Raw genomic sequence first — 85313 nt, 5'->3', positions numbered from 1 at the left:
GATGGTAGCAGAGTCCGTAGATATCTATAATCAAATGAGGCCTCATACGGCTTTAAAATACAAAACGCCCGATGAAGTACATCGAGCGTTTTAGTTAAAAAGTGTCAACCCATATCAGGACGGGTCAGAAAGGCATACCATTTGCCACGCGCGTTTGTGGTTAATATTTTCTGGTTACTTAGTGAGTCGATAGTTAGCTTGCGGTAAGCGGTTTTTAATAATCAAAGCGCTTATGTTATTTCGTTATGGGGTAGTAGGAGAGAGCTTAGCTTTAAACTAATACAAAAAAGCCGCATCAAGTGATGCGGCTTTTTCTAATATGGCTCCTCCTGCTGGGCTCGAACCAGCGACCTGCGGATTAACAGTCCGTCGCTCTACCAACTGAGCTAAGGAGGAACAAATTTTAATAAGTGGTGCCGACTACCGGAATCGAACTGGTGACCTACTGATTACAAGTCAGTTGCTCTACCTACTGAGCTAAGTCGGCACAATGTCATTAATAAGTTATTAACTTAATAATGAAAAATGGCTCCTCCTGCTGGGCTCGAACCAGCGACCTGCGGATTAACAGTCCGTCGCTCTACCAACTGAGCTAAGGAGGAATTGTCTTTTTAAGAGAATAAATGGTGCCGACTACCGGAATCGAACTGGTGACCTACTGATTACAAGTCAGTTGCTCTACCTACTGAGCTAAGTCGGCACATTTTATTCTTTAACATTGTTCGTGCTAAGCACCAACAATTAATAAATTGTGGTGCCCGGAGGCGGAATCGAACCACCGACACGAGGATTTTCAATCCTCTGCTCTACCGACTGAGCTATCCGGGCGACGAGGTGTATTAAAAGGCTTTTCGGCTTTCAGGTCAACAATAAAATTAAAATAAAATATCGTTTGATGAATTTGTGCTCGGAGTGGGCTGTTTTTATGCGTTTTTAGCAGCAATGCGCCATGCTTTAAGCGATGTTTTAACATTGATAGTGTGTTCACTTGCAAAATAAAGGCGATAAAAACAAAAAAGCACGTCTGAAAACGTGCTTTTTATTGAACAATTGACTTTAAACTAGTGCTTTACTGAGAACTTGTTTACCCAACCTTCTAGCTCATTCGCTAGTGAAGCTAAACTTTGAGTATTTGATTGGCTCTCGGTTACGACAGAGTTGAGTTGGCCTCCGCTTTCCTCGATAAGGTTTATGCGTAGCGCAATATCATCGCTAACCTGCGTCTGCTCAGCGGCAGCAGTAGCGATCTGCTGGCTCATTGTGGTGATAGATTCTAACGCCGTTACAATTTGCTGTAGAGCTTCAGAGGCATTCTTAGACTCTGTAACAGTGCTTTCACTGGTTTCTGCACATATTTCCATTGTGTGAATGGCATTGCGAGAGCCTTCTTGCAGATTGGAGATCATATACTGAATCTCTTTTGTGCTGTCTTGTGTGCGTCCTGCTAGGTTGCGTACCTCATCAGCAACGACTGCGAAGCCTCGGCCTTGTTCTCCAGCACGTGCTGCTTCAATGGCTGCATTGAGTGCCAATAGGTTTGTTTGCTCTGCAATATCACCAATCACATCGAGCACTTTTACAATATTATTTACATCCTGATCTAGATCGGCGACCGCTTTACTCGCAGTATTTAATTGAGAAGCTAAACCTTGAATGTTTTCAACCGTGTTATGAATGAGTTTCCGAGTATGTTGGCTTTGTTTGTCAGCCTCGTCCGTATTGTTTGCGGTGTCGCTTGCTGAATTGGCAACATGGTTGGCTGAAGATGCCATTTCAGTCATCGCAGTGGCAATCATCGCCGTTGATTGCTGCTGAGATACGGTAAGATCGGCAATCGTATTTGATCGAGCCTCTACGGCAAACAACTCTGCGCGCAGTGCATGCATAGACTTCTCTAGGTTTGTCACCATAGTAGCTAGTGATTGACTCATATCTTGCACGGCACGATAGATACTTCCTCTCGGTGCCACAGTATCAAAACTGGTCTGAATGTCTCCTTGAGCGACAGCTTGAACTGCTTTACGCACGTCGTTAGGCTCTCCACCAAGTAGATGAAGCATTTTGCGAATCGAAATGATCAGGCCACTTAGAATACTTCCCGCGATAATCAGACACAGCACAAGCTGCCATTGTGCTGTCGACCAAAAACGTGCGTTAACTTCATTAAAGCCAATACCTGTACCGACAACCCAGCCCCAGTGTGGTGTTTTTTCTGCTATCGAGTGTTTTTCTTCAATGCTGCCATCAGCTTGTTTTTGGCTCCAGGTATATTCAACGATCTGACCTGTTTTGTGCCCCAATACATCTAGAATGAGTTGGCCTACGCTATTACCACTGCCATCTCTAAAGTCATGGAAGCTGGTTCCGTGCAGTTGAGGGTCTAGTGGTGCGGCGATGAACATCATATTTTCATCTGCGACATAAACGTATTCGTTGTCTTTGTAGATATTGTTACGAAGTAGGCGAGTGGCTAATGCTTTCGCTTCGTCTTCCGGCATTTTGCCTTCGATAGCCATCTTTTCTACTTCGGTAAGTATGCTGTACGCACTTTTAAATAGCTCAGTAACTCGAGCTTTGTTATCAAGGTTACTTGCGACGCGAAGTGTCCATAAGCCCGTTGCGGTCAGAGCTAGGAGAGCTAGCAATATGATCGCAGATAATAAATAGGCTTGAGTTTTTAGTTTCATATTTAGCTCACAAATAAAGTGTTATCACTATGCAAGGCATAGCTAAAAGAAGAAATGTAATAACTTGGGCATCTTAGTGAAGATAAATATGCTCGGATACTAATGCGTATTGAAATTACGATGAGGATTAAATTTTTAGCGTGAAATAAGTATTTTTGAAGAAAGGATTTAATGTTCGCTGATGTTTAGAAATGAAGTGCAGATAAATGGGAAAGTGAGAAATGACGTATAAAGCAGATACAAAAAAGCCACATCAAGTGATGCGGCTTTAAAAGTGGCTCCTCCTGCTGGGCTCGAACCAGCGACCTGCGGATTAACAGTCCGTCGCTCTACCAACTGAGCTAAGGAGGAATTATTCTTTTTTGTGTCTTGCTTATGAAGCAAGTGCACCAGATATGGTGCCTCGAGGCGGAATCGAACCACCGACACGAGGATTTTCAATCCTCTGCTCTACCGACTGAGCTATCGAGGCAAAAGAATGGTGCCGACTACCGGAATCGAACTGGTGACCTACTGATTACAAGTCAGTTGCTCTACCTACTGAGCTAAGTCGGCACACTGTATTCTTTCTAGAAGAGATTATCTCTTCAGTTTTTAAAATCTCACTTAAGTAAGATTCTAGAAATTGGCTCCTCCTGCTGGGCTCGAACCAGCGACCTGCGGATTAACAGTCCGTCGCTCTACCAACTGAGCTAAGGAGGAACTATTCTTTTTTGTGTCTTGCTTATGAAGCAAGTGCACCAGATATGGTGCCTCGAGGCGGAATCGAACCACCGACACGAGGATTTTCAATCCTCTGCTCTACCGACTGAGCTATCGAGGCAAAAGAATGGTGCCGACTACCGGAATCGAACTGGTGACCTACTGATTACAAGTCAGTTGCTCTACCTACTGAGCTAAGTCGGCACACTTTATTCTTTGTGCTTTTGTCCGTGTTATAACATTTCGTTAAGACACCAACAAATCAAATTGTGGTGCCCGGAGGCGGAATCGAACCACCGACACGAGGATTTTCAATCCTCTGCTCTACCGACTGAGCTATCCGGGCAACGGAGCGCTATTAAACGGATTTTCCCGCGTTGCGTCAACCACTTTTTTTAAATAATTTCAAAAAAGTGGTTGTTCGAACGCTTTTTATTCAACTGTCACTACAAAGTTTGCTTCGAGTTAAATTCCTTTTTGAAATTTGTAACTTTTTCTAGGTAGCGACGCGCTTCTGCGTTCGGGTGTTTCTTGGTTAACGCCCAATAAACTTGGTTGGGTTGCAATGAATTAAGATCTTGCATTGCGCGTTTGCGATCACTGCGATGAAATGTGTTTAAAACTCCTCCAGTACCGCCATTGTAAGCTGAAATCATGCTGTACTCGAGAGAGGTAGGGTGGCGGACTTCTCTTAAATAACGATTTTTTAAGATATAGAAATACGCAGTACCAGTATCTATGTTGTTTTCTGGATTAAACAAATATTCAGGGCTTGGTTGGCCCGAGCGCTTTTTCACGAGTTTGAACACATCTCGTCCCGCGGTTTTAGGTACAACTTGCATTAGGCCATATGCATTTGCCCAACTTACCGCGTATGGGTTGAAACTGCTCTCGGTTTTAATAATGGCGTATATCAAGTCTTCTGGAATGTCGTATTTCTTGGAAGCTCGACGCACGATATCGGCGTATTGGTAGCTGCGTGTTGAAAAGTGGTCTTCAACCATGGGAATTTCGACATAATACGCTTTCTTGAAATCTACATTTTTGGTTTTTATTTTATTTGCGATGAGGTATTCCGCAAATCGGTTTGCCCGCCAAGACCATTGAATTGGCTTATTGTCTTGGTCGACAACTTGTTTATACAGGAATGGTTGCCCCTCTAACGTGATACCTTTAGAGGAGAACAAGTCGACGTGCGCGGGATCGTCTGGTGTTAATAAGGTGGTGACAATCGCGTCTTTTAGGTGTTTTTGGGGCTCGGTCGGTGATACGGTCTCTATCGTGATCACGCCTTTGCGAAAGTCGACCTCGGCGCGGCTAAGGTAGTTATCGATGTACTTAACGTAATTACTCTTGCCAGCGTACTTGACTTCTTTTTTACCCCAGCGCTTTTGAATATTGCCTGAAAAGCTATTGATTAAGGCATCTAGCGCCGCAGTGTCTTTTTCAAATTGTCCTGGTAGCTCAGCTAAGTTATTGGCAAAACGGTTTGTTGGCTCGTAGTTGACGTCATAAATCTTTTCGACGAATTCACGGCTACAGCCTGCCATTAAAAGTGCGGCAGCGATAAAGACAATTTTTTTCATAAGTATCAGAGTTATTGAAGGTAATAGAAAAATGACACCACAAATGGTTGTGATGTCATTGTTTAACTCAAGCGACTTTATTCGCTCGGCGGTGTGTAACCTTCGATATGAACGTCTTTTCCTTCAAAGAGGAAATTTACCATTTCTGTTTCGATCAGTTTGCGGTGTTCTGGATCCATCATGTTGAGTTTCTTCTCGTTGATCAACATGGTTTGTTTGTGTTGCCACTGAGCCCACGCTTCTTTCGAGATGTTGTCGAAAATGCGTTTACCTAGTTCACCAGGGTAAAGTTGAAAGTCTAGACCTTCGCCTTCTTTCTTTAGTCGAGCACAAAATACAGTGCGGCTCATAATGACTCCTTGTATTCAATTAACGAAGTTCGTGGGGTAGCGTTTCCAGCAATAGTTTTACTGGCGCGGCTAAACCGACTTCTTCAGGTTTAGATAAGTTATACCAAAGACCTTTGTTGCCTTCCATTATCACGTCCGGTTGCTTTGATAAATCAATCAAAATTGGCGTGATATCTAGGTGGTAATGGCTGAATGTATGACGAAAGGTAATCAGTGTTTGCTTCTGTTTGATATTGCTGGCTTGAATGCCGCGTTGATCCAGTAGCAATTCAATGTCGCTTTCTGCATCCACATGTTCGGTTTGTGGGAAGCAGAATAAGCCACCCCAAATGCCTGTTTGTGGTCTTTGCTCCAACCACACCTCATGACCATTTTCGGTGTTGTGGTGAAGCATCACGAAACGAGTTTGCTTGATTGGCTTATCTTTCTTCGGTTTTTTGCCCGGGTAGTCGAGCACATTACCTTGTTGCTTTGCCACACACAGATCAGCAACAGGGCAGAGGCTACATTTGGGTTTGCTGCGTGTGCAGACCATTGCGCCCATGTCCATCATTGCCTGGTTATACTTATCTACATCCGCTTGTGGGGTATGCGTTTCGGCAATTTCCCACAGCTGGTTTTCAACCTTTTTTTGTCCTGGCCATCCTGCAACTGCGAAACAGCGGGATAGGGTGCGCTTCACGTTACCATCAAGAATCGCGTGTGGTTGTTTATACACAGACGATAAAATGGCGGCAGCGGTAGAGCGACCAATCCCCGGTAGGGCGTTCATTTTCTCTATATCAAGAGGAAACTCACCATTGTATGTAGAGGCGACCTCTTGTGCTGCTTTGTGAAGGTTACGGGCTCGGGCGTAATACCCTAAGCCAGTCCAAAGGTGTAGGACTTCATCTTGCTCAGCATTGGCAAGATCGATCACGGTTGGAAAGCGTTCCAAGAAACGTTGGTAATACGGAATAACCGTAGTGACCTGAGTTTGCTGAAGCATAATTTCAGACAACCAGACACTGTATGCGGTCTTATTTTGTTGCCACGGAAGATCTTTTCTTCCATATGCGTCATACCATTCTAGGATGGCACTGGCGAAAGGTGTCACGACTTGCTCTGTATTCTATTATTGGTTAGGTGCAAAATTGCACCACATAATGGGCAAGAAGTACAACGGATAAACAGTAGGGATATAAAGAGGTGTGTCGTTGCTTTTTGGTTGCCATAGACCAAGAGCTCAACAAATACTTGCACCTAAGTAAATTCTTTGGATAATCCCCGCTTTGATTAATCAATGTGCAGGCAAAATCAATGAGTGAAGTAACCACTAACGAATACAACGAAGACGGAAAGCTGATCCGCAAAATCCGCAGCTTTGTACGCCGTGAAGGGCGTTTGACTAAAGGTCAAGAGAGCGCGATGAATGAATGCTGGCCTACGATGGGTATTGACTTCAAAGCTGAACTTCTCGATTGGAAAGAGGTGTTTGGCAACGATAACCCAGTAGTGCTTGAGATCGGTTTTGGTATGGGTGCTTCATTGGTTGAAATGGCAAAGAACGCGCCAGAGAAAAACTTCATCGGTATCGAAGTTCATAGCCCAGGCGTTGGTGCTTGTCTTGCCGATGCTCGCGAAGCGGGAATTACTAACCTGCGTGTAATGTGTCACGATGCGGTAGAAGTATTCGAACACATGATCCCAAATGGCAGCTTATCGACACTACAATTGTTCTTCCCAGACCCTTGGCATAAGAAGCGTCACCACAAGCGTCGTATTGTTCAATTAGGTTTTGCGGAAATGGTGCGTGAGAAGCTTATCCCTAATGAAGGTATTTTCCACATGGCGACCGACTGGGAAAACTACGCAGAGCACATGATTGAAGTGATGAACCAAGCGCCAGGTTTCGAAAACATTGCTAAAGATGGTGATTTCGTTCCGCGTCCAGACGATCGCCCGCTAACGAAGTTTGAAGCTCGTGGTCACCGTCTTGGTCACGGTGTTTGGGATATCAAATATAAGCGTATTGCGTAACCAGAGGAGTTCATGGGATGTACCATTACGCGATATTAGCGAATCCGGGTCATAACCGAATTTACTTTGATAGCGCAATGACCATTGCCTGTTCTGAGCTAAAAGCAATTTTAGCTTCACAAGGCGTGGATGTGACAGAAATTGGTAGTAAAGACGTTGGCTTACCTGCTGCGTTGGTGTTTTCTTGTCAGGAAGCGCTAACCGATGAGCAGGCGCGAAGAATCGCAGCCTCTTCGATTTACTATGCGCTATTTGAAGTGCGCGAAGATGGTTTACTTCGACCAGTTCAAGCGCCCGTATTTAACACTTTCCCGGAAAGTATGAGTCAGATTTTGCGCTACACCGGGAAAACAAACGAGCAGTTTACCCGTTTGATGGTGAATATCGGCATTAGTGCGTCCAATACGGGAAGTGAACAACTGACCTTAATGGATCCAATGTGTGGTAAAGGTACAACCTTATTTGAAGGCTTGATCCACGGTTTGAACGTGGTAGGGGTTGAGATCAACGCCAAGTGGGTGCAAGAGATCCAGACCTTTATTGTTAAGTTCATGAAGAGTGGCCGCTTTAAGCACAAAGTGAGCAAAGAAAAGCGCACTGCGGGTGGCAAGAAAGTGGCGGATGGTTTCGTGGTTGAAGCTGCAGCAAATAAAGAAGATTACAACCAAGGCAATCTTCAGTTTATGAAGCTGTATTCGGCTGATACTCGTATCGCTGATCAAGTCGTGAAAAAGAACTCAGTTGATGTGATGGTGTCTGATCTGCCTTATGGCGTGCAGCACGGCAGCAAAAATGCCAAGGACAGCAAACTGAACCGCAGCCCACTAGAGCTTTTAAAAGAGGCTCTGCCTGCATGGAAAGTGGTATTGAAAAAGCAAGGTTCAGTGGTGTTGTCTTTCAATGAATTCACATTGAAATGGAAAGATGTCGCGGCATTATTTGAAGAGCAAGGTTGGAAGGTACTTTCAGAAGAGCCTTACATCGGTTATCTTCACCGTGTTGATCAATCTATCAACCGCAATATTATTGTGGCAGTAAAACCATAATCGACTTGAGTCGAACGAACCCTATGGAAAAGCCAACGACACGTTGGCTTTTTTTACCTCTGAGCTCAACGAGTTCTCTTGTAAATAGAAGGTAGAGAATGAAACCGACAGTGGAAATTTTGACAGATATTTTGGCGGAAGTACGCCCTTTAATCGGCCAAGGTAAAGTGGCTGATTACATTCCTGCTCTGGCAAAAGTACCCAGCAACAAGTTAGGTATTGCGGTATACACCAACGAAGGTGAGGTTATTAAGGCGGGTGATGCCGATGAACCTTTCTCTATCCAATCTATTTCAAAAGCATTGAGCTTGACGTTAGCGATGTGCTTGTACAAGCAAGAAGAAATTTGGTCTCGAGTGGGAAAAGAGCCTTCGGGGCAGGCATTTAATTCGCTAATCCAGCTAGAAATGGAGCAAGGTATTCCTCGTAATCCATTTATAAATGCTGGAGCGATAGTAGTGGCGGATTTGTTACAAACTCGCTTATCTGCGCCTCGTCAGCGCCTGTTGGAATTTGTGCGTCAGCTTTCTGGTGATACCCATATTGTGTATGACAAAGTCGTTGCGGCATCCGAAATGATGCATGGTGACCGTAATGCGGCGATTGCATATCTCATGCGTTCGTTTGGCAACTTCGAAAATGAAGTGATTCCAGTACTACAAAATTACTTCCACGCTTGTGCGCTGAAGATGAGTTGCGTCGATTTGGCTAAAACGTTTAGCTATTTAGCAAACAAGGGCACATCGGTACAAACGGGTAAGCCTGTAGTTTCTCCTGTGCAAACCAAACAACTTAATGCACTGTTAGCAACGTGTGGCTTGTATGATGGCGCGGGCGAGTTTGCTTATCGCGTTGGTATGCCTGGTAAGTCTGGTGTTGGTGGTGGCATTATCGCGGTAGTACCTGGTGAAATGACCATTTCAGTATGGTCTCCAGAGCTTGATCCTTCAGGTAACTCGCTTGCGGGTACTAAGGCGCTTGAGCTGCTCTCAGAGCGAATTGGCCGTTCAATTTTCTAATATTAGAAATGTGTCAACCTTATTTAGGACGGCACAGTTTCTAAATAAAAAGCCTCTCAATTGAGAGGCTTTTTTTGTTTTGGGGTTGCGTTACTCTTCGCTTTCTTCGGCCATAAAGGCTTCGAGCAAATCATTAAGGAAGAGCTTCCCTTTTTCAGTAATTTGCCAGTGGGTAGGCGTTTCACTCAGGTAGCCCATTTCTATCGCCCAGCTGATGGTTTCTTGAATCGTACTAAGTGGTAAGCCCGTGGTGTCCACGTAATCTTGCTTCGGACAGGCTTCGATTAAGCGGAATCGGTTCATAAAGAACTCGAATGGACGATCTTCATCCGCGACGACATGTTCCGTATGCAGATAAGGTTTGACCATATTTTGATAAGCCGCTAAATAGCCTCGCGGGTGTTTTACCTTTGTCGTTCGAATAATACGTCCGTCGGTAAAACTGAGTTTGCCATGAGAGCCACAACCGATACCAAGGTAATCACCAAAGCGCCAGTAGTTGAGGTTGTGCTGACACTGATAGCCCGGCTTGCTGTAACCGGAGATTTCATATTGCACATAACCCGCGGCTGCAAGTTTTTGGTGTCCGAGCTCGAAAATATCCCACAAGTCATCATCGTCAGGTAGCGTTGGTGGCTTGTAGTAGAACATGGTGTTTGGTTCGATGGTCAGCTGATACCAAGACAAGTGCGGCGGTGCCAACTCAATCGCTTTGTCCAAATCTGCCAAGGCTTGTTCGATGCTTTGATCAGGTAAGCCGTGCATGAGATCGAGGTTAAAGCTGTTCAAACCGATTTGGTGCGCCAGCTGAGCAGCGTTGACGGCTTCGTCTTGGCCGTGAATACGCCCCAAACGCTCAAGCTTTTGTTGCTCAAAGCTTTGCACGCCGATAGAGATACGCGTTACCCCGGCTTTACGGTAGCCAACAAAACGCTCTGCTTCGATGGTGCCTGGATTCGCTTCCATGGTGATTTCGATTTCAGGCTTGAACGGAATACGCGCTTCAATGCCCTTAAGTAGACGCTCGATGCCTTCTGCCGAAATCAAACTCGGCGTACCACCACCAATGAAGATTGAATGCAGTGGACGTGGCGCTTCGTTAAGTCGGTATTTCTCAATGTCGGTATCCAAATCTTCTAAAAGGGCACTGATGTACTCTTCTTCTGGAATCTCGGTTTTGAGCGCGTGAGAGTTAAAGTCGCAATACGGGCACTTTTGCACACACCACGGGATGTGTACATACAAGCTGAGTGCTGGGGGCGTTAACATGGTCTAATTCGCTCGTGATTACTGAGACACTTGCTCAGACAGTTGAGCAAACAACGACTTGAGCGCTTTACCGCGGTGAGACAGTTGTTTCTTACGTGCAGGTTCAAGTTCGGCTGACGCACAGTTGTCTTCAGGAACAAAGAAGATTGGGTCGTAGCCAAAGCCATTTTTACCGTGTGCTTCAGTTAGAATTCGGCCTTCCCATTTACCGTGACAGACGATAGGCGTTGGGTCGTTCTCGTGACGCATGAGGACTAATACGCAGTGGAAACGTGCTGTACGCTCTGCTTCTGGTACGCCTTCCATTGCCGCTAGCAATTTTTCTAGATTCTCTTGATCAGATGCGCTCTCGCCTGCGTAACGTGCAGAGTAAATGCCCGGAGCGCCTTTTAAGAAATCGACTTCTAATCCAGAGTCGTCTGCAATGGCAGGAAGCCCTGTTTCTTGTGCGGCATGGCGAGCTTTAATGATTGCGTTTTCAATGAAAGTTGTACCCGTTTCAGCTACTTCCGATACATTGAATTCACTTTGCGCTAATACTTCAAAGCCGAAGTCAGACAATAAATCTGCCATTTCACGAACTTTGCCTTGGTTACCAGTTGCTAGCACAATTTTTTTCATGGGAATCTCTTTTAATAGTGATAGAGGAGAACAAATCGTTCTCCTCTAGATATTCTTTAACTAATAAGTGGTTTTTAGCCTGCTTAGATCCAAAAGCTTTTGGAACATCACAACCCAATTACTCTTCAACATAAAACTTCTGGGTGAATTTAAGCTTACCTGAGCCTTTGTTTCCAGCTTTTACGTCAATATCGAAAGTAAAAGTTTCTTCGTGGGTAATTGGCAGTTCGGCTAAATAGTATATCGCATTGCCTTCTTTGACTTCACGAAAGGTCAAGGTCTGAGTTTGGCCGATAAGGTTCTTCGCGCGTCCAGCAATTTTTGCTTCTAATGCTGGCTTACCCAATGAAGCTCTATCTAACACGCTAATATTAACCACAGCGAGGTATCCATTACGTTTGATATCGTAGCTACGTGCGACTTTGGGTGTTAGGAATGTTGAGTTAAACGCGACATAGTGTACTTCGATATCTTTCATATTTTTAAACTGATCGGCGAAGCTTGGTAACGACAACAGGCTAATCAGTAATGCGGTAATCCATTTGCTCATTGTTACTTCCTCAAAGCACTTGTTATAAAACAACCATAGCTGCAATTTTACCTTGGTCAGGGGGTAAAAAATGCGTACTCAGTCGTTGGTATTAGTAAGTGTGGTACAAAATCGTAAATAAAAAGCCATCATAAGATGGCTTTAATTTCTGTCGGTATCTGGGTAGGCGATTCTATCCGAATTTGTTTGTGCCGTCCTAATTCACCTTTTTCTATGTGAACCAAGCCCTTAGCGATTTTAAACTGCTTGGCTAAGAACTTAGTTAGGTGCGCATTAGCTTTGCCATCGACAGGTGGAGCAGTAATGGCGATTTTTAGCTCTTCACCATGCAAGCCAACGATTTTATCGCGGCTAGCTTTAGGTTGAATATAGAGCTTCAGGATGATGTCCTCACCATCTTGCCAAACTGCAGCTGACATTATAGCTGGAACCAAATTGGACCAATGATATCGCCCATTAAGAAGTTCGCGAACTGCAAGCCGATAAATAACACCAGTACGCTTAAATCAAGACCACCAATAGCCGGAAGAATACGACGGATTGGAGCGCACATTGGCTCGGTCAGTTGATGGAATACGTACTCGATAGGGCTGCGGCCTTGGCTTACCCAGCTCAAAATTGCACGGATCAATAGTACCCAGAACAATAGGCCACCTGCGGCTTTGATTAATGATAATAAGCCCAAGAATAAGAAGTCAGCGCTGAAAGAGACGGAACCGTTCGAAGCTATTAGGATAAGCACGACAAATTTAAGCACACACAACACGTAAGCAAACAACACGGTTGCTAGGTCAATATTCCCCACTGAAGGGATAACGCGGCGCAGTGGACCAATGACCGGCTGAGTCGCTTTTACTATAAATTGCGAGAATGGGTTGTAGAAGTCTGCGCGCGCAGCTTGCAACCAAATTCGCAAAATTACGACCATGATGTACAGGTCAAATAGGGTTGAGATGAGAAAACTCATTGAATTCATAAGGTACCCTTAACAAGTGATGGATGATACTAAACGGAGTTCATCCAAATAATTAAAACAGTTTTTCCATTTCTTCCGCGCGAGCCACAGCAGCTTGCATGGCTTTAGCGACAATATCTGAAAGTTGATGTTCGTTGAATGTACGCAGTGCTTCTGCCGTTGTCCCACCTTTCGATGTTACGTTCTCACGCAGGGTCGATAGCTCAGTTTCTGGGTTGCTAACCACCATACTGGCCGCGCCCAGTGCAGCTTGCTGAACCAATAGTCGAGCGGTCTCTTTATCAAAGCCTTGCGCAATCGCTTCTGCTTGCATCGCTTCCATAAACAGGAAGAAGTATGCTGGAGCACTGCCCGCTGCGGCAATCACATTATTGATGCCAGACTCTTGCTCAACCCAACATACTTTACCGACCGCTTCCATTAACTCTGCGGCAAAAGCTTTGTCGTGCTCGGTTACATGAGTTGGTGCGAACAACCCACTCATACCCAACCCAAGTTGTGATGGCGTATTTGGCATAACACGAACCAAGTTCAATTTGGTGGCTAGCATATCATCCAATCGTGAACAGTTGATGCCTGCGGCAATAGAAATCACCAGTTTATTAGTGAAATCGATCGATTGCAGTGGTTTACAGACATCCGCCATCATTTGCGGTTTTACAGACAATACCACCACATCCGCCTCGGTCGCAGCTTGGATGTTATCGCTGGTGGTACGGATGCCAAAATCTTGTTCTAGCAGAAGGCGACGAGCCTCTGAAGGAGCCGTCGCGGTAATGTTTTGCGCTGGGTATCCGTTAGCAACCAAGCCGGAAACAATGGCTCTCACCATGTTGCCAGCACCAATGAAGGCGATTTTTTTATGTTCCATTTGTCTGATTTCCATCATGATATTTAGAATTTGTTGTGCGCTCAGGTGTATAATGGCGCCGCTGTTACTTACTGCTCCTATTGGCGAGTAAGATGATTGCGCATTTACGCTCTAACGATTGGCGACATAACTTATGTCGCGAGTGAGCGTTTTGTTGATTTAGCTGTAGTCTCGTGCGCCGAAAATAGCGGTTCCAATACGAACCATTGTACTACCAGCTTCGATTGCAGCGGTCATATCACCACTCATTCCCATTGATAATGTATCGATTTCTGGGAACTGTGCTTCGAGTGTTTGCTTCAACGTAGCCAACTTCTGAAATTCACGGAGTTGTGATTCGTAGTCAGACACGTTGGCAGGAATCGACATCAACCCTCTTAAAGTGAGGTTGGGTAGGCGAGAAATCAACTCCGCCAGCTCGAATACTTCCGCTTCAGTGACGCCAGATTTAGATACCTCACCACTGGTGTTAACCTGAATCAGAACTTGTAGCGGTTTAAGTTCGCTTGGCCGCTGATCATTCAGGCGTTGAGCAATCTTGGTTCGATCGATGGTGTGAACCCAATCGAAATGTTCAGCAACAAGTCGCGATTTATTCGATTGAATCGGGCCAATGAAGTGCCATTCGATTCGATTATCTGGATAATGCACGGCAAAGTGCTGAACTTTACTGACGCCCTCTTGAACGTAGTTTTCACCAAAGGCGGTTTGTCCCGCTTGGTAGGCTTCGAGAATTGCCTCGACAGGTTTAGTTTTGCTTACCGCTAGAAGTTGCACTGACTCTGGAGTTCGACCACATTTTTGCTCGTCATATCGAATTTGAGAGGTGATATGTTCAATATTTTGTTGAATACTACTCATAGCTGTACTTTAGACTTAAGGATTTTAAATGGATATCACTGAGTTACTGGATTTTAGTGTAAAACATAATGCCTCGGATCTACATCTTTCTGCAGGTGTCCCACCAATGGTTCGTATTGATGGGGATGTGAGAAAACTAGGCATTCCAGCGTTTACACACCAAGAAGTGCATCGTTTGGTTTTCGAAATCATGAACGATGCCCAACGCAGTGAATTCGAAGAAAAACTCGAAGTCGATTTCTCTTTTGAGTTGCATAACGTTGGCCGTTTCCGTGTCAACGCTTTCAACCAATCTCGCGGTTGTGCGGCAGTATTCCGTACCATTCCAAGTAGCATTCCAACTCTGGAAGAGCTAGAAGCGCCAGAGATCTTCAAAAAAATTGCGAACGCTGAAAAAGGCTTAGTTCTGGTCACTGGCCCAACAGGTTCAGGTAAATCGACGACCTTAGCAGCCATTGTTGACTACATTAACCGTAATCACAACAAGCACGTACTCACAATTGAAGATCCGATTGAATTTGTTCACAACAACAATAAATGTTTGATCAACCAGCGTGAAGTTCACCGTGACACCCATAGTTTCCAAAATGCTTTGCGTAGTGCATTGCGCGAAGACCCAGACGTTATTCTGGTTGGTGAGATGCGTGACAAAGAAACCATCAGCCTTGCCTTAACGGCGGCAGAAACGGGTCACTTAGTTTTCGGGACGTTGCACACCAGCTCGGCGGCAAAAACCATTGACCGTATTATCGATGTTTTTCCTGGTAGTGATAAAGATATGGTCCGCTCGATGCTATCTGAGTCCCTTCGTTCGGTTATCGCGCAAAAGCTTCTGAAGCGTAATGGTGGTGGCCGTATTGCATGCCATGAAATTATGATGGCAACGCCTGCGATTCGTAACTTGATCCGCGAAGACAAAGTCGCGCAGATGTATTCGATCATTCAAACAGGTGCGGCTCACGGCATGCAAACCATGGAGCAAAATGCTCGTCAGTTAATGGCGCAAGGCATGGTTGCTCGTGAAGAGGTCGATAGTAAGATCGGATTAGAAGTGCAGCAATTCTCGTAACGTTCATACAGATAATGGTGAATACGGAAGATGGATCTAGATAAATTTCTCGAAGGCATGCTGGCGCTGAAAGCGTCGGATCTTTACATCACGGTTGGAGCGCCAATTCTATTTCGTGTGGATGGCGAATTGCGTCCGCAAGGGGAAAAACTTACCGAGAGCGATGTGGCTGCATTACTCGACAGCGCTATGGAACCAGATCGGCGTCAGGAATTTCGTAAAAGTCGCGAGTCGAATTTTGCCATTGTGAGAGATTGTGGCCGCTTCCGTGTGAGTGCCTTTTTTCAACGCGAGTTACCAGGCGCAGTGATTCGTCGTATTGAAACCAATATTCCCACTTTTGAGCAGTTAAAGTTACCGTTAGTGTTGCAAGATTTGGCAATAGCTAAGCGTGGTTTGGTGCTGGTGGTCGGTGCTACTGGATCGGGTAAATCGACCACCATGGCGGCGATGACAGGCTATCGAAACAGCAATAAAACCGGGCACATTTTGACGGTCGAAGATCCGATCGAATTCGTGCATGAACACAAGCGCTGTATCGTGACTCAACGCGAAGTTGGGTTAGATACGGAAAGCTATGAAGTTGCGCTTAAAAACTCGCTGCGCCAAGCACCAGATATGATTTTGATTGGTGAGATCCGTAGCCGTGAAACAATGGAATACGCGATGACCTTCGCCGAAACGGGTCACCTGTGTATGGCAACGTTGCACGCCAATAATGCCAACCAAGCATTAGAGCGCATTCTTCACTTGGTACCGAAAGATCAAAAAGAACAATTCTTGTTCGATTTGTCGATGAACCTAAAAGGCGTGGTTGGTCAGCAGCTGATCCGAGATAAAAATGGGCAGGGACGTCATGGTGTATTTGAGATCTTGCTAAATAGCCCACGTGTGTCGGATTTGATTCGTCGAGGAGATTTACATGAGTTGAAGTCAACCATGGCTCGTTCAAATGAGTTTGGTATGCTGACGTTCGATCAATCTCTCTATAAGTTAGTGATGCAAGGTAAGATCAGCGAAGAGGATGCACTACATAGTGCCGACTCAGCGAATGATCTGCGCTTGATGTTGAAAACGCAGCGTGGTGAAGCATTCTCTACGGGCAGTTTGGCGAACGTTAAGATCGATATGGATTAATCCAATCCAGAAACAAAAAAGGTTGGCAGGAGCCAACCTTTTTTCATTGTGCTTGAAGTGTTTACTCACCCCAAAGGGCTTCAAACCAGCTTTCTAGAATCACCACTGCTGACTGGCAGTCAACATTACCTTTCGATAGGGCTTTGTAGCCGCCCATGCTGAACAACTCCGCACGAGCTTCTGCAGTAGATAAACGCTCATCATGCAGTTCAACAGGCAATCCGTATCGGCCTTGCAGACGCTTAGCAAATTTTCGTGCACGAGGGGTTATGGTCTCAAGGTCTTTACCATGCAGATCGGTCGGTAAACCGACCACTAGCAAATCTGGTTGCCACTCTTTGATTTGCTTTTCGATATCGTCCCAGTTTGGAATACCGTCATTGGCTTTAAAGGCTTTTAATGGGGAAGCTGTACCAGTAATTTCTTGGCCAATAGCGCTACCAATGCTTTTGGTTCCAAAGTCAAAAGCCATAATTGTGCGTGACATAAGGTGTCTCTATCTAATGTAACTGTATATTTGGACTAAGCATGTCCAGAGTCTGCTGAAAGGTGACTTGGGTCGATACCCAGCTTTTCGACCGCTTTCTTCCAACGCTCGTTGATTGGTGTATTAAAGATAATTTCAGGCGTCGCTTCAATGGTGAGCCAAGAGTTTTCGACCAGCTCACTTTCTAATTGGCCTGCACTCCAACCGGAGTAGCCAAGTGCCACTAAGTAATCACTTGGTTCTGCTTCTGTGCCTAACACCGACAGAATATCACGCGAAGTGGTTACCGCGAGGTCATCGGTCATTTGGACGCTGGACTCGTAGTAATCTTTGGGTTTATGCAAAATAAAACCACGATCTTCCGAGATTGGGCCGCCATTGTAGACTGGTCTATCTAGACTGGCTTCAAATAGGCGCGGGTGTACTGGCTGAACTTCCACCTGCTTGAGCATGTTGCCGACGGTGATATCAACAGGAGCATTGATCATCAGCCCCATAGCGCCGTCTTCGTTGTGCTCACAAACGTAGATCACGCTGTTTTGAAAGTACGGATCTTTCATCCCAGGCATGGCAACCAAAAAGTGATTTGTGAGATTCATACTCATATTGACCCTTAACTCTCGTAAATGCCCTTAAGCAAACATCATACAGTTTATCATCTAGGTATGTGCATGAGTTTGCTTAAGTTAATGTACTACGCTCTCTATTAACTGTAATACAGTTTGAGTTATTCGCCTTTTACTCGACGCTCAATCGCATCCATCAGTTTGCCTGTGATTGAGATATCAAAAGCAGCTTCAATTTCGCGAATACAGGTTGGGCTGGTGACGTTGATTTCTGTTAGCTTGTCGCCAATTACGTCAAGGCCAACAAAGATAAGGCCTTTTTCTTTCAGTGTCGGAGCAACGGTTTGCGCAATTTTGAGGTCGGTTTCGCTTAGCGGACGAGCTTCACCAGTACCACCAGCGGCTAGGTTGCCGCGTGTTTCGCCTTTAGCAGGAATGCGTGCTAGACAGTAAGGCATAGGTTCGCCATCTACCACTAGGATACGTTTGTCACCGTTGCTGATATCTGGCACGAAGGTTTGTGCCATTGCGTAGTTTTGACCGTGGTTAGTCAATGTCTCGATGATCACAGAGACGTTTGGATCGTTTTCTTTCACACGGAAGATGGACGCGCCACCCATACCATCAAGCGGTTTCAGGATGACATCACCATGTTTTTCACGAAATTCTTTAATTTTTTCTGCTTTTCGCGTCACGATCGTTGTAGGTGTCAGCTCTGGGAACCATGCTGTAAACAGCTTTTCGTTACAATCACGTAAGCTTTGAGGCTTGTTAACGATCAGTGCACCTTGTTCTTCTGCACGCTCAAGGATGTAAGTCGCGTAGATGTATTCAGTATCAAACGGAGGATCTTTACGCATTAGCACCGCGTCTAGCTCAGACAGTTCGATAGTTTGCTCTGATTTGAACTCGTACCAACCGTTTGGATCTTCTTTTAGTTCTACCACTTTAGTATCTGCAATGGCAACGCCTTGATCGAGATGCAGATCATTCATTTCCATGTAGTGGATTTCATAGCCGCGTCGTTGCGCTTCAAGCATCATGGCAAAGCTAGAGTCTTTTTTGATGTTAATGGACGAGATTGGGTCCATTACGATACCGAGTTTGATCATTATTTTTCTCCGTTTAACCAAGATCGCCGAAACGAACTTGTAAGGCTGTAATTGCTGTCAGAGCCGCTGTTTCGGTACGCAGAACGCGAGGGCCGAGTAGCGTTTCTTCAAATTGGTATTCTCGAGTCATCTCGATTTCTTCAGACGATAAACCGCCTTCAGGACCGATCAGTAGGCGCACTTTTTCAACCGGGGTTGGCAAAGTGTTGATTGAGTATTTAGCACGAGGGTGAAGGTTAAGCTTTAAACCATCGTACTCTTCTTTACACCACTCTTCCAAGCTCATAATTGGACGAATTTCGGGCACGACATTACGCCCACATTGCTCACAGGCACTGATGGCGATTTTCTGCCATTGCGCGAGTTTTTTCTCAAAACGCTTTTGGTCAAGCTTGACGCCACAACGTTCAGAAATCAGAGGAGTGATGGTATTGACGCCAAGTTCAACAGACTTTTGGATGGTGAACTCCATCTTATCGCCACGTGAAATGACTTGACCAAGGTGCAGATCTAAAGGGGATTCAATACTGTTTTCTACGCGCTCGGTGATGTTAACCAAAACTGATTTCTTGCTGACTTCACTGATAACCGCTGGGAACTCTGCGCCACTGCCGTCAAAAAGGAGAACGTCTTGGCCTTCTTTCATGCGCAAAACACGACCGATATGGCCTGCTGCGTCGTCACTTAAAGCAAGTGAGCCAAGTTGATGAATGGTTTCTGGATGATAAATTCGAGGGGTACGCATGAGATTTCCAGCAAGAGAATAAACTTAAACCCTAACATGGATGCTTTGCACCGAAAAAACAAGGGGCAGAAGCGTTTCAATATCAGTAATTGAAACGCTTCGAGGTCGGAGGTTACAGTGCGCGGCAGGCTTCTTGAACAAATGGGTTGTTATTGCCCTGTACTTTTGCAATGCGCTCGTCACGCTCACATTCCCATTTATCGACAGGATAGGTTTTGTTCCAAGCACTCATTAATTGCGTTTGCTGCTTCGACAGTTTGAAACCGTACTCTTTGCTCATGTATAGATAGGTACGAGCAATTGAGCCACGCGCACGGTCTGGTGGCATGACTTTACGCTGCTTAAAGTTCACTTGCATCTCACAGCGACCATAACTCACGCCATCCATACCGTTCCATTGGCTGAAGTTGTAGTTCGAACGGTCACCGTTTACTTCACCAATAGCAGGAGTTAGGTTGTGCAAGTCTGCTTCCATCAAACGAAAAGTTTTGTCTTTTTTCTTACAGTTTTTACGTCCGCCATCTTGCCAGCATTGACGCTGGTGGCCAAATTGCCACGCAGGAACAACGTGCTCCCATTCGATTCGTGCAGCCCGTTTTTCTTGTTTACGGACTTGGTAACCGCAAGAGGCTAAATCGGGTAAGCCTTTCTTGCCTTGCCATTGAATGTTACAGCCACAGTAGAAGCTTGTTGGGTGGTCTTGATAAATTTTGACCGCCTCACGTTTGGCTGCAGAGAATGAGCTCGGTGGCGCGGCAATCGCAGTGCTAGAAAGCGCGATAAGCAACAGAGAGAGTAAGTATTTCATGATAAAAGTCTTTATAAAGTATGACTTTATTCATGATAACACGCATAAAATAGCTTTAGTGATGAGTAAGTTAACAATAATTGGCGAAGGGAAGGTTTTGATCAACTCGATCTTTATTTTGGGAACGCAAGTAACACTATGAGGTAAGGGCTACGATAATTGAATGCCGGTGAAGTTAAGTGGTTGGCGGCATTTTTGACAAGAGTACGTCGCCTCTTTGCGCAGCACTTTATTATGACGGCGAATCGATAGAGGGTAGGTCATACAACCACAACGATACTCAAAGGTTTTACCTTGAACGGATTTTACTTCAAAGCTGTGAGTGGTTTTGGCTGGTACGTTAAACACGGCTTCCATGACGCCTTTCCATTCTTTACCGTGAGGCCTAACTCGCCCGTAAACCTGATAAGTAATCAGGTGTGCTACTTCATGAGGAATGACTTCATCTAAGAATGCTTGGGTGTTTTCGCGAAATAAAACAGGGTTTAGGCGTACTTGATTTAATTGAAGGTAGGCTTTTCCTGCCGCTTTCCCACGGACGTCGAAGGTGATTGTTGGAATCGGGAAAGAACGTTTGAAAGCTTGTTCTGCCATCGCGATACAGCCCGCCATCACTTGCTTGGCTTTATAGCTGAGTTCTATATCCACAATTCACCTCGATAAATCAAATAAAAAAGCCCCCGCATTTGCGAGGGCCAGATCATAGCATCAGTTAATTATGGTGTGTGTTTTTTCTTGATGGTGGCATGGTAAGCGTGCCATGTACCGTAGCCTAGAATTGGCATGGTAAACAACATTCCGATCCCGTAGGTCGCAAAGCCGATAAGAATACCGCCACAGATGATCGCTGCCCAAACAATCATTGCTGGAATGTTGGATTTCACTGCATTAAAGCTGGTAAATACAGCGGTCATCATGTCTACGCGACGCTCCATCATGAGCGGAATAGAAAAGGCTGAAATGCTAAACACCACACAAGCCAAAACAAAGCCAACTAAAGAGCCGATGACAAGGAAGGGTAGGAACTCACTTAAAGGTGCCCCTTGAACAGAAGGGTAGAGCGCATGAAGTAGAGCGGCAATGCGCATCCAAAATATCATACACACTGCGAGTAACACGGCGAACGCCCATTGAGATGTTGAGTTACGACCGATCGCTTTCATTGAATGGAACAAGCTTGCTTTGTGTCCGCGCTCTCTCTCCCAACTGGCATCATACAAGCCGAGCGCGAGAAACGGACCGATTAACATGTAAACAATCAAACTGGGCATGACGACCAAGTGTGTGCCTTGCCACTGTACGAGCAAAACAATGCCTATGGCTGCTGCCATAAAACAGATGCCATAGAAAGCACTAATAAGCGGCATTCGCACGAAATCATGCAGACCTAATGCGAGCCAATGAAAAGGTGCAGAAAGATTGACCGTATTGCACGGTATGGTTCTGGCGTATTCGTTGTCTGGCACTTCCTTTCGCTTGTTGTGGAAGTCCGATGGATTAACAGTTCGAGGCATAACTCCTCCTTGATTTATTCCCACATTATCCGCTTATACCAACTGACAGCGGTTTTTGTTCAGTCAAACTTGAAGCGACTTTTTCAAGTTTACATCTGAGCATTGGCTTAGTTTGGTATCGGCCATAAAGATGCCTGACTCATGTCTTTACTTAAGTGTGCTTCCACAGTCGCCAGCATCCGACGTCTCTATTTAAATTGGAGTTAACAATATTTTAACTATTGGCGGAGATGGGATAATTTACAAATAATTGCTTAAAATTTATTCGGTATAAAAAATGAGGGAGAAACAGGACTGCTTTGTGGGTCAGGGCGGTATGAGCCGAAATGGCTGGATAAAAGTTGCTGAAAATAAAAAGCCCCCGCCATAGGCGAGGGCTTGATTGATTCTTGCTTGGCTTGATTATTTGATGCCAGCGAAATCGCGTAGAAGTGCAGCTTTGTCTGTCGCTTCCCACGGGAATTCTTCACGACCGAAGTGACCGTATGCCGCTGTCTTCTTGTAGATAGGTTGAAGAAGGTTAAGCATTTCTTGTAGACCGTATGGACGTAGGTCGAAGAATTGACGAACCGCTTCAATGATGATGTCGTGAGGTACTTTCTCAGTACCGAACGTTTCCACCATGATAGACGTTGGATCAGCAACACCGATTGCGTAAGAAAGTTGGATCTCACAACGGTCAGCCATGCCTGCCGCTACGATGTTTTTCGCTACGTAGCGTGCTGCGTATGCTGCACTACGGTCAACTTTTGATGGATCTTTACCAGAAAACGCACCGCCACCGTGACGAGCTGCGCCGCCGTAGGTATCTACGATGATCTTACGACCAGTTAGACCACAGTCACCCATAGGACCACCGATTACGAAGCGACCGGTTGGATTAATGAAGAAGTTTGTTTCTTTGTTGATCCACTCAGAAGGTAGCACTGGCTTAATGATCTCTTCCATTACCGCTTCACGCAGGTCTGAAGTTGAGATTGAATCACAGTGTTGAGTTGAAAGAACAACCGCGTCGATACCAACGATGTTACCTTGATCGTATTGGAATGTTACCTGAGATTTTGCATCAGGACGCAACCAAGGTAGTGTGCCGTTTTTACGAACTTCTGCTTGCTTTTGAACAAGACGGTGAGAGTAAGTAATTGGCGCTGGCATTAGTACTTCAGTTTCGTTACAAGCGTAACCAAACATGATGCCTTGGTCGCCTGCACCTTGTTCTTTAGGGTCAGCTTTATCAACACCTTGGTTGATATCTGGCGACTGTTTACCGATTGTGTTTAGTACCGCACAAGAATCTGCGTCAAAGCCCATATCTGAATGTACGTAGCCGATTTCACGAACGGTTTCACGAGTTAACTCTTCGATGTCTACCCATGCTGAAGTCGTGATTTCACCACCCACCATTACCATACCGGTTTTAACGTAAGTCTCACATGCAACACGAGCCTTTGGATCTTGCTCTAGAATCGCGTCAAGAACCGCATCAGAAATCTGGTCTGCAATTTTATCTGGATGACCTTCTGATACTGACTCAGAAGTAAACAGGTGCTTAGCCATGTTAGCTCCACTATATCTGGTTTAAAACTGGGGAATGATAAACTCTCCAGCGCAAATTAATACTAATTTTTGTAGGTGTATCTACATCTAGACGTCTATTCTAAATTTGATTGCTCGAATTACAAGCTCTTTTTTGGTTTTTGTTATAACCAAACGTTTGCCTGATTTATTGATAATTTTAAGAACTTCGAACGATTTGGCGCGAAAGGTGCAATATTTGTGAGGTTTTGGACTGGAAAACGTTTGCACACCCAACAGGGCTTTGAGAGAATTATGACCTACTTTTCGTTTCGCTTAATGTACTCAGGAGCAGACATGTCGTCTCGTAAACATCTTGCCAATGCAATTCGTGCTCTAAGCATGGATGGTGTTCAACAAGCTAACTCAGGCCACCCAGGCGCACCAATGGGTATGGCTGATATCGCTGAAGTTCTTTGGCGCTCTCACCTAAACCATAACCCTTCAAACCCAGAGTGGGCCGACCGCGATCGCTTTGTGCTGTCAAACGGTCATGGGTCAATGCTTATTTACTCTCTACTGCACTTAAGCGGTTACGAGCTATCTATTGACGATCTGAAAAACTTCCGTCAATTGCACTCAAAAACCCCAGGTCACCCAGAGTACGGCTACGCGCCTGGTATCGAGACAACAACGGGTCCTCTAGGTCAAGGCATCACTAACGCTGTTGGTATGGCGATCGCAGAGAAAGCACTAGCGGCACAGTTCAACAAAGAAGGTCACGATATCGTTGACCACTTTACGTATGTGTTCATGGGTGACGGCTGTCTAATGGAAGGCATCTCGCATGAAGCATGCTCTCTTGCTGGGACGTTAGGTCTAGGCAAACTGATCGCGTTCTGGGATGACAACGGCATTTCTATCGACGGTCATGTTGAAGGCTGGTTCTCTGACGATACACCTAAGCGTTTTGAAGCGTACGGCTGGCATGTAATCCCAGCAGTCGATGGTCACGACTCAGACGCGATCAACGCAGCAATTGAAGCAGCAAAAGCGGACCCACGTCCTACGCTTATCTGTACCAAAACAATTATCGGTTTCGGTTCTCCTAACAAGTCTGGCTCACACGACTGTCACGGAGCACCACTAGGTCACGATGAAATCCAAGCGGCTCGCGAATACCTAGGTTGGGAGTACGGCCCATTTGAGATCCCGGCAGATGTTTACGCTGAGTGGGATGCAAAAGAAGCGGGCGCCGCGAAAGAAGCAGCTTGGAATGAAAAATTCGAAGCATACGCTGCAGCTTACCCTGCTGAAGCGGCAGAGCTTAAACGACGTCTAAACGGCGAACTTCCTGCACAGTGGGAAGAAAAAGCGAACCAAATCATTGCCGATCTTCAAGCAAACCCAGCGAACATTGCATCACGTAAAGCATCGCAAAATGCACTAGAAGCGTTTGGTCAAATGCTTCCTGAGTTTATGGGTGGTTCTGCTGACCTAGCGCCTTCTAACCTGACCATGTGGTCTGGTTCTAAGTCTCTAGAAACGGAGGACTTCTCTGGCAACTACATCCACTACGGTGTACGCGAATTCGGTATGACTGCTATCATCAACGGTATCGCATTGCACGGTGGTTTCGTTCCTTACGGCGCAACATTCCTAATGTTCATGGAATATGCTCGTAACGCAATGCGTATGGCTGCGCTGATGAAAATTCAGAACATCCAAGTTTACACGCATGATTCGATCGGTCTTGGCGAAGATGGCCCAACTCACCAACCTGTTGAGCAAATGGCGTCTCTACGTGTGACTCCAAACATGAGCACATGGCGCCCATGTGACCAAGTTGAGTCTGCAGTTGCATGGAAACTAGCGATTGAACGTAAAGACGCACCAACTGCACTTATCTTCTCTCGTCAAAACCTAGCGCAACAAGAGCGTACTGCTGAACAAGTCGCAGACATCGCGAAAGGTGCTTACATCCTGAAAGATAGCGAAGGTAAGCCTGAGCTAATCCTTATCGCAACAGGTTCTGAGGTTGAGCTTGCAGTGAAAGCCGCTGAGCAACTAACTTCAGAAGGCAAGAAAGTACGCGTTGTTTCAATGCCATCTACAGACGCATTCGACAAACAAGACGCCGCTTACCGTGAAGCTGTACTGCCATCAGACGTAACGGCACGTATCGCTATTGAAGCGGGCATTGCTGATTTCTGGTACAAGTACGTTGGCTTCGACGGTCGCATCATCGGTATGACAACATTCGGTGAATCTGCACCTGCTGGTCAGCTATTCGAGATGTTTGGCTTCACGACTGAAAACGTAGTGAGCACTGCAAAAGAATTGCTAGCGTAATTGTAGGACCGTCTAAACAGTCGAACGTAAACGACGATTGTTAAACGCTAAAGTTAGAAAGGCCATCATTATGATGGCCTTTTTATTTTTGTCAGGTTTTCCAACCTTGTGGAATGCTTTGGTGAATGCAGTCTAAAAGTACGGATAAGCGCAGTGGTGGTCGTCCTGCTGGTGTATAGCAGTTAATGGAAATAGGCTCAGAAAGCCAACCTTCTAAGCAAGGTGTGATTCGCCCTGGGTGATGTTTCTCATAGCCGCATGCTGTCCAAGTCGGCAGCAGTCCAATACCATGACCATTCGCGATACTGTCTATTTGCATTGCTATGTTGTCGCTGTATAACCGACTAACAAAGGGTTCTAAAAAGAACTCACCGTGTTGAGGGTGTGCTAGCATCAATCCATTTTCTTGCACTGAACCAAAATCGATCCATGGATGTGCTTCAAGTTCTTTGGGGTGCGGTATAGGCCCATGTTGTTTTAGATAATTTGGAGAGGCAAAAGGCGTATAGCGAAATACCCCCAGCACTTCTTTTCGCCAGTCTAGCTCTTTACGTTCACCGAGCCAGATGAACAAATCTGGGTCATGATGCGCCTCAGAAAAGTCACTGGTAAGTTGAACTCTAACATCGGGGTTATCAGCAAGAAAACGATTGAGTACGCCGCCGAGCCAGCTTCTAACTAAGGCAGTGTGACAAACAATATGCAGTGGCCCTGAAACTTGGTTCGTTAAACCTTGGAGTGCATCATAACTCTCTTCGCTTAACTCAAGAATCTGGCGGCTGTAGTGGGCAAAGATCTCTCCAGCTCTTGTCAGAACTAATCGATTACCTTGTCTGGCGGTTAGAGCCTGACCGAAGTCTTCTTCTAATTGTGCCAAGCGACGACTTAGCGTTGATTTTGGCTGATTAAGGGCTTTAGCAGCGGCTGTCAAACTTTTATGCTGATTGAGCGCATCAAAGGCTCTAATTGATGCTAAGTCGTGCATATTTCTTTTACTCCTTACTGCGTTATGTACGAGTTCCATAAATGGAAAGAACCGTTCCATAACTCTCACTATGCATCTCATTCTATTTGTGAATAATTCACTTTCGAAAATAATAATCATTATCAATTATGGAGATGTAGATGTCTACTCTTAGACTGCCAGTTATTACCGCAACTGGTATTTTAGCCTTCGTCAGTGTCCCTCATGTTTTTGCCAATGATGCAGTTTCTAAAATGGAAACAGTGGTTGTAACTGCATCAAGCTACGAGCAATCTCAAGCGGACGCGCCTGCAAGTATTAGTGTGATTTCACGTGAGGAGTTGGACTCTCGTTATTACCGCGATGTGACTGATGCACTAAAAAGTGTGCCAGGTGTTGTCGTGACAGGTGGTGGTGATACCACCGACATTAGTATCCGTGGTATGGGTTCTAAATACACTTTGATACTGGTCGATGGTAAACGTCAAAGCACGCGTGAAACTCGTCCAAATAGTGACGGTCCTGGTATCGAACAAGGTTGGTTACCTCCTCTTCAAGCGATTGAGCGAATCGAAGTTATTCGCGGCCCAATGTCGACGCTTTACGGTTCTGATGCGATTGGTGGCGTGATTAACGTCATCACACGAAAAGATGCGTTAGAGTGGACGGGTAATGTTCAACTGGGCACGGTACTACAAGAGAATAGCCGCTCAGGTGGAGAGCAGAGCGCGAACTTTTTCGTTAATGGTCCGTTGGCTGAAAATTTATCTCTCCAAGTATATGGTCAGTACACAACCAGAGAAGAAGATGACATCGAATACGGTTATGAAGATAAAGATATGCAGAGTATCTCTTCAAAACTGACTTACCAGATTAATGAGCGCCACTCGGTACAATTAGAAGGTGGCACGTCGGCACAAAGTCGTCGTGGCAATGTGGGCCTTTCAGTGCCGACCACTGGGTGTCGTGGAGGGTGTGAAGATTCACTGAATGAATATCGTCGTAATTACGTAACGGTAAGCCACAACGGTGATTGGGATTCGATTGGCATTTCAGATACTTACTTACAGCGAGAAGAGAGCGAGAACAAATCTCGTGAGATGACGATCACCAACACCACGTTCAAATCGAGCTTGGTGACTGGTATCGGAAACCATACGTTGACGACGGGTGTGGACGCCACTCATGCAGAGCTTGAGGATTTCACCTCCAACAAAGCGTCATCGAAGACTGAAACATCGAATACGCAGTGGGCTGTTTTCATTGAAGATGAATGGAGAATCGCTGATCCGTTTAGCGTTACGCTTGGTGGTCGTCTAGATCATGACGAAAACTATGGCGCGCACTTTAGTCCGCGTGTTTACGGTGTATGGCGAGTTGATCCGTCTTGGACGGTGAAAGGCGGTGTGGCAACAGGTTTCCGTTCTCCACAATTACGTGAAATTACTCCTGGCTGGGCGCAAGTCAGTGGTGGCGGTAATATCTACGGTAACCCAGATCTTGACCCTGAAACGTCGCTAAACAAAGAAATCAGCGTCTTGTATCAAGGTGATTCTGGCTTAGATGTCTCTTTGACAGCGTTCCATAACGAATTCAAAGACAAGATCACACGTGTTGTTTGTCCAGACACTATCTGTACTGATGGTCCAAACCAATGGGGCGCAGATCCAACGTACCGTATTAACGTGGATGAAGCCGTCACACAAGGTATTGAAGCGACCTTAGCATCGCCGTTAACGGAAACCATTTACCTTAGCTCGAGCTACACATTTACCGACTCAGAGCAAAAAACAGGTGAATACAAAGGCATGCCGCTGCAGCAGTTACCAAAGCATCTGTTTAATGTGGATGTGACTTGGCAAACGACAACAGATCTAGAGAGCTGGGCGAAAGTCACGTACCGAGGTAAAGAAATGGATCCGGTTACTGGCCCATCAAGAAACAGTATTGTAGAACCAGCTTATACCTTTGTGGACGCCGGTGTGACATACCAGTTAACCGACAATACTCGTATTAAAGGCGCTATCTATAACTTGCTAGACGAGGAAATCAGTTACGAAGAATACGGATATATTGAAGATGGTCGTCGCTACTGGTTAGGTTTAGACGTCGCATTTTAATTATCTATCGTTGTAATAAGGTCGAGCATAGTCTCGACCTTTTTTAATCCTGCTTTACTTTGATTCAACAGGTGCGTTTGTCAGCCTGATCAGGTAGTATCTGTGACACGAAATTTTTGGTAGGGCGAAGGATAAATGCTAAAGGTTGCGATCAATGGATTTGGACGTATAGGTCGTAATGTTCTGCGAGCGGTGTATGAAAGCGGAAAACACCAGCAGATCAAGGTTGTGGCGGTAAACGAACTAGCACAGCCAGAGGCGATGGCACACCTACTGCAATATGACACCAGTCATGGTCGCTTTGGTAAAAAAATTTCCCATGACCAAGAACATTTGCATGTTCATCATGACAGCGGTGAATATGATTCCATTCGCATTCTCCATCTCTCCGAAATCGAATTACTTCCTTGGCGTGATTTAGAAGTTGATATCGTCTTGGATTGCACTGGCGTATTTGGTTCGCAAGCGGATGGGCAAGCGCATATAGAAGCAGGCGCGAAGAAAGTACTGTTTTCGCACCCGGGCGCAAACGACCTAGATAATACGATTATCTATGGCGTGAACCACGAAACTCTGAAAGACGAGCACCGTGTTGTCTCCAATGGCTCTTGCACCACCAACTGTATCGTTCCCATCATTAAAGTATTAGACGAAGCCTTCGGCATAGAGTCTGGCACCATTACCACAATTCATTCGTCCATGAACGATCAACAAGTAATTGATGCGTATCATAACGACTTACGCCGTACCCGCGCTGCAAGCCAATCTATTATTCCGGTGGACACTAAGTTGCATAAGGGGATTGAAAGAATCTTCCCGAAATTTTCCAACAAATTCGAAGCAATTTCTGTTCGTGTTCCAACGGTTAACGTCACTGCAATGGATTTAAGTGTCACAATTAGTACAAATGTGAAAGTTAATGACGTAAATCAAACCATTGTTAACGCATCTCAGTGTACATTACGTAACATTGTTGACTATACTGAATCGCCACTCGTTTCGATCGACTTTAACCACGACCCCCATAGTGCGATTGTGGATGGAAGCCAGACTAGAGTGAGTAACGGGCAACTCGTAAAAATGCTCGTTTGGTGCGACAACGAATGGGGCTTTGCTAACCGGATGCTGGATACTGCCTTAGCAATGCAAGCTTCTTCGCAAGTGGAACAGTAATGACGAAGAAGTGATGGAGAATTTTTATTTCAAGCCTTGAAATAAATCCATAATATCTCCATATCTATAACCAGTTTGAAGAATTAACAGGCTTGGCAGGGTTGCCGAGTTTTCAAAAACTTTAATTATTAAATATTTGAGAGGACACATCATGTCTGTAATCAAGATGACTGACCTGGATCTTGCAGGTAAACGTGTATTTATCCGTGCTGACCTAAACGTGCCAGTAAAAGACGGTAAAGTAACTTCGGATGCACGTATCATCGCATCTCTTCCAACTATTAAGCACTGCCTAGAAGCAGGCGCTAAAGTAATGGTTACGTCTCACCTAGGTCGCCCAACTGAAGGTGAATACGCTGAAGAGTTCTCTCTACAACCAGTTGTTAACTACCTAAACGACGCACTAGATTGCGAAGTGAAGCTAGCAAAAGACTACCTAGATGGCCTAGAGCTAAATGCGGGTGAACTTGTTGTTCTTGAAAACGTTCGCTTCAACAAAGGCGAAAAGAAAAACGACGAAGAGCTATCTAAGAAATATGCAGCACTATGTGACGTATTCATAATGGACGCATTCGGTACGGCTCACCGTGCTCAAGCATCTACTCACGGCGTTGGTATGCACGCAGACGTAGCATGTGCTGGTCCTCTACTAGCGAACGAACTAGAAGCGCTAGGCAAAGCAATGGACAAGCCAGCTCGTCCAATGGTTGCTATCGTAGGTGGTTCAAAAGTTTCTACTAAGCTAACTGTTCTTGAGTCTCTATCTAAAATCGCTGACCAACTCGTTGTTGGTGGTGGTATTGCTAACACATTCATCGCAGCTGCTGGCCACAACGTTGGTAAGTCTCTATACGAAGCAGACCTAGTTGAAACAGCTAAGAAGCTAATGGACGAGTGTGCAATTCCAGTAGCAACTGACGTTGCATGTGCGAAAGCATTCGACGAGAACGCAGAAGCTGAAATTAAGCACGTTTCTGAAGTACAAGACGACGACATGATCTTCGACCTTGGTCCAGATTCAACAGCTGAACTAGCTGAAATCCTTAAAAACGCTAAGACTATCCTATGGAATGGTCCAGTAGGCGTATTCGAATTCAAGAACTTCGAAGCAGGTACTAAAGGTATCTCTGAAGCTATCGCAGCTTCTGAAGGCTTCTCTGTTGCAGGCGGTGGTGACACGCTAGCGGCTATCGACAAGTTCGGTATCAAAGCGGATGTATCTTACATCTCTACTGGCGGCGGCGCTTTCCTTGAGTTCGTAGAAGGTAAAGTTCTTCCAGCAGTAGAAATGCTAGAAGCACGCGCTAAGTAATTAAAGCAAAGCGGGGGAGTGATTCTCCCGCTTTCTTGTTTGCTGCAACGTGTGAGGAACTCTGCTAGAATAGCCTCAGTTGTGAGCAAACGTTTGCAAGATTTTCAACTTAACAAGTTTTGTTTAAAAACGACAGATAAATAGGATTACATCCATGTCTAAGATCTTCGACTTCGTAAAACCAGGTGTTATCTCTGGCGATGACGTTCAGAAAGTATTTGAAGTTGCAAAAGAAAACAGCTTTGCACTTCCAGCAGTAAACTGTGTGGGTACTGACTCTGTAAACGCAGTACTTGAAGCAGCTGCAAAAGTTAAAGCTCCAGTTATCGTTCAGTTCTCTAACGGTGGCGCTGCTTTCTTTGCTGGTAAAGGTCTAAAACTTGAAGGTCAAGAAGCTCAAATCCTAGGTGCTGTTGCTGGTGCGAAATACGTTCACGCTGTAGCTGAAGCTTACGGTGTTCCAGTAATCCTACACACTGACCACGCAGCTAAGAAACTACTTCCTTGGATCGACGGTCTACTAGACGCTGGTGAAGAGTACTTCGCGCAAACTGGTAAGCCACTATTCTCTTCTCACATGATCGACCTTTCTGAAGAGTCTCTAGAAGAGAACATCGAAATTTCTGCTAAGTACCTAGAGCGCATGGCTAAAATGAACATGACTCTAGAAATCGAACTAGGTTGTACTGGTGGTGAAGAAGACGGCGTTGACAACTCTGATATGGATGCGTCTGAGCTATACACTTCTCCAGAAGACGTTGCATACGCATACGAGAAACTAAGCGCAATCAGCCACCGTTTCACTATCGCAGCATCTTTCGGTAACGTACACGGCGTATACAAGCCAGGTAACGTTGTACTAACTCCAACTATCCTACGTGATTCTCAAGCGCATGTTTCTGAGAAATTCGGTCTTCCAGCGAACTCTCTAAACTTCGTATTCCACGGCGGTTCAGGTTCTTCTCTAGAAGAAATCCGTGAATCTATCGGCTACGGTGTAATCAAAATGAACATCGATACTGATACACAGTGGGCTACTTGGGATGGTATCCGTAAGTTCGAAGCTGAAAACCACGATTACCTACAAGGTCAGATCGGTAACCCAACTGGTGAAGATGCACCAAACAAGAAGTACTACGATCCACGCGTATGGCTACGTGCAGGCCAAGCTTCAATGGTTACTCGTCTAGAGCAAGCATTTGCTGACCTTAACGCAGTTGACGTACTATAATCGTTACTGATTAAGTTCCTTAAAAACCCGCTCTTTGAGCGGGTTTTTTTATGCCTATCATTTTCTTCCCCTCTGCTTTCTCCCGATATTTTTATGCGTTAGGTTGTATTTGCTAGTGAGATATCTCACCTTTAACGTTTTTTTAAAGAAAACATGGGAATATCAGTCTTAAGAGTGGCGAAATCAGAGTGCATTGCGTAACCTGTAACAAGTCAGTGTCAGAAAGCTCTGATAAAGTCTTGTTTTGCATATCTTTGCGAAACTCTGACTTTGAAAAAAGTCAGAGTTGGGATATTGTGCCAAAAATCTGACACTGTTCAGTGGAGCAATAGGGATGTTGTTTTAGAAAAGAGCCTTTAAAAAACAAGGTTCATAAATTAACGGCAATTGGATTTATATCTCTTTATTTTTGAGGATAAGAATTATGGCAGGTGAATCGGTGGGTATCGATACCACTTTAACGGATGGTCTAACTCAGGCTGAAACTTGGCTGACAAACAATTCAGATCTACTGGTTCAGTACGGTGTGAACATTATCTCTGCGGTGCTTATTCTGTTTATCGGTAATCTTATCGTTAAGGCAGTCGCTGGTAGTGTTTCTAAAGTACTAGAAAAGAAAAACATGGATAAGGCCGTCGTTGAATTTATTCACGGTCTTGTTCGTTACTTGCTATTTGTAATCGTGCTAATCGCGGCTCTTGGTCGATTAGGAGTTCAAACCGCTTCTGTTGTTGCTGTGATTGGTGCGGCAGGTCTTGCTGTTGGTCTTGCACTACAAGGTTCATTATCAAACTTTGCAGCAGGCGTACTTATTGTTGCGTTCCGTCCATTCAAATCAGGCGACTACGTAGAAATCGGTGGTGTAGCGGGTAGTGTTGAAGCAATTCAAATCTTCCAAACAGTTCTAAAAACACCAGACAACAAAATGGTTGTTGTGCCTAACTCTTCAGTTATCGGCGGTGCCATTACTAACTACTCTCGCCATGCGACACGACGTGTCGACCTAGTGATTGGTGTTTCATATAAAGCAGACCTTAAACTAACGAAGAAAGTGATTCGTGAGACGCTAGAGAAAGATCCACGTATCTTGAAAGACCCAGATATCACAATTGGTGTACTTACGTTAGCAGACTCTTCAGTTAACTTTGTGGTTCGTCCATGGGTGAAAACTGCAGATTACTGGGGCGTATACTTTGATGCAATGCAAGGTATTAAAGAAGCATTGGATGAAAATGGTATCGAGATTCCATTCCCACAAATGGATGTTCACCTGAACAAAGTCGACGCTTAATCAAAAGCAGTCGATATTCAAAAGCGAGGCCAATAGGCCTCGCTTTTTTATATTTCGTAAAGGGTGTGATGACCAGCAAGTAAGAGGCGTTTTAGATGTTTACCTGCAAATCCAAATGTGAACTCAGGTAAGCCAGGCGTATAGAGCAACTCTTGATGTTGATAGAGATTGGTATCAACAATGATAGTGATGTATTCCGGTAAGCCTATTGGGCAAACCGCGCCGGGTACGCAACCTAACACTTCGACCATTTCATCGTCATTACAAATAGAGGGACGTTTACCTGTAATCGCTTTAATCTGCTTGGCATCGAGGCGCGAGTCCTTATCTGTCAGATAAACCGCGTAACCTTGTCCTTTGAGTGTTAAAAAGAGGCTTTTGGTATGCGTACCCGTCCAACCAAGCTCTCTCGCAATACGTATATCTATCTCAAAGTCTAAGATGGCTTCGTGCTGCCATTCCCGAAAAGGAATAGAGAGCGCGTTGAATCGCTCTCTATTGTTGTTATAAATACGTTTTAGTGACTCCATGTCTTTGCTGCCTTACTACCTGGTGATTACCAATACTTATCAATAAGCTCACTCGCTAAGATATACGCTATTGTGAACATCATCATTGCGATTGCAATGTCGATGGTTTTTTTCACTTTTGGTTGAGAGAGTGTTGGACCTAGTTTGGCAGCTCCTATCGATAAAGTGTAGAACCAAACAAAGGAAGCCATAATCGTACCTAGTGCAAAAGCAATGCGATCATGGCCTTCAAATTGTCCACCGATCGAACCTAGAATAACGACTGTATCTAAATATAAGTGCGGATTAAGCACAGTGACAGCTAACGCACCTAGAATAACCGTTCGACGACCTCGAGCTACGATCTCCCCTTTTGATTCCGATTCACTCTCTGGCTTAAAAGCACTTTTTAGCGAGAGCAGTCCATAGAAGCTCAAGAAAGCAATACCACCAAGTGTCACCGACGTCAGTAAGATTTCATTTTGAGACAGAATTGCACCACCACCAAAGATACCTAGAGAGATGAAAATCATATCTAGCACGCTACAAATAGTGGCGGTTGTTAGGTGGTGGTTACGCTTTATGCCTTGATTCAAAACATACGCATTTTGCGCTCCGATCGGAATGATCATTGATGCTCCTAAACCAAAACCTTGCAATAGAACCCACAAGTTCACACTTCACCTCACTTCAAAATAACAAATACATTTACATAGAGGGGAAAGATAAAGCGTTTATCTAAATAAGTATAATTAATGATTTTAATCTTACATTAGATAGACTAATTTAACGGGAGGCGTTTGATCTGGAGTGAGAGGGAAGGTATGCGAGGGTTAGATTACAAATGGATTGAGGCATTAGACGCTATAGTTTATCAGGGTAGCTTTGAGCGTGCTGCTGAGCATTTATTTGTTTCTCAATCCGCCATTTCTCAACGTATCAAGCAGTTAGAGAAGTTTCTCGCGCAGCCTGTTTTAATTCGAAGCCAGCCACCTAAGCCAACGCCAATTGGTAAAAAATTGTTGGGTCTTTATCGGCGAGTACGCTTGCTAGAGCATGAAATTCTCCCCGAACTAAAGAATGATACCAGTACGCGACCTGTGCAACTCTCTTTAGCGACTAATGCAGATAGCCTTGCAACATGGCTACTGCCAGCGCTGAAAAATGTTATGAAGCAGCGTCAAGTTGAACTAAAACTGACTATCTATGGTGAATACCGCTCTATTGAAAAACTCAAAAGTGGCGAAGTGACAGGAGCGATCAGCTTGGAGTCCCAGCCAATCCCCGGATGCAGAGCAGACTATTTAGGTCGCATCGATTATGTTTGTGTCGCGAGCCCAGAGTTCTATCAGCGTTATTTTTCTAAAGGCGTAAATAATCAGACATTGGCAAAAGCACCGGCCGTTTCATATGACCAATATGATGATCTACATAAAACATTTCTTACCGAGCATTTTAACGTCAATCCTGGCAGCGTTATTCATCACAACATCAGTAGTTCTGAAGCGTTTCTAAAAGTGGCGTTAGCTGGTGTTGCTTATTGCTTGATCCCCCGCTTGCAAATTACCGACGAATTAGACAGAGGTGTGTTGGTTGATGTGACTCCAGGTTTTTTAATGTCCCATCGGATTTATTGGCACCACTGGCAGTTAGAAACTGGGGTATTACAAGAAATCTCACACGCGATAGTCGGGTATGCGCAGCAGCATCTACCTCAATAAGTTTGTCAGAGCTGCATATCGTTAACTTAAGTGTGTTTTGTTTAAAAATTACGCCAATGTTACATAGTCAAAGTTGTGTTAGAAGTCACTATGGGTGCTTGGATAATCGGCGGAAGTTTCTATTATGAAACCACACGCTTTCTCAGCCATGATAGTGATGTTGGAATCTGAGATTAAGTACTTAATTTTGTATGTATGGATTTATTGAATGAAATTGTATTCATTTTTGCTGGCTTCAGCACTCAGCCTTACCAGTGCTTCAGTTTTGGCGAATACGCCAGAGTTTGCTCATGTTACGACAACGGGGTATGGCGAAGTGACGGCCACACCTGATATGGCTACGTTTTCTGTAAAAGTAGTCGATACGACAATGACGGCTGAACAAGCGAAATTGTCCGTAGATAAAACCGTTGAAGAGTTTCTAAAAAGCTTATCGGATGCCGGCTTATCAAAAGACAATATTACTAGCTCGAATTTATACCTTGCTCCTCAGTACCATTACCCTAAATCAGGAAAAGCAGAACTTGTTGGGTATCGAGCATCTCGCAGTATTGATGTCACGGTGACGGATCTGAAAAACCTTAACCAATACCTAGATATGGCGTTAGAAGCGGGAATTAATCAGGTTGATAATGTTCAACTTAAGGTAAGCAACCAAGCCGAGTATCAGCAAAAGGCACGAATGGCTGCGATTAAGGACGCAAGAGAAAAAGCAGGGTCATTAGCGACTGGTTTTGAGAAAAAGTTGGGCGATGTATGGCAGATCAATTACAGACAGATGCACGTTCAGCCTGTGTTAATGCGTTCAATGGCGATGGATAGTAAAGAAGGAGCGAATAGCTACCAAGATTCAACCATGATCATTCGCGATCAAGTCGATGTCATTTATAAGCTAAAGTAAGGCTTAGCAAACAGTAAAAAGCAAAAGGCAGGGAGTTACCACCCCTGCCTTTGTCATTTCTATTTCACAGTTTAATGCAGGATACGAGCACGGATTGTGCCTTCAATGTTTTTGAGCTTTGTTAGAGCTTCTTCTGAGCGTTCAGTTTCAACGTCGATCACTACGTAGCCTATTTCAGCGGCTGTTTGTAGGTACTGCGCGGCAATGTTAATGCCTTCTTCAGCAAAGATGGTGTTGATCTGAGTTAGGATACCAGGACGGTTCTTGTGGATATGAAGCAGACGAGAGCACTCACCACTGTGTTCTGGTAATGACACTTCAGGGAAGTTTACGCTTGAAAGTGTCGATCCGTTATCAGAGTACTTAGCCAGTTTACCCGCCACTTCTAAGCCGATATTTTCTTGTGCTTCTTGTGTTGAACCACCAACGTGTGGAGTGAGGATGACGTTATCGAATTTTTGTAAAGGAGACTCGAACGGGTCAGCATTCGTTTTTGGTTCAGTTGGGAATACATCAATTGCAGCGCCGGCAAGGTGACCAGCTTCTAAGCTATGGCAAAGTGCAGGAATATCCACAACGGTGCCACGTGCCGCGTTGATAAAGATGGAACCTGGTTTCATTCGAGCAAATTCAGCTTCACCCATCATGTTTTTCGTTTCCGGTGTTTCGGGAACGTGCAAAGAAATCACATCACATTTGTTCAATAGTTCACTCATGGTATGTACTTGCGTCGCATTACCAAGGGACAGTTTGTTCTCAATATCGTAGTAGTAAACGCGCATACCTAAGTTTTCGGCAATAATACCAAGCTGAGTACCAATGTGACCGTATCCGATAATGCCAAGGCACTTACCACGAGCTTCGTAAGAGTTGTCTGCACTTTTCTTCCAAATACCGCGATGTGCAAGTGCATTCTTTTCAGGAATACCACGCACTAGTAAAAGGATTTGCCCAAGTACAAGCTCTGCCACGCTTCGAGTGTTAGAGAATGGTGCATTAAAGACAGGAATACCGCGTTTTGCTGCTGCGTCTAGGTTTACTTGGTTAGTACCAATACAAAAACAGCCAATTGCAACCAGCTTGTTCGCCGCATTTATTACCTCTTCGGATAGGTTCGTACGGGAGCGGATACCAATGAAGTGTACGTCTTTTACCGCTTCAATTAGTTCTTCTTCCGGAAGGGAACCTTTATGGTATTCAATGTTGGTATAACCAGCTGCTTGAAGAACTTCAACTGAAGAAGGGTGGAGTCCCTCTAACAAGAGGATCTTAATCTTTTCTTTTTCCAGTGAAACTTTGGCCATTTTTTCTCGTCCTTAAAATGGAAAGGTGGGCTAATGTGGCGCACATTGGGCAAAACTATTAAAAAGGGGATAATTAACAGTTTTGTAGGAAGACAAACGTTTCCCTGTGCGTCTTCTGTTCAATAAAGTAACAAAAAAAAATTGCTTTGGGTAAGAAAATTACGGAATAAGAGATAATTTTCTTATAGAAAGGAATAAAAAACGGTGCCTTTCAGCACCGTATGTAATGAAATAACAGAAAAGTGAACCAGATAGGTTCATTTTGGGCTGTTATTTACTCTTCAATTTTTGCACCTTCTGGTGTGCCAGTGATCACTACGTCTGCACCACGATGAGCGAAAAGACCCACAGTCACCACACCAGCGATGCCGTTTATTTTGTCTTCCATTTCTTTCGGGTTGGTAATTTGCATATTGTGCACATCCAGAATCACGTTGCCGTTGTCAGTCACAACGCCTTCACGGTAAGCTGGATCACCACCTAGTTTTACCAATTCACGAGCCACGTAAGAGCGTGCCATTGGGATTACTTCAACAGGCAATGGGAACTGGCCAAGTACGTCAACTGCTTTAGTGCCGTCAACGATACATACGAACTTATCAGAGATTGCTGCGACAATTTTCTCACGAGTCAGAGCCGCGCCGCCGCCTTTGATCATTTCACGTGCTGGGTTGATCTCATCTGCGCCATCAACATACACATCCAGCTTCATTACATCGTTACACTCGTATACTTCAATACCAAGCTCTTTAAGGCGCTCAGTTGAAGCGACAGAGCTAGACACTGCACCTTTAATATCATCTTTGATAGTGCCTAGTGCATCGATGAAGTGATTCACGGTAGAGCCAGTACCAACACCGACAATGCTGCCTTTCTCAACATATTTTAGTGCTGCCCAACCAGCCGCTTTTTTCATTTCATCTTGAGTCATGCCAATCTCCTGAATAGATGTTCGTTAACGTTTGCGGGCGTGATTATAGCGGCTTACTTGTCACTTTCCCATTGCCATATTTGGCTTGGGGTCACGATCTTAGGTAATGGAATGTCCCAGCTTTCAATTGGTAAGCGTTCTACATGTTGGCAGTCATGAGCGATACCAACAGGTTTAGCTCCCTCTCCAGTTATAAACCAACGTGACAGAGTACGATCGTAGTACCCTCCGCCCATGCCTAAGCGGTGTCCGATGCTGTCGAACCCAACTAAAGGCGTGCAGATTAAATCAAGCTGGCTAACGGGTTTGAGGTGTCTGATATCGAGCTTGGGCTCTAAGATGCCGTACTTGTTGTAGACGAGCTGTTCATCACTTATATACTGAAGAAACAGTAACTGACCTTTAGAAAAGGGATGGATGACGGGCAGATAAACCGATTTTCCCTGTTGCCATAACCATTCAATGAGCGGTTTAGTATCAAGCTCACCGTCTGCAGAAAGGTAGATGGCAATATGTTGCGCCTGATCGATTTCAGGAAGTTGGGAAAATTGAGTAATAAGGTCGATTCCCGCTTGGTATTGCGTATCACTGCACAGAGCGTTGCGCTTTTCACGAATCAGTTTGCGGAAGTCTTGTCGAGAGAGGTCTGACATAGAGAGAATACCCCAGGGTGCCGTTGAGGATTGTGGCCCTTGAACCAGCTGGTTCAAGGCGGATCAGCAATGACAACCGTAGGCTTCTCGGTGCATGCCGAGCTTGCTCAATAGTTACCAAATACTAACCCTTAGGTATTGCTTATCGGCTCAGGGACTTAAATCCTGCTGACGCACACCCCAGGGTAAATTTTGTATTTACTGCTGTCCTTGCGTAACTTTGCTTAGTGCGTTCTCTAAAGACGCGGTGAGCTTTTCCATTCGCTCAGTAATTTCTTGCTGTTGACCATTGGATTCGTATGACTTGGTGTGCAACTCATAGCAAATATTCAATGCAGCAAAGGTCAGCAGTTGGATTTCATTGGTTACCTTAGTACGTTCGCTCATTTCTTTCAATCGGCGATCCAGATCTTTTGCCGCTGCAACAAGAGACTCTTCTTGTCCTGTCGGACAATTCACTCGTGTAAGTTTGCCTAATATTTCAACGTCGATCGCTTGATTGCTCATGATGAATAAACTCTATATTCGCGCTATCTAAGGTGTTGCTTCATACAACTACCGAGGAGCAAACTATAGGAAAACCGCTATTAAGATTCAAGCATTTCCCATCACAGAAAGAGAAATGATGACGAGATCACACAGGAATTGGGCAAATTGAACAAATGCTGTCCAAAATTGAATTTGATAGCCGTTTCAGACCACTAACCTTGATGGTAGGATATACCAATACATTATTACGCAAGAATGAGCCAAGTTATGAGTGAAATCACCCTTCCTGAATACCAATCTATTGCTGCTGAACTGCAATCGGCAAGCCTGGCTGTGACACCGGCGGAGTTACATGGCTTATTTGTTGGCATGTTAAGTGGTGGATTGGCGATCAATGATCAAACTTGGCAGCCGATTCTTTTTGACTACACCAATGATGGGATGGGGTGGCCCTCGACAGCACTCACTTTTGCTCAGAGCATATTCAACGTTACTGTTAATGAGCTTACTGGCACATCAATGGAGCTGTCTTTACTATTGCCAGATGAGCCGGGCGAAGAAGGCTTATTCGCATTAGCCGACAGTGTGTCCGACTTTGTAAACCACTTTATTTCTGGGCTAGGTCTAGCAGGCGTTGCTCTTAATAAAGCATCTGATGACGCTAAAGAAGCACTGGCTGACTTAGAAGAGATTGCCAAATTAGGCATTGATGAAGATGACGATCTTGGTGAACAAGCGCAATTGCTAGAGCAAGTGATTGAGCACATCAAAGCTTGCGTACTAACGATTCATGCTGAATTTGGTGTTCGTCCTGAAAGCAGCGACAAAAAACCTACTATTCACTAGTCGTAGACCGTCCAGAGGTTAGTATGAAGCAATATGATGTAGTCATTGCTGGTGGTGCCATGGCTGGTGCAACGTTAGCATTGGCGATTGACCATTTGTCTCAGGGAAAGCTCCGCATTGCCGTCGTTGAGCCTTTTAAAGCACAATCAGATATGCACCCTGGTTTTGACTCTCGCTCAATCGCATTGTCTTACGGTACTGTCAATCTGTTGCGTCAACTACAGCTCTGGACGTCAGTAGAACCGTTTGTCACCCCCATTGAACATATCCACGTTTCTGACCGTTCTCATGCTGGGATGACGGAGATTACCAAGCAAGAGGTTGGGGTTGAAGCTCTAGGGTATGTTGTAGAATTAACCGATGTTGGGCGTGTATATCAAGAATTATTAGACAGTAGCGAATCAATTACGCTGTTTTGTCCTGACTCGGTTACCGATATCGAGCGCGAGCAAAACTGTACCCATGTGACGTTGAAAAGTGGTGAGCAACTTGAAGCAAAACTGCTGGTGGCTGCAGATGGTGCTGTTTCGACCTGTTGTCAGAAAATTGGTCTAGAACTTTCTGAGCAAGATTTTGAACAAGTGGCTGTCATTGCCAATATTGTGACTCAAGAAGCTCATCAAGGTAGAGCCTTTGAACGTTTTACTGAAAATGGCCCTGTTGCTTTATTGCCAATGAGTGACAATCGAATGTCCTTAGTTTGGTGTTTGCACCCTGAAGAAGCCCAAGCCGTTCTTGAGTTATCTGATCAAGCATTTCTCCAGCGTTTACAGAACGATTTTGGTTGGCGTTTAGGCGCGATGAAAAGAGTGGGGCGCCGTGCAAGTTACTCATTGCTTCTTCGCCATCGAAAGCAAAATATTTCACATCGCTTTGCGATTGTTGGAAATGCGGCGCAAACGCTGCACCCGATAGCTGGACAAGGCTTTAATCTCGGTATTCGCGATGTAGTCTCACTAGCAGAAGAAATTGTGCAGCAAAGTGAGGATGTGGGTCTTTATCAAGGCCTGATGCGCTTTAGTCAACGTAGAGAAGCAGATCGAAGCGAAACTATTTGGCTAACCAGTGCCTTGGTGCATGTTTTTTCAAATGATTTACCCGCGATGCGAATTGGCCGAAATACTGCCTTAGCAGCGATGGATAACCTTTCTATTTTTAAGCAGCCGCTACTACGCCATACTCTTGGCTTGGTAAAACGATGAACGGCCGCACTGAATTAGGTAATAAAAAGCAATGATGCAAAGTGTAGATATCGCCATCATCGGCGGAGGGATGGTTGGGTTGGCACTTGCTGCCGCGTTCAAAGACAGTGATCTGCGTGTCGCCGTTATTGAAGGTAAAGTGCCAGATGATTCGTTGAAAGAATTGCCCGATGTTCGTGTGTCTGCGCTGAGCCGCTCTAGTGAGACGATTTTGCGTAAACTTGGTGCTTGGCAGGGCATAGAACAGCGCCGAGCTTCGCCTTACCATGGCATGGAAGTATGGGAACAAGATAGCTTTGCCAGCATTGAATTTAATGCACAAAGTATGGCACAACCTGATTTAGGGCATATTGTTGAGAATCGTGTGATTCAACTTGCACTGCTTGAACAAGTCCAAAAGCTCGATAACGTCACGATGTTTATGCCTGCACGTTGCTCGACTCTCGCGGTCGGTGAGCAAGAAAGCTGGCTGACGCTCGATAATGGCCAAGCCATGACCGCTAAATTAGTGGTCGGAGCCGATGGGGCGAATTCGTGGCTTCGCCATCAAATGGATATTCCATTAACGCATTGGGACTATGGTCATCATGCTTTGGTCGCGAATGTCAAAACTGCTATGCCACACAACAGCATTGCGCGCCAGATATTTACTCCTCACGGACCGTTGGCATTTTTGCCAATGTCGCAACCAGATATGTGCTCTATTGTTTGGTCCACGGAGCCAAATCGAGCAGAGCAGTTAGTGGCAATGAGTGAACATGATTTCAATAAAGCGTTGACGAGTGAGTTTGATGCTCGACTTGGTCTATGTGAAGTAGTGGGAGAGCGTGCTGCGTTTCCTTTGAAAATGCGCTATGCGCGAGATTTTGTTGTCGAGCGAGTCGCGCTGGTTGGTGATGCGGCCCATACCATTCACCCATTAGCGGGGCAGGGTGTGAATTTAGGTTTATTAGATGCGGCCAGTCTTGCTCAAGAAGTATTAGCACTTTGGGAGCAGGGTCAAGATATCGGCAGTAAACGCAACCTAAGAAGCTACGAGCGTTGGCGAAAAGCGGAAGCGGCAAAGATGATCGCTACTATGCAAGGGTTTCGAGATTTGTTCTCTGGCGAGAACCCAGCTAAGAAGCTCGTTCGTGGCATTGGCTTAAGTTTAGCGGGGCAACTGCCGGGAGCGAAAGATGAGATCATGAAGCGCGCGCTTGGTTTAAAGGGACACTTGCCGGATCTGGCGCGTCAGTAAGTGCAAAGCGAACTTCAAATACACAAAAGGCTGGTTAATCCAGCCTTTGTTTTATCAACATTTTGCTAAGCATATGCGCATCGGAGTTTCATTATTTCTTGATTGATCTCTTTGACCGCTCGGAAATGGCGTTGCTCTGCTTTCTCCGGCAGTATTAACTTACCGTTATCAAACTCGAATCTACCGACCCCGTAAATATAAATTCTTCCTTTAAAAAGACGACTTATATGTTTAGCAATCATACTTGGTGTATAGCGCTTAAACAGTCTCATATTTACTTTCCTTTTATCTAACCTAGCCTAGGTATTCTACGTTCTGGACGCGAAAATTATTGTGACAGCAATAGTATTAAATACAGATGTAGGGTGTTGCGTCAGAGAATTGTGTTGTCTTAGACAATTTGACAGTGTCATCTCTTAAATAGCGTGAGGATTACCCCAAAAATAACCTCTCTAAAGGAACCCTTACCCAATACACTCCTTTTTACGTGACGCATTAAGCAATAGTTTTGTTACAGAATTAAGAATAGAACGAAAACGGTTGTTTGCTAGTTGTTTCTATTAAGGTCGTGCCTCGCGCAACACACTTTACGTTCTAACGATTAGAGGAAATGAAAGAGAAAAAGTTCCACGTAAAAAAAAGCCCGCTTCAGCGGGCGAATAGTCACAGATGCATTACACAAAAGTGGATAACTAACTGCATGAATGCTGTCACTCAGCTAGCTGACTCACTTTATATCGGTTAAGTGCTTGTTTGAAACTTAACCAACAAATTCAGCATATACGAGTTTTATCTTTGTGACTATTTATGTTTTATATGTGATTAAAAATTCTCATGTCTATTTTTGTAGATATGAGCGAGATCACGCAGTGATAGAAACACTACGTGTCATTACATTGTTTTTAGACGATTAACGACAGATCTCAGCTACGGTCGGCTGGCACAATTGGATAAGATCTTGAATAGAAAGCGCCAGCCCAGCCATTCGATCGCCACTGCTGATTGTGACTTCCTGTTCTTCTAGTAAGCTGGGGTCGAACACGATTGGCATATGACGTTTGAGTAACAGAGGAGTGACAGTACCAACTTTGTAACCAGTGATGGACTCAACATCGGCTTGATCAACACAAGTCATCCGGCGACATTTCAGTAACGAGCGCACTTTTTTGGGATCAACGCTACGATCACCTGGTGCACAGGCGAGTGCATATTGATTACCCATGTCTCGTAGCAAGATTGCTTTCACCATTTGAGAGGGGCGAATGCCGCGTTGGTGCGCGGCATCCTCAATGGTCGTTGCTGGTCTTTGATGCGGTAACAGACGAAACGGAATGTGTTGGTCTGTGAGAAATTGCATCAAAGGAGTATTGATTGTATTACTCATCATCAAGACTGTAAGGCAGTGATTCGATTGTCCATTCACATTCTGGTTGTGCAACTAAACGAAGACGAGTGTCTTCATCGAGATTATTAGGCAGCACGATCAGGCCAATCGCGTGATTGTCACTGAACTGGTAGTGATTTAATAAAGCACCTACTGAACGCCAGTTTTCACCTACGCTGCGTTCGAGCTCAATTGGTTCGTCACTGAATGGAGCAGAAGTTGCACCTTTTACGATATACATAGCACGTTTATTGGTACCGCGATACTTCGCTCGTGCTACCGTTTCTTGTCCCGTGTAGCAGCCCTTTGTGAAGCTTATGCCTCCTAAAGCTTGCACGTTAAGTGCTTGTGGAATGTGAGCATTCTGCGCGGATGCAGAGACAAGTGGTAAACCTGCTTCAATATCGAAACGATTCCAAAGCTCATTTGTCGTAAAGACAGCGTCGGTAGTTTCAACGATTTGCTGTGCTTCTGGCGCACTTAATATCAGTAACCAGCGATCTTGTGCAACTTGCACTGCTGTGCCACCGTCAACTGGGCGAACGCTGCCAGTTGTCTTGCTCATTGTTGAAATGAATTCATCGGCTTTGACGCCAGCGACACCTAAGATAACGTCATCAGAAGCTTCAATCGTTACTTTAGAGAAAATGGCGTATTTCTTTATTTCACTAAGTTCTACGTCAATCGCCGATTTTGGTTGGATCATGCCGTAGCCATCATGATGATGGAAAAGCCGGAACACGCTCCACACTTTGCCTTTTGCATCACAATGTGCGCCCAGTGTTGATTGGTCTTGTTCTAAAGAAACAACATCGCAGGTAACCTGACCTTGTAAGTATGATTTTTTATCATCACCGATCATGGTGATCATGCCGAAGTTATCCAGCAGTGAGATAGATAACTCTGGAAGTGCGTCTTGAGTTGAGAGAGGTAATGCTGAAAAACGAGTTTGCCATTCCATAATTACAATGCCTTTTGAAGATATTTTTCCGCTATGTTATACCCAAATAACCTTGAGATACTAGGGGAGCGATTTACGAATCAACATTTGTCTGCTTTCACTATCGTATTGTGACCCGCACACTAGTGACGTAGCACATCCCTTGTTACACTCCGCACTAACAACAAGACATCTATGAAGGAATAGTGAATGTACACTCCGGAAGAAAAAGCGCGTATTAAATGGGCTTGTCGTCGAGGCATGCTTGAGCTTGACGTAGTAATTATGCCGTTTTTTGAAGAGTGCTTTGATACTCTGAGTGAACAAGAGCAGCGTGACTTTGTTTCTTTACTTGAATGCGATGATCCTGATCTGTTTACTTGGGTAATGGGGCATGGCCGTAGCGAAAATTTAGGTCATGCAGCAATGGTTGATAAAATTGTCGCCCATAACCTCAGCAAAGTTCGTTAATTTTACTGCTTCTCCCTCTCTGACTGCCCGAGTCCTCAATGTTGTACTTTTCTTATTGATGACTTGGGCTGTTATCCTCTCTAGCATTCCGCTCGTATTATCGACTTATTTGTTATTACTGATTGTTAAGGCTCTCTCAAGCCAAGGCCTTGTTCAACCTACAAGTCATGGGCATTGGTATGTGCACTGCGATGGCTCGGTTAGGTTTGATGCCCTTGAGTATGGCGAATACTCGGAAGATATTGAGTCCGAAAAGGGTCATTTACAGCGAGTCGATACATCGGCATCACCATTCAAGATAACATTCCAATTGCAATCTGGCCGTAGTGTTACGATTTGGCGTGATAGCTGTGACGATGAGCAGTATCGTCAACTATCTTTGGTATTACGCCAATGGGAAATGAAACAGGGAGCTAATGCTCCCTGCTGATGTAATAGTTTACTTGGTAGAGTTAAAGCTGTTTAGCTGGAACCAAAATCGTTGGTCCGCTGTTTTCCAGTTGGTTCGGATAATCAAGCGTGTAGTGCAAACCTCGACTCTCTTTACGCTGCATCGCACAACGAACCATCAACTCTGCTACTTGTAAAAGATTACGCAGTTCTAATAAGTTGTTCGACACTCGGAAATTGCTGTAGTACTCGTGTGTTTCTTGTTGCAACAGTTGGATACGGCGTAAGGCGCGCTCTAAACGCTTGTCAGTTCGCACAATGCCCATGTAGTCCCACATAAACAGACGAAGCTCGTGCCAGTTGTGCTGAATGATCACTTCTTCATCACTATTGGTTACTTTGCTTTCATCCCAACATGGCACCTGTGAAGGTAGCTCAACGTTAGTGTGATGTTTTAGAATATCTTTTGCCGCAGACCAAGCATAAACCACGCATTCGAGAAGTGAGTTTGATGCCATGCGGTTAGCACCATGCAGCCCGGTGTAGCTAACTTCACCAATCGCATACAAATTTTTCAGATCGGTGCAGCCATTTCTATCCACCATGACACCGCCACAAGTGTAGTGTGCAGCAGGTACGATTGGGATTGGCTCTTTAGTCATGTCAATGCCCAAGTCCATCAAACGTGAATAAATGGTTGGGAAGTGTTTCGTAATAAAGTCAGCAGGCTTATGGCTGATGTCGAGATACATACAGTCGGCACCTAAACGCTTCATTTCGAAGTCGATAGCACGAGCCACGACGTCACGCGGAGCAAGCTCTTTACGTTCATCGAAATCCGGCATAAAGCGAGAGCCATCTGGACGACGCAGGTAAGCACCTTCGCCACGCAACGCTTCAGTCAGCAAGAAGTTACGTGCTTCTGGGTGATATAAACACGTAGGGTGGAACTGGTTAAATTCCATATTCGCCACACGACACCCTGCACGCCAAGCAATCGCAATACCATCACCAGACGACACATCTGGGTTAGAGGTGTATTGATAAACCTTTGAAGCACCACCTGTAGCGAGAACCACAAATTTGGCTCGCACGGTTTCGACATGCTCTTCGTTGCGGTTCCAAATATAAGCACCGATAACTTTGTTTTTATCACCGCCAATTTTGTCTTCGGTGATTAAGTCCAGAGCATTGTGACGTTCGAGAACATGAATGTTTGGATGGTTATGAGCGTTATCTTGCAGGGAGGTTTGCATCGCCATACCTGTCGCATCTGCCGCGTGAAGAATACGACGACGGCTATGACCACCTTCACGAGTTAAGTGGTAGCGAGGTTCATCGTCAGAGTCATCTTCTTCACGATCAAATGGGACACCACCGTCAATCAACCACTGTACACACTCTTTTGAATGCTCAGCAATGAACCTTACGGTCTCCTCATCGCAAATACCATCCCCGGCGATTTGCGTGTCTTCAACGTGTGAATCAATGGTGTCTGACTCATCAAATACGGCAGCGATACCGCCTTGAGCATAGTAGGTTGCCCCTTCGCTGCGTGGTCCTTTACTCAGCACCATCACCTTACAGTGGTTAGCAACGCGCAAAGCCAACGACAAACCTGCCGCGCCACTCCCTACCACTAATACATCACACTCATGTTCACGATTTGTGTTCATATAACTTTTATAATCCCAAGCTAAGGTAACAAAGTTACCTTGTGTATTATTTGCACACCATGTGCATTCCATTATCGCGACATCTGTCGCTAAGGGCTAAGTTGGGAGACCTATCGACGTCCGTGTTACGGCGGTGACTGAGCCACTCTTCTTTTTCATGCAGAGCATGAGCATGCTTCCTAAGTTATAATTTGTAACGCGGTGTTCAGATAGCCATTAGCCATGCAAATGAAAAGTAATAGTTTGTCAATGCCATTGCTTTTCCATGCCCGACCCAGCACAATCTGGGACAGAGATCATTCATTATACCCATTTCCCTCCAAGATGCTCGCTTGTCAAACTTAGACTAAAGTCAGGCAGCGGTGGTCATTTGGGTACAGACATCACATTGTGAAAAAACAATGACAAAAAACTTGAGAAACCATGGAACTTTCTCATTCACGTTAGGGTCACAATAGTGCTCAAGTAAGCAGTGGTGTCAATACTACGTTTTGCATAATTAGTACCCATATCTGAGAAGAGTAGGGGCATAACAAATAGGAGTATCCGCTCGAATGAACGAGCAGCTGACCGATCAAGTATTGATTGAGCGAGTTCAGAATGGCGATAAGCAAGCATTCAACCTGTTGGTAACAAAGTACCAGAATAAGGTATGTAATCTTATTTCCAGATACGTTAGTAATCCTGGCGATGTACCAGATGTAGCACAAGAAGCGTTTATTAAAGCTTACCGAGCTATCCCTAGCTTTCGTGGGGAAAGTGCGTTTTATACGTGGCTGTATCGCATTGCAGTGAATACTGCGAAAAATCACATTGTTGCTCAAGGGCGTAGACCTCCAGCGACAGATGTCGATGCTGAAGATGCTGAATTTTACGAAACAGGTAGTGCACTTAAAGAAATATCGAACCCTGAGAACTTAACGTTGTCCAAAGAATTGCAACGGGTGGTGTTCAGTGCAATCGAAGCTTTACCTGAAGATTTAAAAACCGCAATGACATTACGAGAGCTCGATGGCTTGAGTTATGAAGAAATTGCAGAAGTGATGGATTGCCCGGTAGGAACGGTACGATCGCGTATCTTCCGTGCTCGTGAGGCGGTGGAAAAGAAAATCAGACCTCTTTTGCAACGCTAGTACAAGTAATAACTATGGTGAAAATAATGGCTGACAAAGAAAAACTTTCAGCTCTCATGGATGGAGAATTGGTCGATAAGGCTTTAATTCAAGAGTTAGAGCAAGACCAAGAGAGCCGTGATGCTTGGCAGAACTATCACCTGATTGGTGATGTGATGCGAGGCGAAGCGCCAGCAAAACCTGAGTGGAATATTGCTGAAAGCGTGGCGTTAGCGTTAGAAGATGAACCTGCACACCGTGCGTTTGATTCGCACAGTGCAAATGTTATCTCAATTGCGGATACGCCAAAAGAGTCGCAACCAGAACCGCAAAAAGCAAAACGTCAGTTGCCAGGTTGGTTGACGCAGTTTGGTCAAGTTGCTGTTGCTGCATGTGTATCGCTTGTTGTTATTTTAGGTGTACAGCAGTACGGTGGTAGCGATTCAATGTCGCCGCAAACAGATCAATTACCTGTATTGCAGACGGTTCCGTTTGCTGGCAGCGCAGAACCAGTGAGTTTGACTCGTGAGTCTGTAGAACGTTCTGTAGGCGAGGCAAATATGCAAGAGCAGCGCAAGCGTGTTCATGCTATGCTGCGAGACTACGAATTGCAGTTACGAATTAACAGTGATGCATCTCAACAAGATGCAAATCTGAATCCGGATATTGAATGAAAAAATTTCTGATCAGCGCTTGCGCTCTGTTCAGTATGATGTCTTCTCAAGCCTTTGCTGGTGATAAGCCAGCGGAGGCTTTATTGCATCAAATGAGCGAGGCGAGTAAGAATTTAAGTTACGAACTCTCTTATATCCTTATCAAAAAGAACAGCATTGAGCCGTTGCTGTATCGTCATGCCACGCATGGTGACGATCAATATGCTCATCTTGTCTACTTAAGTGGCCCTGTGCGTGAAGTGATTCGTCGCGGAACTGAAGTAAGTTATATCGAAACGGGTTTAGAACCGTTCACCATCGAGTCAGGTAAAATGGTCGCTCCGACTATGCCTATGCTCAACACCAATATCGATGAGCTAAACTTGTATTACGACTATGTAAAAGTGGGTAGAGCTCGTGAAGCTGGTGTGGCAACACAAGTGTTGCGTATTGTTCCTAAAGACGGTCTGCGCTATTCATACGTACTATGGATCGATGAAAAGAGTAAATTGCCGTTACGTGCCGACCTTGTGGACCGCGATGGTGAGATGCTTGAACAATATCGCACTATTTCTTACACGGTAAACCCAAAAATCGCAGAGTTAATGAGTGGCCTGCAAGATGTCCAATTACCTGCTGTTCTCACCATGCCAAAAGGCGATATTGGGACCAGTAATTGGCAGGTTGGTTGGATTCCTGAGGGTTTCGAGCCGAACGAGCTCAACCGCTATCGTATGGCCGTTACTAACCAAATGGTGGAGAGCCAGCTGTATTCTGATGGTCTGTTTAGCTTCTCTGTTTACGTAGCAAACAAGGATGAGCATTCGTTAAAAGGGCAGTTGGTTCGCCAAGGCAGAAGAACGCTACACAGTTTTGTGAGTGGTCAACATGAAATCTCTGTTGTAGGAGACATTCCACCGACCACAGCACAGCGTATCGCCCAATCTGTCACATTTAATGTAACAAAGAGTAAATAACAATGATGACCGCGTTGGCTACCGTGACAGACGTGCATCGTCGCGGCAAGCAATACGAAATTGATTTAAGTTGCGAACAGCAGACCAGTTGCAGTAGTTGCTCTTCACAGAAAAGCTGTGGAACGGGCGTTGTTACTAAAGCCATTGGTAACAAGAGTTTATCTTGGCACCTGCGCACGGATAAATCGGTGAAAATAGGTCAAGTCGTCGAGATTGGTTTTCCTGAGTCGAGCCTAATAAAATCAGCAATGGCGGTTTATTTACTGCCATTGTTTGGTTTGATTATCGGTGCGATGTTTGGTCACTTCCTATTAGCGCCGCTGACAGCCGGCGGGGAAGGCATCATCATATTGGCATCGGTATTGTTTGCCGCTGGTGGAATGTGGATCGCAAAACGTGTTTCTCGTCCGTTAGAAGATGAATCTAAGCGCCAAGTTACCCTCGTTCGGGTACTTGGAGAGCCAATCCAGTAAGTGCTGTCCCCCTCCACTAAAGGTTATTTGGGTATGTACTTTAAATTACGTGCGCCCGTTAACGAAATTCGGTAGAATCTGCCAACTTGATTGAAATGCCGTCAGTAGATGGCGTTTCTTACTGTCCCTATTTGTAAAGAGTTAGTCACCCTAAATCTATGAAGCACATTCGTAACTTTTCGATTATCGCCCACATCGACCATGGTAAGTCGACCCTATCAGACCGTCTAATCCAAGTTTGTGGCGGGTTAACCGATCGTGAAATGGCCGCACAGGTTCTGGATTCTATGGATCTTGAACGTGAGCGTGGCATCACCATCAAATCTCAGAGTGTGACGCTAAACTACACCGCTAAAGACGGTGAGACGTATCAGCTGAACTTCATCGATACTCCGGGGCACGTTGACTTTGCATATGAAGTATCACGTTCTCTAGCGGCTTGTGAAGGTGCGCTATTGGTTGTGGATGCGGGTCAAGGTGTTGAAGCTCAAACACTGGCTAACTGTTACACCGCGATCGAAATGGATCTAGAGGTTGTGCCAATCTTAAACAAGATTGACCTACCTGCAGCCGATCCTGAGCGTGTAGCGGAAGAAATTGAAGAAATCGTTGGTATCGATGCAATGGAAGCAACCCGCTGTTCTGCGAAGACAGGCATCGGTGTTGATGACGTTCTAGAGAATATTGTGTCAGCGATTCCAGCACCGGAAGGTGATCCAGATGCGCCACTACAAGCGCTGATCATTGACTCATGGTTTGATAACTACCTTGGCGTTGTTTCTCTAGTGCGTATTAAAAACGGCGAACTGAAGAAGAACGATAAGATCAAAGTGATGAGTACGGGCCAAGTTTGGGGTGTGGACCGCCTTGGTATCTTTACGCCAAAACAAGTGGATACCGATACCCTTCGTACTGGTGAAGTAGGTTGGGTTGTTTGTGGTATCAAAGACATTCTTGGTGCCCCTGTTGGTGATACGCTGACTCTAGCGAAGAATGGTTGTGATAAACCGCTACCAGGCTTTAAGAAAGTTAAACCACAGGTTTACGCAGGTCTGTTCCCAGTATCTTCTGACGATTACGAGAACTTCCGTGACGCACTAGGCAAACTAAGCCTTAACGACGCATCGCTATTCTACGAGCCAGAAAACTCTGCGGCACTTGGCTTTGGTTTCCGTTGTGGTTTCCTTGGCATGTTGCACATGGAAATCATCCAAGAGCGTCTAGAGCGTGAATACGACTTGGATCTTATCACCACAGCACCAACGGTAGTTTACGAAGTTGAGAAGACGGATGGCGATCTGCTGTATGTTGATAGCCCAGCAAAACTACCAGCGATCAATGACATTGAAGAAATTCGTGAACCGATTGCGCGTTGTAATATCCTTGTGCCTTCAGAGTACCTAGGTAACGTAATCACCCTGTGTGTTGAAAAGCGAGGCAGTCAAGTTGATATGGTTTACCACGGTAACCAAGTCGCTGTGACTTACGATATTCCAATGGCTGAAGTGGTACTGGATTTCTTCGATCGTCTGAAATCAACATCACGCGGTTACGCATCTTTGGATTACAACTTCCAGCGTTTTGAAGCTTCGAATATGGTACGTGTAGACGTTCTTCTTAACGGTGACACTGTTGATGCATTGGCGATGATCACACACAAAGATCAGTCTCAGACTCGCGGTCGTCAGTTGGTAGAGAAGATGAAAGAATTCATCCCTCGCCAAATGTTTGATATCGCAATCCAAGCGGCAATTGGTAACCACATTATCGCTCGTTCAACTGTAAAACAGTTGCGTAAGAACGTTATTGCGAAATGTTACGGCGGTGATGTAAGTCGTAAGAAGAAACTTCTGAAGAAACAGAAAGAAGGTAAGAAACGCATGAAGCAGATCGGTAACGTTGAGCTGCCTCAAGAAGCGTTCCTAGCCATCCTTCACGTAGGTAAAGACTAAAGTTGAACTTTGTCTCACACTTGTCGGTCTTAAGACGTTAGATATTAAAATAAGTGAAAGGGTTTCGGCTCTTTCACTTTCGTATTTTTAGATAAGGGAATTTAATGGCGAATACATTCTCACTGATGTTGGTTATTGCGACTTTGGTAACTGGCGTTGTTTGGCTATTGGAAAAGCTGGTTTTCGCGAAAAAGCGTCAGGAAAAACTGGCTGAGATTCAAGCTCAGACGTCTAATGGTTTGGATGCAGTGACCTTGCAAAAAGTTGAGCGTCAGCCTTGGTGGGTTGAAAATAGCGTCTCTATTTTTCCTGTGATCGCATTCGTTTTAGTATTACGTTCTTTTATCTACGAACCATTTCAAATCCCATCAGGCTCAATGATGCCTACCTTGTTGGTTGGCGATTTCATTTTAGTTGAGAAGTACGCGTACGGTCTAAAAGACCCAGTATGGCGTACTCAGCTAGTGGAAACTGGTAAGCCTGAGCGTGGTGATATCGTGGTATTCAAATACCCACCACAACCAAGTGTGGACTACATTAAGCGTGTAGTTGGTTTACCTGGTGATATCGTGCGTTATTCAAGTGATAAGCAGCTTTGCGTGCAAAGCCAAGGCGAATCGGCATGTAAGCCAGTTAAACTGAGCAATGTTGAAGAAAGTCAGTTTAGCTCGAACGGTATTCCAATGATCCAACTGGATGAAAAATTGGGTAACGTTGAGCACAATATTTTGGTTAACCCTCTTGTGCGTAACCGCGTGGAGCAATATTTCCCACGCAGCGGCACGACAGAGTGGGTTGTACCACAAGGTCAGTATTTTGTGATGGGTGATAACCGTGACAACAGTGCTGACAGCCGTTACTGGGGCTTTGTTCCAGAAGCAAACTTAGTCGGTAAAGCTGTCGCGATCTGGATCAGCTTCGAGTTTGATCGTGGCGCAGATAGTGTTCTACCTTCATGGGTTCCAACTGGTGTGCGTTTTAACCGCATCGGTGGCATTCACTAACCATTCAAATATCGAGAGAGTATGAATTCTCCAATTGATAAACTAGAGAGAAAGCTCGGCTACCAGTTTCAAGATGCCGGGCTTATCAATTTGGCGCTGACGCACCGCAGCGCCAACAGTAAGCACAATGAACGTCTTGAGTTTCTGGGCGATTCAATTTTAAGTTTTGTCATCGCTGATGATCTGTACCATCGTTTCCCAAAAGTGAACGAAGGTGACATGAGCCGCATGCGTGCTACTTTGGTTCGCGGACATACATTGGCGGAACTGGGTCGTGAGTTCGATCTAGGAGATTATTTAAAATTAGGTCCAGGTGAATTGAAGAGTGGCGGTTTTCGCCGAGACTCTATTTTAGCCGATGCGGTTGAAGCCATTATTGGCGCAATTTACCTAGACAGTGATCTTGAAGTTGTGCGAGGCATTGTACTGAGTTGGTATCAGTCACGCCTTGAAGCCATTAAACCAGGCGTTTCACAAAAAGATCCGAAAACTCGCCTACAAGAGTTCCTACAAGGCAGAAGAAAACCGCTGCCTGTCTACACGGTGACTAATATTAAAGGTGAAGCGCACAACCAAGAGTTCACGGTTGAGTGCGAAGTAGCAGGTGTGGATAAGCCTGTAATCGGTAAAGGCACCAGCCGCCGCAAGGCAGAACAAGCGGCTGCTGAAACAGCACTTGAGCAATTAACAAATGGCTGATAACGAATTCGATATCGATGCGTTTTTCGCATCACAGGGTGAGCCAAGCTCGCCAGAAAACCAACACTGTGGCTTTATTGCGATTGTTGGTCGCCCAAACGTAGGTAAGTCGACACTTCTGAACAAAATCTTGGGTCAGAAGATTTCGATCACCTCACGTAAGCCGCAAACAACACGCCACCGCATTATGGGTGTGGACACGGATGGCGATTACCAAGCGATTTACGTCGACACGCCAGGACTTCACATTGAAGAAAAGCGTGCGATTAACCGCCTGATGAACCGTGCGGCTAACTCATCTCTAAGTGATGTAAACCTAGTGTTCTTCTTAGTCGATGGTACGCATTGGACCAAAGACGATGAGATGGTGCTAACTAAGCTTCAAAAATCGAACTTCCCAGTTGTGCTTTGTGTCAATAAAGTCGACAACGTACAAGATCGTAACGAGGTGATGCTACACATGGCTGAGATGTCGAAGAAGATGGACTTCGTGGACGTTGTGCCAATCTCTGCCAAGCAAGGTAAGAACATTGACGTACTGCGTAAGCACGTGCGTAATCACTTACCTAAAGCAACGCATCACTTCCCAGAAGAATACGTGACTGACCGTTCTCAGCGTTTTATGGCGTCTGAGATTGTGCGTGAAAAGCTGATGCGCTTTACTGGTGAAGAGCTGCCATACTCAGTAACGGTTGAGATTGAACGTTTTGATTACAACCCAGAAACCGACGGTTTCCACATCAATGCCTTGATTCTTGTTGAGCGTAATGGCCAGAAGAAAATGGTGATTGGCAAAGGCGGCGAGAAGATTAAGACCATTGGTCGCGAAGCGCGTTTAGATATGGAAGAATTGTTCGGTCGTAAGGTTTACCTAGAAACCTGGGTAAAAGTGAAATCTGGCTGGGCAGACGACGAACGAGCGTTGCGATCGTTGGGTTATATAGACGATTTATAATCTTGGCTGCGAAGGTGCTTCGCTCCAACATCGATGAAAAATCAGTATCGATTAAAATAAGGAGCCGCTCGGCTCCTTATTTTTTATTTCACACTTTTTAGGCACAATGACTTAGATGAGTAATCTGTCTTCCGAAGGTTTACAGCGCTGTTTTGTATTGCACCGACGCCCTTACAGTGAATCGAGCTTAATCCTTGATGTATTTAGTGAGGAATATGGCCGAATGACTTTAATGGCCAAAGGCGCGCGCAGTAAGCGTTCGAACTTAAAAGGCGCATTGCAACCTTTTACCCCGCTATTACTTAAATGGTCGGGGAAAGGCTCAATGAAAACTTTGCGTCAAGCCGAGCCGATAAGTCTAGGTTTGCCGTTAACGGGCATTAATCTCTACTCAGCCATGTACGTCAATGAACTGATTGGCCGTATTTTGATGGCTGAAGTGCCGATGCCAGCACTATTTCATGATTATTTGCATACGTTAACCGAGTTGGCGCACAACGAGAACCCTGAGCCTGCACTGCGTCGTTTTGAGTTAGCCTTGCTGTCTGCGATGGGGTATGGCGTGGATTTTTTGCATTGTGCAGGTACCGGCGAGCCCGTCGATCCAGAAATGACCTATCGTTACCGGGAACAGAAAGGGTTTATTGCTTCGGTTAGGCGCGATAACCTCACGTTTTTAGGGAATGAACTGATTGCTATCAGTGAGCGGCGGTTCGTCACTAAAGAGCAGCTAAAAGCGGCAAAACGCTTTACACGTATAGCCTTAAAGCCGTATCTTGGCGGCAAACCTTTAAAAAGTCGTGAATTTTTCATTCAGACCCCCAGAGCACGGAGTAACGGAAAATGAGCTCAATTTATTTAGGCGTCAATATCGACCATATTGCCACTCTACGTAATGCACGTGGTACAAAATACCCAGATCCTGTTCACGCTGCTGAAATTGCTGAGCGTGCAGGCGCGGACGGTATCACTATCCACTTACGTGAAGACCGTCGCCATATTTTGGATCGTGATGTACGTATTCTGCGTGAAACCATTCAAACGCGTATGAATCTAGAGATGGCAGTGACGGACGAAATGGTTGAGATTGCGCTGCAAACTAAACCAGAGTTTGTGTGTCTAGTGCCTGAAAAGCGTGAAGAACTGACGACGGAAGGTGGCTTAGATGTAGTAGGACAGCTTGAAAAAATTAAAGCTGCGACGAAAAAGCTGACAGATGCCGGCATTAAAGTTTCGCTCTTTATTGATGCTGACCGTCAACAGATTGAAGCTGCGAAAAAGTGTGGTGCTCCGTTTATTGAGCTACATACTGGCCATTATGCAGATGCGACGACAGAAGACGAACAACAAGCTGAACTGAAGAAGATTGCCGCTGGTGCGAGTTATGCACATGATCTAGGTATTATTGTTAATGCCGGGCATGGCCTGACTTATCACAATGTCGCACCAATTGCTGCATTACCAGAAATTTACGAACTCAACATTGGTCACTCAATCATTGGTCGCGCAGTATTTGATGGTTTAAATAAAGCGGTTGCTGACATGAAAGCACTGATGATTGAGGCTCGCCAGTCATAGGGCTATCTAGATGGCGATTATAGGGTTAGGGACCGACATTGCAGAAATTGAGCGTATTGAAAAAGCGTTAGCTCGTAGTGGTGAACCTTTTGCTCAGCGGATTCTTTCAGAAGAAGAAATGGCCAAATTCTCACAGCTTAAGCTGCAAGGTCGTTATCTTGCTAAGCGCTTTGCAGTTAAAGAAGCGGCCTCAAAAGCATTGGGAACAGGGATCGCAAAAGGGGTCACGTTTCACGACTTTTCCATCTCGAACGATGAGCTTGGAAAACCAGTGCTCGCATTGACGGGCACAGCCAAGCAAATAGCGGATGCGATGGGCGTTAACCACATTCACCTGTCCATTTCCGATGAGCGTCATTACGCTGTGGCGACGGTCATTTTTGAATCCTAGCTTGTAAGTCTTAAACAAAATACTAAAAAGCCAGAGCATTTGCTCTGGCTTTTGTTTCTCTTCAATAGATCACTGTTCAAGGTATAACTTTGCGGTTGTTGTTACTTTAATCATTTCATCTTGCAGCTCGAACATTTCAGGCTCAACTTCCTCAAGACTGACCCCTGAGCGCAGTGCTTGCTCAAGCGTCGCACAGAGTGACTTCAGTCTTGGAACGCCACAATATGAACTACTGCCGTGCAGCTTATGGATGACATGAATTAGGTCATCACGAGAGATATCTTCTTGCTCCAGAGCTTGGTCAACGACTGCTTCTACTTCAGGGATGAACTCAATCAACATGCGCAGCATGTCTTTAGCGAGATCCTCTTTATTCGCGCTCTGTTTTAAGGCTGCTTGCCAATCAATAATCACATCCTGCTGAGGCGAAGAAACGGGTTGTGGTGCGCTTCCTTCAGGTTCATCAACGTATGAAGGGGCGACTTTGCCAATGCTCTCTGTACAAGCATTTGGGTTCCAGTGAACCAAAACCTGTTGCAGCACATGCTCTTCAATAGGTTTGGTCAAGTAGTCATCCATTCCTGCTGAGAGCAAGCGGTCTCGTTCCCCTGCCATGGCATGCGCCGTTACCGCAATCACTGGCGTGTCTTTATTTAACTCCAGCTCTTTAATGTGCTTACAAGCAGTCACCCCATCCATTTGTGGCATTTGGATATCCATAAAGATTAAATCGTACTTTTTCTCTGTCGCCAGGTTCACCGCTTGCTGGCCATTGCTACAGGCGGTGACGGTTTCTACTCGTTCGCGGAGCAGTGCAGAGATCAGCTTCAAGTTTGCAGGGTTGTCATCCACTGCTAGTACAGTGAGAGGTAAACGGTCCCCTTCGCTTGGCGTAATTGGAGCGCTTAATACAGGTGGCGATTCTACATGTTCGCTAATCAGGCTTTGTAGCAACTTACGGCGAGACAATGGCTTCGTCAGGCACTGGACGTGATGCTCTGTCATTATTTGGTCCGCAAGCGCCAATTCGGTACTCGGTGTCCCTAGGAGAACACTCGGAGCCATACGTTTCGCTTGTTCTATCCAAGGTGTAATAACTTCCGCATCGTGAGTCTGGTTGGCCGCTAAATTCAACAATACATAATCATATTGTTCTTCGTTGTTTGGTAGCGAAGAGCGGTAGGTTACTAAAATACCCTCCTGACTCAGAATCTGTTGGGTTACGGATGCGGCTTGCATGTTTGGTTCAATCAGCAGTAACTGCTTCCCAGTCAGAAGTTCCACTTCAATCAGTTCGCTCATTGGCATCTCGGTTGAGTGCAAGCGCACCGTAAACCAGAAGGTTGAACCTTGGTGTAGACGGCTGGTTAAACTGATTTCGCCGCCCATCTGGCTCACCAGTTTCTGAGTGATAACCAGACCAAGACCAGTACCGCCGTAACGACGTGAAATACTTGCATCTGCTTGGCTAAAGGCTTGGAACAACTGCGCTTGCTGACGCTCAGAGATACCAATACCTGTATCACGCACCATGAATTGCAGTTCGACGGAGTCTCCTGATTGAGAGCGCATTTCTACGCTAACATCAATGTTGCCTCGCTCGGTAAACTTGATTGAGTTACCGACTAAGTTCGTCAAAATTTGCTGAATACGTAGTGGATCCCCAACTAAACCCGGTGGAATTTTAGGGTCCACTTTTAGGGTGATTTCTAACCCTTTCTCATGTGCACTTGTGGCTTGTAGGTTAATTACCTCTTCTAAACTTTCTCGGAAATCAAAAGGAATGTTTTCCAGCGCCAGCTTACCCGCTTCAAGTTTCGAGAAGTCGAGAATGTCATTGATGATATTCAGCAGGTTGTTCGCCGACTTCTCAATCGTCTGTAGGTAATCCGTTTGGCTGTTAGAAAGCTGCGTTTTAAGCATTTGACGAGTAAAGCCAATCACCCCATTGAGCGGAGTACGCAGCTCGTGCGACATGTTTGCCAAGAACTCTGACTTAACCCTGGCCGCTTCTTGCGCGCGTTTCTTCGCGATATCCAGCTCAACGTTCTGAATTTCTAGCTGCTCAAGCGTTTCACGTAAGTCGGACGTGGCTTGGTCTATACTGTGCTGCATCTCCACGTGATATTCTGATAACGATACCGCCATGGCGTTGATGCCATTTTTTAGCTGGTCTAACTCCCCGTGCATTTTGCCTTCGATACGCACATCAAGATGACCGCGGCGAATGCGGTCAACGACATTCTTCATGTGGGTGATAGGTTGGGTCACATCGTGCATTAGACGTGAAGCAAACACACTTGCTAAGCCAAGACCGAGAACCAGAACTAAAAACGCAGAGAAGACTTCTTGATACTGTTGCAGCCTCAAGGAGGAGAGATCTAACTCGACGGCGATGTAACCAATCGCTTTTGTGCCTTGGCTTTCGTTCGACAACTCCGCTAAGTAGTGACCTTCTGACAAAATGGGGACACGCAATATCAGTGAGTTTTCGTAGATTTCCGAATTACCCAGTTGCGGGATCGGTTTATCTTTGGGGAACATCAAGGCTTCAAAATTAGGATGAAAGTTAGAGGTCACAAAGAGCTCATGATGTTCATCAAATACCGCGATACTACGAACCAGTTTGGAGTTTTTGCGGTGCGCGTAGCTTATCAAGCGACGTACCGCCTCTCGGCTTTCTGATAGTAGATGAGTTTCACTGGCAATCGCCAGCGGCTCAATAATGCTGTTACCAGTGGTGATAACTTGTTTCTCAAGGTCTTGGTAGCGGTTAAATGAGAAAAAGCCGCTCAGTAATAAACCAATAATGAGAGTGGGAGCGAGAGTTAGTGTAATTACACGTGCTCGTAAGCCATATCTGGTCATGTTATCTAATTACATCGGAGTCTGGATATGGGAAAATAACGCATTATTTCTCAAGCGCACGATAAAGCCTTGAGCAAAGAAGTGACGTCACCGAATAAACGGTAAGCATAATCAAGTCACTCGAATCACACAACGGCTGCAATCAAGAATAGTGAAGCCGAAGAGCAATTACATATAAATCAGGCATAGAGCATGGCACGCATCTTTCAACCGAAAAAGAAAACCCAACTCAATACTCGGCATCAAGCAGTGCAAGTAGAGCGTTTAGATCACCACGGCGCAGGCATTGCTTACCTCAAAAAGAAGCCATTGTTTATTGATGGAGCACTGCCGGGTGAGGAGGTGGTCACTCAATTGGTGGAAGAAAAGAGCAAGTTCGCTCGCGGTAAGTTGATTAAAATCCTTAAGCCGAGTGAAGCTCGTGTGGAGCCATTTTGCCCACATTATCATGAGTGCGGTGGCTGTGATTTGCAGCATTTAGATTATGACCAACAATTGACGTACAAACAGCAAACGTTGCGTCAGCTAATGCGAAAATTTTCAGGCAGTGATATTGAACTAGATGCCCCGTTATTGGGATATTCGCAGGCCTACCGTCGCCGTGCGAGAGTGAGCTTGTTTGTTGATAAAAAAACACGTCAGCTACATTTTGGTTTCCGTAAAAAGCAGAGTAAGCAAATTGCGCAAGTGACCGATTGCCCAGTGCTGGCACCGGAACTGAATGTTTTGCTGCCAGAGATTTACTCAGCCCTAAAAGCGTTCAAAAAGCCGGAACAATTGGGTCATGTAGAGCTGGTACTTGGTGATAATGGGCCGTGTATTACGCTGCGCCACTTGAGCGCTCTGACAACGAGTGAAACTCAATCTCTAACGGAGTTGGCAAAACGTCATGGCGCATCGTTGTACTTAATGCCATCGACAGAACAATTAGACCTTATCGAAGGCGATATGCCTTTTTATCAAGAAGTTGGAGTGAAAATCCCTTTTGCACCAAATAACTTTATTCAAGTAAACCAAGGTGTAAACCAACAAATGGTCAAACAAGCGGTTGAGTGGTTAGACCCACAAAAGAGTGACCGAGTGTTAGATTTGTTCTGTGGTTTAGGCAACTTTAGTTTACCAGTTGCGAAATTAGCTAAGTACGTGGTTGGAGTAGAGGGTGTTGCAGAGATGGTAGAAAAAGCCACAAACAATGCATCTTTGAACCAAATCAATAACGCGCAATTTTATCACGCTAACCTTGAGCAAGATTTTGAAGGCCAAGCCTGGGCCGCAGAGCGGTTTGATAAAGTATTATTAGACCCGGCACGCGCGGGAGCGAGTGGGATCATCGATCAAGTTTCTGAGCTTGGCGCACAGCGTGTAGTTTATGTTTCTTGTAATCCTGCTACCCTTGCTAGGGATAGTCAAAGCTTGATAGAGCAAGGCTATAAATTAACTAAATTAGGTATGCTGGATATGTTCCCTCATACCAGTCATCTAGAATCGATGGCATTGTTTGAAAAGTCCTAACTTTAGGACTTTGACCCCTTATTTGTGGTGGGTGGTCATAAAGCCAGCGTGTACGCGCGGTAAAAAGAACTAACCTGGACGGTGTTAGTCAAACCACACGAATATAATAATTAGGATGATGAGATGGTTGCGGTAAGAAGCGCGCATTTAAACCAAGATGAACAGTTTGAACTCGAAAACTGGGTGGCTAGCCTAGGACAAGAGAAAAACACAGCCTCACGCTTAATCGAAGTATATCGAGATTGCCAGACAGTATTAGCTGATAACGAGCAAGCGGAACTGTTGTTGTGGCGTGGACGAGAAATGATCGAAATTTTGATCACCTTGTCTATGGATCAAGCCACTTTAGTGGCTGCTCAACTGTTTCCTTTGGTTTCAAGTGGTGCTTTCAACAGAGAAATTCTGGAAGAGAAATACAGCAAAGAAATCATAAAATTAATCGACGGCGTTGAAGAAATGGCTGCTATTGGCCAACTCAACGTCAACATGGAAGGCAGTGCAGCGTCATCTCAGGTAGATAACGTACGCCGCATGCTGCTTGCCATGGTGGATGACTTCCGCTGCGTAGTTATCAAGCTCGCGGAACGAATTTGTAACCTTATTGAAGTTAAAAAAGCGCCAGATGAAGTTCGACGTGCGGCGGCAAAAGAGTGTGCCAACATCTATGCACCGCTAGCAAACCGATTAGGCATCGGTCAGCTGAAATGGGAAATTGAAGATTACGCTTTCCGCTACCAACAACCGGAAACTTACAAACAAATTGCCAAACAGCTTTCTGAGAGACGCATCGTTCGTGAACAGTACATCAAAGACTTTGTTGAAGACCTCACGCACGAAATGGAAGTGTCGGGCATCAATGCCGAAGTGAGTGGTCGACCTAAGCACATCTACAGCATTTGGCGAAAAATGCAGAAAAAGAGTTTGGCCTTTGATGAGCTGTTTGATGTGCGAGCAGTGCGTATCATCGCAGACAAACTGCAAGATTGTTACGCGGCTTTAGGCGTAGTTCACACCAAATACAAGCATCTACCGAGCGAGTTTGATGACTACGTTGCTAACCCTAAACCAAACGGTTATCAATCGATCCATACAGTAATTCTAGGGCCAGAAGGCAAAACCATCGAGATCCAGATTCGTACCAAGCAAATGCATGAAGAGTCGGAACTGGGGGTTGCAGCGCACTGGAAATATAAAGAAGGGGCAAGCAGCCGAAGCGGTTATGATGAGAAGATCACGTGGCTGCGTAAGCTACTGGATTGGCAAGAAGAAATGTCTGACTCTGGCGAAATGCTCGATGAGCTGCGTAGCCAAGTCTTTGATGACCGTGTTTATGCCTTTACACCACGTGGTGATGTTGTCGATTTGCCAATGGGGGCAACGCCGCTAGATTTTGCCTATCACATTCACTCCGAAGTGGGACACCGTTGTATCGGTGCCAAAGTCGGAGGTCGTATTGTGCCGTTCACGCATAAATTACATATGGGTGACCAAGTCGAGATTATCACTCAGAAAGAACCTAACCCATCACGTGACTGGTTAAACCCATCATTAGGCTTCGTTCATTCTGGTCGTGCGCGTGCCAAAATTAACGCTTGGTTCCGAAAGCAAAGCCGTGAGAAGAACCTTGAAGCAGGTCGTGAAATCCTTGAGCATGAGTTAGCCAAAATTGGCGCAACGTTAAAAGATGCAGAGCATTACGCCCTCAAGCGGTTTAACGTCAAAACACCAGATGAATTGTATGTTGGGGTAGGTAGCGGTGATTTGCGCATCAACCAAATCATTAACCATATCAACGCGTTAGTTAACAAGCCAACGGCAGAGGAAGAAGACCAGCAAGCACTGGAAAAACTGCAAGAAGCAGAGCACAAATCACCAGCGCAAAGCCGACCGAAAAAAGACGCCGTCGTTGTAGAAGGTGTCGATAACCTAATGACACATCTAGCACGTTGCTGTCAGCCAATTCCAGGTGACGATATCTCTGGTTACATAACGCAAGGTCGTGGGATTTCAGTACACCGTAGTGACTGTGAACAGCTAGAAGAACTGCGCCATCATGCGCCAGAGCGCATCATCGATACAGTCTGGGGCAGCGGCTTTGTGGGGTCATACATCCTCACCGTGCGTGTTGAAGCGATGGAGCGAGGTGGTCTACTCAAAGACATTACGACACTGTTCGCCAACGAAAAGATCAAAGTGACCAGTATGAAGAACCGAGTCGACTACAGACGTCAACTTGCCATCATGGACTTTGACCTGGAAGTCACCAATATTGAGGTGCTTTCGCGGGTTTCGAAACGTGTGGAACAGATCAAGGATGTAATGTCTGTAAAACGCCTCGGCTAAAACTCTCGTCATAGTTATCGTTGTAGCGTTGTTGACTGCACGCACTCCGGAGTGCCGGCCCAGGCTCATCACATAGGCGAGCTATGCTCAGGAGTCGCGAAAATTTGTTGCCTTGTCAAAGTAACAATTACTTAGTGAAAGCTGCTGAGAAAATATAATGTAGAAGGTGAGTGGTTTTGGCTGCTCACCTTTTTCTTTAATAGAAAGGTTTAAAGGAACAAAAAATGAGTCATCCAATTGAACAGTTAGAACAAATCATGGCGAAGCTGCGTGACCCAGAAAACGGTTGCCCTTGGGACTTAAAACAAACCTTTGACACCATCGTTCCGCATACTATAGAAGAAACCTACGAAGTGGTGGACGCGATTCAAAATCGAGATTGGCCCAATCTAAAAGAAGAGCTAGGGGATTTGTTGTTTCAGGTGATTTTTTACAGTCAGCTAGCGAAAGAGCAAGAGCTGTTTGACTTTTCGGATGTCGTCGAAACCGTGAACGAAAAACTGACTCGTCGCCACCCACATGTTTTTTCAGATGTTGAGTTTGAATCTGACGAGGAAATTAACGCGAACTGGGAAGCGGAAAAAGCAAAAGAAAAAGCCCTAGTAGGCAAAGCGGAAGAAAGTATCCTAGACTCAATACCAAACTCTTTACCGGCACTTTCTCGTGCTACAAAAATTCAGAAAAAATGTGCAAAATTTGGGTTTGATTGGGATTCACTTGGCCCGGTTGTCGATAAAGTACGAGAAGAAATTGACGAAGTCATGGAAGAGGCACTGCAAGTTCAGCCCGATGAAGAGAAAGTTGAGTTGGAGCTCGGTGATTTGCTATTTGCGACTGTCAATTTGGCTCGCCACCTTGATAAAAACCCAGAAGTCGCGCTAGGAAAAGCAAACGTAAAGTTTGCGCGACGTTTTAAACAAGTTGAAGGCAAGGTCCAGCAGTCAGGCAAAGTACTTACAGATTGTTCTTTATCAGAACTTGACCATTTTTGGGATGAAGTAAAACAAGAAGAATCGAGGCAGAGGTAAACTGGCAGAATACATAATATAAGGTCAGCTTGTTTGGTTACACGAAAACGGACTTTGGTTTGTCTTTGCTCACTTTGATTTGAAGCAAAAAATAAAAAATTACGGTGTGATAGATTTCACGTTGTGGCGGTAAGGAGCTTCTGGTATATTTATCTCCCGTCCAGAAGCACTCCATTTCCCTCATTCAACCAATTTCAGGTTAAACATGACGACAAATTACATTTTTGTTACTGGCGGGGTTGTATCCTCTCTAGGTAAAGGTATTGCAGCAGCATCTCTTGCGGCTATTCTAGAAGCTCGTGGTCTTAAAGTGACTATGATGAAGCTTGACCCTTACATCAACGTTGACCCGGGCACAATGAGCCCTACTCAGCACGGTGAAGTGTTCGTTACAGAAGATGGCGCAGAGACTGACCTTGACCTTGGTCACTACGAGCGTTTCATCCGTACCAAGATGACCAAGCGTAACAACTTCACTGCAGGTCGTGTTTATGCCGACGTACTTCGTAAAGAACGTCGTGGTGACTACCTAGGCGCAACTATTCAAGTTATCCCTCATATCACTAACGCAATCAAAGATCGCGTTATTGCAGGTTCTGAAGGCCATGATGTGGCTATCGTTGAAGTTGGCGGTACTGTTGGTGATATCGAATCACTACCATTTATGGAAGCGATTCGTCAGCTAGCTGTTGAGCTAGGCCGTGAGCGCGCAATGTTCATGCACCTAACACTTGTTCCTTACCTAGCGGCAGCGGGCGAAGTGAAAACTAAGCCGACGCAACACTCTGTAAAAGAACTTCTATCTATCGGTATTCAGCCAGACATCCTAGTTTGCCGTAGCGATCGCGTTATTCCTGCGAATGAGCGTAAAAAAATCGCACTGTTCTGTAATGTTCCAGAAAAAGCAGTAATTTCAATGAAGGATGTAGACTCTATCTACAAGATCCCTCAGTTGATTAAATCTCAAGGGCTAGATGACCTTGTGTGTGCTCGCTTTGGTATTACTGCTCCTGAAGCAGACCTTTCTGAATGGGAACAGGTTATCTACGAAGAAGCAAATCCTACTGGTGAAGTAACCATCGGTATGGTTGGTAAATACATTGAATTACCAGATGCATACAAATCTGTGAACGAAGCGCTTAAACACGCTGGCTTGAAAAACCGCCTAAGCGTCACAATTAAGTATGTAGACTCACAAGATATCGAAACAAAAGGCGTTGAACTTCTAGAAGGTTTGGACGCAATCCTAGTACCAGGTGGCTTCGGCGATCGTGGTATTGAAGGCAAGATCCGTGCGGCTCAATATGCACGTGAAAATAACGTGCCTTACTTAGGTATTTGTTTGGGTATGCAAGTTGCACTAATCGAATACGCGCGTAACGTTGCGGGTATGGAAGGTGCACATTCAACAGAATTTAACAAAGAGACGAAGTACCCTGTGGTAGGTTTGATCACAGAGTGGGTAGACGAATCAGGTAGCGTAGAAGAGCGTACTGAAAAGTCTGACCTAGGCGGTACGATGCGTCTTGGTTCACAGCTGTGTCACCTAGAGAAAGGGACTAAAGCTCGTGAACTGTACGGTAGCGCGACGATCCATGAACGTCACCGTCACCGTTACGAAGTGAATAACGTGCTTCGTCCGCAAATCGAAAAAGCAGGCCTAAAAGTATCAGGTCTATCTGCGGACAAGAAGTTAGTGGAAATGATTGAGAACCCAGCTCACCCATGGTTTGTAGCGGCTCAGTTCCACCCAGAATTCACCTCGACTCCTCGCGATGGACATCCATTGTTTGCAGGTTTTGTTAAGGCTGCGGGCCAAAATGCACGCGGCGAATTCGAGAAGTAAAAGGATACGGGCGGCGGCGAAGGTTGTGCTGCTACCCTTTAAGATTGACATTTATATTTGAAACGAGAGGAAACATTAATGTCTAAGATCGTTAAAGTTCTAGGTCGTGAAATCATCGACTCACGTGGTAACCCAACTGTAGAAGCTGAAGTACACCTAGAAGGCGGTTTCGTAGGTATGGCGGCAGCTCCATCTGGCGCATCTACTGGTTCTCGCGAAGCTCTTGAGCTACGTGACGGTGACAAAGCACGTTTCCTAGGTAAAGGTGTTCTTAAAGCAGTTGAAGCTGTAAACGGCCCAATCGCTGAAGCTCTAGTTGGCAAAGACGCTAAAGACCAAGCTGCAATCGACGCAGTAATGATCGAACTAGACGGCACTGAAAACAAATCTAAATTCGGTGCTAACGCTATCCTAGCTGTTTCTCTAGCAAACGCTAAAGCTGCTGCTGCTGCGAAAGGCATGCCTCTATACGAGCACATCGCTGAGCTAAACGGCACTGCAGGTCAGTTCTCTATGCCTCTACCAATGATGAACATCATCAACGGTGGTGAGCACGCAGACAACAACGTTGACATCCAAGAGTTCATGATCCAACCAGTTGGCGCTAAGACTCTTAAAGAAGGTCTACGTATCGGTGCAGAAGTATTCCACAACCTAGCTAAAGTTCTTAAGTCTAAAGGCTACAGCACTGCAGTTGGTGATGAAGGTGGTTTTGCTCCTAACCTTAAATCTAACGCTGAAGCTCTAGAAGTTATCGCAGAAGCTGTTGCAGCTGCTGGTTACGAACTAGGTAAAGACGTTACTCTAGCTATGGACTGTGCTGCATCTGAGTTCTTCGACAAAGAAGCTGGCATCTACAACATGAAAGGCGAAGGTAAAACTTTCACTTCTGAAGAGTTCAACCACTACCTAGCTGAGCTAGCTAACCAATTCCCAATCGTTTCTATCGAAGATGGTCTAGACGAGTCTGACTGGGATGGCTTCAAGCACCAAACTGAACTACTAGGTGACAAGCTTCAACTAGTAGGTGACGATCTATTCGTTACTAACACTAAGATCCTTGCTGAAGGTATCGAGAAAGGCGTAGCTAACTCTATCCTTATCAAGTTCAACCAAATCGGTTCTCTAACTGAGACTCTAGCTGCAATCAAGATGGCTAAAGACGCAGGTTACACAGCAGTAATCTCTCACCGTTCTGGCGAAACTGAAGATGCAACTATCGCTGACCTAGCGGTAGGTACAGCAGCAGGTCAAATCAAAACTGGTTCTATGAGCCGTTCTGACCGTGTTGCTAAGTACAACCAGCTAATCCGTATCGAGGAAGCTCTAGGTGAGCGCGCTCCTTTCAACGGTCTTAAAGAAGTTAAAGGTCAAGCTTAATTCTTCACTGAATTAGCAGCTTAACTTAAAGCTTTTAAAACACCCTGCTTTGGCGGGGTGTTTTTGTATCTGACATATGAGAACAGGCTTTGCTTTTTGATGTCTTTCGCTTACGTTCATTTGTGATTCCATAGAACGAGGAGAGAGAGTAGAGAAGTCTCTTTGTTTCATTTTGCTGCTTATTTCTTGTAAGGAGCGTGTGAGTCTCCCTTTCTCCCCTAGAGGCAACCTCGCATTTATGCTATATATGTCACCTTATCTAATTCCTTCCGGTACAGAATGTTAGCAGCGATATGCGAATCTTTGTTATAGCCCTTACGTTACTGTTTGGCTTGCTTCAATACACCCTATGGTTTGGTAAAAACGGAGTGTCTGACTACTACACAGTAAAAGATGAAATTGAAGTTCAGCAACAAGTGAACAGCAAGCTACAAGCTCGCAACAATGAAATGTTCGCTGAGATTGATGACTTAAGGCAAGGTCTTGATGCGATTGAAGAACGTGCGCGTCATGAGCTCGGTTTAGTTAAAGATGGCGAGACTTTTTACCGCATTATAGGTGAGGAAAACCATTAAAATGTTGGATATGAACTCATCGCATATCGCAATTGTGCCTGCTGCTGGTGTAGGGAGCAGAATGAAGGCAGATCGCCCTAAGCAATATTTATTGATCGAAGGTAAAGCGGTACTGGAACATACCGTAGAGAAACTGCTTTCTCACCCAAATATTTCTAAGGTTGTCGTTGCCATTACTGACGGCGACCCATATTACCCAGAATTGTCCATTGCTAAGCACCCAGATGTGATTCGTGTAGCTGGTGGTAAAGAAAGAGCAGACTCTGTGTTATCAGGGCTAAACTATGTCAATGAACATCTGGAAAGCGAGTGGGTATTAGTCCACGACGCTGCGAGGCCATGTGTATTAACATCCGACATTGACCGTTTGATTGATGTTTGCTGCGCCCACTTAACGGGTGGCATTCTCGCATCTCCTGTGAGAGATACAATGAAGCGAGCAAACGCAGTACAAGATATCGATCATACGGTAGATAGAGAAGCATTGTGGCATGCACTTACTCCACAAATGTTTAAAACTCAGCAGCTTACTCAAGCACTGGCTGACGCATTAGAACAGGGTGTAACCATTACCGATGAAGCCTCGGCTTTGGAATGGTTAGGCGAGAAGCCAGCCTTAGTTCAAGGGAATGCGAACAATATAAAAATCACTCAGCCAGAAGATCTTGCGTTAGCCGAGTTTTATCTAAGCCGTGAGCGCGGCGAATAAAGAAAGGATAGAAAATGATTCGAATTGGTCATGGTTTCGATGTACATAAATTCGGTGGTGAAGGCCCAGTCATTATTGGTGGTGTAGCAATCCCTTATGAGCAAGGTTTGATTGCACACTCAGATGGCGATGTAGCGTTGCATGCGTTAACGGATGCTCTGCTGGGCGCGATTGCTGCCGGCGATATTGGTCGTCATTTCCCAGATACGGATGATAAATGGAAAGGCGCAAACAGTCGTGAATTACTGAAAGACGTTTACCGTCGAGTTAAAGAGCAAGGCTACCGTCTTGGCAATGCTGATGTAACCATCATGGCACAAGCGCCTAAAATGGCACCACACATTGACGCAATGTGTGCGGCGATAGCCGAAGACCTAGAAACCGACATTAGTAACATTAACGTAAAAGCGACGACGACAGAACGTCTCGGTTTTACTGGACGCAAAGAAGGCATTGCAACGGAAGCCGTTGTACTTCTGTTTAAGCAATAACTAGCAATTTGCTCCTCTAAGCTGTGATATCAGCGGAAACACATCATGTCAGACATTTTATCTTCATTGGCTTACCTAACGGGTAAGCCAGTTGCATCGGCAAAAATTAAAGCGCAGCCAGAGCATTTTCAGGTTCGCGAAGATTTAGGTTTTGCCTTTACGGGCGAAGGCGAGCACTTAATGGTTCGTATCCGTAAAACGGGCGAGAACACCAGCTTCGTTGCTAACGAGTTAGCAAAAGCCTGTGGTGTTAAGTCGAAAGACGTTAGCTGGGCGGGTCTTAAAGACCGTCATGCGGTGACGGAACAGTGGTTAAGTGTCCATTTACCAAAAGGTGAAACGCCAGATTTTTCAGCGTTTTTGGCTCAATACCCAAGTATCGAAATCCTCGCAACAGATCGTCACAATAAAAAACTGCGTCCTGGTGACCTAGTAGGGAACGAGTTCGTGGTTACTTTGTCTGAAGTGACAGATATAGCGGATGTAGAACAACGTCTTGAAAAAGTGAAACAAGTTGGTGTGCCAAATTACTTTGGTAGTCAGCGTTTTGGTAACGATGGCAACAACCTTGAAGAAGCACGTCGATGGGGACGCGAAAACGTTCGTACCCGCAATCAAAACAAGCGAAGCATGTATTTATCAGCAGCTCGTTCGTGGATTTTCAACCGCATCGTTTCAGCTCGTCTAGAGAATGGTGTGTTTGATAAGTTCATTGATGGTGACATTGCACAGACGAATTCTGGCACTCAGTTGATTGATGCAAACAACATCGCTGCTCTGCAAGCGCAATTTGCGCAAGGTGAAGCGGCAATTACCGCTGCGCTTGCTGGCGATAATGCACTGCCTACTCAAGCCGAGGCTCTGGCATTAGAGCAACCGTTTTTAGACGAAGAGCCTGACCTCATGGCGTTGATTCGTGGTAATCGCATGCGCCACGATCGTCGCGATATTGCGCTGAAGCCAAAAGATTTAGCTTGGACGGTTGAAGGTAACAACATTACGCTGACTTTCTCACTGGATGCGGGATCTTTTGCGACCTCTATTGTTCGTGAGTTAGTTAATGAGGTTGAAGTAGAAAGAGAATACTAATGGAACAGGATTCACGAAACCCGAAGCCCTTAAGAGTCTTAATCAGCAATGATGATGGTGTTCATGCACAAGGGATTCATGCCCTCGCTGATGAGTTGAGAGATATCGCCGAAGTGACCATTGTCGCACCTGATCGAAATCGTTCAGGTGCTTCGAATTCACTCACATTAGAACAACCATTACGCGTGACGGAAATTGCCCCAAATATCTACTCAGTGCAAGGCACGCCCACGGATTGTGTGCATTTCGCGCTGAATGAGCTAATGAAAGATGATTTGCCTGATCTTGTTCTGTCAGGAATCAACCATGGCGCTAATTTGGGTGATGATGTTCTTTATTCTGGAACAGTAGCAGCAGCCATGGAAGGTCATTTCCTTGGCGTTCAGTCGGTGGCTTTTTCTCTAGTGGGTAAGCGACATTTCGAATCCGCCGCTAAAATTGCACGTCAAATTGTACAACAGCATTTAGCGTCGCCGATTCCAACGAATCGTCTACTGAACGTAAACGTGCCTGACTTACCATCAGAGAGTTTAGGTGAAATTGAAGTTACGCGTTTAGGTGCACGTCATCACGCAGAGAATATGATCAAGCAGAAAGATCCGAGAGGCCATGACATTTATTGGTTAGGGCCACCAGGAAAGGAGCAAGATGCAGGAGAGGGCACGGACTTTTATGCAATTGAGCATGGCCGAGTTTCAATGACGCCTCTGCAAGTTGATCTCACCGCTCACGAGTCGCTGCGTGCTATGGATAGTTGGTTAAAGGAAGAGAAGTAATGAGTAACCCACATGCTGACAGGTTGATAGCGTTTCTTATCTCCAGTGGCATCAAAGACCAAAGAGTTCTGGATGCTATCCAACGCTTGCCACGAGAAAGCTTTGTTTCTCAAGCGATGATGCACCAAGCCTATGATAACAATGCGTTACCAATTGGTCAGGGACAAACTATTTCTCAGCCTTATATCGTTGCTCGTATGACCGAGTTGCTTGAGCTAGAACCGGCGAGTCGTGTTCTGGAAATCGGAACGGGATCGGGTTATCAAACCGCGGTACTGGCGCAAATTGTTGATCATGTATACTCCGTTGAGCGAATTAAATCGTTGCAATGGGAAGCAAAGCGTCGCCTGAAGCAATTGGATATCTACAATGTTTCAACTAAGCATGCTGATGGGTGGCAGGGCTGGGAAGCGCGAGGTCCTTTCGATGCTATTATTGTTACCGCTGCCGCTGAAGTGATTCCCCAAGCTCTTCTCTCACAATTAAGAGATGGCGGCAAAATGGTCATTCCTGTTGGAGATACGGAACAACAGTTATTAAAAATAGAGCGTAAGGGAGACGAATATCTCTCTACCGTTGTAGAAATGGTTCGGTTCGTACCTCTGGTTGCGGGTGATTTAGCTTAAGGGTTAGGGATAGGTGAATAAGTTACTACGTCATATTGGTATTAGCTTTGTGTTTGCTGCAGGACTAGTTGGTTGTGCAGCGCATTCCCCTGCACCTGTCTCTAGCCTAAAAAAAGACTATTCAAGCCTTGAAAGAGGGAGTTACAGAGGGAGTTATTATGAGGTAAAAAAAGGCGATACACTTTACTTCATAGCTTATGTCACAGATAAAGATGTAAATGATCTTGTTCGTTACAATGAGTTAACTCAGCCTTATACTATCTACCCAGGACAGAGGCTAAAACTTTGGGCTCCGAAATATGTCGCCCCTAAATATGGTCAAAAAGTTGAACCCGTTGTGGCTCCTGTTGTTACGACACCCCCAGCTCCAGTGACGAAAACATCAACAGCCTCTAAACCTAAACCTTCGAGTAAAAACTCTAGTCAAAAACCTACAGAGACTAAGCCTAAAGTCGTACAAAAACAGCCTCCAAAGAAGGTTGAACAATCGAAAACAAAGGAGTATGTTGGTTCAAAAGATAACCAAAAAGTGAAGCAAAAAGCGCCAACTACTACAGCAAAGAGTGATAAAGTCTCAAAGTGGTTGTGGCCAACAAAAGGGAGAGTAATCAAGAACTTTTCGGCGGGAGAACAGGGAAATAAAGGTATCGACATCGCAGGACAGCGTGGTCAACCTATCGTTTCAACCGCAGCCGGCACAGTCGTTTATTCAGGCAATGCGCTACGAGGTTATGGCAACTTAATTATAGTAAAGCATAACGACAACTATTTAAGCGCATACGCACATAATGACAAGCTGTTGGTCACAGAAGGACAAAGCGTAAAAAGCGGACAAAAAATCGCCACCATGGGTAGTTCAGGTGCAAAGTCGGTCAAACTACACTTTGAAATTCGCTATCAAGGTAAATCAGTGAATCCAAAACGCTATTTGCCTTAAAACTTTGAAAAACAACTTGCGACATCATTTAGCGACATATTGAGTTGTCATGTCTTGCTAACTCGCCAGGGGGAGGCGTTATGAGTATCAGCAACACAGTAACCAAAGTTGAAGAGTTTGCATTTGATAATGCGTCAGTGAAGACCATTGATAACGAACTCGAAAGATCATCATCCACAGAAAGCAAAGCGACTGCGCGTGAAGAATTTGACGCGAGCAGTAAAAGCTTAGATGCAACTCAGTTGTATTTGGGCGAAATTGGCTTCTCACCTTTACTTACTGCCGAAGAAGAAGTGCTTTACGCAAGACGCGCCCTACGTGGCGACGAAGCGGCACGCAAACGTATGATCGAAAGTAACCTACGTTTGGTTGTTAAGATTTCTCGTCGATACAGTAACCGTGGTCTAGCACTACTCGATCTGATTGAAGAAGGTAACCTCGGCTTGATCCGAGCGGTCGAAAAATTCGACCCAGAACGTGGTTTCCGTTTCTCTACTTACGCAACATGGTGGATCCGACAAACGATAGAGCGAGCGTTGATGAACCAAACTCGCACGATCCGTCTACCTATCCACGTAGTGAAAGAGCTGAACATTTATCTGCGTACTGCGCGTGAACTTTCTCAAAAGCTCGATCACGAACCGACCGCAGAGAAATTGCTGCTCAATTAGATATTCCAGTCGAAGACGTAAGCAAAATGTTACGCCTTAATGAGCGTATTAGCTCTGTCGACACGCCAATCGGTGGTGACGGTGAGAAAGCGCTGCTGGATATTATTCCTGATGCAAACAACTCTGATCCAGAAGTTTCGACTCAAGATGACGACATCAAATCATCGTTGATTCATTGGTTAGAAGAGTTGAATCCGAAACAGAAAGAAGTGCTTGCACGACGCTTCGGCCTACTAGGCTACGAGCCTTCGACGCTGGAAGAAGTTGGTCGAGAGATTGGTCTGACACGTGAGCGAGTACGTCAAATACAAGTGGAAGGCTTACGTCGTCTTCGTGAAGTCCTAATCAAACAAGGTTTGAATATGGAAAACTTGTTTAACGTAGAAGACGATTAAATAATCCGTATTTCACTAGATACACAAAAGGCTATGGTTCCCCATAGCCTTTTTTCTTTTTTGCTCGTTGGTGTGAGTCTGTTTACAGCATCTTCTTCAAGCGATACAGCTCTTCAAGAGCTTGGCGTGGCGTTAAGTCGTCAGGATCAATACCTGACAGAGCTTGTTCGACCTCGCTAGGCTCTGGAATCAGGCTCAACTGGTTAGCCACATCTACTGCACTTGGACGTGGTGTGTCACTGTTTTGCCCCAGTTGCTCTAGCTGAGATAGCTTGTTACGCGCATTTTTGATGACCGTTTTTGGTACGCCAGCTAAGCCCGCAACAGCTAAGCCGTAAGACTTACTTGCCGCACCTTCTTGAACTGCGTGCATAAAGGCAATGCTGTCTCCATGTTCTACGGCATCCAAGTGAACGTTCGCTAAGCTTGGCAGTTGGTTCGGTAACTCTGTTAATTCGAAGTAGTGAGTTGCAAATAGGGTCATCGCACCAATTTGTGTTGCGAGCCATTCCGCACTTGCCCAAGCTAAAGACAGACCGTCGTAAGTACTAGTACCACGTCCGATTTCATCCATTAGCACCAAACTGTTCTTAGTTGCGTTGTGAAGAATATTGGCTGTTTCGGTCATTTCTACCATGAAGGTCGAGCGGCCAGATGCAAGATCATCTGACGCACCAATACGAGTAAATATACGATCTAAAGAACCAATCTGTGCGGATTCTGCCGGTACATAAGAGCCGATATGTGCCATCAATGCAATCAGCGCAGTTTGACGCATGTAGGTTGATTTACCACCCATGTTTGGACCGGTGATGATCAACATCTTACGGGCTGGGTTAAGCTCAATTGGGTTCGCGATGAACGGCTCTGTTGTTACTTGTTCTACGACTGGATGACGACCAGCTTGAATGTGAATTCCTGCGTCTTTCACAAGCGTTGGGCGGCAGTAATCTAACGAATCTGCACGCTCTGCTAGGTTTTGTAATACATCCAGTTGAGACAGAGCAGAAGCTAGGTTTTGCAGCTTCTCAAGGTTTGGCATCAATAGATCAAACAGTTCTTCCCACAACTGTTTCTCAAGTGCTAACGCTTTAGATTTCGAGTTAAGTACTTTGTCTTCGTGTACCTTAAGCTCTGGAATGATGTAGCGTTCAGCGTTTTTGAGTGTTTGGCGACGTACATAATGCGGTGGAACCAAATGGCTCTGGCCACGGCTTACTTGGATAAAGAAGCCATGAACGTTGTTATAGCCTACTTTAAGCGTATCGATACCGTGTCGTTCACGCTCATCTCGCTCAAGCTGCTCAAGATATTCTGTTGCACCATCTGCCAATTTTCGCCATTCATCGAGCTCCGCATTGTAGCCTTCAGCGATGACGCCACCATCACGAATAACAACCGGCGGATTTTCTTTAATCGCGCGCTCTAACAGGTCACATACTTCGTCAATCGGAGCTGCATACTTCGCCAATTTCGTTAGGTACGGATGGGTCAAAGAAGCGGTGACAGATTCTAGCTCTGGTAGCTGTTGCATGGCATTGCGAAGTCTAGCCATATCGCGAGGGCGAGCAGAGCGTAATGCAAGGCGCGCTAAGATACGTTCAATATCACCAATTTGCTTTAACGTTGGTTGAAGATCGGCAAACAGAGCTTGTTCTTTAATCTCACCAATCGCATCAAGACGATTGTTTAACGTTTCAATGCAACGCATAGGCTGATGCAACCAACGCTTCAGCATTCGGCTGCCCATCGGAGTAGCACAATGGTCGAGTACTGCAGCGAGCGTGTTATCGGTTCCGCCTGCTAGATTTTGAGTAATTTCCAGATTACGTCGGGTAGCAGCATCAAGGATGACGGATTGATCCTGATGATCAAACGTTAAAGAGCGAATATGAGGTAAAGCCGTACGTTGAGTATCTTTTACGTACTGGATCAAACAACCAGCAGCACATAACCCTAAGGACGCATGTTCTACACCAAAACCAACCAGATCTTTTGTGCCAAATTGTTGATTGAGTTGTTGCTTAGCCGTATCAAGCTCAAACTCCCAGACTGGGCGACGACGGTTACCATTGCGGCTCGCCATTAAATGTACAGGTTCAAAATCTTCTGGGAACAGTAGCTCACGTGGTGCGGTACGTTGAAGCTCGGCTGTCATCGCTTCTTCAGTTTCTGGTTCTGTCAGTTGGAAGCGACCAGAGGTGACATCCAGCGTCGCATAACCGAACTTACCGTTGTGATGGTAAATTGCTGCGATTAAGTTATCGACACGCTCAGAAAGCAGCGCCTCATCCGTCACTGTACCTGGTGTCACGATACGCACAACTTTACGTTCTACTGGGCCCTTGCTGGTGGCCGGATCGCCAATCTGTTCACAGATCGCCACAGACTCACCAAGCTGAACAAGTTTTGCCAGGTAGCCCTCTACGGCGTGAAATGGCACACCCGCCATTGGGATAGGTTCACCTGCAGACGCACCACGTTTGGTCAATGAAATATCAAGAAGCTGAGAAGCTCGCTTGGCATCATCGTAAAAGAGTTCGTAGAAATCGCCCATGCGGTAGAACAGCAAAATCTCTGGGTTCTCAGCTTTTAGCTTGAGGTATTGCTGCATCATCGGAGTGTGTTTTTGTTCAGCTTTCACAGGTAAGTTCTTTTGTTTATTTCCGTAGCGGCTTAGGATACGTGAATCCCTATCAAGTAAAAAGAGACAAAGGGCATTTTGGCTATGGAAAAAACAACAAAATTGAGTGCCGATTTAGGCGCATTATTGGCTAAACACGGGCATCTTTTAACGACCGCAGAATCATGCACAGGTGGTGGTGTTGCAACCGCCATTACTGACATTGCTGGTAGTTCAGCGTGGCTTGACCGTGCGTTTGTCACCTACAGTAATGAAGCGAAAATGGAGATGCTTGGTGTGCAAGCTTCAACGTTAGAAGCGCATGGTGCAGTGAGTGAGCCAGTTGTGATTGAAATGGTACAGGGTGCAATTAAAAACTCCAATGCGACCATCGGTGTGTCCATCAGTGGTATTGCAGGGCCGGGTGGTGGCAGTGAAGAGAAACCAGTCGGTATGGTCTGCTTTGCTTTTGCTGATAACCAAAGTTGGCAGCAAGTAGAAACCATGCATTTTACTGGTGACCGTGCAGAAGTTCGCAAAAAAGCGGTCGAGCACGCGTTGACTCAATTGTATCAACATCTGCTCTAGAATTTCTTAACTTGTTTTAGCCCAGCATTGATAAGGGCTAGAGCAAATCATGACTTTAGGTCAGCCAAATTTTTTTCATACAGGTATGGACACTGTATGAATCAACAGTATAATAACTTTCATTGCTGAGCAGTTCTTCTGCTTAAGAAAAATGAATTACTATTCGTCGCCCAAAGAAGATGAATAAATCGGAGAAAGTAATGGACGAGAACAAACAGAAAGCGCTCGCCGCTGCGCTAGGTCAAATTGAAAAGCAATTCGGTAAAGGCTCTATCATGCGCCTTGGTGATAACCGCGCAATGGACGTAGAAACCATCTCAACGGGTTCTCTTTCTCTTGATATCGCTTTGGGTGCTGGTGGTCTACCAATGGGTCGTATCGTAGAAATCTACGGCCCAGAATCTTCAGGTAAAACAACATTAACCCTTGAGCTTATTGCTGCTGCGCAACGTGAAGGCAAAACTTGTGCGTTTATCGATGCAGAGCACGCTCTAGATCCTGTATACGCGAAGAAACTTGGCGTTGATATCGATGCATTGCTAGTTTCTCAGCCAGACACAGGTGAGCAAGCGCTAGAGATCTGTGACGCACTTGCACGTTCTGGTGCTATCGATGTTATGGTTGTCGACTCTGTCGCAGCACTAACACCGAAAGCAGAAATCGAAGGCGAAATGGGCGATAGCCACATGGGTCTACAAGCACGTATGCTTTCTCAAGCAATGCGTAAGCTAACGGGTAACCTAAAGCAGTCTAACTGTATGTGTATCTTCATCAACCAAATCCGTATGAAGATTGGTGTGATGTTTGGTAACCCAGAAACAACAACAGGTGGTAACGCACTTAAGTTCTACGCTTCTGTTCGTCTAGATATCCGTCGTACTGGCGCAATCAAAGAAGGTGACGAAGTCGTAGGTAACGAAACGCGCATCAAAGTTGTTAAGAATAAGATTGCAGCACCATTTAAAGAAGCAAACACACAAATCATGTACGGCCAAGGCTTTAACCGCGAAGGTGAACTTGTCGATCTAGGTGTGAAGCACAAGTTAGTTGAAAAAGCCGGTGCTTGGTATAGCTACAATGGCGATAAGATTGGTCAAGGTAAAGCGAATGCGTGTAACTACCTGCGTGAGCATCCTGAAGTGGCCAAAACTATCGATACAAAACTGCGTGAAATGTTGCTAGCGCCAGCACTTGCGGAAGCGCCTGAAGCTGGTGAAGCGCCAGAGCAAGCTGAAGAGTTTTAATCTTTCATAGATTAATAAATGACAAAGCCCTGCTATGCGGGGCTTTGTTGTATCTATTGAAATCAAAAATCGAATTATCACAAAGGCCATTGAGAGCCTGTACAGCAAAAATACTTTTAGGATCATCATGTACCAAAAACGCCAGGCGCCAACATTATCGAGCAAAGAGGCAGCTATCCAATTGCTTAGTCGTCGCGATCATGGTCAGTATGAGCTTTACCAAAAATTATCGATGAAGGGCTATGAAGAGTCAGACATCGAGATCGCAATTAATTTTTGCCTAGACCATAACTATTTAGATGATTTACGTTACGCGAAGAGTCAAATTAGACAGCATGTATACAAAGGACATGGAGAGCGTCGAATTCGTCAAGAGTTAAACCAGAAGCGTGTTGAGGAATCGGTGATTGAGCAAGCTATGGCTGAAGAGCCGCAAGATTGGTTTGAACTGGCTAAACAGGCGGCAGAAAAGAAATTCAAAGGTATTAAAGCCAAAGACCAAAAAGAGTACGCAAAACAAGTTCGTTTTCTGCAGTATCGCGGCTACAGTTTTGACCAAATCAGCTACGCGCTGAGCTTTGAGGACGAAGATTAACGGTCAGTCGTCCGCACTGATTTTTGTTTTGCTTCAAATTTTTTCTCCTACTCCCTCTTTTCCTCAAGAAAACTAGTCTCAGCTGTTTGCATGATCTACAATACGGCAAAATTCTAACTCGACTATTTTCAGGAAGAGCTGCATGTACATGAGCACTGATGAGGTTCGTAACGCGTTCCTCAAGTTCTTTGAGAGCAAAGGACACCAAATCGTAGAAAGTTCATCGTTAGTTCCACATAACGACCCAACCCTGCTGTTCACAAACGCAGGTATGAACCAATTTAAAGATTGTTTCTTAGGCTTAGAAAAACGAGCCTACACTCGAGCGACTACGGCTCAGCGTTGCGTACGTGCTGGTGGTAAACATAACGACCTAGAAAATGTTGGCTTTACTGCTCGTCACCACACATTCTTTGAAATGTTAGGCAACTTCAGCTTTGGCGATTACTTCAAAGAAGATGCGATCTCCTTTGCTTGGGAATTCCTAACCGAAGTTCTTAAACTGCCAGCGGATCGTTTATTGGTAACTGTTTACGAAACCGATGACGAAGCGTTTGACATCTGGAACAAGAAAGTTGGCGTACCCGCTGATCGTATTGTTCGCATTGGTGATAAAGAAGGCGGCAAGCCGTACGAGTCTGATAACTTCTGGCAAATGGGCGACACTGGCCCTTGTGGTCCATGTACTGAAATCTTCTACGATCACGGTGAGCACATCTGGGGTGGCCGTCCTGGCACGCCTGAAGAAGATGGTGACCGTTTCATCGAGATCTGGAACAACGTATTCATGCAGTTCAACCGTCACGCAGACGGCACTATGGAACCGCTACCAAAACCATCGGTAGATACTGGTATGGGTATCGAGCGTATCTCTGCAATCATGCAGGGCGTTCACTCAAACTACGAAATCGATGTGTTCCAAGCTCTTATCAAAGCAGCAGCAGAAGTGATCGGTTACGAAGACCTATCAAACCAATCACTACGCGTTATCGCTGACCACATCCGTTCATGTTCATTCCTGATCGTGGATGGCGTTATGCCTTCAAACGAAGGTCGTGGTTACGTATTACGCCGTATCATCCGTCGTGCAGTTCGTCACGGTAACAAGCTGGGCGCACAAGGTGCATTCTTCCACAAGTTGGTTGGCGTTCTAGCTGACATCATGGGTACGGCTGGTGAAGAGCTGAAGCGTCAACAAGCTGTGGTTGAAAAAGTACTGCGTATCGAAGAAGAAAACTTTGGTCGTACACTTGAGCGCGGTATGGCTATTCTAAACGAAGCACTAGATAACCTAGACGGTAAAGTACTGGACGGCGAAACCGTATTTAAACTTTACGATACTTACGGCTTCCCAGCTGACTTAACTAACGACGTTGCACGTGAGCGTGAGTTCGCAATCGACGAAGAAGGTTTTGAGAAAGCGATGGAAGAGCAGCGTCAACGTGCGCGTGAAGCGGGTAACTTTGGTACTGACTACAACGCAGCAATCAAAGTTGATACGCAAACAGAATTCTGTGGTTACACAGGTACTAAAGGCTCTAGTTCTGTAGCAGCGATGTTCGTTGAAGGCAACGAAGTAGATTCACTATCTGCGGGCGACAAAGCAATCATCGTACTTGGTGAAACACCATTCTACGCAGAGTCAGGCGGTCAGTGTGGTGACGCTGGTGAAATCCGTACTGAGTCTGGTGTATTCCACGTTGAGGACACTCAAAAACTAGGTAACGCAATCGCGCACCACGGTGTAATGGCAGAAGGCGTTCTAGCGAAAGGTGATGAAGTAGCAACTATCGTTGACGCAGAGCGTCGCGCAGCTATCTCTCTAAACCACTCAGCAACGCACTTGCTACACGCAGCACTACGCCAGGTTTTAGGTGAGCACGTAACGCAGAAAGGCTCATTGGTGAAGGCAGACAACCTACGTTTCGACTTCTCGCATCTAGAAGCCGTAACCGCAGCAGAGTTGAAAGAAGTTGAGCGCCTAGTTAACGCGCAAATTCGTCGCAACCACACGATTGAAACCAACGTGATGGACATTGAGTCTGCTAAGAAGAAAGGCGCAATGGCTCTATTCGGCGAGAAGTACGACGACGAAGTACGCGTACTATCTATGGGCGACTTCTCGACAGAGCTTTGCGGTGGTATTCACGCATCAAGCACAGGTGATATTGGCCTATTCAAAATCACTTCAGAAAGCGGCATTGCTGCAGGTATTCGACGTATTGAGGCGGTAACAGGCGAGGCTGCATTAGACGCGATTGAAGCTCAAAACGCGAAGTACGAAGAGAAACTGGCAGAATCTGCACAGAAAGCAAAAGCGCTAGAGAAAGAAGTGCAGAAGCTAAAAGATAAGATGGCGGCAGCAGAAAGCGCTAACATCATGGGCAAAGCGGTTGAAGTCAATGGTACAAAAGTTCTAGTCGCAGCTCTTGAAGGCGCTGACAGCAAGAACCTACGTACTATGGTTGATGACATTAAGAACCAAATGGGGTCTGGTGTCGTACTGCTTGCTAACGTAACAGGTGACAAGGTTGGCCTGATTGCTGGTGTGACTAAAGATCTAACTGGTAAAGTAAAAGCTGGTGATCTAGTTAAGATGATTGCTGAGCAAGTCGGTGGTAAGGGCGGTGGTCGTCCTGACATGGCTCAAGCTGGTGGTACTGATGTAGCCGCACTACCAGAGGCAATTAAAACAGTTCAGCCTTGGTTAGAAGAGCGCTTATAAGCTTTTAACTACTAAAATTACGCTCAATCAAGTTTCTTTGATTGAGCGTAATTTTTTTTAGCAGCCAAGTGGTTTAATTGACCAAAAGTTAACCGAGTCATTTAGGCTATTTGGTTTTTGTTGTAACTACTGCTTATATAATTTTTCTAAAAGGAAATACTGAAGATGTAAGCAGTTCTAAAGAGACTTCGGTCTTGGGAAGGTGAAGACTGGTGAAAAAGCCCCTTATCGTGCAAAAGTTTGGCGGAACCTCAGTGGGTTCAATTGAAAGAATCCACCAAGTTGCTGAACACATCATTAAGGCGAAAAATGATGGCAATCAAGTTGTTGTTGTCGTGTCTGCAATGTCAGGCGAAACAAACAGACTGATGGACCTCGCTAAACAGATAGATAGCGTGCCTACAGCTCGAGAACTTGATGTTTTGCTCTCTGCTGGTGAGCAAGTGTCAATGGCACTGTTAGCAATGACACTCAATAAATTGGGTCATGCTGCACGCTCGCTTACCGGAGCACAGGCGAATATTGTGACGGATAATCAACACAATGACGCAACGATTAAACACATTGATACTAAGACAATTCTGGGATTGCTTGAGCAAGACCAAATCGTGATTGTTGCAGGCTTTCAAGGTGTGAATGAGAACGGGGATATCACCACATTAGGTCGAGGTGGCTCAGATACGAGCGCAGTGGCACTGGCAGGCGCATTGCGCGCTGATGAGTGTCAAATCTTTACCGACGTTGATGGTATTTATACTTGTGACCCACGTGTAGTGAAAAACGCGCGAAAATTGGCGGTTATCGATTTTCCTTCCATGGAAGCGATGGCAAGCCGAGGCGCGAAAGTATTACATTTACCTTCAGTGCAATTTGCATGGAAGAATAATGTGCCACTGCGCGTGCTTTCGACATTTGATGTTAATGAAGGCAGTCTGGTAAAGGGGGAGTTAGGCAATCAAGCCGTCTCTGGTATAGCCATCCAACGTGACCTTGCCATAATCGAAGTCGATAAAGAACATTTATCTAGTGCTACAAAACAATGTCAGATGTTGGGTATCGACATTTGGAATGTGATCGAGGAAACAGAACGGGCAGGTATCATGATAAAACAAGATGCATGTGCCAAGTTCGATCTGGTGTTCAGCGACAAAATCCGTAATAGTGAAGTGGTAAGCCTGTTGACCGCAGTGGGGCTTGAGGCCAATGGAATGGTAGAGCACGCATGCGATTTGTTGGCAAAGCGAGATATTGAGATCAATTTCAGCGCAACGAATGCACTCACTATGATGCTAGTTTTAGCACCCGAATGTGTGGATACAGCAGCAAACATTCTGCATGATGCTTACATTACGTCTAGTGAAGCATTAAACATTCAACAAAAACATGCCTTTTTAGGCTGATTTTCGCTAACAAGGTAGTTTACGAAAATATAACTTTTGTTGGATAATAGCTTTGTAGCAAGAAAATTTAGAGATTACTCAAGGAGCAAAGAATGCTAATTTTGACTCGCCGCGTAGGCGAAACACTGATGATTGGTGATGAAGTGACTGTAACTGTACTAGGTGTTAAAGGTAACCAAGTGCGTATCGGCGTTAACGCTCCGAAAGAGGTTTCAGTTCACCGTGAAGAAATCTACATGCGCATTCAAGCTGAAAAAGGCAATGGCAACGTTGCTTCAGGTAACTACTAAGTCGCTCCTGTTTACAGAGCTTAGTTTGAATGAAAAAGGCTAACCGAAGGGTTGGCCTTTTTAGTTTTTACTGTACCGTCCTAAATAAGGTTGACACTTTCCACCCCCAAAATTGGAGAGTGTTATGAAATCAACAACTAAAAGAACTCAGCGCGATTACTCCCTCGCTTTTAAACTCACTGTAGTTGATGAGGTTGA

Annotated in this window: 80 protein-coding genes, 12 tRNA genes, 1 other RNA gene and 1 pseudogene; 49 read left to right on the top strand and 45 right to left on the bottom strand. The window is 45.3% G+C overall.

Annotated elements, in window-relative coordinates:
• Window positions 1–94, top strand: a 94-nt coding sequence (locus L3V37_RS21360; RefSeq protein ID WP_155489908.1) for an integrase core domain-containing protein, incomplete at its 5' end; no start/stop codon positions are given.
• A gap of 226 nt (window positions 95–320) precedes the next feature.
• Here L3V37_RS21360 and L3V37_RS21355 read toward each other — a convergent pair.
• From L3V37_RS21355 to mutY, 16 genes are all read right to left on the bottom strand, one after another.
• Window positions 321–396, bottom strand: a tRNA-Asn gene (locus tag L3V37_RS21355).
• A 15-nt stretch (window positions 397–411) separates the two neighbouring features.
• Window positions 412–487: transfer RNA gene (locus L3V37_RS21350), tRNA-Thr, on the bottom strand.
• Between the two features lie 39 nt (window positions 488–526).
• Window positions 527–602 (bottom strand) — tRNA-Asn (locus tag L3V37_RS21345).
• Between the two features lie 22 nt (window positions 603–624).
• Window positions 625–700 (bottom strand) — tRNA-Thr (locus L3V37_RS21340).
• A gap of 52 nt (window positions 701–752) precedes the next feature.
• Window positions 753–828 (bottom strand) — tRNA-Phe (locus L3V37_RS21335).
• A 233-nt stretch (window positions 829–1061) separates the two neighbouring features.
• Window positions 1062–2687 (bottom strand): methyl-accepting chemotaxis protein, encoded by a 1626-nt coding sequence (locus tag L3V37_RS21330; RefSeq protein WP_054575564.1) that lies wholly within the window; start codon window positions 2685–2687, stop codon window positions 1062–1064.
• 275 nt (window positions 2688–2962) lie between these two features.
• Window positions 2963–3038: transfer RNA gene (locus L3V37_RS21325), tRNA-Asn, on the bottom strand.
• 45 nt (window positions 3039–3083) lie between these two features.
• Window positions 3084–3159: transfer RNA gene (locus L3V37_RS21320), tRNA-Phe, on the bottom strand.
• 7 nt (window positions 3160–3166) lie between these two features.
• Window positions 3167–3242, bottom strand: a tRNA-Thr gene (locus tag L3V37_RS21315).
• 71 nt (window positions 3243–3313) lie between these two features.
• A tRNA-Asn gene (locus L3V37_RS21310) sits at window positions 3314–3389 on the bottom strand.
• 45 nt (window positions 3390–3434) lie between these two features.
• A tRNA-Phe gene (locus L3V37_RS21305) sits at window positions 3435–3510 on the bottom strand.
• A 7-nt stretch (window positions 3511–3517) separates the two neighbouring features.
• Window positions 3518–3593 (bottom strand) — tRNA-Thr (locus tag L3V37_RS21300).
• 66 nt (window positions 3594–3659) lie between these two features.
• Window positions 3660–3735 (bottom strand) — tRNA-Phe (locus L3V37_RS21295).
• Window positions 3736–3835: 100 nt separating this feature from the next.
• Window positions 3836–4975: a membrane-bound lytic murein transglycosylase MltC gene (gene mltC, locus L3V37_RS21290; protein WP_237307062.1), complete on the bottom strand. Its 1140-nt coding sequence runs from the start codon at window positions 4973–4975 to the stop codon at window positions 3836–3838.
• Between the two features lie 77 nt (window positions 4976–5052).
• The gene (locus L3V37_RS21285; protein WP_005381002.1) at window positions 5053–5325 is read right to left on the bottom strand and encodes an oxidative damage protection protein; all 273 of its coding nucleotides are present in this window, start codon (window positions 5323–5325) and stop codon (window positions 5053–5055) included.
• Between the two features lie 19 nt (window positions 5326–5344).
• Complete coding sequence (mutY, locus tag L3V37_RS21280; RefSeq protein WP_237307060.1) at window positions 5345–6421, bottom strand: A/G-specific adenine glycosylase; 1077 nt, start codon at window positions 6419–6421, stop codon at window positions 5345–5347.
• A 203-nt stretch (window positions 6422–6624) separates the two neighbouring features.
• Here mutY and trmB point away from each other — a divergent pair, with 203 nt between their 5' ends.
• The 3 genes from trmB to glsB all read left to right on the top strand — a co-directional run bounded on the left by trmB (window position 6625) and on the right by glsB (window position 9409).
• Entirely contained in the window at window positions 6625–7344 is a 720-nt protein-coding gene (gene trmB / locus L3V37_RS21275) for a tRNA (guanosine(46)-N7)-methyltransferase TrmB (protein WP_005384506.1), read from the top strand.
• A 17-nt stretch (window positions 7345–7361) separates the two neighbouring features.
• Window positions 7362–8390 carry a TRM11 family methyltransferase gene (locus L3V37_RS21270; protein ID WP_237307059.1) on the top strand — a complete coding sequence of 343 codons (1029 nt, stop codon included), beginning with the start codon at window positions 7362–7364 and terminating at the stop codon, window positions 8388–8390.
• 98 nt (window positions 8391–8488) lie between these two features.
• Window positions 8489–9409, top strand: coding sequence for a glutaminase B (gene glsB, locus L3V37_RS21265; protein ID WP_005381007.1), 921 nt, complete (start codon window positions 8489–8491; stop codon window positions 9407–9409).
• A gap of 90 nt (window positions 9410–9499) precedes the next feature.
• Here the strand turns inward: glsB and hemW are convergent, their stop codons facing one another.
• The 7 genes from hemW to L3V37_RS21230 form a co-directional block, all read right to left on the bottom strand.
• Window positions 9500–10678, bottom strand: coding sequence for a radical SAM family heme chaperone HemW (gene hemW / locus L3V37_RS21260; RefSeq protein ID WP_138940385.1), 1179 nt, complete (start codon window positions 10676–10678; stop codon window positions 9500–9502).
• An 18-nt stretch (window positions 10679–10696) separates the two neighbouring features.
• Window positions 10697–11299: an XTP/dITP diphosphatase gene (locus tag L3V37_RS21255; RefSeq protein WP_167415453.1), complete on the bottom strand. Its 603-nt coding sequence runs from the start codon at window positions 11297–11299 to the stop codon at window positions 10697–10699.
• Window positions 11300–11417: 118 nt separating this feature from the next.
• Window positions 11418–11849, bottom strand: coding sequence for a DUF4426 domain-containing protein (locus L3V37_RS21250; protein WP_005381010.1), 432 nt, complete (start codon window positions 11847–11849; stop codon window positions 11418–11420).
• 128 nt (window positions 11850–11977) lie between these two features.
• Window positions 11978–12268 carry a DUF167 family protein YggU gene (yggU, locus tag L3V37_RS21245; RefSeq protein ID WP_005393980.1) on the bottom strand — a complete coding sequence of 97 codons (291 nt, stop codon included), beginning with the start codon at window positions 12266–12268 and terminating at the stop codon, window positions 11978–11980.
• Window positions 12268–12825, bottom strand: coding sequence for a YggT family protein (locus L3V37_RS21240; protein WP_005381012.1), 558 nt, complete (start codon window positions 12823–12825; stop codon window positions 12268–12270). Before L3V37_RS21240 ends, yggU begins: the two co-directional genes overlap by 1 nt.
• 52 nt (window positions 12826–12877) lie before the next feature.
• Entirely contained in the window at window positions 12878–13696 is an 819-nt protein-coding gene (gene proC / locus L3V37_RS21235; RefSeq protein ID WP_005381013.1) for a pyrroline-5-carboxylate reductase, read from the bottom strand.
• Window positions 13697–13855: 159 nt separating this feature from the next.
• Window positions 13856–14557, bottom strand: coding sequence for a YggS family pyridoxal phosphate-dependent enzyme (locus L3V37_RS21230; RefSeq protein ID WP_237307057.1), 702 nt, complete (start codon window positions 14555–14557; stop codon window positions 13856–13858).
• Between the two features lie 28 nt (window positions 14558–14585).
• Here L3V37_RS21230 and L3V37_RS21225 point away from each other — a divergent pair, with 28 nt between their 5' ends.
• Together L3V37_RS21225 and L3V37_RS21220 are read left to right on the top strand one after the other, a co-directional pair.
• The gene (locus L3V37_RS21225; RefSeq protein WP_005381015.1) at window positions 14586–15626 is read left to right on the top strand and encodes a type IV pilus twitching motility protein PilT; all 1041 of its coding nucleotides are present in this window, start codon (window positions 14586–14588) and stop codon (window positions 15624–15626) included.
• 30 nt (window positions 15627–15656) lie between these two features.
• Window positions 15657–16763: a PilT/PilU family type 4a pilus ATPase gene (locus L3V37_RS21220; RefSeq protein WP_005381016.1), complete on the top strand. Its 1107-nt coding sequence runs from the start codon at window positions 15657–15659 to the stop codon at window positions 16761–16763.
• A gap of 61 nt (window positions 16764–16824) precedes the next feature.
• Here the strand turns inward: L3V37_RS21220 and ruvX are convergent, their stop codons facing one another.
• From ruvX to metK, 8 genes are all read right to left on the bottom strand, one after another.
• Window positions 16825–17250, bottom strand: a complete 426-nt coding sequence (gene ruvX, locus L3V37_RS21215) for a Holliday junction resolvase RuvX (RefSeq protein WP_005381017.1) — start codon at window positions 17248–17250, stop codon at window positions 16825–16827.
• 35 nt (window positions 17251–17285) lie between these two features.
• Window positions 17286–17849 carry a YqgE/AlgH family protein gene (locus tag L3V37_RS21210; RefSeq protein ID WP_005381020.1) on the bottom strand — a complete coding sequence of 188 codons (564 nt, stop codon included), beginning with the start codon at window positions 17847–17849 and terminating at the stop codon, window positions 17286–17288.
• Between the two features lie 128 nt (window positions 17850–17977).
• Window positions 17978–18928 (bottom strand): glutathione synthase, encoded by a 951-nt coding sequence (gene gshB / locus L3V37_RS21205; protein ID WP_005381021.1) that lies wholly within the window; start codon window positions 18926–18928, stop codon window positions 17978–17980.
• Window positions 18929–18941: 13 nt separating this feature from the next.
• Window positions 18942–19673, bottom strand: a complete 732-nt coding sequence (gene rsmE / locus L3V37_RS21200; RefSeq protein ID WP_025768830.1) for a 16S rRNA (uracil(1498)-N(3))-methyltransferase — start codon at window positions 19671–19673, stop codon at window positions 18942–18944.
• Between the two features lie 112 nt (window positions 19674–19785).
• A complete protein-coding gene (endA, locus tag L3V37_RS21195; protein ID WP_237307055.1) occupies window positions 19786–20481 on the bottom strand; it encodes a deoxyribonuclease I in 696 nt (231 codons plus the stop codon).
• Between the two features lie 150 nt (window positions 20482–20631).
• Entirely contained in the window at window positions 20632–21129 is a 498-nt protein-coding gene (locus L3V37_RS21190) for a SprT family zinc-dependent metalloprotease (protein WP_005381025.1), read from the bottom strand.
• Window positions 21130–21197: 68 nt separating this feature from the next.
• Entirely contained in the window at window positions 21198–21995 is a 798-nt protein-coding gene (locus tag L3V37_RS21185) for a DUF2189 domain-containing protein (protein WP_005381026.1), read from the bottom strand.
• A gap of 402 nt (window positions 21996–22397) precedes the next feature.
• Window positions 22398–23552 (bottom strand): methionine adenosyltransferase, encoded by a 1155-nt coding sequence (gene metK, locus L3V37_RS21180; protein WP_005384541.1) that lies wholly within the window; start codon window positions 23550–23552, stop codon window positions 22398–22400.
• A gap of 315 nt (window positions 23553–23867) precedes the next feature.
• Between metK and tkt the strand changes: the two genes are divergently transcribed.
• Window positions 23868–25862 (top strand): transketolase, encoded by a 1995-nt coding sequence (tkt, locus tag L3V37_RS21175; RefSeq protein WP_237307052.1) that lies wholly within the window; start codon window positions 23868–23870, stop codon window positions 25860–25862.
• 91 nt (window positions 25863–25953) lie between these two features.
• Here tkt and L3V37_RS21170 read toward each other — a convergent pair whose 3' ends face one another.
• The gene (locus tag L3V37_RS21170; RefSeq protein ID WP_017633561.1) at window positions 25954–26847 is read right to left on the bottom strand and encodes a LysR family transcriptional regulator; all 894 of its coding nucleotides are present in this window, start codon (window positions 26845–26847) and stop codon (window positions 25954–25956) included.
• Window positions 26848–26987: 140 nt separating this feature from the next.
• Between L3V37_RS21170 and L3V37_RS21165 the strand changes: the two genes are divergently transcribed.
• From L3V37_RS21165 to mscS, 5 genes are all read left to right on the top strand, one after another.
• Window positions 26988–28946 (top strand): ligand-gated channel protein, encoded by a 1959-nt coding sequence (locus tag L3V37_RS21165; protein WP_005380999.1) that lies wholly within the window; start codon window positions 26988–26990, stop codon window positions 28944–28946.
• A gap of 135 nt (window positions 28947–29081) precedes the next feature.
• Window positions 29082–30119: an erythrose-4-phosphate dehydrogenase gene (gene epd / locus L3V37_RS21160; RefSeq protein WP_005384545.1), complete on the top strand. Its 1038-nt coding sequence runs from the start codon at window positions 29082–29084 to the stop codon at window positions 30117–30119.
• Between the two features lie 151 nt (window positions 30120–30270).
• On the top strand, window positions 30271–31431 hold the full coding sequence (locus tag L3V37_RS21155) for a phosphoglycerate kinase (protein WP_237307051.1): 1161 nt from the start codon (window positions 30271–30273) through the stop codon (window positions 31429–31431).
• A 154-nt stretch (window positions 31432–31585) separates the two neighbouring features.
• The gene (gene fbaA / locus L3V37_RS21150; RefSeq protein ID WP_005380996.1) at window positions 31586–32662 is read left to right on the top strand and encodes a class II fructose-bisphosphate aldolase; all 1077 of its coding nucleotides are present in this window, start codon (window positions 31586–31588) and stop codon (window positions 32660–32662) included.
• 424 nt (window positions 32663–33086) lie between these two features.
• Complete coding sequence (mscS, locus tag L3V37_RS21145) at window positions 33087–33953, top strand: small-conductance mechanosensitive channel MscS (protein WP_005384548.1); 867 nt, start codon at window positions 33087–33089, stop codon at window positions 33951–33953.
• A gap of 47 nt (window positions 33954–34000) precedes the next feature.
• Here mscS and L3V37_RS21140 read toward each other — a convergent pair whose 3' ends face one another.
• A complete protein-coding gene (locus L3V37_RS21140) occupies window positions 34001–34483 on the bottom strand; it encodes a YbaK/EbsC family protein (protein ID WP_237307049.1) in 483 nt (160 codons plus the stop codon).
• A gap of 26 nt (window positions 34484–34509) precedes the next feature.
• Window positions 34510–35139, bottom strand: coding sequence for a LysE/ArgO family amino acid transporter (locus L3V37_RS21135; RefSeq protein WP_237307047.1), 630 nt, complete (start codon window positions 35137–35139; stop codon window positions 34510–34512).
• Between the two features lie 147 nt (window positions 35140–35286).
• On the opposite strand from L3V37_RS21135, the gene L3V37_RS21130 reads away from it, so the two are divergent.
• On the top strand, window positions 35287–36183 hold the full coding sequence (locus tag L3V37_RS21130) for a LysR family transcriptional regulator ArgP (protein WP_237307046.1): 897 nt from the start codon (window positions 35287–35289) through the stop codon (window positions 36181–36183).
• Between the two features lie 208 nt (window positions 36184–36391).
• Window positions 36392–37084, top strand: coding sequence for an oxidative stress defense protein (locus L3V37_RS21125; RefSeq protein WP_237307044.1), 693 nt, complete (start codon window positions 36392–36394; stop codon window positions 37082–37084).
• Between the two features lie 71 nt (window positions 37085–37155).
• Here L3V37_RS21125 and serA read toward each other — a convergent pair whose 3' ends face one another.
• The 5 genes from serA to L3V37_RS21100 all read right to left on the bottom strand — a co-directional run bounded on the left by serA (window position 37156) and on the right by L3V37_RS21100 (window position 40479).
• Window positions 37156–38388: a phosphoglycerate dehydrogenase gene (gene serA, locus L3V37_RS21120; protein ID WP_005384551.1), complete on the bottom strand. Its 1233-nt coding sequence runs from the start codon at window positions 38386–38388 to the stop codon at window positions 37156–37158.
• Window positions 38389–38662: 274 nt separating this feature from the next.
• Window positions 38663–39319: a ribose-5-phosphate isomerase RpiA gene (gene rpiA, locus L3V37_RS21115; RefSeq protein ID WP_005380982.1), complete on the bottom strand. Its 657-nt coding sequence runs from the start codon at window positions 39317–39319 to the stop codon at window positions 38663–38665.
• A gap of 53 nt (window positions 39320–39372) precedes the next feature.
• Window positions 39373–39972, bottom strand: a complete 600-nt coding sequence (locus L3V37_RS21110; RefSeq protein ID WP_237307041.1) for a 5-formyltetrahydrofolate cyclo-ligase — start codon at window positions 39970–39972, stop codon at window positions 39373–39375.
• A gap of 5 nt (window positions 39973–39977) precedes the next feature.
• A non-coding RNA gene (gene ssrS, locus L3V37_RS21105) (6S RNA) lies at window positions 39978–40162 on the bottom strand.
• 8 nt (window positions 40163–40170) lie between these two features.
• Window positions 40171–40479: a cell division protein ZapA gene (locus tag L3V37_RS21100; RefSeq protein ID WP_005384553.1), complete on the bottom strand. Its 309-nt coding sequence runs from the start codon at window positions 40477–40479 to the stop codon at window positions 40171–40173.
• Window positions 40480–40728: 249 nt separating this feature from the next.
• Between L3V37_RS21100 and L3V37_RS21095 the strand changes: the two genes are divergently transcribed.
• Genes L3V37_RS21095 through L3V37_RS21085 form a run of 3 tightly spaced genes read left to right on the top strand, consistent with a single transcriptional unit; the run spans window position 40729 to window position 43749 of the window.
• On the top strand, window positions 40729–41307 hold the full coding sequence (locus tag L3V37_RS21095; protein WP_005380976.1) for a YecA family protein: 579 nt from the start codon (window positions 40729–40731) through the stop codon (window positions 41305–41307).
• A gap of 23 nt (window positions 41308–41330) precedes the next feature.
• Window positions 41331–42509 carry a 2-octaprenyl-6-methoxyphenyl hydroxylase gene (gene ubiH, locus L3V37_RS21090; protein ID WP_237307039.1) on the top strand — a complete coding sequence of 393 codons (1179 nt, stop codon included), beginning with the start codon at window positions 41331–41333 and terminating at the stop codon, window positions 42507–42509.
• A gap of 31 nt (window positions 42510–42540) precedes the next feature.
• Window positions 42541–43749, top strand: coding sequence for an FAD-dependent 2-octaprenylphenol hydroxylase (locus tag L3V37_RS21085; protein ID WP_237307038.1), 1209 nt, complete (start codon window positions 42541–42543; stop codon window positions 43747–43749).
• Between the two features lie 65 nt (window positions 43750–43814).
• Here the strand turns inward: L3V37_RS21085 and L3V37_RS21080 are convergent, their stop codons facing one another.
• The 3 genes from L3V37_RS21080 to ygfZ form a co-directional block, all read right to left on the bottom strand.
• On the bottom strand, window positions 43815–44021 hold the full coding sequence (locus L3V37_RS21080; RefSeq protein ID WP_005380970.1) for a DUF1107 domain-containing protein: 207 nt from the start codon (window positions 44019–44021) through the stop codon (window positions 43815–43817).
• 638 nt (window positions 44022–44659) lie between these two features.
• Window positions 44660–45133 (bottom strand): aminoacyl-tRNA deacylase, encoded by a 474-nt coding sequence (locus L3V37_RS21075; protein ID WP_053306796.1) that lies wholly within the window; start codon window positions 45131–45133, stop codon window positions 44660–44662.
• A complete protein-coding gene (gene ygfZ / locus L3V37_RS21070) occupies window positions 45126–46094 on the bottom strand; it encodes a tRNA-modifying protein YgfZ (RefSeq protein WP_237307036.1) in 969 nt (322 codons plus the stop codon). The genes L3V37_RS21075 and ygfZ overlap by 8 nt, the downstream gene beginning before the upstream one ends.
• A gap of 189 nt (window positions 46095–46283) precedes the next feature.
• On the opposite strand from ygfZ, the gene L3V37_RS21065 reads away from it, so the two are divergent.
• Together L3V37_RS21065 and L3V37_RS21060 are read left to right on the top strand one after the other, a co-directional pair.
• Window positions 46284–46544, top strand: a complete 261-nt coding sequence (locus tag L3V37_RS21065; protein WP_005380951.1) for a succinate dehydrogenase assembly factor 2 — start codon at window positions 46284–46286, stop codon at window positions 46542–46544.
• Window positions 46513–46974, top strand: coding sequence for a protein YgfX (locus L3V37_RS21060; RefSeq protein WP_224721353.1), 462 nt, complete (start codon window positions 46513–46515; stop codon window positions 46972–46974). Before L3V37_RS21065 ends, L3V37_RS21060 begins: the two co-directional genes overlap by 32 nt.
• A gap of 22 nt (window positions 46975–46996) precedes the next feature.
• Here L3V37_RS21060 and nadB read toward each other — a convergent pair whose 3' ends face one another.
• Entirely contained in the window at window positions 46997–48610 is a 1614-nt protein-coding gene (gene nadB / locus L3V37_RS21055; RefSeq protein WP_005380947.1) for an L-aspartate oxidase, read from the bottom strand.
• Window positions 48611–49164: 554 nt separating this feature from the next.
• Here nadB and rpoE point away from each other — a divergent pair.
• The 11 genes from rpoE to acpS all read left to right on the top strand — a co-directional run bounded on the left by rpoE (window position 49165) and on the right by acpS (window position 58404).
• On the top strand, window positions 49165–49743 hold the full coding sequence (rpoE, locus tag L3V37_RS21050) for an RNA polymerase sigma factor RpoE (protein WP_005380946.1): 579 nt from the start codon (window positions 49165–49167) through the stop codon (window positions 49741–49743).
• 26 nt (window positions 49744–49769) lie between these two features.
• Window positions 49770–50396, top strand: coding sequence for a sigma-E factor negative regulatory protein (locus L3V37_RS21045; protein ID WP_005380944.1), 627 nt, complete (start codon window positions 49770–49772; stop codon window positions 50394–50396).
• Entirely contained in the window at window positions 50393–51352 is a 960-nt protein-coding gene (gene rseB, locus L3V37_RS21040) for a sigma-E factor regulatory protein RseB (protein ID WP_005380941.1), read from the top strand. Before L3V37_RS21045 ends, rseB begins: the two co-directional genes overlap by 4 nt.
• Window positions 51353–51354: 2 nt before the next feature.
• Window positions 51355–51825, top strand: coding sequence for a SoxR reducing system RseC family protein (locus L3V37_RS21035; RefSeq protein ID WP_005384575.1), 471 nt, complete (start codon window positions 51355–51357; stop codon window positions 51823–51825).
• A 158-nt stretch (window positions 51826–51983) separates the two neighbouring features.
• Window positions 51984–53777, top strand: coding sequence for a translation elongation factor 4 (lepA, locus tag L3V37_RS21030; RefSeq protein WP_005380934.1), 1794 nt, complete (start codon window positions 51984–51986; stop codon window positions 53775–53777).
• A gap of 104 nt (window positions 53778–53881) precedes the next feature.
• Entirely contained in the window at window positions 53882–54781 is a 900-nt protein-coding gene (lepB, locus tag L3V37_RS21025; RefSeq protein ID WP_237307033.1) for a signal peptidase I, read from the top strand.
• A gap of 21 nt (window positions 54782–54802) precedes the next feature.
• On the top strand, window positions 54803–55480 hold the full coding sequence (rnc, locus tag L3V37_RS21020; RefSeq protein ID WP_005380932.1) for a ribonuclease III: 678 nt from the start codon (window positions 54803–54805) through the stop codon (window positions 55478–55480).
• Window positions 55473–56435, top strand: coding sequence for a GTPase Era (gene era, locus L3V37_RS21015; protein ID WP_006743309.1), 963 nt, complete (start codon window positions 55473–55475; stop codon window positions 56433–56435). Before rnc ends, era begins: the two co-directional genes overlap by 8 nt.
• A 115-nt stretch (window positions 56436–56550) precedes the next feature.
• Window positions 56551–57282, top strand: a complete 732-nt coding sequence (gene recO / locus L3V37_RS21010) for a DNA repair protein RecO (protein WP_237307031.1) — start codon at window positions 56551–56553, stop codon at window positions 57280–57282.
• Window positions 57279–58013 (top strand): pyridoxine 5'-phosphate synthase, encoded by a 735-nt coding sequence (pdxJ, locus tag L3V37_RS21005; RefSeq protein ID WP_005384579.1) that lies wholly within the window; start codon window positions 57279–57281, stop codon window positions 58011–58013. The genes recO and pdxJ overlap by 4 nt, the downstream gene beginning before the upstream one ends.
• 10 nt (window positions 58014–58023) lie before the next feature.
• Window positions 58024–58404, top strand: coding sequence for a holo-ACP synthase (acpS, locus tag L3V37_RS21000; RefSeq protein ID WP_005380927.1), 381 nt, complete (start codon window positions 58024–58026; stop codon window positions 58402–58404).
• 69 nt (window positions 58405–58473) lie between these two features.
• Here acpS and barA read toward each other — a convergent pair whose 3' ends face one another.
• Window positions 58474–61272, bottom strand: a complete 2799-nt coding sequence (barA, locus tag L3V37_RS20995; RefSeq protein ID WP_005383774.1) for a two-component sensor histidine kinase BarA — start codon at window positions 61270–61272, stop codon at window positions 58474–58476.
• 192 nt (window positions 61273–61464) lie between these two features.
• Here barA and rlmD point away from each other — a divergent pair, with 192 nt between their 5' ends.
• The 13 genes and pseudogenes from rlmD (at window position 61465) to rpoS (ending at window position 75650) form a co-directional block, all read left to right on the top strand.
• The gene (gene rlmD / locus L3V37_RS20990; protein WP_130545003.1) at window positions 61465–62784 is read left to right on the top strand and encodes a 23S rRNA (uracil(1939)-C(5))-methyltransferase RlmD; all 1320 of its coding nucleotides are present in this window, start codon (window positions 61465–61467) and stop codon (window positions 62782–62784) included.
• A 123-nt stretch (window positions 62785–62907) separates the two neighbouring features.
• Window positions 62908–65127 (top strand): GTP diphosphokinase, encoded by a 2220-nt coding sequence (relA, locus tag L3V37_RS20985; protein WP_213904133.1) that lies wholly within the window; start codon window positions 62908–62910, stop codon window positions 65125–65127.
• 224 nt (window positions 65128–65351) lie between these two features.
• A complete protein-coding gene (gene mazG, locus L3V37_RS20980) occupies window positions 65352–66155 on the top strand; it encodes a nucleoside triphosphate pyrophosphohydrolase (protein WP_005383780.1) in 804 nt (267 codons plus the stop codon).
• A 205-nt stretch (window positions 66156–66360) separates the two neighbouring features.
• On the top strand, window positions 66361–68001 hold the full coding sequence (locus L3V37_RS20975) for a CTP synthase (RefSeq protein ID WP_021034029.1): 1641 nt from the start codon (window positions 66361–66363) through the stop codon (window positions 67999–68001).
• A 78-nt stretch (window positions 68002–68079) separates the two neighbouring features.
• Window positions 68080–69381, top strand: a complete 1302-nt coding sequence (eno, locus tag L3V37_RS20970; protein WP_005383785.1) for a phosphopyruvate hydratase — start codon at window positions 68080–68082, stop codon at window positions 69379–69381.
• Window positions 69382–69674: 293 nt separating this feature from the next.
• Entirely contained in the window at window positions 69675–69956 is a 282-nt protein-coding gene (ftsB, locus tag L3V37_RS20965; protein ID WP_005380907.1) for a cell division protein FtsB, read from the top strand.
• 1 nt (window position 69957) lies between these two features.
• Window positions 69958–70665, top strand: a complete 708-nt coding sequence (ispD, locus tag L3V37_RS20960; RefSeq protein ID WP_237307029.1) for a 2-C-methyl-D-erythritol 4-phosphate cytidylyltransferase — start codon at window positions 69958–69960, stop codon at window positions 70663–70665.
• A 14-nt stretch (window positions 70666–70679) separates the two neighbouring features.
• The gene (ispF, locus tag L3V37_RS20955; protein WP_005380896.1) at window positions 70680–71156 is read left to right on the top strand and encodes a 2-C-methyl-D-erythritol 2,4-cyclodiphosphate synthase; all 477 of its coding nucleotides are present in this window, start codon (window positions 70680–70682) and stop codon (window positions 71154–71156) included.
• Window positions 71157–71201: 45 nt separating this feature from the next.
• On the top strand, window positions 71202–72245 hold the full coding sequence (truD, locus tag L3V37_RS20950) for a tRNA pseudouridine(13) synthase TruD (protein WP_237307027.1): 1044 nt from the start codon (window positions 71202–71204) through the stop codon (window positions 72243–72245).
• Window positions 72245–73021, top strand: coding sequence for a 5'/3'-nucleotidase SurE (gene surE, locus L3V37_RS20945; RefSeq protein ID WP_237307025.1), 777 nt, complete (start codon window positions 72245–72247; stop codon window positions 73019–73021). Before truD ends, surE begins: the two co-directional genes overlap by 1 nt.
• The gene (locus L3V37_RS20940; RefSeq protein WP_005380892.1) at window positions 73021–73647 is read left to right on the top strand and encodes a protein-L-isoaspartate(D-aspartate) O-methyltransferase; all 627 of its coding nucleotides are present in this window, start codon (window positions 73021–73023) and stop codon (window positions 73645–73647) included. Before surE ends, L3V37_RS20940 begins: the two co-directional genes overlap by 1 nt.
• A gap of 13 nt (window positions 73648–73660) precedes the next feature.
• The gene (locus L3V37_RS20935) at window positions 73661–74584 is read left to right on the top strand and encodes a peptidoglycan DD-metalloendopeptidase family protein (protein ID WP_017633546.1); all 924 of its coding nucleotides are present in this window, start codon (window positions 73661–73663) and stop codon (window positions 74582–74584) included.
• A gap of 80 nt (window positions 74585–74664) precedes the next feature.
• Window positions 74665–75650, top strand: a pseudogene (gene rpoS / locus L3V37_RS20930) (RNA polymerase sigma factor RpoS).
• Window positions 75651–75732: 82 nt separating this feature from the next.
• On the opposite strand, the gene mutS reads toward rpoS, so the two are convergent.
• Window positions 75733–78294, bottom strand: a complete 2562-nt coding sequence (mutS, locus tag L3V37_RS20925; RefSeq protein WP_237307023.1) for a DNA mismatch repair protein MutS — start codon at window positions 78292–78294, stop codon at window positions 75733–75735.
• An 84-nt stretch (window positions 78295–78378) separates the two neighbouring features.
• On the opposite strand from mutS, the gene pncC reads away from it, so the two are divergent.
• The 6 genes from pncC to csrA all read left to right on the top strand — a co-directional run bounded on the left by pncC (window position 78379) and on the right by csrA (window position 85115).
• Complete coding sequence (pncC, locus tag L3V37_RS20920) at window positions 78379–78861, top strand: nicotinamide-nucleotide amidase (RefSeq protein WP_017633544.1); 483 nt, start codon at window positions 78379–78381, stop codon at window positions 78859–78861.
• A gap of 200 nt (window positions 78862–79061) precedes the next feature.
• Window positions 79062–80105, top strand: a complete 1044-nt coding sequence (gene recA, locus L3V37_RS20915; RefSeq protein ID WP_005380874.1) for a recombinase RecA — start codon at window positions 79062–79064, stop codon at window positions 80103–80105.
• 127 nt (window positions 80106–80232) lie between these two features.
• On the top strand, window positions 80233–80700 hold the full coding sequence (gene recX, locus L3V37_RS20910) for a recombination regulator RecX (protein WP_237307021.1): 468 nt from the start codon (window positions 80233–80235) through the stop codon (window positions 80698–80700).
• 142 nt (window positions 80701–80842) lie between these two features.
• On the top strand, window positions 80843–83425 hold the full coding sequence (gene alaS, locus L3V37_RS20905; RefSeq protein WP_132936929.1) for an alanine--tRNA ligase: 2583 nt from the start codon (window positions 80843–80845) through the stop codon (window positions 83423–83425).
• A gap of 212 nt (window positions 83426–83637) precedes the next feature.
• Window positions 83638–84825: an aspartate kinase gene (locus tag L3V37_RS20900; protein ID WP_005383803.1), complete on the top strand. Its 1188-nt coding sequence runs from the start codon at window positions 83638–83640 to the stop codon at window positions 84823–84825.
• A gap of 92 nt (window positions 84826–84917) precedes the next feature.
• Window positions 84918–85115 carry a carbon storage regulator CsrA gene (csrA, locus tag L3V37_RS20895; RefSeq protein WP_004415691.1) on the top strand — a complete coding sequence of 66 codons (198 nt, stop codon included), beginning with the start codon at window positions 84918–84920 and terminating at the stop codon, window positions 85113–85115.
• Window positions 85116–85313 lie beyond the last annotated feature (198 nt).

This window comes from Vibrio sp. D54, assembly GCF_021728075.1.
GTDB lineage: Bacteria > Pseudomonadota > Gammaproteobacteria > Enterobacterales > Vibrionaceae > Vibrio > Vibrio alginolyticus.
This window is presented reverse-complemented; position numbering and strand designations above follow the sequence as displayed.

What these genes read in the sequence shown, in the direction of transcription:
- L3V37_RS20975 (WP_021034029.1), top strand. Translation starts at nt 66,361, where the DNA reads ATGACGACAAATTACATTTTTGTTACTGGCGGGGTTGTATCCTCTCTA.
- ruvX (WP_005381017.1), bottom strand. Translation starts at nt 17,250, where the DNA reads ATGTCACGCACAATTATGGCTTTTGACTTTGGAACCAAAAGCATTGGT.
- endA (WP_237307055.1), bottom strand. Translation starts at nt 20,481, where the DNA reads ATGAAATACTTACTCTCTCTGTTGCTTATCGCGCTTTCTAGCACTGCG.
- L3V37_RS20940 (WP_005380892.1), top strand. Translation starts at nt 73,021, where the DNA reads ATGAGTAACCCACATGCTGACAGGTTGATAGCGTTTCTTATCTCCAGT.
- L3V37_RS21240 (WP_005381012.1), bottom strand. Translation starts at nt 12,825, where the DNA reads ATGAATTCAATGAGTTTTCTCATCTCAACCCTATTTGACCTGTACATC.
- recO (WP_237307031.1), top strand. Translation starts at nt 56,551, where the DNA reads ATGAGTAATCTGTCTTCCGAAGGTTTACAGCGCTGTTTTGTATTGCAC.
- tkt (WP_237307052.1), top strand. Translation starts at nt 23,868, where the DNA reads ATGTCGTCTCGTAAACATCTTGCCAATGCAATTCGTGCTCTAAGCATG.
- surE (WP_237307025.1), top strand. Translation starts at nt 72,245, where the DNA reads ATGGAACAGGATTCACGAAACCCGAAGCCCTTAAGAGTCTTAATCAGC.
- glsB (WP_005381007.1), top strand. Translation starts at nt 8,489, where the DNA reads ATGAAACCGACAGTGGAAATTTTGACAGATATTTTGGCGGAAGTACGC.
- L3V37_RS21330 (WP_054575564.1), bottom strand. Translation starts at nt 2,687, where the DNA reads ATGAAACTAAAAACTCAAGCCTATTTATTATCTGCGATCATATTGCTA.
- rpiA (WP_005380982.1), bottom strand. Translation starts at nt 39,319, where the DNA reads ATGACTCAAGATGAAATGAAAAAAGCGGCTGGTTGGGCAGCACTAAAA.
- L3V37_RS21130 (WP_237307046.1), top strand. Translation starts at nt 35,287, where the DNA reads ATGCGAGGGTTAGATTACAAATGGATTGAGGCATTAGACGCTATAGTT.
- L3V37_RS21185 (WP_005381026.1), bottom strand. Translation starts at nt 21,995, where the DNA reads ATGCCTCGAACTGTTAATCCATCGGACTTCCACAACAAGCGAAAGGAA.
- L3V37_RS21125 (WP_237307044.1), top strand. Translation starts at nt 36,392, where the DNA reads ATGAAATTGTATTCATTTTTGCTGGCTTCAGCACTCAGCCTTACCAGT.
- L3V37_RS21140 (WP_237307049.1), bottom strand. Translation starts at nt 34,483, where the DNA reads ATGGAGTCACTAAAACGTATTTATAACAACAATAGAGAGCGATTCAAC.
- L3V37_RS21075 (WP_053306796.1), bottom strand. Translation starts at nt 45,133, where the DNA reads ATGAGTAATACAATCAATACTCCTTTGATGCAATTTCTCACAGACCAA.
- nadB (WP_005380947.1), bottom strand. Translation starts at nt 48,610, where the DNA reads ATGAACACAAATCGTGAACATGAGTGTGATGTATTAGTGGTAGGGAGT.
- L3V37_RS21255 (WP_167415453.1), bottom strand. Translation starts at nt 11,299, where the DNA reads ATGAAAAAAATTGTGCTAGCAACTGGTAACCAAGGCAAAGTTCGTGAA.
- rnc (WP_005380932.1), top strand. Translation starts at nt 54,803, where the DNA reads ATGAATTCTCCAATTGATAAACTAGAGAGAAAGCTCGGCTACCAGTTT.
- L3V37_RS21285 (WP_005381002.1), bottom strand. Translation starts at nt 5,325, where the DNA reads ATGAGCCGCACTGTATTTTGTGCTCGACTAAAGAAAGAAGGCGAAGGT.
- ispF (WP_005380896.1), top strand. Translation starts at nt 70,680, where the DNA reads ATGATTCGAATTGGTCATGGTTTCGATGTACATAAATTCGGTGGTGAA.
- lepA (WP_005380934.1), top strand. Translation starts at nt 51,984, where the DNA reads ATGAAGCACATTCGTAACTTTTCGATTATCGCCCACATCGACCATGGT.
- L3V37_RS21210 (WP_005381020.1), bottom strand. Translation starts at nt 17,849, where the DNA reads ATGAATCTCACAAATCACTTTTTGGTTGCCATGCCTGGGATGAAAGAT.
- rlmD (WP_130545003.1), top strand. Translation starts at nt 61,465, where the DNA reads ATGGCACGCATCTTTCAACCGAAAAAGAAAACCCAACTCAATACTCGG.
- pdxJ (WP_005384579.1), top strand. Translation starts at nt 57,279, where the DNA reads ATGAGCTCAATTTATTTAGGCGTCAATATCGACCATATTGCCACTCTA.
- serA (WP_005384551.1), bottom strand. Translation starts at nt 38,388, where the DNA reads ATGGCCAAAGTTTCACTGGAAAAAGAAAAGATTAAGATCCTCTTGTTA.
- L3V37_RS21095 (WP_005380976.1), top strand. Translation starts at nt 40,729, where the DNA reads ATGAGTGAAATCACCCTTCCTGAATACCAATCTATTGCTGCTGAACTG.
- L3V37_RS21100 (WP_005384553.1), bottom strand. Translation starts at nt 40,479, where the DNA reads ATGAGCAATCAAGCGATCGACGTTGAAATATTAGGCAAACTTACACGA.
- L3V37_RS21080 (WP_005380970.1), bottom strand. Translation starts at nt 44,021, where the DNA reads ATGAGACTGTTTAAGCGCTATACACCAAGTATGATTGCTAAACATATA.
- L3V37_RS21270 (WP_237307059.1), top strand. Translation starts at nt 7,362, where the DNA reads ATGTACCATTACGCGATATTAGCGAATCCGGGTCATAACCGAATTTAC.
- truD (WP_237307027.1), top strand. Translation starts at nt 71,202, where the DNA reads ATGTCAGACATTTTATCTTCATTGGCTTACCTAACGGGTAAGCCAGTT.
- lepB (WP_237307033.1), top strand. Translation starts at nt 53,882, where the DNA reads ATGGCGAATACATTCTCACTGATGTTGGTTATTGCGACTTTGGTAACT.
- L3V37_RS21035 (WP_005384575.1), top strand. Translation starts at nt 51,355, where the DNA reads ATGATGACCGCGTTGGCTACCGTGACAGACGTGCATCGTCGCGGCAAG.
- rsmE (WP_025768830.1), bottom strand. Translation starts at nt 19,673, where the DNA reads ATGCGTACCCCTCGAATTTATCATCCAGAAACCATTCATCAACTTGGC.
- barA (WP_005383774.1), bottom strand. Translation starts at nt 61,272, where the DNA reads ATGACCAGATATGGCTTACGAGCACGTGTAATTACACTAACTCTCGCT.
- fbaA (WP_005380996.1), top strand. Translation starts at nt 31,586, where the DNA reads ATGTCTAAGATCTTCGACTTCGTAAAACCAGGTGTTATCTCTGGCGAT.
- mscS (WP_005384548.1), top strand. Translation starts at nt 33,087, where the DNA reads ATGGCAGGTGAATCGGTGGGTATCGATACCACTTTAACGGATGGTCTA.
- pncC (WP_017633544.1), top strand. Translation starts at nt 78,379, where the DNA reads ATGGAAAAAACAACAAAATTGAGTGCCGATTTAGGCGCATTATTGGCT.
- L3V37_RS21165 (WP_005380999.1), top strand. Translation starts at nt 26,988, where the DNA reads ATGTCTACTCTTAGACTGCCAGTTATTACCGCAACTGGTATTTTAGCC.
- epd (WP_005384545.1), top strand. Translation starts at nt 29,082, where the DNA reads ATGCTAAAGGTTGCGATCAATGGATTTGGACGTATAGGTCGTAATGTT.
- relA (WP_213904133.1), top strand. Translation starts at nt 62,908, where the DNA reads ATGGTTGCGGTAAGAAGCGCGCATTTAAACCAAGATGAACAGTTTGAA.
- L3V37_RS21220 (WP_005381016.1), top strand. Translation starts at nt 15,657, where the DNA reads ATGGATCTAGATAAATTTCTCGAAGGCATGCTGGCGCTGAAAGCGTCG.
- recA (WP_005380874.1), top strand. Translation starts at nt 79,062, where the DNA reads ATGGACGAGAACAAACAGAAAGCGCTCGCCGCTGCGCTAGGTCAAATT.
- hemW (WP_138940385.1), bottom strand. Translation starts at nt 10,678, where the DNA reads ATGTTAACGCCCCCAGCACTCAGCTTGTATGTACACATCCCGTGGTGT.
- proC (WP_005381013.1), bottom strand. Translation starts at nt 13,696, where the DNA reads ATGGAACATAAAAAAATCGCCTTCATTGGTGCTGGCAACATGGTGAGA.
- L3V37_RS21170 (WP_017633561.1), bottom strand. Translation starts at nt 26,847, where the DNA reads ATGCACGACTTAGCATCAATTAGAGCCTTTGATGCGCTCAATCAGCAT.
- trmB (WP_005384506.1), top strand. Translation starts at nt 6,625, where the DNA reads ATGAGTGAAGTAACCACTAACGAATACAACGAAGACGGAAAGCTGATC.
- acpS (WP_005380927.1), top strand. Translation starts at nt 58,024, where the DNA reads ATGGCGATTATAGGGTTAGGGACCGACATTGCAGAAATTGAGCGTATT.
- ygfZ (WP_237307036.1), bottom strand. Translation starts at nt 46,094, where the DNA reads ATGGAATGGCAAACTCGTTTTTCAGCATTACCTCTCTCAACTCAAGAC.
- alaS (WP_132936929.1), top strand. Translation starts at nt 80,843, where the DNA reads ATGTACATGAGCACTGATGAGGTTCGTAACGCGTTCCTCAAGTTCTTT.
- L3V37_RS21155 (WP_237307051.1), top strand. Translation starts at nt 30,271, where the DNA reads ATGTCTGTAATCAAGATGACTGACCTGGATCTTGCAGGTAAACGTGTA.
- csrA (WP_004415691.1), top strand. Translation starts at nt 84,918, where the DNA reads ATGCTAATTTTGACTCGCCGCGTAGGCGAAACACTGATGATTGGTGAT.
- metK (WP_005384541.1), bottom strand. Translation starts at nt 23,552, where the DNA reads ATGGCTAAGCACCTGTTTACTTCTGAGTCAGTATCAGAAGGTCATCCA.
- L3V37_RS21045 (WP_005380944.1), top strand. Translation starts at nt 49,770, where the DNA reads ATGGCTGACAAAGAAAAACTTTCAGCTCTCATGGATGGAGAATTGGTC.
- mltC (WP_237307062.1), bottom strand. Translation starts at nt 4,975, where the DNA reads ATGAAAAAAATTGTCTTTATCGCTGCCGCACTTTTAATGGCAGGCTGT.
- eno (WP_005383785.1), top strand. Translation starts at nt 68,080, where the DNA reads ATGTCTAAGATCGTTAAAGTTCTAGGTCGTGAAATCATCGACTCACGT.
- rseB (WP_005380941.1), top strand. Translation starts at nt 50,393, where the DNA reads ATGAAAAAATTTCTGATCAGCGCTTGCGCTCTGTTCAGTATGATGTCT.
- recX (WP_237307021.1), top strand. Translation starts at nt 80,233, where the DNA reads ATGTACCAAAAACGCCAGGCGCCAACATTATCGAGCAAAGAGGCAGCT.
- L3V37_RS21230 (WP_237307057.1), bottom strand. Translation starts at nt 14,557, where the DNA reads ATGAGTAGTATTCAACAAAATATTGAACATATCACCTCTCAAATTCGA.
- L3V37_RS21065 (WP_005380951.1), top strand. Translation starts at nt 46,284, where the DNA reads ATGTACACTCCGGAAGAAAAAGCGCGTATTAAATGGGCTTGTCGTCGA.
- L3V37_RS21225 (WP_005381015.1), top strand. Translation starts at nt 14,586, where the DNA reads ATGGATATCACTGAGTTACTGGATTTTAGTGTAAAACATAATGCCTCG.
- ftsB (WP_005380907.1), top strand. Translation starts at nt 69,675, where the DNA reads ATGCGAATCTTTGTTATAGCCCTTACGTTACTGTTTGGCTTGCTTCAA.
- ispD (WP_237307029.1), top strand. Translation starts at nt 69,958, where the DNA reads ATGTTGGATATGAACTCATCGCATATCGCAATTGTGCCTGCTGCTGGT.
- L3V37_RS21110 (WP_237307041.1), bottom strand. Translation starts at nt 39,972, where the DNA reads ATGTCAGACCTCTCTCGACAAGACTTCCGCAAACTGATTCGTGAAAAG.
- yggU (WP_005393980.1), bottom strand. Translation starts at nt 12,268, where the DNA reads ATGTCAGCTGCAGTTTGGCAAGATGGTGAGGACATCATCCTGAAGCTC.
- L3V37_RS21250 (WP_005381010.1), bottom strand. Translation starts at nt 11,849, where the DNA reads ATGAGCAAATGGATTACCGCATTACTGATTAGCCTGTTGTCGTTACCA.
- mazG (WP_005383780.1), top strand. Translation starts at nt 65,352, where the DNA reads ATGAGTCATCCAATTGAACAGTTAGAACAAATCATGGCGAAGCTGCGT.
- gshB (WP_005381021.1), bottom strand. Translation starts at nt 18,928, where the DNA reads ATGATCAAACTCGGTATCGTAATGGACCCAATCTCGTCCATTAACATC.
- era (WP_006743309.1), top strand. Translation starts at nt 55,473, where the DNA reads ATGGCTGATAACGAATTCGATATCGATGCGTTTTTCGCATCACAGGGT.
- ubiH (WP_237307039.1), top strand. Translation starts at nt 41,331, where the DNA reads ATGAAGCAATATGATGTAGTCATTGCTGGTGGTGCCATGGCTGGTGCA.
- L3V37_RS21085 (WP_237307038.1), top strand. Translation starts at nt 42,541, where the DNA reads ATGATGCAAAGTGTAGATATCGCCATCATCGGCGGAGGGATGGTTGGG.
- rpoE (WP_005380946.1), top strand. Translation starts at nt 49,165, where the DNA reads ATGAACGAGCAGCTGACCGATCAAGTATTGATTGAGCGAGTTCAGAAT.